Raw genomic sequence first — 115,343 nt, 5'->3', positions numbered from 1 at the left:
CCACATCGGCAGCGGCGGCAGCTCGTCCTGGAAGCTTCCGCCGAGCGTTCGGCCCAGATCCTGCGGGAATCTTCGCTCGAATTCGCCATGGACCTGCTGCATTAACGCGGCAGTTGCCTGAGGATCGAGCCAGTTAAAGCCGTATCGCACAGTGTAATAGCGATAGCCGTCTGCTTCCAGAAGCGGAGTCGCCCCGTCGGGCAATGGCTCCGACAGTTCGAGCCGACGCAGGCCGTAGGCCGCATATGCTGAATTCTCGGTCACCATTCTTGCCGGAATGTTCATGCCCGAGAAGCCGATTTGATCATAAAAATAAAGACGCATGCCGAGACGCTCCGCCTCGCGCAAAGCGACCTCGAACATCGCCCACCAGCGCTCCGAGAAATGAACGGGATTGTCGCTGACGCTCCCGTATTGCGGGCCGGTAGGCGCGATGTTGATGATGCCGATATTCCGAAGACCCCCGTCGCGGAATTTCTGCAGCTGCCAGCGGATGCGCTCGGCGGTAATCTCCTCCGCGCTCCACCACCAGAACGGCAGCGGCCCGAAGTCCGGATCGGCCTCGCTAAAGCGCTTTCTTAGTTCCGTTATCGTCTTCATAAAGTTCCCCCCCATTCTTCGTAATCAGTATAGTTCGTACGCTTGCGCGAACATAGCGATCATTTTTAATAAAAAGACTTCAATATGGGGAATCCGAAGCCCGACGGCAACATGCTAAGCTTATGCTGAGCAGGCGTATGCTAACGAAGCCTATTTAATAAAGGATGTGGAACTCATGCATGTTTCCAGATTATATGTGAATGCCCTGCGGCATCCGTTGGGCCTGGATCATCCTAAGCCCTCTCTGGGCTGGAGTCTTGCCGGATCGAATGAACGCGCGCAGTCGCAAAGCGCTTATCGCATCATCGTAACGTTAAGCCCGGATTCCGTCGGACAGGAGACTTCGGTCGTATGGGACAGCGGAATCGTGAGCAGCCGCCGCCAATTCGGCATCGTCTACGCCGGAGTGCCTTTGCGCTCCCGCCAGCGCTATCAGTGGAAGGTTCAGGTCTGGGACAACCAGGGCCGCATGACGGAAAGCGAGCCGGATTGGTGGGAGATGGGGCTGCTCCAGCCCGAAGATTGGTCGGCGAAGTGGATTGAAAGCGCTGCCGGGGAGACTGAGGATAATCGATTGGCTATGCCGATGATTCGCCATGAATTCGCAACGTCCCCTAACGTCACTAGAGCCCGGGCGTATATTAGCGGATTAGGCCAGTACGAGCTTCGGCTTAACGGGAGCAAGGTCGGAGACGATGTGCTGGAGCCGGGATGGACCCACTACGATCGGACCTGTCTCTACAAGGTCTACGATATTACCGCGCTGCTCTCGGAGAAGCGCCAAGCCATCGGCGTACTGCTCGGCAACGGCTTCTATCATGTCGAGAGCGGCGGACGCTACGCGAAGTATGAACGGTCGTTCGGTCGTCCGAAGTGCATCGTGCAGGTGGAGATCGATTACGCCGACGGCTCGCGGGATATCATCGGCAGCGATGCGGGATGGCAGGCCTCTGCGGGGCCAATCACCTTCTCCGCCGTATACGGAGGGGAGGATTACGATGCGCGGCTTGCGCAGACCGGATGGGACGAACCGAAGGACTCGGCTGTGTCGGCCGGTCATTGGACTGGTGCAGTCGAGTCGACTGCGCCCCTCGGCGCGTTAAAATGGGACAACTCCATTCCGCTTAAGGCGATGCGGAAGTATGAGCCAGTCCAGGTAACGCGGCTTGCCCCCGACCGTTACGTGTTCGACTTCGGGGTCAACTTCTCCGGTTGGGTCGGTCTGGCCCTTCGCGGCAAAAGCGGGGCGCGGGTCAAGCTGACACCCGCCGAGCTTCTTAACGAAGACGGAACGGTGAACCAGAAATGGACCGGCACGCCTTGCGAATGGCACTATACGACAAGCGGCGAGGGAACGGAGCAGTGGCAGCCTCGCTTCTCCTACTCCGGGTTTCGTTACGTGCAGGTCGACGGAGCCTATTGGACCGATCAGAGCGATGCGGCGGATGCGGCCATGGATAGCGCGATCCCGGCGCTGCTGAAGCTGGAGGGCTTGATGATCTATCCCGAGATCGAGGCGGCCGGAAGCTTCGAATGCTCCGAGGATTTGCTGAATCGCACTCACCAGATTATTAACCAGGCCATCCTGAGCAATACGAAAAGCGTCTTCACGGACTGTCCGCATCGCGAGAAGTTCGGCTGGCTGGAGCAGGTTCACTTGATGGGGCCTGCACTGGCCTACAATTATTCTCTGGAGCCTCTGCTGTGCAAGGTAATGGACGACATTCGCGACGCTCAGCTAGAGAGCGGCATGGTGCCGACGACAGCGCCCGAATTTGTCGTTTTCCAGCCTCCCTGGGACATGTTCCGTCATTCCGTTCCCTGGGGCGCCGCTTATATTTTGAACGGCTGGCTTCTGTATACCCGATACGGCAACTCTCAAGTTCTCTCGGATCATTACGAGGGGATGAAAAAATACGTCGAATATCTGGTCGGGCATGCGGACGGCTTCATTATCAAAGACGGGCTCGGCGATTGGTACGATGTCGGCGAAGAGGGGCCCGGCTTCTGTCAGAACACACCGATCGCCCTTCCGGAGACGGCCATGTTCTACCATATCGTGGATGTGCTTCGGCAAATTGCCGAGCTGCTCGAACAGCGGGAGGACGCCACCCGCTTGGCTTCGCTCGGATCGCAGATCAAGACCGCTTATCGCGAGGCATTCTATGATCCCGAGACGAAGCGATATACTACGGGAAGCCAAGCAGCGCACGCGATGTCGCTCGCGCTGGGATTGACGGACGACGATGATCGGGACGCCGTGCTTCGGCATTTGGTGGACGATATTGTTGCGCGCGGCTATCATACCAATGCAGGCGATGTCGCTTACCGCTACGTATTGCTGGCGCTCTCCCGCAATGACCGTAACGACCTGATTGCCCGCATGGCGAGTAAGACGGACCACCCAAGCTACGGCTATCAGATCGTGAACGGCGCTACCTCGCTGACGGAAGCCTGGGACGGACCTACCGTCGGCAAATCGCAAAACCATTTTATGCTGGGACACATCGAGGAATGGTTTTACCGGGATCTCGCGGGCATCGACTATGCCTTCGACTCCTCTGCCGAAGCCTTCCACTATGTCGTGAAGCCTTACCTCGGAGAGAGTTACGGTTATGCCAATGCCGCTGTTCGCAAGGACCTCGGCGAGTTGAAGCTGAGCTGGGAACGGGATGCCCGGGGGGAAGTGCGGCTCGATATAACCGTTCCGGTGAACGGCACGGCCACTCTCTGCGTTCCGGCTCCTTCGCCGGAGGCGCTCACCGAGAGCGGACAATCCGTCGCCGCCGCTCAGGGAGTCGCCTTCGAGCGCTATGAGGACGGCTGCGCTGTGCTGGCCCTTGGCTCCGGAACCTATCAATTCGCAATCGGGTTGGCGGATTAGGACATCGGTTGACGAAGCTTGAAACTGAAGAACGCTTGGTAGGCCGATGCCTGACCAAGCGTTCTTTTCGCTAATGAACAATTAGCTTAAAGAATGTTCCAAATATTGAAATGGCGTACTGAATTGATTACCTTGATATGAATTCCCTAATTAATCTTATCCTTTTAATATCTATTCTATCTGATACGGCCTGAAGAACTTCAACGCCTTCCCAGTATTCAAATTGTTTTATCATTTTATAATCGAATATACGTTTCCAGCTTTCTTCCTTAGTAATGCTCAACAAGTCTTTATGGTACTCATTTTCTTCCTCTTCCGTAAGAGCAAGAAAATGATTAGATAAAACGATGTGCCATGCCATAAAATCAGAAATTAATACTTCATAATCATTTAGTTCCACTTCGAGCAGTACCCCTCTTTGACCTTTTTCCAGCTTGCCTGAAGTCCTTAGATCAGGTCTTTTTGTCCATAACCATACGGGAAACTCCCCCGAATAATGGGGGAGTCTCTTCTTCAGATGATTGATCATCCACTGGTAACTACTTAGGAATTCATCCGAAACATAATTTCTATTTCCAACTAAGTAACCTATTGAAAGTGCATGATTCCAGGCACCAATACTCTGAATTGTCCAAAACTTCATAATTCACCTGTTTTACAATAGTATCGTACAACGTTCTTGTATTGACGACGTCAATCTTCCTTTCATTGATATTCTCGACTGCAAATCAAAAACCTTTCGTGATTGGGGTCTTTTCAATACCAAACGGCTACGGCTCTTCAATGAACCGTAGGCGTCTTATATCTAGGCTTATCTATGCGAGGCTGCATACATTAGTCCGGCTCCTTCGTCGCTTAACGGTTTTTGGTCAGGACATCTGCCAAAATATCGACTTGTTTCATCGCGAAGATCGGGTCGTTAAACAGAAATTGATCGAAATCAATCCGATATACATGGTTGTTTTTGACGGCATCGAGATTTTTCCATAGTCCGCTGGACATAAGCTTCTCGACAGCTTCTTCCGCAATGGAATCGGCGGCCAGAATGAGGTGATCTCCGACATATTCCGGAATAGCCTCTTCTGAGATATCCAGATAGGAGGATTCGTCGTCAATGCCATTAATGACATCATCAAGAACCTTCTCTTGCGGCTTTAATCCCCAATACGTGTACAAAACATTGCCTCCCATATTGCGGTCCCGATAAATCATCCGAGCCTTCTCGCTCCGCACGTTCAGAATCGTGAACGTCTCGTCAGGGCCGAACGCTTGCTGTATGCGCTCTTTCGTTTGGGCAATCTTCTCCTCAAATTGAGTAATCCATTGTTCTGCCTCTTCTTTCTTGTTCAGCAAATCTCCAATCAGCCGGATATCTTTTACCGGATCCTGATTGGCCTCAATAACGACGGTCGGCGCGATTTTGTTGAAGCCCTCATAGCCTCCGCTCGGCTCAAGATACGCTTCAATTAATATAATCAAATCCGGGTCCAGACTGGCAATCAACTCGAGATTAAGGGGAGCTCCCAAATCTACGATACCCGTCGTATCCATTGTGTTCTCGGAGTATTGCAGAATGTAAGTCGCAGCTCCAAGCGGACGTTCACCTAGCGCCAGCATATGTCCAAGATGATACGCGGTAACGACGCGTTTCGGCTTCGTTGGAATTTCTGTCTCGCCGAATTTATGCTTGTAGACTCTGGTTTCGGAAGAGGATCCAGCATCGTTACTTGCGGCAGCAGGAGCAGAACTGGCGGCACTGACTGTCGGGGACGCAGGGCTTCCCTTGCTTCCCGAGCCTGTATTATTGTTGCCCGCTTGGCAGGCGCTGACGAGCAATGACAGGCAAAGCATGACCAAGGCGGTCATTGAAGATTTAGAACGGTCATTCGAAATCAATTGTATCTCTCCCTCGTTGTGATAATCATTATCATTTACATTATGATTATAGGAGAGCGGCATAGGCGGAACAATGGAGGATAGTGACGTATTTAATGGATTAAGCTGGAGCGCGTTCTCCTCGGACTCAGCCTTGCGAGCTTGAAGTGGCGACACCCCGAACTGTTTTTTGAACAACCGGCTAAAGTAATACACATCCGAGTAGCCGACGGTTAAGGCGATTTCCCGCAGATTAAGCTGAGTTGTCCTTAAGTATTGTCGTGCCTGCTCCATTCGTATGCCGATAAGGTAATCGTTCGGGCTTTTGCCAATCTCCGCCTTGAACAGTCTGTACATATAGCTGCTGCTGCAGCCGAGCAGGTCGGCCAATTGATCCATCGTTACGGGTTCGGTGTAATGCTCATGGATGTAACGCATGGCATACGCCACAAGATCAGAGGGACTGCCCCTATCCTTGGAATTTTGCATCTGACTGAATAACTCATAAATAAATTCAAACAGCATCGACTTCATTCGAATCTGAGCCAACATGCCGGATTGCTGCCATTCCTCGTGCATTCGGCGAACTTGGCTGTGCACGAGTCCGGGTTCCGGAAGGATAACATGATAGAATTGACCGAATGGCTGTGCGTTCACGATTATTCTATTCGCGACGAAGCTTGTCGTGGAAGCAGGCAGAGCCGCCTTGTAGTAGACCAGGTAAAAAGAAAATTCATGCTTGGCAGGCATGATGTCCACATTCATCCCCTTGCCCGCATGCAGCAGATGGTGCCGCTTGACATAACATTTCCGTTCATCTATTCGCACGTAAGCACTGCCGCTGACCGCAAGCAGGAAGATGTTCGCAGGAAGCTGATAAGAAAGCATGTCTTGCCCCTCCCACAGCACTTTATAACGAATATCTACGATATTGACAGCCGCCTGATTCCACAGCATAATCTGCTCGTCCCAATTCAATGCCTACACCCCACGATTGCCATTTGCAGAATTGGGGATATTGTAATCGATAATCATTCTCACATCAAGGTTCAAAGCTACTTTGTGTCAAACGTCTGAGAAAATGTCACCTTAACTCGTCCAAGAAAATGTCATGTTCAAGTGGTGCCGAAGTGACTCATCAGAGCGCATCGACATAGCGATTATGTTGAGAATACAGAACGCCACGGGAATTGCCCTTGCTTGTGGTATGCTGGATACCTGCTCCATGCTGGCCGTTAGTTCGACTTTGCAGCACTATTCCTCTCCCCACCTGCTCCGTGCTAGCCACTAGTTCGACTTTGCAGCACTATTCCTCTCCCCACCTGCTCCGTGCTAGCCACTAGTTCGACTTTGCAGCACTACTCTTCTCCACACCTGCTCCGTGCTGGCCGTTAGTTCCACTTTGCAGCACTACTCTGCTGCTCACCTGCTCCGTGCTGGCCGTTAGTTCCACTTTGCAGCACTATTCCTCTCCCCACCTGCTCCGTGCAAACTCTGACTCTAAGGAATTAATGTTTTCCCAACACATACTCGCTCGGGCCGAGTGCGGCTGCTCCTTCCGCATGATTTTCTCCACCACAACAACCTTCTTCAATTCCGCTCTGCTCAATGTCACTGTCTCCTGTCCCATAGTGACATGATCACAGCATAACGACAGGTTCAAAGCTACTTCGCTAAATGCTCTATATAGATCATCGTTTCTGCGATACCCTTCATTTGATCGGCCAGTTGCTCATTTAGCTTCTGCAGAGCCACAAGGAAGGAGCGTTCAATAGCTGCTTGATCTTGTGTCTCTAAGGTTCAAGCAGCTCTTTCATGCTTTCAATCGAATAGACGGTTTTCCTCAAGCTGCTGATTAATATGAAGTCTCTTGGCAACTTGCTTCGGCGTATCGTTTTCCATGTAAGAGAACCCTTCCTTAAAGTCCAACCTTAATCAACGGCAACAATATTATAAGAAGCGAGAGGAGTCCGCGCAAGGATTCTTGGCATATAAAACGAAATCTTGCTTGAATGTTGTATGATCGAAAACGACAAGAAAAATAAGGAGGAGAGCTTCATGGATAAGGGAAATCTTGCTTTCATGCCGCATCAGAGCTTAACGCCTGGCGAGGTCGTTACTTTCGGCGCTTACCCCCAGACGGCGGACGGCACAGACAGAACGCCTATCAAGTGGAGGGTGCTGCAAAATTCAGATAGAGGACTATTCATGCTAAGCGAGTATATTTTGGACTGCAAGCGATACCACCGTGATTTTACCGATATTACATGGCATGGCTCTGATTTGCGCGCGTGGCTGAACAACGAGTTTTATCATACGGCGTTCACTGAATCCGAGAAGGTATTCATCAAGACCAACATTTGCACGGATAACGGAGAAAGCAGCCCGGACACGGAGGATAAGGTTTTTTTGCTTAGCGCTTCAGAGGTGAAAGAACTGACCTGTAAGCTTGATGAACCTTCTTTAAGTGTGAAACGCCGGGCAATCGGAACGGAATATGCCAAGATAAAAAAGAGCGGTGGATGTCACTTATACGTATATGATAAAAAGGTCAAAGCTGACTATATCACCGAGAATGGGGAAGAATTGGGCTGCTCCTGGTGGTGGCTGAGATCCCAGCTTCTTGGTCATTCTTCTCGTGCGTTTTTTGTAGGCCCACGCAGCAGCATCCGCAGTTATGCACGTGTCGACCTAGCTCGTGACGGTGTTCGTCCCGCTATACTTGTTCATCCATAATTATGTTTGTGTTCATTATCTTAATAAGAAATACGGGCCGCACTGTTCTTCATGAGTTTGAACATAGGTCCATCTAAAATCCCTATCCACTATGCAAATATCATTTTCTTGTTCAAAATGCTCTGCTTTGATCTTATTTGAGTCTTCAATAAGAAAGGCTTGACTCTGGTTTTGATAAAAAAGATAACAAGATCTCTTTAACAGATCGTTAAAAGCTGTTTTTGCTTCAGAATTCTTCAAGCATTCAACCCTTTTATAACTAAACAGGTGCCAAAGAAATTGATACATATGAATTTTCTTCTTCTCAATGGTGCTGAGATTTTTAGCAAATTGATATTCCCACGTCTCACGCAAATATTGATCCCATTTATGCAATTCTACTATTTCCACTCCAGCATCACTTAATATTGTAGATATTGGGGTAATATTGTTCACTCTTTTCATGAATATTTGTATTTCAAATCTTGGAAACGAACTGAAAATAGAATATCATTATTGTAACTAATTAGAAATCTTGAGGTGTATTGTGAAAAAGTTAGCATTGGCAACTACATACGTTATAATAATCGTTTCTGCTTTCTTCATCGTATATTTATTTCTTAGTAACAATAATAAGCCGAATAATACCCACTCGAATAATTCTGTTGAACCAGCAATTCCAAGTCAATCAAACGACTTCGTATTGAAAGACTTAGCAGAGTCCAACAATGTTACAGTAAATTTTTCTGATAAACCTACTGTGATCCTGTTCTTTACTTCCTGGTGTCCGTACTGTAATGAAGATGCTCCCAAATTAGTTAAGCTAGAAAAACAATATAAGAGTGAAGTCAATGTGTTTGGAATAAACGTTACTTATCGCGATAATATACAAGATGTAAAAGAATATGTGCAACAACATTATATTGAATATCCTACTCTCTTAGATGAATCCGGTGATATTTACAATAAATTCGGAGGTTCTGGTTTCCCCTCGCTTTATTTCTTTAATGCACAAGGAGACATAGTAGATGCAATAATTGGTTCTACTGATATTGAGACTATAGAAAATTCATTTAAGTATCTTTTAGAGAATTTCAATGTTTGAATTGATCTCCCTTTAGCCCGTTGCGTCAATATGGGGTTAGCTATTGAGAGACTCTCCCCTTTGGATGATCGACAAATAGCCCCCACCAAGCAGTGAGGGCGTAATCGTCTAATCTTGCATTTTCTTTTTATTGGATGTATTTAAATATTGCAGCTCTCGTCCGTACAGCTATTATCGCCTGCTGATTGGTCCTTGACTTCCGGCTTCTGGAATTTGCTTTCTTCCTCCCAGATCGAATTCAGGGCACTTAAAAAAACCTCCTCGGGCTGAGCGCCTGAAATCTTATACTTGTTATTAAGCACAAATGTCGGAACACTCGAAATATTTAATTTTCCAGCCTCGGCCATGTCTGCTTTGACGGAATCTTTATAGGCATCGGATTCCAGCATATCGGCCACCTCCCGTTCATCAAGCCCCGCCTCTTTGCCCAAGGTAACAAGTACGTTGTGATCGGCAATATTCAAGGATTGGGAAAGGTAGGCGCGGAAAAGACGTTCCGTTAGCTCTGTTGCTTTTCCCGCTTGAGCCGCAAAATGAACAAGACGATGCGCATCGAACGTATTTGCAATAACAATGGGATCATAATTGGCGATCAGTCCCGTTTCTCTCTTAATCATATCCGCTACTTGCGCTTGCTTGGCTTTCAGCTGCTCGACATTCATTCTCTTTTCAAGGGCGAGCTGTTGGACGCTTATCGTTCTGCTTTCTGCACCGGGATTGAGTTGGAAGCTGCGGTATACAACTTCAACTTTATCCTTCTTTGTAAACCTGCCAAGAGCGTTCTCAAGTTTTCTTTTACCGATCACGCAAAAGGGACATCCAAAGTCCGACCAAACCTCAATTCTCATCGTTCATTCCTCCGCTCTTTCCCGAACTCAGATTTCCCTCGTACATGTGCTGATCCTGCAATCGTATCAGTACTTTGCCAAATCGTCCGCCCTCGTGGATGACTACTTTGCCGGACGGGTAGGCTTGTTCCAAATAGTCGGCAATGATGCTTTGACTCCGCTCATCTACAGGCAGACGGTGACTGCGAAGCCAAGTCATCGCTTCCTGCAACGCTGCTGCCGTGGAGACCTCCGTCGTTTTCATTTCCCGTGAAATCAGCGATTCATAAGCATATCCTTTCAGATATAACAGATGCTGCAAATATCCCCATTCCATATGTTTTGGGTGGAAGGGCTGCCCCGTGATGAGCGGCCAGACTTCATTCACCAGGCTATGTTCCGCAGGACTTGCCGGCATACTGATGTAACAATACCGCCGAGCGGTATGGAGGATCTTTTCCACGCTGTCCCAATTGTGAATGACCGGACACATCGAGACAAAGACAAGATCGAAAGCCCGGCTCCATCCTCTGGCCTGCACGTCAATATCTTCAAACTTCTCGGATACAATCTTCACCCGGTCTTCATCAAATTTAGAGATGTTTTCTTCCAGCAATTCAATAAGCGCAGGAGAGGTCTCTACGGCTGTTACTTGGGCCCCACGTTCCGCAAACGGTACGGAGAACACGCCTGAAGCGGCGCCAATATCCAGAATAGAAGCATCCTCAAAACGAACGCCTTGTCCTTCAAGCCAGTTCATGATTCGTTTGGTTCGCTGCATTCCCTCTTCGCTAAACGACTGTTCGTTAAACTTCTTAGCCTTAGGGTCAAAAGATCGGGAAGGATCTATTCCGGCCGCTCTCATCTTGCTTGCGATCGTATTCGAATCTTCTTTCCATGCTTTCTCCCACAGAGCTGCATTAAAAATATCGTTCATATGCTCCCCTCACTTTTTCTTGTAATTTGTATGATACTCTGGGTCAATGGAGAGTCATGCCGCCTCCTGCTCCTGCTCTGGCGCTTTTCCTTTTCGGAGGAAGAAACCGAGTACAAGGGCAACCACCGCGATGATGACGCCGAACCAGAAAGCGTTGTTGATACCGGCTGCCAGACCTTTGGCGATTTCTATTGGTGACTCTGGATCGCTCACGTTACTCAAATGCTGCTTCTGCCCATTCGACATAATGCTGATGTACAGGGCAATCCCGATTGCGCCGGATACCTGCTGCAGTGTGTTCAGGATCGCCGTTCCGTGAGGGTGCAGATGGCGCGGAAGCTGGTTAAGCCCGGCTGTCTGTACAGGCATCATCACTAACGCGATGCCAACCATCAGCGTGATGTGCGCAGCGATAAGAAATCCGGTAGTTGTCGTTTCGCCGAATCGAGTAAATAGCCACAACGAGGCGACGGCAATGGCCAGTCCGGGAACGACAAGCACGCGGGGCCCGAATTTGTCAAAAAGCTTGCCTGAGATTGGAGCCATAAGCCCGTTCAGAATCCCCCCAGGCAGCAGAACCAGACCCGACTTGAATGCCGTCATTAGCAACACGCCTTGCATAAACATAGGAAGCATGATTGCGGACGAGAAGAACGTCATCAAGAGCACGAACATCAAGACGGCGACAAGCGCGAACACGGGATACCGAAACGCCCGCAAATCCATGACAGGGTTTTTAAGCAGCAATTGCCGCCAAATAAACAGCGCCAGAGAGACGCCCCCTGCGGCGATCATCCAAATGACTAACGGCTCTGACCACCCCTTTTCACCGGCACTGCTGAAACCATAGACGATTCCGCCAAAGCCGATTGTCGACAATAGGATGGACAGAATGTCGACTTTCGGTTTGGTCACTTCCGACACATTCTTCAGGACAGCGGCTCCTACAATAATGGAGAGCAGTGCAAACGGCAGCACAAGATAGAACAACCAGCGCCACGAAAGTCCGTCAACAATTAAACCCGAAAGCGTTGGGCCGATCGCCGGTGCGAACATGACGACCAGGCCTAACATCCCCATTGCACCTCCCCGTTTTTCCGGTGGATAGATAGTCATGATAATGTTCATGATAAGTGGCAGCAGCATACCGGTGCCGATCGCTTGAATAATTCGTCCAGCCAGCAGCACGCTGAATTCCGGCGATACCGCCGAAATAAGCGTACCTGCGAAGAATAGACTCATTGCCGACAGAAACATTTGCCGGGTCGTAAACCATTGCTGCAATACCGCCGTCACCGGAACAAGCACGCCAACGACGAGCAAATAGGCGGTGGTAAGCCACTGAACCGTCGCCGCAGATGCGCCAAACGATTTCATCAATTCGGGGAAGGCATTTCCCATTAGCGTCTCATTCAAAGCGGCGACGAACATTCCGACGATCAGTGCGATCATAATTGGACCGCGTCTCAAGTTAGTTAAATCGATCATTAATTTCTCCTCCAAGCTTCTACATTAAGTTCATTGTTGATCACCGCAGCGGTAAATGCCCCCTTCGAGGCTGCCGCTATGGCCTGATGCATTTGCGATGCTGCATCCCCCGCGCTATAAATGCCTGGAATGCTCGTTTTGCCAAAGTCATCGACAAAGACCGCTCCTGTTTCCGTGATCTGGCATCCAATCCTTTTCGGTAAATCCGATCCCGTAACCAGCTCCGGCTTGAAAAAAATTCCCCTGCATGGAACGGTCGTTCCGTCTTCAAGAACGACTTGCCGCACGATCCCGTCACTAGAGTCAATGTGCCGAATCGGCGAGTCAAACAGCGGCACTTGATTCCGCTTAAGCTCCTCACGCTCGGTAACCGTCAGCTCATCGGGGCCGTTCGTGCAGACGGTAAAACGATTCGTCCAACCGGATATGAGTGGAGCGAAATGCATAAGCTCAGCCCCCCTCGTAATAATGACAAGCGGCTGATCTCTTAACTCCCAGCCATCGCAATACGGACAGACGAAGGCGCTTTTTCCATATACCTCCACCAGCCCCGGTATGCTCGGCGGCCGATCCTTCATGCCGACGGTAAACAATACTTTTTTGCTTGTAAAAGATTGTCCTTGCTCCGTCTCGATTTGAAACCGGCTGTCGGTACCCGCGATCGATACCGCTGTATCCGCTACGAATGATACGGTCGGATAGGCGCTGATCTCTTCCTTCGCAATTCGTCGAAACTCGCTCGGTGTGATCCCGTCGCGGGTAAGAAACCCGTGAATCTCGCGAGTCACAGCGTTGCGGGGACGGCCTTCATCGATTAACGCCACCTTTTTCCGTGCCCTCCCGAGCACCAGTGCGGCGCTCAGCCCCGCCGGTCCGCCGCCAATAATAGCCACATCGAAAAGTTGTTTTTCCATTCTCCAAAACCTCCATAGTCGATCTACAATATCCATAATTAGAGTACAAGAAGTGGTTTACTTCTTGTTTGCCCTATGTTTACAATGCTTGAAAGCTTCATCCAGTACAGACTGAATCGTGTGTTCCCGCAAGTATTGGTGCAGATGCTGTTCCGCGCCGTTCATCACTTTCTCAACCAAGCATTGTTTTTTTTCCGTGCTTCTCTGCTCACGCGGGGCAGTCTCCTGTTCCGCTAATAGTCGATGCTGCTGCGAACTCGAATTCGAGCATTCGAATAGCTGCTGCCTTCCTTCAATCACTTGAACCACATCCAGAAACGTTATCTGTTCGGCTGGTCTGGCCAGCTCGTAACCGCCGTTCACCCCTGGCACTGCACGTACGATTCCATCCTGTCTCAGCTTAGACATGATTTTGGACAAATAACTTTCGGAAACGCCAAGCGTCCCAGATAATTCCTTAATCCCGATATTATTGCAACGCTCCGAGTGTCCCAAATGAATTAAGGCGTGTAGGGCATAATCTGTGCTTTTGGAGAATTGCAAGCTCTCCCCTCCCATCATAATTACATTGTTAATATGGATCTTTGATATCCATAATAAACGATTCATTTTCTTATTGCAATGACTTCCTTGATCCGAACTTCGCTTTCCTGAGGATGCTCCAAACTAATTTGCATTATTCGCTTATCATTTTCATGTGTAACAATGGAAAGGGACGTCCTGAGCCATCCAGATCCGATCGCCCGACTTGCTTAAACCCCAACCGCTTGTAAAAAAGAACCGCCGGTTCATTCTGTTCATTAACATCAACACTAATATCTGGTCCCACTTGACCAATTGCATGCTGTATAAGTTTCTTTCCGATCCCCTGTCCATGAAAGACCGGATCAACAAACAACATCTCGACATGACTATTAGCTAATCCAATAAATCCGACTGCTTGTCCCTCTGCACCAATAGCAATCCAGACGACATTAGCAAGCAAGGCTTCACCGCGGACCACAGTCCGATAGAAGTCAATGTCCTCTTCCGTTAAAAAATGATGAGTCGCGCGAACTGCACGTTCCCAAATGTCGACAAGTTGTCCGTGCAAAGCTGTATCATAAGCCGTCACTCGTATGTTCATAGTCTATCCCTCAAAAAGTAGTATTCAATCTAAAATATCTTGAATTTGCTTAATATGTCGTTGCTCATGCAAGTACAGTGATTTAACCCATTCAATTAAGGACATCTCCCTAAAGACGGGATGTACAAAATGTCTTCTGCTTAGCACCGATGGGTCTTCTACTGTATTTAATAATTCGTGCAGCTTCTGGCGTGCATTGTTTAGTTTGTCCATGATCTCTTGATGCTCCAATGCTTCATCGGATGGCTTAGCGATGTCAGGAGCCTCTAGCTTGTTGCTTCTATCAAGAAGAAATTCTACCGGTTTATTTTCGATCAAAGAATCGTCTTTACTCTTTAATCCTTTCTTAATTGCTACGACATATAATTCTTCCGTCTTATAGAGGTGCTGGCAAACCTGATTAATACTCCAATGGTTAACATCCTTCCGTTTGTTTAATGTTTCTACATCTAATCCACGAAGGATATCCAATAATTCGATTCTGGTTTCATTTAGTTTTTGGGTGATTTCTTGAAGCTCCATAGAAAACTCCCTTTCTTTAACTAAGCTCTGACCGGCCTTCTCTATTCTTTTATTCTCGATTGCACGGGCAAAAACCTCTCGTTTACTAAAAAACAAAAAAAACGCATTCCTCAGCGACGAATGCGTTCCTCGTTCCCTTCCAGCTCGTTCCGCCCTTTATCCATTTTACTGGATGAATTTGTCCCATGAACGAAAATTGGTTATGATACACTAAACCTTATCGGCGCTAATTCGTAAATTTAAGTATTATGACGTTCTGTCGGACACAGCATTTCGTACAATAGTAGTTATACGACATCAGACTGGAGGAAGAGAGAACATGTCAGCAGATCCATTTTTAACAGAAAATAGCCTAGTTTACATTCACGAGGCTCAGGACACGACGGATAACGACAGCCGGATCATTAGCATGTTTCTGTCTTCATGCAACCTATCGGCGAATACCGTTCGCAATTACTTGCGAGCGATTGAACGATTTCGCGCCTTCGTTGCATATAAACCGTTGTCCAGAATAACGTGGAGAGAAATCGAGGCCTTTAAGGCATGCCTGATTGCCGGAGGTTATAGTTATTCGGAATTGCCGCTTGCCCCTGCCAGCGTGGCCGCCTACATCGCTCCGCTGAAATCGCTCTACAAATGGGGAAGCGACGCCAATATCGCTCTGTTTCCGCAGAACCCGACAACCAGTGTCCGACTGCCCGCCATACCTGTGACGAGTAAGCGCAGATATTTAACCAAATCGGAGGTCGGCAAGCTCCTGCATAGTCTCAAAAGCCAGGGAATACGCAACTATTTGATTGGGCTGTCGCTTGTGCTGCTAGGCACCCGGGTCTCGGAATTGGTGGCTATAACCACAGCGGACTTCTACCCGGATCCCGAAGATCGGGGGATATGGCTGTCCATCAAGAAAAGTAAAGGTGGTAAAGATCGTGAAATCAAAGTGCCTTCGCAGCTATGGGAGCTGTTCGAAAGCTATATTAATTGCTTTCCCGAGAAGGCCGGAGCTTCTTTCGAGCACCGATTGTTTCCCTTATCCACCAGACAGGTCGAGCGGATCATCAGCGATGCTGGCGAACTGAGCGAGATTCGCAAAAGGCCGTCTCCGCACTGGCTGAGACACACTAACGCAACCCTTGCTTTGTTGAACGGCGCTTCTTTGCAGCAAGTTCAGGAAACACTGGGCCATTCCCATATCAATACGACCCAGAGATATATGCACACGGTGGAGCAGATCAAAAAGGCAGCTCCCGACTTCGTCCAGGACTGCCTCAACGATTATATATGGAAATAATTACTAAATAGGTCTCGTTCCGTGCGGGAATTAGGGACTTTAGGCCCGAAAAAATCTGATTTCTCCTAAAAAAATGAAGGATTATGATGAAAAATGTCGTATAACTACTATTGTACGATATGTATATCTTGATTATCGAGATCTCCTGAGAGGAGGCCAAAAGAACGAGAAGAAGTTGTTGCGCCCATGGTGCTTAGCCGGGTATTGACGCAGAAGAGGTGTGGCATGAACTACATAAGCGCGGGCCGTTCTTGGCAGATGCGGGACTCAGTCATTCCCGGAATTCCGACCGCCGAATTGATGAAAGACCTACAGTCTAAGAGCCCGGAGACCTACGACCACTGCGTTCGTGTTGCGCTTTTGTCTGAACGGGTGGCGTTACGTTTGAACTTGAATTCCGAGATGAGCATGAAGCTGATGCGCGGATGTTTTCTCCATGATATCGGAAAACTGTTCCTGCCTGTCAGCATGCTGATCCATTCGGGGCCTTTAACTGAATCGAAATGGCGCATCATGAAGTTACATCCCGTTGTAGGGGCCCATATTCTGGAGACGGACAAGGGCATCTGCGAGAACGCGCTGGATATCGTGAGATACCATCACGAGCGTTGGGACGGTCAAGGTTATCCTTACGGTCGCGCGGAAGAAGATATCCCTTTTCTAGCACGAATCTGCTCGATCATTGATGCCTTTGATTGCATGATCGCAGGAAGGCCCTATCAGAGCAGCAAAGGCATTCAGGAAGCCAAAGAGGAGTTGCTTCGACATGCCGGAACCCAATTTGACGGAAACCTGGTGAATGTATTCGTGAACCTGATCGATGACGGGGATCATCTGTTCAGGTAAGGCTACGCTGGGCAAAGAGGCAAAGCGAGGGGGAAGATGAAAGTATGAATGCGGCTTCTACGGAGCAGCACATTGAATTTGGAATCGGCGACGAAAGTTATGCAATCCGGATATCGGACATCCATGAAATTATCAAAATGCAGGAAATCACTGAAATCCCCAATTGTCGAAGCTATGTGCAGGGAGTCATTAATCTGAGAGGCAAGATTATTCCCGTTCTCAGCCTGCGCAATTTATTCGGCATGGACCACGACTCGGTAACCAAATCGACCCGAATTATCGTCGTAACGCATCTGGAGGAGTCGGTAGGCATTATTGTTGACAAAGTGAGCAAAGTCACGACGTTCGCCGACATTCAAGCTCCTCCGGACAGAGTCGGGGGTTTGAACGGAAATTACTTTACGGGAATCGGCCTGACCTCCTCCGGTCTTGTCGGTATCCTGAAGCTGGATGAAGTGCTCCTATACGAGTAAAGGTGATCATACATGTCGGAGTCATTAGAACTCAAAGCCAAAGGACAGAGCGTCAGGGTCGACATAAGCAAGCTGGAACAACTGATGAATATGGTCGGTGAGCTGATGATCGATCAGACCCGTCTCCGACAATTAGAAAAACAAATTCGCCGGGAGGACGAGACGACCCATTCGGCCGAAGAGCTTCGCCATGTCGTCGATCGCTTATCGAATGTGGTTGGCGATCTTCAACAATCTGTAATGAAGATTCGGATGCTTCCGGTGGAACAATTATTTAATCGCATTCCCCGAATGGTTCGCGACTTGTCTCGAAGCATGGGCAAAGAGGTCGAGCTGATTATGGAAGGCAGCGAGACGGAGCTGGATCGCACTCTCATCGAAGGACTCCTGGATCCGCTTGCCCAATTCGTCCGCAATGCTGTCGATCATGGGATTGAGTCTCCAGCAGAAAGGATTGCGGCTGGAAAATCGGCTAAGGGCACACTCCGACTGAGCGCCGGACGCGAGAACAATCAGGCGTTGTTCTTGATCGAAGACGACGGGATCGGCATAGATACGGAAATGCTGAAGCGGCGGATCACGCACGAGGGACAGCTCAGTCCGGAGATGGCCGCAACGCTCAACGATCAGGACGTTACAGAACTGATCTTTCATCCGGTTTTGTCCGCTCCCTTAGCAAACGGACGGCCCCCGAGTAGGACTGGTCTGAGCGTTGTCAAAGCCGACATCGAAAAAATTCGCGGACGCATTCATGTCGAGACGAGAAAAGGGAGCGGTACCCGGATTGAAGTACGCTTGCCGTTGACGCTCGCCATCATCCAAGGCCTTCAGGTAGCGATTGCGGACCGCTCTTACATCGTTCCGATGAACGGGGTTGTCGAGATTGTCCGAACAACTGCCGCTCAGACGCAATATGTGCAGGGCTGTCCGGTCATAATGCTTCGCAACCGTATCCTTCCGATCGTGTGGCTGCGCGATTATTTCCACTTGCCTCGCGACAACAATTACAGAGGTTACTTGTCGCTGCTAGTCGTCGGTCATCATGAGCAACGCGTAGCGATTGCAGTAGACAAGCTGATCGGCATCCAGGATATTGTCGTCAAATCGCTCGGAGCGCTTCTCGGCCATGTCGAAGGCATCTCAGGGGCAACTACGCTAGGCAGCGGAAAAGTGGCGCCTATCCTGGACGTGGAGGCCATATCCGCCAAGCTTCAACTCCAAACTCGGAGAGGTCCGATACAGACAAACTCGGTATCGACATCTCCGGAAACTTGCCAAGAAACCTACAACTACGAGGTGAACGGTCATGAAATGGTTCTATAACCTAAAGACAAGCGTTAAGCTGGTATCCGCATTTCTGGTAATCGCCGTGATTATGGCGTTCGTTGGATTCTTCGGGATGAACAATCTGAGCACGATGAACCGAAATCTGAACGATATGTACAACAATCAACTGCTGGCTGTCAAAAATTTGATGGAAGTGCAAGTCAACTTCAACGAGATGAGAATCAGCTTGCGGAAGCTCTACATGGTAGAGGACAAAAGCACGATCGAAAAGACAAAGGAAGTCGCAAACAAAGCCATCTCTTCTGTCAGTGAAAGCATCGCTGCGTTCCGGCAAACGGAGATGTCCCCCGAATCACAGGAAGCGCTAATGCCGTTCGACGGAGGTTTCGACACCTACCTCAAATTGTTTAATGAAGCGATATCGCTAAGAGAAACAGGTAAACTGTCGGAAATGGAAACCCTTATCGACGGAGATTACCAGACAGAGACCGAAAAACTCAAAGGAATTCTCAATAAGCTGATCGCGATCAATATCGAGGAGGCAAATCAGGCACAGATCGACGGGAAAAATACCTACTCCTCCGCCAGCACCATAACGATCGTCGTCGTTATCGTCGCGATAGTGCTAAGCATTCTGTTTGGTTATTTCATCTCTCAATCGATTGCGAGACCGCTCCGCAAAGTCGTTCAATTGGTGGCGCAGGTAGCAGAAGGCGATCTTCGGCAGACGGTCAACTACAACACCAAGGATGAGATCGGCGTATTGAGCGGGTCGATCGACCATATGGTGTTGAATCTGAGACAGATGGCCTCTTCGATTATCGGCCACTCCCATAATCTGTCCGCAGCCGCAGAGCAGATCTCCTCAAGCACGGAGGAAATTGCCAGCGGCAATACGACGCAGGCCAACGCGGCGCAGACGATCAGCGAGCTGTTCAAGGAGTTGTCCGCAGCGATCCATTCCGTCGCCAGCAATACGGAACAGGCTTCCGCTTTGTCGGAGACCACGATGCAGATTGCCGGAGAAGGCAACGACATCATTCGTTCCTCCATGGAAAGCATGAACGAGGTCAGCGGCAAAATGTCGCGGTTGGAAAACGATTCGCAGCGAATCGGAGAAATCATCGAGGTCATCGAAGACATCGCTGACCAGACGAATCTTCTCGCGCTGAACGCAGCGATCGAGGCGGCCCGCGCCGGAGAGCAAGGCAGAGGCTTCGCGGTCGTTGCCGACGAAGTGCGTAAGCTCGCCGAACGAAGCGGAGAAGCGACGAAGCAGATTACCGGAATCATCCGAGGCATGCAGGATAACACACGGTTAAGCGTCAAGGCAGTAGAAGAAAGCGCCGAATTCTCCAAGAAGACGGGAGAGTCGTTCCGCCAAATCTCAAACATGGTCAACGAAGCCGGTCAGAAGGTATCCGAAATCGCGGCAGCCAGTGAAGAACAGGCCGCGCAGGCTTCTACCGTCCTGGACTCCGTAGAGAATATCTCGGCGGCGACAGAGGAAGCGGCGGCAGCCAGCCAGGAGACGGCGGCAACTGCGCAGTCAATGGCCCACTTGGCTGAGCAATTGCAGGTGTCGGTAGGCATGTTCAAGCTGTAGTCGTGCACGATCGAACGAAATAACGCAGCGGCACCGTCTTATTCGCCCGGGACTGCCAACGTCCCCGCGAATAGGATTGTGCCGCTATTCGTTGTTCATTCGGCGATATTGCTCGTAAGTCCGGCTTAAGTTCTCCGAAGGCGGCAAGCCGAGCTCTTGAAGCAACAATTGCTCATAGCGTTCGTAGGACTTGTGAAGGGATTGCCGATCCCCCATGGTTCCGAGAACCGTCAGCAGCAGAAGATTGGACTCTTCGTCGAATTCATTGCGGGATACGAGCTTTCTCGCGATTTGCGCCGCTTCCGGATAGCGTTTTCGAGCTAGCAGAAGATTGACGAGAGATTTAGCGAAAGCATTGTACACGATCGCTAACCGTTCGCGTTCGGCGGTCGCCCATTCATACGAATTATCCTCGAACAGTTCGCCCCCGAACCGCTTTTCCACCTCTATGGCCGCCTCTTCATTCTCCTCCTTGTTCTCGGACCATTTCTCTATGGCTTGCTCGGATTGGATAAAATCGACGTCCATTTGGTTGAACTCTACGCGGTACTGCTCCTGCGTGGACAAGATCGACTCTTTAAATCCGTGCAGCGACAATGCTTTTCTAAGCTGATAGGCCGCCGTATTGAGATAGATCTCCGCGTTCTTCAGCGGCATGTCCGGGAAAATGTCCGCCAGAATGCGGGTTCGGGCTACGCTTCGGCTGCGGTGGACGAGCAAATAGGCGAATAGCTCCGCGCTTTTCTTGGATATCCATTTCACCGCTCCCGCTTGCTGGCTGAAGACCTCGAACCCGCCCAGCGCGCGAACGGTCAGAAGACGGGGAGCGGAATCGCCGGTTACCTCTGGAGACGCACGGCGTCTGCCAGCCGCCCTGGAGATCGTCTGCTCCAGACGTTTGCCGGAAACCGGCTTAACCATATAATCCAGCGGATACACGTCATAGGCGGGCATCGCGAATTCCGCATGAGACGTCGTAAACACAATATCCGCATCGGCGCATATCGAACGCAAGCTCCGGGCCAGCTCCAATCCGTTGTCCTCGCCGATCATGATGTCCAGAAAAGCAAGATCCACATGATTGTCCCGAACGAATGCAAGAGCTTCCGCCGCATCCCGAAAGCTTCCGGCCAACTCCACGCCTTCCGCCTTCGATAATAGCCGTTTCATGGCAAGTAGCATGGCCGGCTCATCATCGACGACGAGAACTCTCATCCTCCCATCCCCCCTTCATCGTAAAGTAGAATACGCTCCCTTGTCCGAGTTGGCTTTCCGCCCACAGCCTGCCGCCGCTTCGTGCCACGAACTGCCGACTGACGAGCAAGCCAAGCCCTGCCCCTTTTTCTCCTGATGTACCCGTAGTCGAATCCGGCAGCTTGTCCTCGAATAACCGACGGATGCGCTCTTCGTCCATCCCGACGCCGTCATCGCGAACGGAGATCGTCGCCTGATCATCCGTTAACCGGGCATCAATTATAATGGAGCCGCCTAATCCCGTAAACTTAATCGCATTGGATACTAGGTTGCGAACAATCAATCCCAATGCTTCCCGGTCGGCATACACGCGAATGCCGGACAGAATATCGTTCCTCACGTCGATCCGCTTGAGCTCGCTTTGAACCTGCAGCACATCGCAGCACTCCTCCACGACCTCGGACAAATCCAGCCATTGCGGACGCAGCGCCATATCCTCCCGTTGACTGCGAAACCACTCCAGCAGATTATTCGTCATCCCCAGCGTTTGGCGAATCTGATCCCCCAACATACCGACAATCTCCCGATGTTCCTCGTCGAGTCGATCCCTATCCTCTTCCAGCATGGCAATCAGTTGATACTGCGACGCCAGAGGACTGCGAATATCGTGCGATACGATCGTAAACAACTGGTCCTTCATCCGGTTCAAATGCGCGATCTGTTCGAGATGCTGCTCCTTCTCCGTTATATCCACGATCAGAGAAACGCTGCCCTGTTTTCGCAAACGATGCAGGGGATAGACGTTTACGTTGTAAATTTTCCTTTCCCCGCCCGGCATAGCTTCGACCACGATCCGGCCCTCTTGCATGGACTCGCACAAACGATGCCATTCCGGCCAATTCCCCAGCAGCTCCTTCACCTCCCGGCCAAGAACGCTCCTGTGCCCCATCTCCGCGAACCACCTGGAAGCCTGCTTGTTGCTGTCGATGATCTTTCCCGAGGCGTTGGCGATGACGATACTTTCCTGAAGCGTATCGAGAACGACGGTTCTCGCAAAAGGAAGAATCGCGAAAAATTTGATTCTGAGCGTAATGACCAGCATGAGCATACCCGTAAACCCGCAGTAGACCGACAACGGAAGCAGCCAATCCGACCAGTCGGGCTTGATGACCTTGACAATCTCAAGAACTAACGGAAACGTGCTCAGAAACAACACCCACATCCCCGGCTTGCGGAAGTCGTCGCGGATATTCCGTATGTATTGAACCAGAAAATAAAGGCACGCCGCTATGATACTATAGCATGCGAAGCCGAACAAGACGGAATAGACGCTCCTGACCGTGACCAAATGGTCGTTCACGAGCTCGACGGAACGATAAATTATATGAAGCTTGGAATCGAACCAGGACAGCAGGGACCAGAGCGCGAATATCGAGAACAGTAAAATCTTCCATCGGGTCTTGAGCGGCTTCTCTCTACCGACCAAATGATAGACGAATAAGAGAACGAAAGGCACGATGAAGTTCAGCGCCGTACTCTGAAAATGGCGAAAAAACAGCTTATCCGTTAATAAATAGCTGCTTTTCTCCATAATGATGCTGCCGGAGTAGATCATCCGGCAGACGATCACGCCAATGAGATAGCTTACTCCGCGTTCTTTTCTATAGCCGTATATGAAAAATAAAATGACGCCCGACATGGCCAGCGAAGCGATCATAAGGGCAAGCTCTACGATGGCATTCATGATTTCAGTATACCTGACGTTTCGCGCTTCTACCAAATAAAAACAGCTTCATAAAAAAAGACCGGCCCGCCACGTCAATGGAAATGACGCCAGGCCAGTCTGAATCTCATGATCTAAGAAGTCCGTCAATCGAGCAGCTTCCACGGCCGCAGAAGGACAACGGCAGCCTCGGCTCTCGTCGTCAACCCGTCCGGCGCGAACCGATTGCCATCTCGTCCGGTTAGAACTCCGCGCTCGCGGGCGGCATCGACATAATCCTTAGCCCACGCCGGAATGCTTGCCTCATCGGAGAAATGTCGGCCGTCAAGTCGCCGTCTCCCGCATCTATTTCTCCGGACGCCGAACTATATTCTATCGTACCGCGGCTGAAGTGGCCGGCAAGTCCGCCGACTTGGGCATGTATATTCGACGATGAAATGTCCACATCCACCAATCGCACATTTTGAATCGTCGCATTCTTATAGAATGCAACCGCCATCGTCTCTTCAGCTAACTGTCAAGCACTGATTTTTAGATTGAGCTTGATTTCATTCTCGTAATTTACGGGAAGCGTATTCATCTGACCTCAGTGAGGCATACCTGCTCGATCGCATGAACTCGCGATGGGCTTCCTGAATCGCATTCGTGCGCATCAGCAGTTCCTCGGAACCACCATGCTTCAGTTGCCCGGCAATCTGCATCAGCTTGAACGTGTTGTAATAGTTCGCATCCGCTTTGCTGCGGCTATGCTGCAAGGCGTCCATGTACGATTGGCGCTCCATCGAGAGTCTCATTGCTTGATCATGCAGATTGGGATCATGTCGCTGTAAGTAGTCCATTTCGTCGGTGCGCAGCTTCTTGCCCAGCATGAGTACATTTCGAATAGATGCCAACCGCGATTGATCCTTCGTCGCGCCTGCGTCCTTGCATTGCTGCACCGCTTTGAAATAATCACTGAACGGCTGCACGGATTTTACATTCACGCGATTCCCCTCCCTAATTACAATTATCGTCACATGCAACGATGCCTTGTCCAAGTATCCGGCTGCATATACTAATTCCCATGACATTTTCTTCGTCAAAAACTTACAAATATTACTTCTAAAATATATCATGATAGATTAACCCATTAATGAAACCTAAAGAAAACTTTAAGTTCGTGTTTGCAACGCACTTCCGGCAACCAGCATATATCCCGTCCCCCGGATCGTCACGATTCTCTCTGGATGGGCAGGGTCAGCCTCGATTTTTTTGCGCAAATTACTGATGTGTACAGCGACCGTTCTCGTATCCTCAAGACTCTCCGTTCCCCAAATGAGCTGAAACAACGTATCGACACTGACCACACGATTCACGTTTTGCGCCATATAGGACAGCAGACCGAACTCTTTTTTCGATAAAAAGACGGTTTCACTCTCCATGATGACGGACTGTGCGTAGTAATCCAGCGTCAAACCCGGCAACTCCAGCAGTTGTTCCCTTCTGCCCGTCGACACTCTGCGAAGATGCGCCTTGATCTTGGCCATAAGGACTCCCGGACTGAACGGCTTGGTTACATAATCGTCGCCGCCATCGGATAATGCGCTGATTTTCACCTCGTCTTCCTCACGGCTGCTCAGAAACACGATCGGCACATTCGTATATTTGCGTGCGTTCCTGCACCAATCTATTCCGTTTTCATTAGCCAGCAATACATCCAGTACAATCAAATCCGGCTCGAACGACGCGAGCAGCTTCATGGCTTCTGTCCCGCTGTGGCTATACGAGGATATAAAACCCTCACGCTCGCAATACGCCTGCACAATCTCGCATATATGGGGATCATCATCGACGATCATAATTTTGTGCGTTTCCATCACACCGTCGTCTTCCTTCAGTGTCCTTCGCCAGTATCGGTTTTTCTCCTCCTATTTTATCATGGTAGATGAGACCGCTTATGAATTACAAAGAAAACTTTAAGTGCGCGCTCACAACACTCTCAAAGAAAAAGGGGAATTTCTGGAAGACGTTCTGACTGACTCAACATCCAGTGAACCGGAGTGGGTCTCGGAGAGCAGCCAGGCTGCGTAATTCTCCTGCACAGGAACGCTTTGTTTCTGCCGTTCGCCACAGCGTTCTTTCGGCGAGAGTTCCGCAAGCTTGCGCTCGATCTCATACATCAAGTTATAGCCCATGCCGGCCTCACAGCAGAACAGCCTGCTCCGATGGGAGCAGGCTGTTCTGCCAGTCTGATCTGTCAAGGTTGATGTAAATACGGATTATACTTAATCACGGTTCCTTTACCTTCTAAATAGGAGCCGACTTTATAGCTCACATAAAAGCTATCGGTTCTGTCTATGGCGAGGTGTTCCGAACTAACGTCATCAGCCGAGATGCCGGCATACCATGATGTTTCATTTCAAGCTTCTTTTATATACCTTGATGATACATTAAAAGAAGCTGTAGGCTTTGAATCTGATCAGTTAGAGACAGAGGATAGAAATAATCATTATTTCGCTAATCAGATCGAGCAACTGTTGCAAGGCAACTGTCCAATCTAGCGTGCCGATTTCGTCGCACAGCACATAAAACAGACCGCCGAACGTACGCACATCCATGCTTTGCCGATGTTGCCAAGCCAGCAATAGGTAGCGTGAAAATACAATCGTCGTGTGACTGATCAGCAAGTCGTAGGAGCGCCCTTGAAACTCCTTCTGCAAACGAAGCAGCGATTTGGTGCATTTGAAGAAGACCTCGATGTCCCAGCGGATCGCGTAAATTCGGATGTCGTCCTCTACAGCGACAGCCCGATCCGTTGTCAGCACGGCGAGCCATTCGTTCTTCTTCGTGCGGTTGCGAACGAATACGACATGTACAGGAGTGCCGCAAGCCAACTCCGTACGGATCAAACGCAGAATGACACGCTTCTTGCTCACTACAGGAGAGGCGACCGCGTAAAGCTCCTTGAGGGACAGCTTCCGGCCATGAACAAGGAATCGTTTATTGTCGTTCTTGACCATGCCGATCACGTCAAGTCCACGGTCAACAACTTCGCGAATGGGCGGCGCATGTGTAAACCAGCTATCCATCAAGAAGTAAGAGGCGGTTGCTCCGGCCGCCAAGGCGCGGTCCAGCATAGACGCGACCACCTGCGGAGCGGTCTGAAGCGCTTCTTGCCGACGCTTGTAGCCATGCGTCCGTTTATCGACGGACCCGCTCATTCCTGTGATTGCCGACTTGCTCGAGCTAAGCAATGCAAAATCCAATGGCAATGACCATCCGACCAGCCCATCGTCAGCATGCGGAATCCTTTGTAATACGCACCCTTGGCATGATCTTTGAACCTTGCGAGCAACTCAACAGCTTTGCTGCGATTGCGAATGAATAAGAATACAATTTAATCAAGAAATGCATAAATTATTTTCAAGTTGATGGTGGACCCAACCCTACGGATTCAAGAACATGCTCGAAAAAATTTCTGATGATCATGTTGAAAAATATATTCTCACTTGCAGTCAATTTAAGGCTCTGCCTCGTCAACCCAATCAAGATTATTTATTAATGATGGTCTTCGATGAAATCCCTGCCAGTTTTGAATGTGATTTTATTCTTCGCATTTTCAATCTTTGAGAGCATTTGTTTCTGTCTTGAACATCGAACAAATCGTGAGCAGGATAATTAACAACATGAGCAAGTGAGGTTTTCTTGTTCTCCTGTCTCCACACCTGCTCTTGGAAGCATAACTGCATCTTTTTCTGCCAAGACGAAGTCTTGAACAGTTGTCATTTCATGTAGAAATATGAGAGACATATAAGCAGACAGACAGATTCCAACATTTCTATTTTAAGGTAGAATCATTAAGTGCATGATTTCAGATGAGTATAGGCTGGCTAATCGTAGTTACGGTCGAACTCAATTCGTAGGCTCGCCCTGAAAGGAGATGTATTATGCATTTGCGCTGTGTACTTATCATTTTTGTTGCTTTAGTCTATTGCACAGCATGTTCTGCAAAAAACCAAATAACTGTTGATCAACCAAGTTTAATAAGATGGTTCGAAAATGAGAATGAACTAGAAGTATATGCGGTGGTATCGAATTCGACAAATCATGATGTTTCATTTCAAGCTTCTTTTATTTTCCTTGATGATACATTAAAAGAAGCTGTAGGCTTTGAATCTGATCAGTTGGAGACCGATGATAGAAATAATCATTCGCCCTTTAAACTGAGAGCTTTCAATGAAACAGTTTTCATACGTAAATATAAAGCTCATAGTAAATTGACTCACGAAATGTTGTCTGGAGGTGTTGGAGTAAAAGTCACAGCTCAACAAAAGACATACACGATTGCAATTAAGCATGTAGAAAAAATGGCGAAGTGAATTGTTTCCATCCCAACGTCACATTTTAATAGATTAATCTCGCCCGAAAGGTTCATAAGCGCGGATTTTTGGAGTAGAATACAGGTATTCCTTCATGTCATACTCGAAAAGCAGTGATGTCGATTGAATCTGACCAACGGAGCCGTGAGAAGAAAAACAGATTTTCTGCTGAACAAGTATTTCACCGGAAATTCGATGGATTACAAGCAAATCTTTGGGATTACCCTGCCGATCTTCGTGGATACGGCTTTTATTGTTCTGATGAGCATTCTGAATACGGCGATGATCAGTTCCTCGGGCGTTGCCGCGATCAGTGCAGTCAGTACGGTCGATACGCTCAACATTTTTATCGTCAGCGTATTTATCGCCGTTGCCACGGGGGGAACGGTAATCGTCGCGCAATACAAGGGCAGCGGGAACCGCACGATGGTATGCCGCTCAGCCGCGCAGGCGATAACGGCCGTAACGGCCTTCGCCTTGCTGATCAGCGTTGTCGTCATTATTTTTCATGACCAAACGTTAAACCTGTTGTTCGGCAATGTGGAAGAGGACGTGTTCCACAAGGCCACGATATTCCTGATCGGAAGCTGCATTTCGTTTCCCTTTCTGGCCGTGCAGCAAGCCGTCGCCGGCGTGCTCAGAGGCGTGTCCGAGACGAAAGCGAGTCTGATTCTGTCTCTCATCATGAATCTTGCCTATCTCGTGCTGAATTTCGTCTTCATTAAAGGCTTCGACATGGGCATTATCGGGCTGGCAATTTCCTTGATCGTCGCCCGGGCGATCGGTGCAGTCGCTTCGTTCGTCTATCTGCTGAAATATAACCATACGCTGCACTTTACGATGAAGAGGCTGCTGAAGCTGGATATGGGCATTCAGAAGAAGATGATGTTCATCGGTCTCCCGTTTGCCGCGGAGCAGATGTTCTTCAATGGAGGAAAGCTGTTGACGCAAACCTTCATTGTGCAGCTCGGCACGCTGGCCTTGACCGCCAACGCCATCAGTAACTCCATCTCGATGCTTCTCCAGATCGGGGGGAGCACCTTGAGCGTAGCCATCGTGACGGTCGTGGGTCAGTGCATCGGGAGCCGGGATATACCGGATGCAAGGAAGTTTATTCGCTCCTTCCTCGGCCTCTCCGTTATTCTGTTTCTGGTGCTGACCGGAATCATTCTGCCCTTGTTTCCGCTGCTGATGGACCTGTACGCTACGCCGGATGAGATCGTGCCGACGATCCTCTGGCTCGTGCTGATCATCTCGATCGCGCAGCCGATTCTGTGGGCGTTGAGCTTCATCCTGCCTTCGGCCTTGCGCGCGGCGGGCGATTCGAAATTTACGTCAATTGCGTCGTTGCTCTCCATGTGGCTGTTCCGGATCGTGCTCGGGTATATTCTGGGCATTACCTTCGGTATGGGGATCATCGGCATATGGGTCGCTATGGTCGCCGAATGGGGCGTGCGGGCATTCGTCTTCGGATGGCGCTTCAGAGGCGACAAATGGTACAAGCACAAGCTGATTTGATCTGTTCACGGCAGCGCAGGGCGGACTCTTCCCATTCTGGCAATCGGAAGAATCAGCCCTGTAATGTCGGTATAGTATCAGCCCAACATTGAAAGCGTTTACTAATTCTTGCAAAATAGAATCGGAGGAAATCATCCATGCATGACTATCATAAACAGGCTTTAACCAATCTTGTCGAAGAGCTGTCTCCTGATCCTACTTTTCTTGCCATTATTACGGGCGGCTCGGTCGCTCAAGGCATCGCGAAGGAAACCTCCGACGTGGACGTCTATCTGGTCGTCACCGATGAAGCCTACGAGGAGAGAAAAAAGGATAATCGCTTGTCCTACTACAATAACCAGATCTGCGATTATCCCGGCGGCTACATAGACGGAAAAATCATTAATCTCCGCTTTCTGGAGCTGGCAGCCGAACGCGGCAGTGAGCCGACGCGCTACTCGTTTACCGGATCGACCGCCTTCTTCTCGCGCATTCCCGATCTGGACCGGCTGCTGTCGCGAATCCCGGTCTACCCGGAAAGCAATAGAGACAAAAATTTGACCGATTTCTTCGCTCAGCTCTATCTATACGCCTACTATTTCGCTGGCGAAGCCGAGAAGAAAAACAACCCTTACCTGCTCTCCCACTCCGCCAGCAATGTCGTCTTATTTGCAAGTCGGATTATTCTGGCGCACAACCGGATTCTGTTTCCATGTCACAAAACCCTGATGACCGCCGTAGCCAGCGCTCCAGAGAAACCGGATCAATATGTGGAACGCGTAAACGAGCTGCTGGCTCATCCGACTCACGCCAAATGCGTGGATCTGGCGAAAATGATTCTTGCCTTCAGGGATTCCGGCATTTCCTTCGACCAAGCTGTCAGCCTCTTCGTCGAAAACAACGAGTGGAATTGGCTGGAGCATCCTGCTCCTCTGCAGGATCGGTAGCTATAGGCGCATTTTACCAATGGGGGACCGCAATGAAAACAATTACCGAGCAGTTAGATGAATTGCATTCCGAGTGGAAGAACAGACTTATGGGTCAAAACTATATTGAGGATGGAATTATTAACGAACAAGCTTGGCGTGCACCCGGGCTTAAAATAATGGTGCTCCTGAAAGAGCCAAATTCAACTGACTGGGGTTGGGAATATCAGGACTTCCTTCTTAGGCGGGGCTACTTGGAAGAAAAGAGCTCAACCTGGCCTAACTTGCTTCGATGGACGTATGGCATTCTTCATGGCTTCCCGTCCTATAAAGAAGTAGAGGAACAATTCCATTGCATAAAACAAAACTCGCTTGATTTTTTTGGTTCCGTCTGTTTTGCCAACCTCAAAAAGATCGCTGGGACTTCTTCTGCCAACGACCATGAGCTGATTCAGTTTTCCGATATTAGCCATCCGCTGATATTAAAACAAATAAGCATTCTTGAACCCAATATTGTTCTTTGCTGCGGCAGCATTGTGTTCGATCTTGTCAAGAAATCGCTGGAAAAGGAACAGATTCAATTCGAAAGAAAACATACAAGCGGTGGTCTGGAAAGACTTTGGTGGAATCATAAAAGAATAAATATTGTTCGTTATTTTCATCCATTGGCCTATATTCCAAAAGAGATATCCTACACCTATTTGATAAATGAAATTAAAGAAATCGTTTAGCTAGCTTCAAGGGTCGCCGCAGGCAGAACGGTCCATGGAATTTCGGGTTTAACGAACGCTCAATCGTCCGTCCTTCTCAGACAGCCCGATAAAAACAGGCCGCTCTTCCGGCGTGCGGTTCGGAGTGTGGAGGGCCAGCAGAAGCTCATCCTCGAACGTGCTGAAGATCATGCCGTGACCGCCGTCATTCTCGAAGATCGGCTCAGGCTCCTGAACCCAGGGACCGAGAATGCCGCCTGACGCGGAGCGAGCAATCCCTTGCGCATATCGGCCTTGCCTGAAGCTGGACCACAGGAGAAGCAATTGCCCGTCGCGGCAGCGATGGGCGTAAGGGCCGTCCGTGACGTATCCCGCTCCATTCTTAACCGGATCGACCCACGGCGCATCTTGCGCGGAGAATAATAGAATCGGCTCTCCAACGGGGCGATCCAGCTCCGGCGACAGCTGCAACGCGCAGACGGTGCCGTTTGTCACCTGTACCCATTCATGGCAGAAGACCATCCAAGGCGTTCCATCCTCTTCCACCCACAGAGTGCCGTCCAGGCACTCCCAATCCTTAGGCGTTGCCGGGCCGTCGCTGTGAGGCCGGAAAGGCCCTAGCGGGCTGTCGGCAACCAGAATTTGCGTGCCTCTACATACGCCTTCCGCCTTAAACGTGGCAAACATATAAAATCTCCCCCGGTAGGCATGAACCTCCGGAGCCCAATAATTCGTATCGGACCAGAAACCGGGATCGGGGCGAAAAGCAGGGAACGGCCCCTCCCAATGAATCAAATCAGCGCTACGATAGACGTCGAAGCCAATGCCCTTGCCCTTCCAGATGTCGGGATCGGTAGAGCCGTACAGATAGTAACAGCTCTCGTTCGCTTGCTTTAACACGAATGGATCGCGCATCTGAATTTGTTCTAATGTTCGCATGAAGGTTCGCCCCCGTCTCTAGACTTAACCGTGCGTCGGATAGATCACCCCGGGAGCAGCCTGCGCAACGAAGCTCCCGCGATTGAATTGCAATATCTCGTTGCCCGCAACGCGAAACGGAAGCTCTTGGCCCCGATAACGTAGCTTCCCTTCCACCGGCCTGACGGTCATGCCTGCAAGCCCCAGCAGAGCCCCAGTTCGATCGGTCATCACCCGAACGCCGGCGGGAAAAGTGCACAGCAAGCGGCGGTCTTGATAGATCGCGCATTCCTCCCGCGTATTGTAAAGCTCATATTCCACGCCGTCTACTCGGCGGCTGTATGCCGTGTCGTCCGCCAGCTTCATGCCGTGGTCCATCGTTTGCGGCAGCAAGCCGGTAAACCATAGTTCTCCATCCGATGCCGGGAGGATGCCGCATAATCTCTCGATATAATCCAGTACGCATAGGATCGCCGGCGAATAGGTATCCGTATAGCCTTCCTCTCCCGTCCACGGGCTCAGGCATTGGCCGAATCGGCTCATGCGGGACATCGCCGACAGAATGGGCTGCATGACCCAGGTCAGCTCCACATGGCGGCCATGCCGCTCGAAGGCGTGCGGAGCCCGGATCAGGCTTAAGAAATTAACCGCGCCGCCCCAAGTATTGTAGCTTGAGAACGGATCAAAGCGCGGGTCATCCATGGCGATGGACGTGAACGGATACTTGGCGAAAAATTTGCGCGTATTGAGCAGATACCTCTCAAGCGACGAAGCGAAAAACTCATCATCCCCCACCTCGCAGGCCAGCACGCGCAACAAGACGTCGGACTGGATGCGAACGAACCTTCCGCTGTTGTCCACGTCGTAGAAGAAGCCGTCCCGCTCGTCCAGGCAATGCGCGACTAGACTTTGTCGCGTCTCCTCCGCCTTGGCGCTCCACAATCGGGCCGCGTCCTCCTGTCCGAGCTCTGCGGTTATCCGGGACAAATAGCTGCGACTGCAATAGACGCTGGCCGTCAGATCCGGAGCCAGCAACGGCAATAACGGCGAGTGAGGATCGTAACGCGTCGGATCGTCCCGCTCGGGCGTATCGGGAATATGCCAGAAGCGCGGCGACAGATCGTGTCCCGTATCGAACGTGCAGAACGCTTCGACGCAGCCTGTTCCTCGGGTATTGCGGTACTGGGCCAGCCAATCGTCGTAACGCGCAAGCGCGGCATACATTTTCACCAGAAACGGGCGGCTTCGGCCGTTCAGCAGATAGTGACGCCATACGCTTCTGGCCGGAGGAGTCACCAGTTGAATTTGTTTGAAGACAGGCCCGTCGCCCGTCACCTTATAAGGAAGCAAGCCGTCCGCCCTTTGCAGCTCGGCAAATTGCTCGAACGTCGTCTGGGCGATCTCCGGGCAGAAGCGCGCCAGAATCTCCGCATTGATCGTGCCCGTGCTTTCCAGCCAGCAGCCGTGATAGACGCCTCCCTCCTGCAGCACAGCTCTGCCTTGGGCATCCGGCTTCACGCACTCGGCCAGCTTGTCCGCCGCCCGGTCGTACACGTCCTCCAATGCCGGCGGCCATGCCGCGAACCTGACTCCGGAGCCGACAAGCTCCGCATGCAGAGCCTGACCGGCTTCCGTCGTTCCCGAACCGCCGAGGGCGCCCTTGGCCCGTAACCTTTCCAATGCCGTGCTCATGTCGCGCACTCCTTTGTCCGATCATAGCCGATTGTACTCGGACGGGCTGTACCCGGTAATCGACTTGAACACCTGGCTGAAATAAGTCGAGTTCTGGAAGCCCACCCTCTCGCTGATTTCATACACCATGTATTTGCCCGTTCCGATCAATTCAATCGCCTTGCGAATTCGATAGTTGTTCAGATAGTTCACGAAAGGCTCCCCGGTCACTCGCTTGAACAACTGGCTCAAATAGTTTCTGTTCACATGAAGGTTGGCCGCGATGCGTTCCAGCGACAGCTCCTCGTGGTAGCAGCGCTCGATATAGTCCTGAATGACGCTATTCACCAGGGCATTGCTTCGCTTTCCCGTCTGCTGTTCCCGGTGCCTGGCGACCAGACGGGCGACCGTCTCCTCCATCCAGTCGATCATTTGCCTGGCGGAGCCGGATCGGTTCAACCGCAGCAGCAGCTCTTCGAGCCCTTGTCCCGCTGCGTCCTCCCCGATATCCGAGGCTTGCGCCGCTGTCCACAGGGCGCTTGCGATCCCGGAGCATACTCCCTTGCATACCGGAAGAGATACGCCGCCGCCCGCCAGCTCCGCGCCAAGCTTGCTCCATAGCTCGTAAGCAAGCTGCCATTGCTTTTGGAAGATGGCATCGTGAAGATGACGAACCGCATCCACGGAGACATTCTTGCTTGCCTCCGATTCATGCGGCTCCTGCTCCGAATAAGCGTAGACGCGGTTCCATTCGTTCATCTCCGCGATCTCTACCGCGCTTCGGCTTTCCAGGTAGGAGCCCATCAGCTGATGGTAGCCTCGCCTCAGGGTCCCCAGTCCGGCCAGCACGGACAGCTTCATATATTGAAGAATGTTTTTCAGCATGGCATCCGAAATCTGCAGGATGAACTGCAGCCTATCCGCTTCCGGCGCTCCGTCGCTCAGAAAAATAACGACAAACTCCTGATCCGAATATTCCAGCACTTCGGCAGTCAGAAGCGGATGGCCGCTTAGGCCGGCATTCAGCATTTCGCGGATGATGTTTCCCGTTCCGAACCGCAGCAGCTGCCATTCGCGCTCTTCCCTTCGCGCCGATGCGTCCGATCGAACCAGACTGAGCGTCAACGCCTGCACAGCCGTCGATTCCGGAAGACCCATAAAGGCGATCCGCTTGCCGGGCAGCTCGTCCGCCTCGTAACGCGTGGACAGCAAATCCCGGAAGAACGCGTCCTTCATCGACCGCCGCACCATCTCCTGCTGCTGCAGGTAGCTGGTCAGCAGCTCGTCGCGCTCTTGCGATTCGTTCAATTGCTGCAGCACTTCGCGCACGACGAATTCGATCTCCGACAGGCTGGGCGGCTTGAGCAGAAAGTGGTGAATGCCTGTAGACACCGCCTTCCTCGCATTCGCAAGGTCGTCATATCCGCTTAGAATAACGACCGGAACATGGGGATCTATGGCATGAATGGCTTCGGTCAGCTGGAACCCGTCCATTGTGGGCATATAGATGTCCGTGATGACGAAATCCGGCCGGAGCTCGCGGAACTTGCTCAAGCCCTCCGCGCCGTCTGCAGCGGTTCCGACAATGCGTACGCCCATGTCCTCCCATGGAATATGCTTCAGCAGGCCGTCCGTTACATATCGATCGTCATCCACCAAGAGAATCGTATTCATGGGTAAGACTCCTTCTCAGTTGCTCCATATCCTCCTCGCGGCCGATCAGCGGCAGATTCATCACCACCTGGGCGCCTCCCTGCTCTCCCGGCGCAACCCGTACGCCGTACTTGGGGCCGCAATACAGATGAATCCTGTCCATGACGTTGCGAATTCCGATGCCTCCGGTTGTCTGAAGGTCGAACCCTTCAGGCAAGCCGCAGCCGTTATCGGTAATGGTAATGAGGAGCTGCGGACTTCCCGCTTCCTCCCGCTGCTCGATGCTCACCTGAATAACGGCCTTATCGATGCCCCGATGCTGAAATCCGTGGATGACCGCATTTTCCAGAAAGGGCTGCAGAAGGATTTTCGGGATGCTGACATCCAGCAGATCGCTCTTGACGTTCTCGGTATACTCGATGCTGAAGTTCTGCCGATACTCCTGAATCGCCATGTAGCAGCGGGCATGGGCCAGCTCGTCTCTTACGGGTACGTACCATTTGTCATTGCTCAGCCCGATGCGGAACAGCTTGGACAATTGCTGGACCATCTGGCTGATCTCGTGCGCATTGTAATCCAGCGCCCTCCAGTGGATCAGATCCAGCGTGTTGTACAGGAAATGCGGCTTGATCTGCGCATGAAGCAGCTGGATTTCCGCTTCCCGGCGGTCTCGATGCTCCCGATTGAGCTGTTCGATCAACGCCTTGAGCCGATGAACCATGCGATTGAAGTGGGTGGTCAAATAGAGATACTCCTGGATGCTCGATGCGTTCAACCTAACGTTGAAGTCGCCCTTCTCCACCGTTCGCATGCCCTCGACGATTCCGTAGATGGGAGAAGTCAATTTTCTCGACACCCAGAGGGCAAGCGGAATGGACAGAATGATCAGCCCGCACAGCAAGCCGATAATCAGCGTCCGAATTTCTTTGCCGCTCTGCTTAAGCACGTCTTTGGAGATTAGCTGCATCAGCATCCAGTATTGCGTGTTCGCATCCGACTGAATGATGCTGTACTTCGTATCCGCGACCGCGTGCGCCAGCTCGTCCACGCCCCCGAGCAAGGAGATGCCCGGCGGCAATACCGAAGCGATGTAGTTCCCTCCCGAATCCAGCACGACGTAATAGTTGTCGCCGGTCCCCGCCGTATCCCGCTTGCTCAGAATATCGAACAGCTTCTTGTCGGGAATATTGATCTTGACGATGCCCAGAATCTCTCCCCGGTTGCCGATGATCCGATGAACATAACTGACCATCCGGGCCGCGCTGCCTGGCGCCGGATAGTCGTGTGAAGCGATCCAGAATCCGTCCGCGCTGTCCATGCGCCCCAGCCAGCCTTGCGTCTGGGCGTCGGCCATGGGATGCATGAATTGATCCTGGAAGGAAGGGTAGCCCTTAAGCCAGTCGGTATACAGCTCGATCGAATGCAAGCCTTCTTTGACCGTCGCCAGCTTCTGGAACTCTTCATACAGCTGTCGACTCTTCGCCACGAAGTCGTACTTGCTCTCCGGAGGCTCCGACAGATGCTGCTGCACCATCGTGTTCGTCACCAGAAACCGAGCCGTGTCCTGAATGCCCGCCACGTAATTCGAGAGCTTCTGGGACGTCTCGTCGAGCAGCTCCCTTTTCGTTTCCCGAATCTCGCGATAGGCGATCTTGGAGTAGGTCTCGTAATAGACGATTCCCGAGACGAGCAGCAGCAGACTGCTGAACGCTATAAAACAAAGCACCATCAGCGTAAAAAGCTTCGTCGGGTATTTCACCAGTTGTCGCATCGGTACAGCCCTCTTCATGAAAGTCGTTTTAGCTCATTTTAACCTTTCAATCCGGTTGTCGCGATGCCTTGGGTAAAGTATTTCTGTCCCAGGAAGAAAATGATCAGGCTCGGGCCGATGGAAAGCACCGACATGGCGAACACGGCTCCCCAGTTCGAGCTTCCGCTGGAATCCAGGAACAGACGCAGGCCGAGCGGAACCGTAAACTTCTTGATGTCGCTCAAATAGATCAGCTGACCGAAGAAATCGTCCCATGTGCCCATGAAGGTAAAGATTGCGGCTGTAATCAGCGCAGGCAAGCTAAGCGGCATAATGATGCGGTAATACAGAGTGAACCAGCCGCAGCCGTCGATCTTCGCGCTCTCATCCAATTCCTTCGGAATTCCCCGGATGAATTGGACGATCAGAAAGACGAAGAAGGCGTCTCCGACGAACTTCGGCGTCAGCAGCGGAAGGAAAGTATCGACCCATCCGATCTTATGGAACATGATATATTGGGGAATCAGCGTAACATGTCCGGGAAGCATGATCGTCCCCAGCATGAGCGCGAAAAACAGGCCTTTCAACGGAAATTGGATGCGCGCGAACGAAAAGGCAGCCATGGAGGAGCTGAGCACCGTACCGATGACGGCCACCACGCATAGCAGGATCGAATTGACGAAGAACCGTCCGAACTGAATATTCCGCAGGCCGAACCAGCCTTCCGAATAATGCTCCAGCGTGAAGGACGAGGACCATAGCCCCTTGGACGTGAAGATTTCCGTGGTCGGCTTCAGGGAGCTGCTGATCAGCCAGAACACCGGGTACAGCATCAGGAGCCCGCAGCCCAGCACCACCGCGTGAAACAAGACCGATTTAACATTGCGATGAATGACCATCGTTCAATCCCTCCCATCCGAATAGTACACCCAGTAACGGGAAGTCAGGAACAGCAGGCCCGTGAATGCGGCAATGATGACGAGCAGCAGCCAGGCCATTGCGGAGGCGTAGCCCATATCCAGGAAGGTGAACCCTTTAATATACAAATAGAGAGAATAGAGCAACGTCGAATTGATCGGACCGCCGGAACCGCTGCTAATAATGAACGCTTTGGTGAACGTCTGGAACGATTGAATCAACGTAATCGTCAGATTAAAGAAGATGACGGGAGTCAGCAGCGGCATCGTAATGCGCGAAAACTTTCGCAGAACGCCCGCCCCATCTACGGTCGCAGCCTCATACAGTTCCTGTGGAATCTGCTTGAGCCCGGCCAGGAAAATGATCATGACGGCGCCGAATTGCCATACCGACAAGCCGATCAGCGAATAGATCGCGTAATTCGGATCGGCGATCCAATTGGGCCCCTCTATTCCGATGTAAGCCAGCGCCTGATTGAAAATCCCTTCTTTATCGAACACTTGCTTCCACAGAACGGATATTGCGACGCTTCCCCCGAGCAAGGAGGGAATATAATAGATCGTGCGGTAGAGCCCCAGAAACTTCATTCCCTGATTAAGCAGGATAGCCAATCCGAGCGCGAACGCCAGCCGGAACGGAACCGATAGCAGAACGTATTGGAAGGTGACCTTGATCGAGTCGCCCAGACGGTAGTCGTCCGTGAACATCGTCTTAAAGTTGTCGAAGCCGATCCATTTCGGTGCCGTGAGCAGGTCATACTTCGTAAAGGACAAATACAAAGATGCAATGATCGGACTTAGATAAAGCAGGATAAATCCGATCAACCATGGCAACAGAAACAAATACCCGGCCGCATAGGTTTTATATTTCTGCATGTGTTAGCTCTCCTATCTTTAGGAAAAGGGAGCCGTAGGGCTCCCCGATATCCCGCGTTCTCATGATGGCGCATTTATATGCGTTATTGCGTTTTCGCTTTGGCAAGCAATTTGTCCATTTCCGACATGAACTCGTCGACCGAGGTATCGATCGGCTTGGCGCCGAACGCAATCTTCTCGCTTGTCAGCTGCAGCAGCTTCGTGAACTCGTTGTCCAACGGGAATTGCTGATACTCGATCTCAGGCGCGGTGTCGCTGACCAGAGAGATGTAATCGTAGAGAACCTTGTCGACCGGCGTAGACTGCGCGGCCAGCAAATCGCGGATTTTGCCTGCTGGCGGGACGCCTCTGGTGCTGCCGAGAATAACGCCCGCATCGGGATCGTTCACCATGAAATCCATGAATTTTGCAACTTCCTCAGGATGCTTAGTGCCTTCGTACGAGGTCAGGAACTGGCCGGAGATCGGCGGAATCATTCCGCTGCCCGCCGGGCCGTTCGGGAATACGCTCAAGCCCAGCTTGTCCTGCGTCAGCTCCTGGAAGCCGAAAATCTGGGAGGCCGATGCGCTCTGAATGGCGACCTGACCTTTTACGATAAGGGATTTGTCTACGGCAGTCGGAGGACTGGCGACTTGTACGTCGGGAGGAACGATGGCTCCGGCTTTGCGCAATTCATCCCACATCGTGAACCAGTCGATCATATCCTGTCTGTCGAAATGACGTTCCCCGTCGCGATACAGCTCCTTGCCGTTGCTGCCAAGATAGGATGCCAATGCGGCGGCATCGCTCGACAGATCGTACGAGCCGTAGTGGCCTTTCCCCAGCTTCTCGGCGATCTGGATAGTCGAGGACTTGAACTCCTCATACGTCCATTGGTCAGTCGGCAGCGGAACGCCCGCTTTCTCGAACATGCTTGCGTTGTACATCAGCGAGGAAGAGCTTACGCCTAGCGTCACGCCGTACAGCTTGTCGTCGAAGGTGGCCGCCTTGACCAGCCCTCCGTTGAAGTCGTCCAGGCGCAGAACGCTGCCGACATAAGGCTTGAGATCGAGCAACGCCTTCTTGTCTACATATTCCTTGATGTTGCCGCCCATCTGGATCAAATCCGGGGCGTTGCCCGCGGCGATCTGTGTGTTCAGCTTATCCATATAGCCGTCGAAGCCGGAGTATTCGCCGGTAATTTTGACGCCGGGATTTTTCTGCTCGAACAGCTCGATGACCTTCTGCGTTTTTTCGTGTCTCTCATCCGAGCCCCACCAGGACATGCGAAGCTCGATCTTCTTGTCTCCGTTCGCGGGTGTCGATGCCGACGGCTGCGAGGCCGAGCTCTCTTTGTCCGGCTCGTTAGCGCCTTTGGAGCAAGCCGCCAGCAGCATCGTCAGGGCAAGCAGGACCACCGTGATCGCTTTTTTGTTAGGCATAAAGCTAACCCTCCTCAATGTTTGAATGCCTTTTCATTGTAGAACAGCGGAGGGAGCAAGGACATAAACAAAAGTAAGGGAATCGTTAAGAAAACTCAGCTAGGCTTTATTTTAATAAAAAGTAAAAAAATAAGAGAAACACCTCTTTTGTAAAAAATCAAGGCCATTCTCGGCAATGTTTCGCAAGTCAAAGCAAGGCTACAATGCCTTGTTTACGTAGTTAAAAAAACGTTTCTTTCGACAAAAAAACAAATTTTCGGACAAATATTTTTGAGAATCATATGTTTGATCGCGTCTTTTCACTCCAAAGACCTATATAAATATCTCAATATTTAGCTTAATGTAGTTACAATAAATTAAATTTTGGTAATTTTGTATATCTTATGGAAGGTTGTTTCGGAGGTGAATTCACTTCTGTTAACAATATTCAGATTTCTTCTAGTCAACGAGAATTAAGAAAAATCTAGTCAGAAAGGAGCAGAGTATTAAAAAAATATATATAAAAGGAGAGTAAAATGAATAAAGTATTAAAAAGTATTACTGTATCCTCACTGGTTGCTTCATTATTTTTTTCTTTAAATACATTAGCGTACGCATCAGATGGTAAGCAGGAAGAAAAGAGTCTATATGCAAGATCAGCTGATGAAAGACGTGCACTTCCTCATAACGAAAAAGTTAAAGAACTAATAGCACTAGGCAATACTCAAGAAGAAGCTGAATATTATGCCACATTGGATGACAATATTCACAATGCTGAAAAGAATAACGTAGTACTTGAATTAGACAATGTCTCTGAGATTACTAATAGAGAAATCTTTGCAAACCCTAGAGCCTTTAAAAATAAAGTACTTAATCTAGATCCTGCAGCCTTAAAAGCTACATTAAAGACACCGGTCTTTAAGCAGGGAATGGATGACATCGTAAAGCTAATGGACAAATATCCTCGGCAATCAGAGTACGTTGTACAATATGAAGATGGTAGTTCAGTGACTGCTAGAACATATCCAGGTGATTTTACCCCGGAGAATAATATTGAAGAACAAACTGTTAAGCCTCAAGGTTATGCTGAACATGATTTTTATTTCGGAGCTAAATGTAATGGTAACGGTCCAGGAACGTGTTCAAATGTCACAGCAGAATGGACATTTACATCTGCAGCCGGCTATTCTAGAGCTGCAATATTAGGACTGACTTATAGCACTACAAGGACAGTACTATCACCATATGTAGACAAATGGGTTTCGACTGTTGGCAGTTATACACCTGGTGCAACCTCCTATGGAATTGTAACTGTCTCTGCCCCAAGTCCAAATACTAAAACAACTGGTGTGTGGCTCACAACAGATGATGATTTTTATGGTGAACATTATTCACAAGCTCAAGGTATTTATACTGCTAGTGTAACGGGGTCAATTAGTGCTTCCTATACTTTTGGTTTCTTCTCACTTGGTTTAAGTATTAACGGGGGGGCTTCATGGTCCCAGTATATTATGGTTAGAGTTTATGCATACCAAGACATGAAAGCTATTGCCGCGTACTATCGCTAACAGAACTTGCTTGGCCAAATGAATGATTTTATTCATTTGGTCAAGCAATGAAGGGGGAATTAACATGAATAAAAAAAACAATCTAAATGCTCTTTTGATACTACTTTTGATTACTTTAACTCTTGGTTGTTCAAACAATGATGTCAAGGAAACTGGCTCAATAAACAATGAAATAGATTATAAAATGGTCTATACAGAAAGTATTGAAAACAAAAACAAGATAAAAGTAGATCAATTAGATATAAGTTATTCAAAAGAAGTTGGAAATGGTCTGATTGCACACATTCTGTTCTCATCAAATTCTATAAATTATGAAGCAATTGCCCTTTCTCAATTAAATGACTCTGGAACACCTCAAATTGTAGATTTAAATATTACAAAAACAGACACAACAGTTCCATTTACTCATATGGAGATGACTGGAGAAATGGATGATGTTGTCTATCATATATATTCTGGTATTATCAACAATGAAGACATTACCAATATTGAGCTCACTTTATTTAATGATACTGTAATTAGTTTGAATAAGTCCGAACTAAACACTTATTCTTATGTTAGATTAAATGACTCAGATGGAAGATTGCGTTCACTTGAAGGCTTTGATGTACAGGGGAAATTAATATATAAATACTAAATTACATATAAGGAAGGTTTTATGCTTCTTAGCTCTCGATCACGACTTCTCTTAAGTATTTTCATAGTAGGCTTGAGTTTGAGTGCAATAATATGCACTAGTAGACAATTTAATTCCCCCGAAGAACACACCACAAAACTTGAACAGAATGGGATTTATGGTTGGCCCGCAATATCAATAAACGCTAAAGATTTATTACCTTATCACAGTCCAGATATCCCTCTGATAGCTGTAATTGATAGCGGGATTGATGTAACTAATAAGTATATTAATGAATCACAAGTACAAACCCATATCTTAGATGAACAATCAAAAAAATCAAGAAAGATACATGGTACCCAAGTAATCGGTTTATTAATAGCTAATGGAGATGGCTATAATACACCCGGAGGAATGTTATCAGATGTGAAAATCTTATCTATTCAAGCTGGAACGGATGAAGGCATGACTGTTCAACAACTATCCACCGCTGTTGATACAGCTGTAGCAGCTGGTGCAAAAGTTATAAATATAAGCTATGGAATGAAAGAACCGAATAAAGTGTTAGAAGATTCTATTAAACGTGCATTAGAGAAAAATACAATTATTATTGCATCATCTGGTAACTCCGGAGAAAATACAAATTTTTACCCAGCTGCATATACAGACGTTATTGCAGTTTCCAGTTTGAAACAACATAATATTCCAGACACAAGAAGCAATCTAAGTACTAGTAATCTATATGCTCCAGGTGAGTATTTATTAACCACTTCGGCACAATCAAATAGTTCTATATCGTGGTTTAGTGGATCCTCAGCATCAACAGCCATAGTTACAGCAGTGTGTGCAATCATTAGCTCGAAAGAACCAACTTGGGGAGGAGAAAGAATGAAAAAATGGCTACTTAATTCTTCTAAAATTATTGAATACAATAATTCAATTTATCATGTAGTGAATCTCAAGCAAGCAATGATAGGAACGATGTTTGGCTAATTGATAAAATTAATGTTCATCTTTAGCATATACATGTCAATAACATAGAACCCGCAAGATATTGAAGAAGGAATACCTGATTTATTTAGGAGTTTCTGAATCTTCACGCCAATGCTCTAAACAGGAAAGTTGACCTACTGATATTCCCGGCATGCTAATTTCAGCATATATCCTGAGTCTGTAAAATCAATTGTGTAAACTCCCCAACCAACAAAGAACAAGCTGTACGGAATGGAAGCTACGCTCCCGTTCCCGTACAGCTTGTCGTCATTCGTCGCGATTCATCGTGCCGCTTAGAAATTCTTCTGATATTCCTTGTACTGGGCGGTAGCCCATTCTTCCAGCTTGCCCAGACCCATGTTCTCCATTTTCGCGATCAAGGCGTCGTATTCCTTGCTCGCCTCTTCGGAGGATTTCGCCATGTAGATTTTCAGCTCTTCCGTAGCGACCATGTTCTTGATCTGCGTCTCGATGACCTGCTCGTCCGTATCCGGATTCGTGACCACAAGGCCCAGTGCAGGGTTAAACTTCAGCGTATCCCGCAGAGCCAGGCTCCAAGGGGTCATCAACGCTTTCTCGTCGTAGCGCTGAAGCGCTTCCGTAACGCCGCTGCTTCCCAGCAGTCCCCAATACACGTAGCCGAATTGCTTTTGCACCTCTGCGTTGTTCATGTCGTACTTCATCTCCGGGTATTGACCCGCTTCGTTCCACACCCAGTCCTCGTTCTCGATTCCCCAGATGCCCAGACGCTGTCCTTCCTCGCTCATCATGAACTGCATGAACTTGATGGATGCTTCCACGTTCTTATTGTTTTTGGTAATATACATGCCCGACCAGCCGGAGCCGCCCATCGGCGTGCCTGCCTTGTCGCTCAGTACTTTTGGCACGGTCATGAAGGTGAAGTCTTTATTTAACGTTTTTAGCTGAGCGTTAAGCGTATCCGCTATCGATCCGCCATGCGCGAACGCTTGGCCGTTAAGCGAATATTGATCGTCCTGCTGCGCATCCTTGAACGTAAAGTTCTCGGCGATCATCAGCTTCTCGCGGTACAATTCGTTCATGAACAGGTAGTAATCGCGATAGTTCGGATCTTTCAAATAGTGGACAGCGCTTCCATTTTGATCAATAAATCCAGTGTTGCGTTTCAAACCGAAGTTAATGCGGAAAAATTGGCCGATCTGATCCTTGTCGAATACGAGCGGAATCATGTCCGGGTACTTGGCTTTGACATCCTTCAAGATTTGAAGCATATCTTCCAGCGTGTCCAGCTTCGGATTGCCCAGCTCATCCAGAATGTCTTGTCTTAACGACATCGAGGAGCCGCCCGGCAACGCCTTCGGATTGTCCTTCCACTCTTGCTCCGTGGAATAGCCGTTCTTGATCGTATAGAATTTGCCGTCCGGCATCGTATTGACCCCAATGCGGCTTTGCTCGATCTTGAAGTCGGGAGCGTACTGCTCGATCAGGTCGTTCCAAGCGTAGGAAACGTCGGGATTCGCCAAACGCGTCAAGTCCGAAGCGGTATAGACGAGATCCGGCAGCTCGCCGGAAGCGATAAGCAATGGAAGCTGCTTGTCGTCTACGGCAACTTGAATGTTCAGCTTGACGCCCGTTCTCTTGGTAATTTCCTCGGGAATTTTGCCTTTCCATTCCTTGAACGGCCACCATGGGTGGTTAACCAACAGCGTAAGCTCAACGACATCCTTGGGAGCCTCGCTCGGCGCTCCGCTAGCTGCGCTTGAAGCGCTTGCACTCGGGCTGGCCGAAGGTGAACTCGTGTTGTTTTTGCCTCCGTTGCCGCAAGCCGTCACGACCATAATCAGCGCGAGAGCCAGCATGAACATCATTTTTTTCTTTGTACCTACCGATGAACCCACCATCTTATTGCCTCCTCTTTCTTGATGCAGTTTATATGAGAAACCGGTTTGAGTCCGGGGGGCCAGATCTGTCTGGTCCCCGGCCGGTCAAACATCGAAAGCAGCTTAGCCCTTCACGGAGCCGAGCATGATGCCCTTCACGAAATACTTCTGGAGAAACGGATAGACGCACAGAATCGGAAGCACTGCGATAACCATGGCGGTGATTTGCATCGAGAAGGTCGTAACTCCCGTGACCGCTGCGGCGCGCTCCGCGCTTTCGGCATCCAGAGGCGACATCCCCTGATTGATAATTTCCATCATCCGGTATGTTAATGTCCGCAGGCTGTTGTCGTTGACGAAGTATGCGGAATCCAGCCAGGAGTTCCATTGCCCGACCCCGACGAACAATCCCATTGCGGCAAGCAACGGCTTGGACACCGGCAGAATCAGCTTGTAGTAGATTTTCAGATCGGATGCCCCGTCCATTCTCGCGGACTCCTCCATCTCCGAAGGAATTTCCTTGAAGAAGGACACCGCGACGATCAGGAAGAAGATATTGATCGCGCCGGGCACGACATACACCCAGAAAGTATTCAGCAAGCTCAGACCGCGCAGGATGACGTAATACGGAATAAGTCCTCCTGCCGTGTACATCCCGATAATGAAGAAGCTGTAATAAAACTTGCGGAATTTGAGGTCCTTGTAGGCCAGACCGTAAGCCGCCAGGCACGTGAACCAGATCGTTATGGCCGCGCCCACCAACGTCCTCGCGATGGAGACGCCGAACGACTGCATCCACTTCGGATCGCTCATAAACTCGGAGAAATTGTTCAAGGTAAAGTCTCTGGGCCAGAAGTAGATTCCGCCCAATGTAGAATCCAAACCATTGTTGAGAGAAATTATAACCATATAGTAGAAGGGATAAGCGGTCAAGAGCGAAATTAAGCTCAGTACCACAATGTTAAAGGAATCGAATATCCGGTCTTCCCATGTTCTCCGATGCATGCTCCACACCTCGCCGTCTTTCTAGAATAAGCCGCTCTTGGTTGTTTTCTTCGATATATAATTGCTTCCGAATACAAGAATAATCGCGATGATCGATTGCAGCAGATCGATAGCCGTTGCGTAAGCGTAACGTCCCTGAGCCAATCCCATCTTAAACGCGTACGTCTGCAGGATTTCCGACTTCTCGTTGTTCATGACGTTGCCCAGCAAGTACGATTGCTCGAAGTTCGAGCCGACCAGCCCGCCGCCCAGCAAGCTGCCTACGGCGAGAATCAATACGACAACGATCGTTCCCCGGATGCCCGGAAGCGTAATGTTCCATATTCTGCGAAGCCTTCCGGCTCCGTCGATCTCGGCGGACTCGTACAGCGACGGGTCCAGACCGCTGATCGCCGCCAGGAAGATGATGGCCCACCAGCCGGCTTCCTTCCACATCGCGCTGCCTACGGCCAAGCCCCAGAAGTAATCCGGGTCGGTCAAGAGCGGAATCGGCTCTTTGATGATGCCGAGCGAGAGAAGCGCATCGTTGACGATACCGGAGTTCGTCGAGAAGAAAATGACGAGCAGGCCGGAAACGACGATCCAGGAAATAAAGTGCGGGAAGTAGCTGACGGTTTGTACGAATCTCTTGAAAAACTTGCCCCGGAGCTCGTTCAGCATGATCGCCAGAAGGATCGGGACCGGGAAGGTGAACACCAGCTTCAGCAAGCTGATGCCCAGCGTATTTTTGATCATCTGATCGAAGTTGTAATAGTTGAAAAATTCCTTGAAATACTTTAAGCCTACCCAGTCGCTCGTAAAAATGCCTTTAATGCCGGAGGTGATGGTGTAGTTCTTGAAGGCCATCAAAATGCCGAACATCGGCATGTACTGGAAAACGAAGACGATCAGCATTCCAATCAGTACGAAGAAATGAGCGTGCTTCTGTCTCTTTAAGGTGCTCCACATGACTGTTCCACTCCTTGTCCCTTGCCAATTGCAACCGTTTACATCTGCTTTGAAAATCGATTCGGCCCCGTCGCGCTTTCCTTACTTTTATTCTAAAAGCTCTCCCGGGCGCTGACTATGGATGAAAACTTAGAAACGCATTGCTCATTTCTAAGAAAACGCTCTCAGGAATTACGCGCGGGCCCAATTCGGCGGCTGAGCCAAGAACGGCGCTCCGCCGCTGAATTGGGCTTTGGAGGGCTAGCCCCCGTTCTTCGCCCGCTGAAAGAAATCGCGTTCTCCGACCTGTCCGCCCTTCAGAATCAATTCAAGCCCGTCAAGCTGCGGGCTCGCGGACGAAGCCCGGCAGAGCGGCGCTCCCGGCGCCAGGACGCTGACGCACTCCAGCGCGAATATGCCAAGCTCGCGCGTCACATAGCCGGACGTGTCTCCTCCCGCCACGACCAGTCTCTTCAGCCCGGAATGCTCGATGACCGTGCGGACCAATTCTCCCAGCAAGCCGCCGAGAAGCTTGCTGCTGTCCTCCGCGCGGAAGCCTTGCGCAAGCAGAGCTCGCCGGAATTCGGCAATGCCGGGATCGTCGGGACCGGACGCGGAGTAGAGAATGACGCTTTCTCCCCGCTCCAGCCTCTCCGTCGCCTCCGCAAGCAGTCGGTTTCTGGCTTGCTTCGCGCGTTCGGGATCGATTAATTCGTCAACCGGCACGCGAATCCCCGTAAAGCCAAGCTTCATCGCTTCCCCGATCTGCTCCTCCGTGACGGGAGAGCAGCTTCCCGATACGACCAGCAAGCGGTCGACCGGATATGCGCGGGCGACCGCCGCCCGATCAGGCTGCAGCTCGGGCAGCCGCAAGGCCTGCCAAGCCGCGCCCAGCGCATATTCGATTCCCGACGAGCCGATAACGAACATGCCCTCGCGGCTTTGGGCTTCCTGCCAGAGCAGCTGCCCGACCCTTTCCAATCGCTGCTCGTCCAACACATCGAACAGGAGCAGGTCAGGCCTTTCCTCCGCCACGCGCCGCTTCAGGCGTTCGCGAACGACCGGGAGCTCCGCGTCCTGCTCCGTCAGGTCCAGCAAGGAAATCCGATCGTCGCATTGCTCGGAGAGATGAACGCGCAGATCCGATTCCTTCATCGGCGTAATCGGATGTCTGGACATCGTCGGATGACGGTCCAGCCTATGTACGGCTTCGCCCGCCCGGGCGAAATGATGGCCGAACACCGTATATCTGCCCAAATAAGGAACCCCGACAACCAGCGGAATGTAGCCTTCGCCGAACGTCTCGCGTCCGATCGCCGCCGCGGTTCCGATGTTGCCGATGCCGGGCGACGAATCGAACGTGGAGCAGATCTTGTAATGCACGATAGCCGCTCCGCTGCTCTTCAAGGTCGCGAAGATCGGTCGAAGCGTACGCTCCGCTTCCTCCGGCGTCAGCGAACGGCCGACCCCGGCAACGCCGAAGGCGTCCATGGCCGCGAAGCGCTCCTGGCCCAGCATCGACGCGTCCGGCGGCTCCAGGAACAGGACGGTGCGAAGCCCCGTGCGGAACAGAGCTTCCAGCACGTCCGTCGAGCCGGTAAAATCGTCGCCGTAATAGCACAGCGGCTTGCGCGCTGCCCGGGCTGCCGGAAGCGCGCCGGTTGCTTGCTCCCCCTTCGCGGCGGGATTCGTGTGCGCCATGCCCGTCTACCCCTTTCCGTACTTGGCTATCGCCCGCTGCAGCTCGGGATGGGACTTCGCGTATTCGGCCATCGGGATGCCCTTGACCGCCGCCTCCCAGCCTTGCTTCATGCTTTCGAAGCCCGCTGCCGCCCCGTCCGGATGGGCCAGAATGCCGCCGCCCGCCAGATGCATCACGTCGACCGTCCGCGTAGCCGCATAGGTCGCTTCGGCGGTGCCTGCCCACTGCGCGGACGAGACGACCGGCATCGCGGCGTATCCACCATGCATCGGGGAAGCGCAAGCCTCTATAGAGCGAACGACGGATTCGTTGCTCTCGTAGAACTTGCTGTTCAATCCGTTCACATGCAGATGATCGGCTCCCGCCAATCGGCACAGCTTCTGATACGCCGAGAATTCGAAGCCGAGAAGCGGACAACGCGTCATCATGCCCCACTGGTTGCGATGACCGTGAATCGGCACCTCGCTGTACGAGTTCAGATGAGCCAGTCCCGCCAATCCGACGCTCATGATGCTGACCATCACGCAATTGCCTCCCGCCCGGACGACCAGATCGTGGTTGCGCTTCATCTCCTCGATGTCTCCCGTAATATTGAAGGCATACATGATCTTCTTGCCCGATGCGTCCGCCGCCCGTTCGACGGCTTCCATGACCGCCTTTACCTTAACCTCCAGAGGCGCGTAAGGCGGGTTGGCGTTAAGCTCGTCATCCTTGATAAAATCAAGTCCGGCCTCCGACACGTCGGCAATCATTCGCTGCAGCTCCTGCGGCGTGAGCCCGATGCTGGGCTTCACGATCGTGCCCAGAATGGGCCGGTCGTACACGTGCGTCAGCTTGCGCGTTCCGGCGATGCCGAATTTCGGCCCGGGATAACGGGCCGCGAACGCTTCGGGCAGTTCCAGATCGACTAGCCGCAAGCCGGACAGCTGCTGCAGCTCGTACAGATTGCCCGCAACGGCGGACATCAGGTTCGGGATCGAAGGCCCGAAATTGTGCAGCGGGAAGGACACCGTCACCCGTCCCCGGCGATACAGCCCGTCATGGCCGGACGGCGTCTTGGAGCCCGGCAGCGTAGGCTGCCGAACGGGCTCCAGCTCCTCGATCCTCTCGATCCTCGCGCCGAATCGCTCCTTCAGGGCATCCGTTTCGCCCGGCACCGCCGTGAAGGTGCCGGTGGATTGCTCCCCGGCAATCACCTCTGCCGCATGTGCCAGCGAATCGGGCGTCTCGACCAGATAGGTCGCGTACACTCGCTCTTGATTCAATGAAGCCGTCTCCCCTCTAGCTGTCTGTATTCCGCGCTTCGCGATCCAGCCGTTCCAGCGTTGCCTTCACCTGTTCGACGCCAAGCCTCGGGCTGGACAGCACCGGCTTGCCGGTGGCTTCCCCAAGCGCCTTCTCCATGCGGGCCATGGAGCCCTGCGCCAGCACGAGCACATCCGCTTCCGCGCACACTCGCCGCGCCGTCTCCAGCAGCAGCCGATCATGCTCCTCAGGCTTGCCTCCGACAAGTGCGTCGAAGGCTCCCTCCGCAAGCCCTTGAACCAGCGTGATTTCCTTGCCGAGCCGGCTGGCTTCCTTCGCAATCAACCGCATCGTCGGCTCCAGCGTGGAGGGCAGCGTCGCCAGCACGCCGATTCGCGCATGCTCCGAGGCTGCCTTCACCGCCATCGCTTGATCGATCTTCACGATAGGCACGCCGATCAGACCGGTCGCGCCGTCCGCAACCTCGCCGACCGAGGAGCACGTATTCAGAATGACGTCCGCGCCCAGCTCTTCGCCGTTATGGTAATACTGCAGCAGCCTCCTTGCGACCCCCGGCTCAATGCGTCCGGCGCTTACGACATCGCCGATCAGGCTGTCGTCGATAATGTTAACCAGCCTCACGTCCGGCAGCAATTCCTTAAATACAGCCTTAAGCGGATCGGCCAAGCCTTGTCCCGTATACACCGCTACAACCGTTCTCATCTTCCGTTTGCCTCCCTTGTCCGTGTCACTTGCTCGCTTCTTGTCTGTCTTACCAGACGAATTCCTTCTCCACTCTCCGGAAGCCGCCTTCGCGCATCGGCGCCTGGTCGTATACGCGCCGTCCGGTGTAGAACGGATGCTTCGTTCCCGCCGGAGAAATGCCTACCACATCGTCCCCCCGCCAGGTTGTCTCGAACTCCTGTCCGATCGCCGTCTCGGTCGTTGTCCGATGCGACAGAGGAAATTCGATCGTAATTGTTTCTCCGGCGCTGGCGCTTCCGAGCAGCAGAAAATGCTCGTTCACCCACGTGCTCGGCTCGTTGCCTTTGCCAGTACTCGTCTTCCCATTCAGCTTGCGAGTGAAGCGTACTTTGGCGAAGCCCGCCCATTCGGGAATACGAACCTGCAGCCTCGGAAGATCGCGATGAATATGCAGCACGATCTTGCCTTCATGAGGCAAGTAGCTGTCCACATCCAGCCATACGGAGCCCCGGTTAAGCAGGAAATTCACGCTGATCGCGCCGTTCTTCTCCGTAATCGTCTCGCTCCAGCCCATGAACAGACCCCGCGTGCCCGAGCCCAGACAGCAGATTTGCAGATCGTTCGTATGCCCCCGGCCATGATTGACATCGCAGCAGAAATCGTTCGGCGCGGAATATCCCGCGAAGGCGCCGCGCGTCCGTTGCCCGATATTCTCGTAGGTAATCCGTCCGGTTATTTCCTTGGAGCGGTCGTCGGTCTCCTTCACCCAATCCATCTCCAGCAATTGCGATTCGGCCAGATGGTTGCGAATGTAGCGCTCCACCGTTCCCCAATATTTCGTATAGCCGCTCTTGGCCAGCGTAATCCCGGTCGCGATCAGATCGACAAGCGAGCAAGTCTCATGCTCATAGGCCTGCTCTTTCATGTCGCCCGGCGTCCAGCCGAAAGCCGTGCACTGCGTGACGGCCCACGCGTAGCTCTTCTCCACGTAGCTGATAAGAGCCGCGTCTCCGGTAAATGCCCCGAAGCGAGCCAGCGCATCCAGCGTGCCGAGACGAGTGTGGAAGTGACCGCTGCGATAGGCGAGCGAATCGTTAAAGCTGCCGTCCGCATTGAACACGCCGCTGCGCTGTACGATCAGCTGCGAGAAAAATTGGCACAGCTCGAATGCATCTGCATTGCCCGTCAGCTCGTGATATTTGAGCAGCGGCATGATCAAACGCCCGCAGAAGGCCGCCGGATCGGGCGCAAGCCGCAGCAGTATGGCATTGGAGGAGGGCCAGCCGCCCTCCTTGTATTCCGAGGCCGGATAGTACCAAACCTCCCGCTCCTTGATCGCGACTCTCTTCAATGCCGCCACGTGCTTATCCGCAGCCTCTTTGACTTTAGGATCGCCCGTTGACATAAACCAGGAAGTGAGCGACAGAATCACCGCCCGCTGGTCGATGAAGTTCGCGTTCGGCTCCCAATTGTAGTTGGGGTTTTTCTGCCGATAGCTCAGGCCGTCTTCCTTGAAGAAGGAGAGCAGATTGGAACGATACTTCTCCTCGATCTCCTCCCCAAGCGTAGAGCCCGACATGTGACGGGCCAGTACGAGCGCATCGACCATTCTTCCATGCGAAGAGCCGTAATCCCAGTCCCCATGCGTCAGGTTGGCCGGATCGCTCATCAGGTTGGCCGCGAAAAAAGGAATGTGGTTGTAGTTCTCATCTGCCATGCCGATTATCGCGTTCATTGCGATCTCCGCTCTTTGCTCCAGGGTAAGCGTATCGGGAACTTGTCTTTTTTCCATTCGTTCTCTCTCCTTTTTCTTGCGCTTCATTTCGCTGCGGGCAGCGATAGCTCCAATTTGTATGCGGCTTCAACAACGGCGACTCGCCTTCGAATCCATGCGCTCACAGTAACAAACAAATCGCCGGGCTCACAAGCGAAGGTTTCTCAGGTCTTAAGATTCCCACCGTAAGGTAAAATCTGGAACGCCAATTGTCGATAGTAAAGATATCGCATCAGAGATATGGAAAGTGAGGAAATCTGTGGATGAAAGTATGGGACATCCTTGGCATTCGCCCGACGACGGATACGAACGTCATCAAGCGCGCCTACGCCGCGAAATTGAAAGCCTTCTCCTTCGATGAAAATCTGCAGGAGCTGGAGCAGCTTCGCGAGGCTTACGAGCTGGCGCTGAAGAACGCAAAGCTCATCACAGAGACGCTTCAGTCGAAATTCATTACACCGTCTGCGGACAATCTCTCCGGCTCTTCTGAGAAATCGACCCATCTGCGTATGGTGTCTCCCCTGCCCTATGGGAGTTCGGGCGAGGACCCTTCCGTGACGGCCAAAGCCGATGCCTTCATGGAACGCGTTGCGGCTTTATACGGGACGATCTCCTTGAGGAGAGACCCGCTTCAATGGGACGCGCTGCTCGCGCAGGAGCCGAGCTGGCCGCCAAGCCTTAAGGGCGCGATTAATATGCAATTGCTCGAATTCCTGGAAGAGAATCCTTATTTGCCGGTCGCGATATGGAAGCTCTTGGACGAGCGCTTCTACTGGACGGAGCAGGAAGACGAATTGCGCGATACGTTCTCCGACGAATTTGTTGACTTTCTTTTTCAGGAGCTGCACAGGGAATGGGAGCTTAGCTACGCCTTCATCCCGGACGACCGCGATGCCGACGAATTTCTGGCCTGCCGGGACAACCTCATCGAGAAGCTGATGAAGAACGAGCTGGACCAGGCGAGCTATTATCTCGGCGCTTTCGAAGAAGCTGACTTCAACGATCCCGATCTGCTTAGACTGGTCGGGGAGTACAATTGCCGCATTCAGGATTGGGAGTATGCTTGGCAAGCTTATCATCGCTTAATCGAGCTGGAACCGGATAATCTCGACGGTTATTATCGCCATGCTTATGTTGCCTTGAAGAAAGGTCTGACCGGACGCGCCTTCGCCGACTATCGCCACATCCTGTCCATACAGCCCGAAGACCCGCAAGCCCTTAGCGGACTGGCGCAGTGCTTCGCGCTGTATGGCAAGATCAACGAAGCCAAATCCCTGCTGGAGCTTGTCGTCGAACAGCATCCCTTCGATCTAGACTCCAGCATCCGCTTGCTGGAGATTAATCGGCAGCTCTTGGCGCACTATGAAGCCGAAGCGCAGCAGGAACCGAAGCAGAAGGACGCGGCGCTGGCCATCGCTCAGCTCTATTACGACGTCAACCTGCCGGATCGATGCTGCAAGACGCTGGATCGATATCGCTCCGCCATCGGTCGCAGCTCGGAGGATGAGCTACTGCGGGCAAAGGCGCTGCTGGATTTGGAAAGACATGATGAAGCGCTTGAGATGCTGGACAGAGCATGGAACTCCGCCCGGGCCGAGGGCAGCAACGGATATGACATCCTGGTGCGCAGAGGCATTATCAATCTGGAGCGGAGCAACCGGAATGCGGGAGTGCGCGATCTGAAAGCGGCCCTCAAGCTCAATCCTTACGATCCCGTCGTTCTGTTCGAGCTGGCCAACAACGCCTATCTCGAAGACCGTCTCGATGAGGGAATCGAGCTGGCGACCCGATCCATCGCGATGGACCCGCGCCCGTGGGGAGCTTATGCGGTCAGATGCGGCTGTCTGTTCGAAATGGGGAAATACGCGGAGGCGCTGCCCGACTACCGGAAGAAGCTGGAGCATGAATACGACGACGGCCAAGCCTGGTTCAGGAAAGGCATCTGCCACATGCACGCGCTGCAATATTCCGACGCCGTCGACTGCTTTCGGGCAGCCGTGGAATGGGGCTATGAGGATGAAGACGCCTCCTTCTTGATCGCCGCCTGCTTCTACAACGGAGATTACGAGCAGGCGCTCGACTCCTTAAGCGAGCTGCAAGAAGAGGACCCCGATAATTCGGATCTCTGCGTGATGGAGGGCGATATTTATCGGGCAATGGGCGATAAGGATAAAGCGCTGGCCGTATACAGTGAAGCAGCGGAACGCTTCCCGGACGATTATTATCCGTCCCAGCGTGTCCTCTACATGCTGCTGAAAGCTTTCAATCGGAACGATACGAAGAAAATGGACTCGCACATCGGCCGCTTGCTGCGACTGGAGCCGGACGACGAGTGGGTGCTTGCGGAGAGCATCAAGCTGCTCATGAATCTGAAAATCTGGAAGCAGGTTCCCCTCATGACCAAGCGCTATTTTGCGGAGCTGGACATCGACGGAGAATACGCTTCCGAGGTTCTGTTCTATTGCGGTGTCGCCCTGTATCACGAAGGAATGTATCGGGAGAGTCTCGCGCATCTCCAGCGGGCCTATGAGCTGGGCTTACGCAACGAGACGAGCATCTATCGGAGCGCGGCTTACTATAAGAGCAGCCAGCTCGAGAACGCGATTGTTCACGCCCGTCTCGCTTGTCAGGAGCTGCCCGACCGCCCGGAGTACGCGCAGTATCTTACACAGCTTGAGCAGGAGGCGGCAGGTACGGGAAGGCTTCGCCGGGGACTGGCCGGACTGTTCGGAGGCGGCAAGCCGGAGCTGCCCGACAGCTTAAAGCTGCCGCATCAGGAGGTAGCGGAGATCGAGAAGCTTCGCTTCGATCTGACCGAGGATGAGGAGGAGGACGAAGACGATGACGAGTAAGCTGGTCCTATTGTCGGCAGATCCGGCAGAACGCTGGTGCTTCGCGCTTGGAGCCGTGCTGCTGGAGATGAACGGAATCGATTTTGAAGAAAACTACGCCTGGAGCGATACGGACGCCGACAAAGCCATGTTCTGCAGCGGCTTGAAGCGGGATTGGGGCATTGAAAATAAAGCAGGCTTGCTTGAAGCGTTGAAAGGCTTGGAGAACGACGGGTATCAAGACAGCTTTGCCAGAGACCGGGCTTTTCTATCCACTCTGACCGCAGCGGATCAAAACCGCGTCATCCAATCCTACGCCAATGCACCTGCCGAGCAGCGACATAAAGAGCTTCAGATCGTGCAGCACTACATGAATCGGCTGCCCGCCGCCGGGATTGCCGCCTGGGATTGGGGCAGATATTCGTACCTTTGCATGCAAGGCATTTACCTCGGTTATGTGACCAAGGAAGAAGCGCTTGAACTGCTGCGTCCGATTGCCCTCAGAACGCAGCAAGCCTATTCGGGCTGGCGGGAATTCGCCACTGCTTATCTCGTCGGCAGGCAATTCTGGTGGAAGCAGCTCACAGAAGAGAGCGCCAAGGAAATGATGGGCTACGTGCAGCGGCTATTGGTTCTGCCGACCAGCCCCTGGAATACGTTGGACTGGCGTCTGCCGCTGAATGCCTAGCCTGAAACATCCTGCATCCGCCCGCGCGACTAACAAAGCCGACTCGTAATCACGGGTCGGCGATCTTGTCGGCGATCATCTCGTTCCGCTTCCCCTTCTCCCCCCCTTATCGCTACCTGCATTCGCTTAAGCTGCATCGATCGTTCCGCCGAATTCGCATAGGTGACGTTATGCTATAATTGATCCAACGATAATTATTCTCAATTCCGAAGGTGCAATCATGGATCATTCGAATAGCGCTCCTCCCCAGCAAGCTCAACATGCGGGTTCAACGACAAAAGCAATGGACAAAATCAGGAACGCTCAAGCCTATATGGCTTCCCATATGGAGAAAACCATTACCAGAGAGCAGCTCGCCCAGGTCGCGCAGCTGCACCCCGAGCATTTTTCGAGAATGTTCCGCAAGCTGGCAGGAATGAGCCCGAGCGACTATCTGACCCGAATCCGGATGGAAAAGGCCAAATCGCTGCTTCAGCAATCCGGGCAACCCGTTCTCAACGTTGCTCGCAAAGTAGGCTACAGCGATCCCTATCATTTCAGCCGTCGGTTCAAGAAATATACCGGAATGGCCCCTTCCCTATACGCGAATCGCAGGAATCCGCGCATTGTGGCGCTGGATGGCTTCGGCCATTGCCGGGCGCTCGGGCTGGAGCCTATCGCCGCCGATTCGAGCAGACCGGGATCGCACCCCGAAAGCTGGCCGGAAGGACTCGTCGACCTTCGCGACGCGACCGAGCCTTCCCCCGCCGCGGAAATTCTCCGAGAGCTCGCTCCCGACTTGATTATTACGATGAGATCGGAATGGCGCGAGCCGCTTTCCGCCATCGCTCCCGTGCTGGCAGTGCAGGTGCTGGACGATCCCATCTACGAGCAATTTCCCGACATCGCCCGCGCTCTTGGCAAAGAGCAGGAAGCGCAGCAATGGACAAGCCGGTATGAAGCTCAATGCGAGAGCTTGCGCAAGCAGGTACACAGCTGCATCGGACTTGCCAGAGTCGCTATTCTGAGAGTAAGGAACGGTCTGCTGCAGATGTACGGCACGCTGAATATGGGCTATCCGTTGTATCGTTCGCTCCGATTGACGCCGCCCGAGCGAATCTGGATGCAATGCGCATGTAATGTCCATTTCCACTCCAGCGTCATTACGATTGAAGAGTTGCCCTTCTACGAAGCGGAGCATCTGTTCGTCGTCCTGCAGCCCGACTCCGGGGCGGAGCATATGTGGGCGGAGATTCGCGCCTCGCAGGCCTGGCTTTCTTACCCGGCCGTGCGCGCGGGCAACGTCTATTGTGTGGACGTGCAGGATTGGCTTGCCTACGACCCGGTCTCTATCGCCAACCAAATGACCGAAGCCGCTCGGTTGATTACTCGAACCGAATAACGTCACAATTATCCATCCCCGACGCAATCCTAATCCATGGCGCGCTTCCCCTTGTACAAGTTAAACTACTAGTGATATTAATTATCATTATCACCATGGGAGGAAATTATGTTATCGTCTAGAAGATCGAGCAGGCCGCTGCTGCTCTCCGTAATCGCCGTACTTATGTTAACCCTGCTGCTCTCCGCCTGCAATTCGAAGTCGGACTCCCCGGGCTCCAGCCAGCCTTCTTCCGCCGCGGCGGAGCAGTCACCGAGTCCAACGGCTTCGCCTGTAAGCGAACAGCCTAAGACAAGAACCGTCAAGGACGATCTGGATAGAGAAGTTACGGTCCCCGTCTCGCCTGAACGCATCATTGCCGGGGAGTTTGCCGCGGAGCTCCTGGCCCTGGGAATCAAGCCCGTAGGCTCGGGCGACAACGGCTTTAAGGTTGCCTATACCCAAAGCGAGATGGAGGGGGTTCAGAGGATCGGAGATCCGCCGAATCCAGAGACCATCATGAACCTTGAACCGGATCTGGTCATTGCGCCTACGGTGTTTTTGGAAATCTATGCGGAACAGATGGAGCAGATTTCGAAGCTCGCTCCAATCTACTATATCTCTTTCGATCAAGATCCGATCTATGATATACTCACGAAAATCGCGGATTTGGTCGGCAAAACCGATGAAGCGAAAGCCTGGATTGCGGAATACGAGCAAGAAGCCGCAACGGCGCGGGGCAAGCTGGAGAAGTCCATCGGAGACGAGACGGTATCGATTTTCCGGGTGGAGAAGGGCCGCCTTCGCATCTACTTGAACCGCAACTTCGCAGGCTACATGCTGCGGAGCGCGCTGCAGGCCAAGGCGCCTGAGGCTGTAGCGGCCGAGATCGAAAAAAACAAAAACGGCTCCGCAGTGGAAATTTCGTTGGAGAAGCTTCCTGAGTATGCCGGCAATCATCTGCTTCTGATTGTACGTTCCGAGGGCGAGGACAAAGAAGCCTTCAAGGAGATCGAGAAATCCGGCTTGTGGAAAAACCTTGATGCTGTCAAGAACGGCAACGTTCATTTCCTAGAAACAGAGAAGTATTACGGCTCCGATGTCGTCACCATTCGGGAAACGATGAAGGAAGCCGCGAAGATGCTGGCAGGCGAATAACGCAGCCTCCTCTTCCATTACGCCGCGCTTGCGACAGCTCCTCCTCAGGAGGCAGCTGTCGCAGGCGCGGCATTCATTTTATTCCGCAGCCCGGATGCTTGCCGTCTCAAGCTTCACACGAATGCGAGGCATCCAGTCCTTCGTACAGAAAATGGCGAAAGAACGCCCCTCCCCTGCTCGCCCGTCCGTTGCCAGTGGCGTAAAGTCCGACGCACGCTCCCGTGAATCCGCCGGTTCGCTGTCCGCCGTACTGCAAAAATCGTCATTGTCCCCTTATCTGCACATTCCTACTACCAAACCTGTAGCGGACGCTTCACCGCCAAGTTATCGCCCATGCCGGGCGCACACGCCAAAGCTCCCTCCCAGCCGCCGAAATCGACGGATGGAGAGAGAGCTTCGATCTAACGATTACGAGGGATAACCGGAAGCACAAGGTGTGTCGGATGCTCGGCATCATGATAAATCTTTTGCGTAGCCGCCTTCACGTCCGTATAGTCGCCCTCCCGATCTGTCCGGAAGCTGTTCAGGCTTCTTTCGTACAACGGAAAATTACTGCTTGATATTTCAATGCGAATGCGATGGTTCTTCTTAAAAACCTGGCTTGTCGAACCCACATGAAATTCGTATTTGTATATTCTGCCGGGTTCAATCGGAGAGGGCTGCTCATTCGAGTCTCTGTAGCTTGCCCGCTGAATGCCCTGCACAATATTGATCGCCTTGCCGCCCGGATGCACATCCACCAGCTTCACTGTAAAATCCGTATCGTCCGCCGAGCTGGACGCATAGAGAACTGCGCGAATCGGGCCTGTCACTTCTACATCCTCCGTCAGTTCCTGCGAGGTGTATACCAATACGTCATTGCGGATTTCGACGGGACGCTGGTCCCGCGCGCCCATCGGAGCGATGGAAGGCACACAGCAGCTGTTCCCTCCGAGGCTTGGAACAGGGTCTAGAGGGTTGTACGCATAGATGTCGCACGATTCGCTATCCGGCGCATTCGTATCGAGCGTTCCCGAGCCGCTTAACGAATTGGCGTTGCCCTCGCTGTGCAAGTAAAACTTGGTATATTGCGTACGCGCCAGCGGCCACTCCCGTTCTTGCCGCCAAGCATTGTCCCCCATGACGAATATATGGACAGAGGGCTCGTCCATGATGCCGTTGTCCCTGCCTTTGAGCCAATAATCGAACCAGCGCACCTGCAGATGATCGACAACGTTTCGCGCATCCTCCCCATAATCGGCATCCCTTGACAAGGCCGTCCAAGGATAATGCACCCACGGGCCGATAACAAGCTTCTGATTGGGGTGACGCGAGGACATGCCCCTATAGTTGCGAATCGTCCCTTCGATGAAGATATCGTACCAGCCCCCGATGTGCATAGCGGGAAGCTTTATGTTGTCATACTCTATCCGCAAATCCCACTGCTTCCAGTAATCGTCGAAGGTCGGATGCTCCAGCCACTCATAATAGAAGGGTGAGAATGGCTTGCTGATGCCCGGGTGCGCATGAAGCGGCAAATGGTCGTATCGTTCCCCGATTCGGTTCATCTTCCGCAACAGGTCTCCTGCTGCTTCCGCATCACCCTGACGTATCGCAATATCCGGCGCAAGCGAGGTTGCCCAGGACTGAACGAAAGCCAGATGCAGCGCTCCGTTCCTGTATGTCCAATCCTCGTAATAACCATCATTCGTAAATGCGGGCGCTATCGCGGTCAGCTCCTCCGAGCAATCAGCCGCAGGGTGAAGCTGAGTCGCCCCGACATAGGAGAAGCCATACATGCCGACTTTGCCGCTCGATTGAGGCAGCCGTTTGGCCCAGCGGATCGAATCGACGCCGTCCTGCCGTTCATTGAAGAACGGCCTGAATTCGCCATCCGAAGCGTATCTCCCTCTTACATCCTGCGTCACTACGATATAGCCTTGTCTCGCATACCATTCCGGATGCATGTACCCGATCGCTTCAGATACCGATTTGTCATAGGGCAGCCGCATCAGCAGAACAGGAAACTTCCTTTCACTGATCGGGCTGTATACATCCGCCCGCAGGCAAATCCCGTCCCGGAGTCTGATTTCAACATTGCGTTCGACGTTAACCTCGTACATCCTCTGACTGTTCATACGTGGACACCTTCCTCTGGGCGATCTCCGCTAGTTTATCGTCAATGCCCGACAAGGGGACAGAAACAACGGCGCGTAATAAGCGGGAGTCGTCGAAAGCGGCAGCATGTCATCCGCGATCTTCAGACCGATTTGCTCGCGCATGAACTGCTGCCGGGCGCGGATGCGAGCCCACGCTTGAGGATATTTGTCCCGCAATTCATTCCGCAAGTTCTCGTCCGCGAAAACAACGGAATCCTCACAATTCAGAACGATACCCTCCGGCATCGCGTCCGGGATGATATCGCATTGTATCGCCATTCCTGAAGCAATCTTCGTTTGGTTGTCCGGCGTAAAGAAGGAATGCACCCATTCATCCGCACCGATTAAATGGCCGGGATTCAGCGCAGGCTTCATACCCCCGGGGCGCAGCTCATCGCATACTCGGTCGTAAACCTCGCCGCCCGTTGCGCCGATTGCCGCCGTTTGATACCAGCCGGCGATTCCCCGATAGTAAGGCATAGCCCATTTCGAGACAAACGATTCGTTATCGGCGTCGGCAAGTCCTCCACGCGCGCTGAGTCCTCCCCAATAGCCTACCGCAGAGAATACGCCGTCGCCCTGCTCGACCTTGCGAGCTGTCGGGCTGCGCAAGCCCACAATTTGGTCCTTGCCGCTCGCATACATAATGTGCGCCGACAGCGGTTCGCCGGCATATTGCATGCGAGACACCGCTTCTAGCTCGCTAAGGCCAGTACGGGTGCCTTGCACAATGCGCAAAAGAGCTGCTGAGGCGCGCGCCGCCGCCCATTCATTCACGACGATTTGCTCCGCTTCGTTGTACACTCGGAGTCCCTTCTCCGGATGCATGAAAACCCAGGTCGCGTCCGTGATTCCGGCTGCGTCTCCAATCACTTTCTCTACGTAATGGACCAGCGTAGCCGGCACGTGCAAGCCTTCATACCCCATCGTTTCGTCCGAGTCCAAGTACTTCCAACCACAAACGGCTACCCGTTGTCCCGGGGCCATACCGACTTCTCGCATAATTTCATCCGGCCTCGGAGACCGCGTCCGATCCTGCCCCATAAGACTGAAGGACTGGCAAAGAACGGTCTCAAGCTTGATCTTGGCCAGACTCGTATAATCGATCCCTTCATTTCCTACCAGCAAATACTTCCGGTCTCCTGGACCAATGAGCAACAGAGCCTCCTCAAATCTGGGATCGAAAGCGGTCAGATAGTTCAAATTCGCAAAGTGCTCCCGATCGCCATAGACGATGAGCCAGTCGCAGTTAGCCGCTGCATAGGCTTTACGGCATCTTTCTTCATAGATTTCAGAAGGAATGTCCGGCCTTTCTTCAGGTACGCCAAAATCCGGCAGCTTAATCTCTCTCCATGTCAGCTTCATCTCTTGTCCCTCTCCCTGCTCCCATTATGCCTTAATAGCTATTTTCTTTTGCGTACAGAGACGTCAAACCAGACTGCGGCCAGCAGAATGAGCCCTTTAACGACCATCTGTAGAAATGAAGAAACGTTCATGAGACTCATGCAGTTGTCAATTGCCGATAACAGCAGAGCGCCGATCAACGCGCCTGGAATAATGCCCACACCGCCGGAAAGACTCGTGCCCCCTATTACGGCTGCGGCAATCGCATCCAGCTCCAATAAGTTTCCTGCAGTTGGAGCCGAGCTGCCCAACCTTGCCGTAATCAGCACGCCGGCAATTCCGTAAACCGCGCCCATCAGAACAAACGACTGGAATAAATGCTTCGTCGTCTTGATCCCGGCCAATCTTGCCGCATCCGGGTTTCCGCCAATGACATACAAATTGCGGCCAAACTTGGTGCGTGACATGACGAAATAAAGAACCGTGACGGTGGCTGCCATAATCAATACGGCCATAGGAATGCCGCGATAGCCAAGGAAAATCCAGCCTACCAGTATGGCAACAACTGCTATGATCGCAGCCTTGTACCACATTTTCGCGCCTGACTTCACCCATTTCTTCAACCGAGCCGCATCCCTCATGACCAGACCGATTGCAAGTGCGGCCCCGGCAATAATAAGGATGGCTGACCCTGCAGTCGAGACGTAGCCCTCGCTCAGGAACACCAGATCGGAGGATACAGGACCAAGCGTTGCTGCGTTGGTCCAGACATAACCGACCCCTTTGAAAATGAGCATGCCCGCCAGGGTAACAATGAAAGCGGGAATATTAAATTTGGCAACAAGCAGCCCTTGCCAGGCTCCCATCAGTAAACCCGCCAGCAGTGCGCACAAAATCGAAGGCACTAGCCCCCACTGATAGGTAACTGACAATTGCGCCATGACCGCACTGACCAAGTACACCGCCGAGCCCGCGCTCAAGTCGATTTGCCGGGCCACGATCAGCAGCACCATTCCGGCGGAAACAACGCCCAAAATGGCCGACTGCTTCAGCAGCAGAGATATATTTCGCTGCGATAAAAATACGCCATTGGTCAAATCGTTGAAAATGATCATTAAAATTAAAATACCGGCAAAAATAAGCAGACTCTTCCAGCTGATTTTTCCAAACCAGTTGATTTTGCCGGATTCCTCGCCTTTTTTGTCAAGCAGCGGGTTAGACATTTTTCTTTTCCCCTTCCACTGTGCTGTACCCTAAAGTGGCATACTCCAGCACTTGATGACGGTTCGTTTCCTTGGGCAACAAGGAAGCAACGATTCTCCCCTGCCGCATGACCAGCACACGGTCCGAAACCCCCAGCACCTCGGGCAGATCGGACGAGATGAGCAGAATCGCTTTTCCGGCCTTCGCCAACTGGTCCAGCAAAGCATAGACCTCCGTCTTCGCCCCAATGTCGACGCCTTGGGTCGGCTCGTCCAGCAGCATAACCTTTGTATCCGCGGCAATCAGACGGGCAAGCACGCATTTTTGCTGATTTCCGCCGCTCAAGGATTTGATCGCCGTCTCCAGACTTGCCGTCCGAATGGAAAGGTCGGCGACAAATTGCGTGTTCTTTTCCAGCTCCGCGCTCTGATCGATCACGCCCATACGGCAAAGTCGATCAATACTGGATACGGAGATGTTCGAGCTCACGGACATGAGCTCGATAATCCCCTGCCGCTTCCGGTCCTCGGGCAAATAGCCGAGCCCAGCTTCGATCGCCTCTGAAGGGTTAGCAATCCGCACCGCCTTCCCGTCGATTTTAACCTCGCCTTCCGTTTGTGCGGGCCATCCTCCGAGAAGACCCAGGGCCAATTCCGTGCGGCCGGCTCCAACCAGCCCATATACCCCGAGTATTTCTCCGGCGCGGAGCTCTAGCGATGCTCCGTCCACCAGCTTGCGGTCTGACAGCTTCGTATCGTATACGCTATAGTTATTTACCGTGAGTACGACATCGCCCGGGCGTCGCGTCGTCTCCGGAAAGAAGTTTTCCAGGTCCCGTCCGATCATGTAAGAAACAATTTTCTGCTCGTCCATTTCCTCTACGGGCTTTGTCGTAATGATCTTGCCGTCTCGCATTACCGTTATCGAGTCTGACAAATCGAGCACTTCTTCAAGACGATGAGAAATATAGAGACACGTAATTCCGTTCTTCTTCAGTTGCCTGATCTTCTCGAACAAAATCTCGCTTTCCATATCGGACAAAGTAGAGGTCGGCTCGTCAAGGATCAACACTTTAACCTGATTGCCCAACGCTTTCCCGATGACGACCATCTGCTTCTGAGCAACGCCCAGTTCCTTGACTTTGACGGTCGGGGACACCTCAAGCCCGATATCGTCCAGCATAGCTTGAGCCTCTTGATACAATTGCTGAAAATTGACGATGCCCGCCTTGCCGGGCATCTGGTTCAGCAGCAGGTTCTCCGCAACCGTCATCTCGTCGATCAAATTAAGCTCCTGTGGCACCATCGTAATCCCGCTCTTCTCCGCATCCGCTACGCCAGTCAGCTTTACGGTCTGACCGTTCAACCTGATTTCTCCGCTATAGCTCCCTGCTCTGTGAACGCCGGACAATATTTTCATCAGCGTCGATTTTCCGGCGCCGTTCTCGCCGACAATCGCCCTGACTTCTCCCTTCTTGATGCGAAGGCTGGCACTGTCAACAGCCAAAACACCGGGAAATTGTATGCTGATATTGTCCATCTCCAAGGCTGTCGCATCCAATTGTTCCCTCTCCCTTCGTTGGAAGGAGTACGCCGTCGACGAAACGGCGTACTGTCTTCACGGTTTATTTGCATGCATTAGGAACGTTGACGAATACCTCCTCTTCGGTCATCCATCCGGTCGGAGCCATCTCGTTGATAAACGTGCACAGGTTGTCCTTGTTGACTTCCACCACGTCGACGGCCAATGTCGGTACGTCTTTCTTCCCGTTGTTCGTAACCTCATCGGCTTGCGGCGCTTCTCCCTTGGCGAGCGCCACAGCCGCCTCAATCGTCCGCTTGGCGCCCTCATCCAGCTTGGTCCAGACCGACATCGTCTGAATGCCCTCCGCGATCAGCCGTGCGCTGCCGACTTCTACGTCCAGGCCGGAGATGAACACTTTACCGTCAAGATCGCGGCCTTTTACCGCCTGAGTGATTCCCATAGCCATGCCATCATTGGAGCTGACGAACGCCTGAATATTGTCATTTTGCGCGGAAAGGGCGTCCTCGGCTGTTTTCAGAGCTTTTTCCGTCGACCAGTTTTGATGCCATTGCTCCGCAACGATGTGGATATCGGCGTTGGTTTTCAGAATTTTTTCATAGGCTTGGGCAATGCCCTGCGCGACCGTCGTAGCCGGATCGCCCTTGAGCAGAACGAAGTTTCCCTTGCCTCCGGTGTACTTCAAGGCGGCTTGAGCCTGCAATTCGCCGACCTTGTAGTTGTTCCGCGTCACATAAAGATCGATATCCGAATTCTGAATCATTGCGTCGTAAGCGATTACAGGAACGCCCGCGCTTTTCGCCTTGTCTACAACCGGACCGGTCTTGTCGCTGACCGGCACAATGACGAGCGCATCAATGCCCTGAGAAAGCAAATTTTCAACCTGATTCGCTTGCTTGGACACGTCGTCGTTCGCCCATTGCACAATCAGTTCCGCGCCCAATTCCTGTGCCTTCTCCTGCATATACTGCAAGTCAAACTTCCATCTTGGCTGAACCTCCGTCTTCATTGCGATGCCGATTCGGATTTTTTTGTTTGTCTCTTTCTCCGGATCAGCTCCTCCAGTCTCGCCCGGCTTTCCTTTATTCTCTCCGCAGGCAGCGACCAATACTGCCATAATCAACATTAGAACGACGAATACTCCCTTTTTTGTTTGTGCCATCTGTTTGTGAACCTCCTAGTGTCGAATTGAACACGCTTTCAAGATCGGAAATGCAATACTGCTATTTTTTCCAATCACCCCCCTACATTAGTCAACTTTACACGCTGTCCAGATTGGCTATCATTTTATTAATTACTCTACTGGATTTATTAATTAGACAAAAAGGAATCACTTGCTGATCGGTGATTCCAGAAACTCCCTCAAAACCAGACAGCTTGCCCCCACAATACCGGCATGGGACCCGATCTGCGGATAGCGAATTTCAAGCATCCTGTCAAAATTATTCCATAAGTACCGTTTGCATTTTTGCTCCACCTTTTTGGCCCACTGAGGATGCTGATCGATCATCGTCCCCACCAGAACGACGGCTTCCGGGTTGTAAGTGCAGACGACGTTCGAGATCGTCATGGACAAATATTCGGCGGCTCTGTCGAGCAGATTAACCGCCCACGTCTCCTGGCGCTGATCCGCAGCGAATATTTCCTGAATGGGCTTTCCGCTTTCCTTTTCCAGAGCTGAAGCGCATATAAACGTCTGCAAACAGCCGAATCTGCCGCAATCGCACAAGGAGCCGCCGGGATCGATCGTCGTATGGCCAATCTCTCCCGCAATGTTCTTGCTCCCCCGAATCACTTCACCCTTGTCCATAAACGCTCCGCCCACACCGCTACCGACAAAAATGCATGCCGCGTTGTTCACTCCAACGACGCTGCCATATAGACTTTCGCCCAGCAGAATTGCTTTTACCTGATTGTCGACGAGTATCGTCATCCCGATTTTCTCTTCAAGATATTTCCTGATCTCGACATTGGCCCAGTGAAACTGCGGAATCATGACCACTCTGCCCTGCGGCCATTCCACAATACCGGGAATGCTGACGCCGCCGCCGATAATCCGATTCGCCAAATCCCCGATCTGCTGCTTGATCGTATTAACCAGCTCCACAACTTGGCTCAAAACTTCCATGGGAGGAAGCGACAAATCGATCTCTCTGTCTCGCTTCATGATTATTTTTCCATTAAGATCAACAATTCCCACTTCAATAGATTCCAAATCGATGTTAATTCCAATCATGAGCGCTCCGCTTGGATTCACCTTCAGCAGGGTTGCTCTGCGTCCGACGCTTCCTTCGGTTTGCCCGATTTCCTCCACGAAGTTCTGATCGATCAGTTCCTTGACGATCCTGCTTGCGCTTGTCGCGCTCATTTGTGTCTTTTTAGCTAGTTCGGCCCGGGATATCGGACCGTTTCTTTTGATTATCTTAAACAGCAGCAGCAAATGATGCTCTCTGATCATGCGTTGATCGTGTTTAATTTCTTTCACAGTAGGACAGGCTCCCTTTATCCAACAACCGGATATTTATCTTAGTCATCGCTTAATGATTCACCGTAAATGAATCATTAATTAATTCAGTGGGTTTATTAATTGACCTAAATATAGCGCGTGTTCCTCTGCTTGTCAATACAAGAATGTACGCCGGCTTTGGCCATCCTTAACCGACGTACATTCTTTCTCTTAGTGCACAGACCTTAATCTTTTGGCCGTGTCAACAACCGTGTGCCTTCAGCCTCCAGCTTCTGTAAGGCTTGATCAAGCGAAGCTTGTCCTTCGAATACACGGGCTAATTCGTCTTCCCCCGCCCTGTAAAAAGCTGAATGGAAGGCACGCGGCAGCTTCTCAATCCGGCTCACGTCGTTCTGCGAAAGGGTTAGGTTATAAAAAGTTCCAAAATTATGACCCTCTGCATCCTTTAGATAGGCTTTACGTGAAGTTAGTGGGACTTGAGGAATCAGCCATCATTAACCCCTATGATCCGGATTGTGCCTGATTAAACCGCTGGGCGAGTTGGAGAACCTCCTCCCAGTTCATCCCGTCCCGAGGATAGGCCACGCCTGCACGATCAAACAGGTCTTTATTATAATACAAAGCCTGACTATTATAAGCGTTGGATAGGCCGTACAATCTTCCGGAGCCGATGGAGCGAATATATTCGCTTACCGTGGGAGCCATCATCAGCGGAGATCGAAAGCGAATCCTTGGACCTTATACATCCCGCAAGCATAAGGAAGATCAACCCCAGAACGATGAAATGAATTAACAATTTAGTTCTATGGTTATTATGGTGCAAGTCAAATCAAATCCCCTTTCGGTAAGTTGCAGGCACAATTTATTAGTGAAGCAGCTTCTCCGCCTCAAGCTTCCATTAGCATAAAGCTTGAAGCCAATTGGAACACCTCCATCCGTCTGAACCACTTACAATATCTAAAACTAACGGGACACCTTATTTTGTGACTGCTGTTTTCATAAGCTCGTTAAATTTTCAGATAAAGATCATATGCGAAATAGATCTAGGCTCATCTGGGTGAAATGCCAAAGACTGTGATCTCGGATTCGGGGTACGGTGAATTATCATAGTGAGGATTGTTCCGGTTGTACGCCGAAATCGGCGTACAACCGCGCCAAGGGTAGTTGAGAAATTCGAGTGAGCGTGACGTATCTGTGGCAGAAGCAGCAAGCGCGAGCTCTCCTGCAAAGCAAGAAGGCTGCCAGCTCTCTGTATGTCGAAGGATTGAAGCGGAGAGTGCGTTTGGTAGATAAAGAAGAATCGAGGATTTCGACATTTCCTGCTTCTTACCCACAGTAAGCCTGGAGGTCGGGCGGCTTTCGCTTCCCACAATTTCCTCAAGTGGGCATCGATGAAGCAAAAAGCGCAAGTTCCGGGCGAGAATCTCCCCTCATGCTTGCGCTTTTTTCATAAATACAGTCATGGTCACGGCCTTCCGCTGTAACGGTCCGCCCGGCAAATCGGCGGCTGTACGCGCGAGACTCTATATGCGATGGATATCTTCAAAGTAAAAGGCGTATTCCCCAAGCTCGTCTCTGGAAATCGTGCGGTTCGTCTTGTCCAGCTCATACTGGTAAGCCTTTAGAATATGCTTCATGCCGACGGCCTCCGAGCCGCCGCTTGCCAGAAAGGCGGAGGTTAGCGCAATATTTTTGATGCTGCCACCTGCCATCGGAAGCTTGCGGGCGAGAAAGTCGTAGTCAAGCTCCGGCTCAAGCGGGGTCTGCTTCGGGAATATCCCTTGCCAAATCTCTTTGCGCTGCTCCTCGTCCGGGAATGAGAAGCGAATAACATAATTGATTCTGCGCAAGAAAGCCTCGTCTATATTTTGCAAGTAGTTGGTCGCCAAGATCGAAATCCCGCGGTACTCCTCCATTTTTTGCAGCAAATAGGCAACCTCGGTATTGGCGTTCTTGTCGTGCGAGTCTTTGACCTCCGAGCGCTTGCCGAACAAGGCGTCGGCCTCGTCGAAGAAGAGGATGGCGTAGCTGGATTCCGCCTCGTCGAAAATCTCGCGCAGGTTTTTCTCCGTTTCTCCGATATACTTGCTGATAATCTGCGACAGATCGATCTTGTAGATTTCCATATCCAGCTCGTTGGCCGCGATCTCGGCAGCCATGGTTTTGCCGGTGCCCGGCGGGCCGGCAAACAGCAGGCTGACGCCGGTGCCGTAAGAAAGCTTGCGCTCGAATCCCCATGACCCGTATACGGTATGCTTGTATTGAATATGGTTGCAGGCGTGCCGAAGCTTCTGGATTTGCGCGCCGGGCAGCACGAGATCCTCCCAGCTGTTTTTCGGCGATAGCCGCTTGGACTTCGTCCCCAGCCGATGGTTCAACTGCTTGTAGCAAGCCTCGATCATTTCGCTCCAACGAATCGGTCCCGGCTGCTCGTCCGACCGATGCCACTCGGACAAATTGCGCGCCGTTCTCAACGCATTGACGATCTGGCCCGGATTGAAGCGGAACCGGGAGGCCAGAATGGACCAGTCCAGCGAAGCGTCCACCTCATAGGCCGCAGCCAGCGTCTGCCAGGCCTCCATTCGCTGCTCGTCCTTCAGCGCTGCAATCTCCAGCTCCAGATCGATTCGTCCGCGAGGATCAAGCTGGCGGCAGGACTCCTCGGAGAGCAGGAACACAAGCCCTGACATTCCGCTGATCCGCTCCAGCAAATCCCGCTTTCGTCTTCGATCCGCATCCGTGTCGTCATGGACGAGAAATCCGCACAGCACGGGCAGCGCTTGCTGGATGACCGCCTCGCGGATGACGGCGTTCAATGCGTCCGGCCCCTCGATCTCCTCCTGCGGAAGCTTCGACATTTCAACCATTAACAAGGGTTCGTCGAAGTACCTGCCGAGATGGGCCAATTGCGTTCTCTTGCCTGCTCCCTCGCTGCCCCACAGGGAAACGACCAACGCGGACTTCAAGCCCTCATCAGCGGCGGCGCGGCGGGCGATCCAGCTGCGAAGCTTCTGCTGAATATCGTCATTGCCGAGAAGCGGGGGCGGCTCCGCGGAAGGGAGCAGAAGGCTCGCATATCGCTCCATCGACGCGGGCAGGGCAGCGGAATCCAGAATAAAACGGACGATTCTCTCGTCCAATCGACAGTACCGATTGATCGTCGTCTCGTGTTTGCGAGCGCTTGTCGGCTCCTTGAGGAAAAAACGGCGAAGGGCTCCGTCCTCTCTCAGTACCCGCACCGCCTGGAAGCGTTCGTCTTCATCTCTGCCCAGCAGAGAGGCGATCAAATCCCTTCTGGGATAGACCGCCCCTTGCTCCTCTTGCAGCAGCTCGAAAGCCGCCTCGTACTTCCGGTCGATCTCGATGGCGAGGCAGAGGAAAACAATCTTCTCTTCCAGCTCCGTCAATCCGAATTGACGCGTTAAATAGGGGAGCGGCAGGAACACTCCGGCCTGTTCGCTTAACCGTGTCCGCCGTTCCTCCCTCTGACGGACGTATTCCCAACGCTCCGACAGGGCTGGCCGGGACTCCTCCTCCGCGCATAAACGCAGCTCAATGCCCGCATCCAGCCAACGAAGCCATCCGCTCACGTATTCAATCCCGTCGGCATAAGGACCGTCCGCAGCATGCGCCGCAGAGATTTCCCTGGAAATGAATAGCTCCATCTTTTCCTCTCCCCTATCCGCTCATGACAAAGCAGACGCATTTAAGACGATCGGCCGAAAAATCTTTTTACTCTCGAGAGCAAGCCTGCCCCTTCCTCTCGGGGGTTAGCGGCAGCGGCTCTCTCTTTCTCCACTTCTTTCGCACGTTGTTTATAGTATTTATGATGCTCCGTCTCGCCCCGCGCATGAGCCGTCAGTCGTTTGACCTGGTCCTCGCTGTCCACCGTCGGCGCTCCTGCGCCTCCTTGTCCTTTGCCTGCGGCGACCAGCGCATGTCTCTGTCTCTCCATTCCGATAAACTCGTCAATGTTCTCATAACCCGCAAATTCCTTCTTGCCCATTGCTTTGCGGGCTTCCTCCCGAGCACGGGCCTTCTTGATCTGCGTTTGTTGGCCGGACGTGGCCAAATCTCCGATCATCCCGGCTGCGCCGCCAACCGCGCTTGCGACCTGCCCCGCGCCAGGTACAATGTTGCCCGCAATCCCGGTAACGGTACCGATCCCCGCCTTAATCCGATCGGCGGTAATCTTCGTGGCCAGCGCGCCGGCTTGAGAAGCGGAGCTTGCTTTTATCGCTTCATTCGTTGTGGTAGCCGAAATCCCCTTAAGGAGATCGCGTTCCTTCACGTCGAACTTCTCCGCCATCTTCTGCTGAATGCCTTTGCCGACGATCGGGATCATGCCTACTGCCGTACGGCCCGGATTCTGCACCATGTCATTCACGGCGTTCTTCGCTTTCTGGGTCACATCGAACTTTCCGGGCAGCATCCGTTTTTCGATCTGGTTGGTCCTTACGTCCTCTTCCAGATTTTCATCCTGCCGCCGGTTTCCGCTTCGTTCGCGGCTTTGGGACAAGTCCCACTTGCCGTAACGCTCATTTCGGATATGTTGAGGGAGATTGTACCAGCTGGGGTTGTTGACCGCATCCGTCTCCCGTTGCACACGTTCGTGAAATTCCTGACTAATGCCAACAGGTTCCTCCGTCTCGCCTGGAACCGATTCTACGGCTGTCGGCGATGCCGGCGCCTCAAATGCGATCTCCGGCTCCCTAGGGGCTGCAACGGGGGCCTCTGGACTGGCGGCTGCTGCATCCACGCCCGGAAACACTCGAACGGCTCCTTGCGCCTTCAGCCTCTCTATAATCGCCGCTTTATCCGGCTTCTGAACGGCCTCTTCCGATTGCTCCTCCTGCTCGAAGCCCGATCGTGCAAATGACCTGCTGCGTCCCGAGGCTTCCTCCTCCTTGTGAATGTGCACAGAACCCGGCACGACATTCATCCCCCTCTGCTGACGTGGCTATCAGGTCTATTTTATACCTCATCGATAAAAGAATAATGAAAGATTCCTGGCCGCTTCGGGTTGAAACCATTCCGTATCAAGCGTTTGGCAGCTTGGGGGAGATGTCGAATTTATTTCTATTTTGTCGAATTTTCTGCTAAACGCAAACAAACCGAGAGTCGCGGCTCCCGGTTTTTGTAAAACGACTAATTCTCAAAGCCTCAATTCCCGCAATTGCTCTCTCCATCGATCAGATTCAGATCGTCCGTCAGAACCTTTTTTCTGTAACAGACCACGCCGTCCTTGTCCGCGAATACTATCGTTTTCAGATCCCCTTGACTTGGATCGCGCCCTTGAATGCCCATCCAGGTATTAATCGGGAAAATAAACGATCGGCTCTCCCCTGCATAGGTCTGGATGACTTTCACGTATTCGACCTTCCAGGCCGAAGCATGAACGACTTGATTGCCATTGGGCACGATCTCCAGACGGATTCTGTCGATCTCGCCTATATAATCTCCCTCGGCATAAAACTTGTTCAACGCGCCCGTCTCGAAATCATCGTGATCGGTATCCAAATTCCAGTCGGCCAGTCGAATTTCGTCTTTCCACTCCTCTTTTCCATTATTCACGACCTTTACCCTCTTAATGAGCGAGAGGTGCACATCATCATCCGTCCCCGCCCCGCCTACATTCGCGGTTTTAACCTCCGCGATGAACTTGCATTCTCCCATACAAAGCCCTCCTGCTCATTTTTTAGGTAAGATGTCCGAAGCTTTGGAGTTTATTCACTCGGCGGCTCCGCCACACCGTTTTAGTTTCGCATAGTTGAACTATTCACTTCGCCGAAGCTCCGCCACATCGCTTTAGTTTCGCGGAGTCGAACTATTCGCCTCGCGGTAGCTCCGCCACATCGCTTTAGTTTCGCATAGTCGAACTATTCACTTCGCCGAAGCTCCGCCACATCGCTTTAGTTTCGCATAGTCGAACTATTCACATCACAGAAGCTCCGCCACATCGCTTTAGTTTCGCATAGTCGAACTATTCCTCTCGCGGAAGCTCCGCCTCATCGCTTTAGTTTCGCGTAGTCGAACTATTCACATCGCCGAAGCTCCGCCTCATCGCTTTAGTTTCGCGTAGTCGAACTATTCACATCGCGAAAGCTCCGCCACACCACTTTAGTTTCGCATAGGCGAACTATTCGCTTCGCGGTAGCTCCGCCACATCGCTTTAGTTTCGCGTAGTTGAACTATTCCCCTCGCGGAGCCACAGTCCCAGTCCCGCCGTAGTTTCGCAGAACGCAAAAAAACGCAGAGAGAAAAATCCTCCCTGCGCGTTTGTTTCACGGAATTAGACGAACGCTACCGATTCCAGGCTTCTCCGGCGAATTATTGAAGCCCGGTAAGCCAATCCGCCAGCTCTTCTGTCTGGGACAGCACGGCAATCGGGTCATAATACCAAGAGCGCTCTTCCTTCCAGACGTAGACGCGGTCGTTCTTGACAGCCTCCAGCGTAGACCAGATCGGATCGGCTTTGATCTCTTCCAATGTGATCCTGTTCGAAGTCAGCACGAGGTAATCGCCCGCATACTTAGGAAGCGCCTCAAGCGAAACCTCCGCCCACTGCTTCTCCATAATTTCATCGGCAACGCCCTCCGGCGGCCGAAAGCCGAGAGCCTGATAGATGGGCTGACCGCCGCGCCCGAAGTTATCCCCATACGTCCAGACGACCTTGTCCCCAAGCTCGAATATCGAGAAGGTCGCATCGGCTGGAATAACCTTTAACACCCGCGCCTTGGCTTCGGCAATTCTTCGATCATACTCGTTCAGCCAGGCCTCCGCTTCCTTTTCCTTCCCTAGAAGCTTTCCGAAAAACGTCAGCTCCTCATGCGCATTTTTCAGTTGTCCGTACGGCACAGTTACCGTTGGGGCGATTTTGCTGAACTCGTCGTATCGGCCTTGTTCGCCGTTTCCCGTTATAATTAGATCGGGCTCCAGGTCGATGAGCTTCTCCAACGAACCGTTGATTTCTCCCGAATCCTCTACATTTCTCAACGCTTCCGTGAAATAAGGGTTTTTCTTGTGCAGGCCCGGCGTGCCGACCGGAGTTACGCCAAGCGCAATTAAGCTGCCCAAATATTGATCCGCTACGATACGTTGGGGATCAGCCGGAATCTGGATCTCCCCGTCTACCGTCGTGATCGTTCTCATCGCCTTCGAAGCCTCGCTTGGCGAAGAGCTCGCTTCTACAGTCGCGCTGGACTGCTGCGATGGCGCCGAGCTTGGGGCATTCGTAGATGTACCGGTAGAGCAAGCGCTCAGCAGCAATGAAAAGCAGAGCACCACAGCGGCCGTCATAGACATTCTGGAACCTGAACTCATTCTTAGATCCTCTTTTCGTCTGTATTGATAACGATTATCGATATCAATATAAGACGAGAAGCTCTTGAATCCAATGGACAAAATCTTATCCGCTAATGGATTATATTTTCGCTGCGGAGAGCCCCGCGCACCGGCTCTGAATTGCAACGGGGAACATCCGGTATGCTTTTTGAACAAGCGACTGAAATAATAAGAGTCGGGATACCCGACGCCTTCGGATATTTCCTGCAGCGTGGCTGGCGTGTCCAGCAGCAATTCCTTGGCCCGCTCTATACGCGTCTGAATGAGATAACGAATCGGGGTGTTGCCCTGACGGCTCTTGAACACCCGCAGCAATTGCTGCGGACCGCACGCCAGCAGCTCTGCCAACGATTCCAGTGTAATCGGCTGCTCATAGTGGTTCTCGATGTATCTTATCGCTTGCGCAAGCAGATCCGGCTGAACCATCTCCACGCTCTGCGTCTGCATCTGCCGCAGCATCTCGTGAACGAATCGGAAGAACAACGACTTCGTCTCAAGCTTCTCCAATCGTCCCGATTGCTGCCAACGGCTATGCATGAGGCGAACGATCACGTACAAAGCGACGGGCTCTGACGGCTGAAATCCATATCTCATCTGAAAAGGATTCCCCTCCGTCGTTTTCCTAGCCCCTTGGAAGGTGCTTGGGAGAGGAATCTCGGCTTTATAATAGATTAGATAGTAGGAAAATTTGTCCTCCTCGGGCTGAATATCGATGACCGAGCCTTTGCCTGCATGAAGAACGTGCAAACGCTGGGCCTCATATGAGGTTCCGTCCAATCTGATGCGAGCCTTCCCCCCGGACGTGACGAAAAATCCGCTCGCAGGCAACCTATGGTCCAGCAGCTGCTCTCTATGACATAGAACACAATGACGAACATCCATAATTCGAATAGATGCTTTGTCCCAAAACTGAATATGCTCGTCCAGCTTCATCTTGCTGTTTCAACTCCCTGACACCCGTTAACGCTCGTTTTTCCCATTATAACTGATAACGATTCTCAACGAAAGACAGATTGTAACTCGCTTCGACGAGCATGACGACACATCATTCATTACATACGATTCAGTAATTCGACAATCGTTTCTTTCGAATACAAGGTTTGCATCCGGGCCATTTCAATGGTTCGATAAATATGCGAGGCAATCTCCTCGATTTTGTCCTTATCGATATGAACCTGCTCCAGTTTGACCGGAGCGCCGATGCTCACAAACCAATTCGTTAACGCCTCAATGCCTGCTTCCGCTGTTTGCAGACCGAATACATTTCGTGCAAATCGTTCATATCTTGTCGGGTTCATAGGAAGATGCCAATTCATCCATGCCGGGTACACGACTGCGAGACCCGCGCCATGAGGCACATCGTACAAAGCCGAAAGAGAATGCTCAATTAAATGGGTATCATAGCGATTCCCCTCCACTCCGGCAAACGTGGTGCGATTCAGGGCTTGCGCAGCCGCCCAAGCAAATTCGCTTCTCGCTTCATAGTCGCCGGGATTCTTCAGCAAGGCGTCCGTGGTGCGAATGACAGTTCTGATGATGTTCTCGATATGGTTTGCTGTAATGTCTGGGATGTAGGCGGCGGTAAAATACAAATCCATGCAGTGGGACAAAATATCAACTGCAGAGTATGCCAAATATTCGTTGGTTACCGTTTCCTGAAGCTCCGGATTAATGACCGATACCGTTGGGAAAACAGCCGGGCTTGAAAAACCGAATTTTTCCGTCGTTTCCTCGTTGGTTATGACCGCCGAAGCGTTCATTTCGCTGCCGGTCGCTGACAAAGTGAGAATATCGAATACTTTCAGCGCAGCATCCGGATATTTCTTATAGCTGCACAAGTCCCATACATCCCCATCATAAACGGCTCCGGCCGCGATCACCTTTGCCGTATCAAGCACAGAGCCCCCGCCTACCGCCAATACGGCGTCAATGCCGTTCTCCTTGGCGATGCGAACGCCTTCCCTGGCTTTGCTGATAACCGGATTGCTTTTAATCCCGCCCAGAGGGATAAAGTCGATTCCGTTATCGGTGAGCGATTGCGCGACTCTGTCGAACAGGCCGGAGGCTTTAATTCGCTCTGAGCCGTAAACAAGCAGCGTATTTTTCACGCCGTAAGGCGCCATATAACTACCGATTAAGCTTTCTTTATCTTTTCCGAATTCCACTCTCGTCGGGTTGTAGAATGTAAAATCCTTCATCGCTTGCATTCTCCTTTTCCTGACCTAAGACGGTCTGATTTTTTGTGTTTCTATCCTGTACTGTAAACGAATATCCTATGTCGCTACATATCCGGATTACCGAACATATTGTCTGAATTACTGATCGAAGCCTATCCGTAATTGGCATAAGATCATCGTGGATTTGACTATGTATGAGGCGTAGGTTCGGGTGTATAATTACATTTATTTTTGGATGAATAATCGGCAAAGCTTACTCTCAATCTTGCTTAAAGGGAGTTTTTCACACATGGTAAATATCGAATCAATCTCTGAACTACACGACATTCTGGGCTGCACTAAACCTAAACATCCATTAATCACGCTGATTGATTACAATACGGTAAATCCTCGCGATTCTTATTACAACGTTCCGTTCAAGCTGAACTTCTACATGATTTCCTTGAAAAACAATGCCGAGTGCGAGCTGATCTATGGGCGAAAATATTACGACTTTCATGAGGGCAGCCTTATGTTCACGGCACCGGGACAAATACTAGCCAAGGGAAGCCGCAGCGGTAATGAGAAAAGAGACGGCTGGATGCTGGTCTTCCATCCCGATTTGATAAGAGGCAGCGCATTGTGGCACAAACTGCCGGAGTACAGTTTTTTTGAATACGAGGCCAATGAAGCCTTGCATCTCTCGGATCAGGAAAAAGAAATTGTGGATCGCATCGTGAGCCATATTCAGGTTGAATATAGCGGAAACCTGGACACCTACAGCAACGACCTGCTCCTATCGAATCTGGAAGTGCTCCTGAACTATGCGAAGCGTTTTTATGGGAGACAATTTATTACAAGAACGGCTGCCGTCAAAGACTCCGTTGTCAAATTCGAGCGGCTTCTGCAGGAGCATTGCACGACAGAGGCGATAGAAAAAGCAGGGATGCCCAGCGTAAAAAGGCTTGCGCAAGAGATGGGATATTCCCCGAACTATCTTTCGGATATGCTGAAAAAAGAAACGGGGAAAACGGCGCAGGAATTTATTAAGTTGCACATGCTGGAGATCGCAAAACGGCTGCTCCTGACGACCAAAGACCCCATTTATCTGATTGCGGAGAGGCTTGGATTTGAACAACCGTCGAGTTTTACCAAGTTTATAAAAATGCAGTTAGGCGTAAGCCCGGCTGAATATAGAAGGCTCAAGGCTGAATGATATCGGTCTTGCAAATCCTGATTATACAAAAAAGCTCCTGAACCGTCGCAAGGACAATCCAAGAGCTTGTTAATTGTTAGGATGGTGCGATCGAGAGGACTCGAACGGTGCACTTCAGTTAAACTCCGGTACGACTATTTTTGTTACTGGATCTTAATGAGATTACTTCAGACTCCAGTACTTCAACCGTTGGCCCTGATTCACGCGCCATCATGACCATTACTTGAGCCACATCCTCGCACTGAATTGCTTTCATTCTGGCTAACGGCCCGATCAATAATGGATCAAGCAAGCGAAAGACTAATGCTGTTGCCCGATCCCCAAAACTCTCTTTCTCACGATCCCCTAACAAGAGAGAGGGACGCAGGATAATAAGACGCGGTAACCCTAGAGACAATAAATCCCGTTCCAATTGCCCTTTAACTCGTGTATAGAACATCCTAGACTGTTCGGACGCCCACATTGCGCTAACAATGACGTAGCTGGCGGCACCGTGCTGAAGAGCAGCTTTAGCCAGAGCTAATGGGTACTGATGATCAACTTTACGAAAGGCTTCTTTAGAGCCGGCTTGTTTCATTGTAGTGCCTAACGTGCAGAAGACATCTGCGTCTTTCAGCAAAGAAGCATCCAATTCGCTTTCCAGTCGGTCAAAAGATACTTGCTTCTCCACCAGTTTCGGGTGGGTTATGTCTATACCCCGACGTACTAGTACGACGATCCGTTGATATGTTGGGTCCTCAAGCAAGAGCCGTACAAGCTGTCTACCCATCATTCCTGTAGCGCCAGCTACAACAGCCGTGTCGGTCTGTGTTCTTGTTGTCATCCTGACCCTCCGTTTTCCCTTTCAGGGTTCCGTTTGTACGAGAGGCCGATTGTTGTCGAAAGTGACAGGAGGAAATCCCTAAATAAATTTCTGGTATCGGCCTCTTTTGTACATCCGCATCCCCATCACCTATCACCGATTGTACGAATGAATACATAATTCTTATAGTATCCATCCAGATAACAAATCATCGCTTTCAAAACATCGTCCTTAAAATCACGTTGGAATCCATCCAGACCGTTCTTCTCGATGATATCCACAACCTCTGCGGGCAAGGTAGCTGATAATTTGCAGCCTGTGATAATCGAAGCCTCTGCCTGGAGGATCTCCGTCACATCTTTGGGAGTTATGGCGTCCGAAGCGCAAATAATGGCTACTAGCTCTAGCATTAATTTGTACAGATTGATTTTCTGATTCAGCATGGTTTCAGGGTCCACATTCTTCTCGAAAACCGCTGTTCGCATAGATTCCAGCCTGATGTAAAGGGGATTATGGTCCACCAATTCCATCAGCTCATTGATGACGAGATTTTTGAAGTCATCGAAACTCCGGATAGGCATTTCCTCTGCAATCTCTGTCAGACGAGCGAGTCGCTTCTCATACTCCCGGCACAGCAGACTGAAAAACAATGCTTCTTTTGTTTTAAAGTACACAAACAGAATCCCGTTTGACATGCCCATCTGTTTAGCTATATCGGACATCTTTATTTTTTCGTACTCCGATGAAAGAAACATTTCAGCCGCTTTATCCATAATAGCCTTTGCTTTTAAGGCCTTTGCCTCGGGAGTCATTGCACGTTTTGCCATAATGTTCATCACTCCATTCGATTTATTTTAAAGGCTCATCGATCTGGAGTCAAAATTACATCCGCTTCCTCTTTTTATCCCCTCAAGAAGGCCCTAACCGATTCATCGAAATCGCTGCAAAACGCTTTGGACATTTTTTCAGCTCCGTTGTTCCGGGTAAGCCGGTTAATTTGCATGGTAGCGATCACATCGCTTGTTAATGTAGCGACTTTCTTGGGAATTCTATGATTGAATTCCATTGATACCTCTATCCAGACTTTGTTAACCTCCTGAGTCCAAGCTCCTTTTGCCTCACGATTGTCAATGACGATGGCGCTCGTTTCTTTGTCACGATGAGCTTCTTTAAGCAATTCCCCTATGGCATAGGCTTCCTCCATGGTTATAAAGAAATTCGTATGCTTGATAAAGAAAATTTCATCTGTTTTCCAGTAAGTGGTCGTTTTCGGCAGAAGAGAAGCAAAGTTAGCCATATGATCACCCTTTTCGTAATGATTGTATTGTATCTTAGCCGAATCTTTTGATAATTCTGTCGTAGGTACGATCGCCAAAGACCGTTTTCATAAAAACCATCGGTTTCGCCATAAAACCGACCAGGTAGCGCGTTTTCGGTCTTTTTACAGACACAGCTTTGCCGATGGTGCGTGCAATCAACTCCGGTTTCGACAATTGATTGCCCGAATAATTTTTAATCATTCCATCGGCCGCTTTGTTGGCAGCCTGAGCATACGCTCCTTTTGCAGAAACCTTTTTCAGATTTTCGGCGGCAATGATTCCCCAATCCGTTTTAATTCCGCCTGGCTCCACAACAATGACATCAATGCCAAACGGTTCCAATTCCAGTCGAAGGCAATCCGAAAGACCTTCGACTGCGAATTTCGTTGCATGATACCATCCGCCAAAATTGGTCCAAATCTTGCCGCCCATTGAAGAGACATTAACAATTTTGCCGAATTTGTTTTTTCGCATGCTCGGCACCACAAGTTGTATCATTCTAGCCAGCCCGAAAACATTCACTTCCATCTGGCGCCGGGCCTCTTCCATCGGAATATCCTCGACCGCTCCGTAAGAACCATATCCGGCGTTGTTAACAAGGATGTCAATTCTGCCTTCCTTATTAAGAATCTCATTGACAGCCTGAATCATGGATTCATCATTAGTAACATCCAAAGAAATGGGCCGGATACCTTTTGTCGCAAGATCCTGCATTTTGTCGATGCGCCGCGCTGCAGCATACACCGTAAAACCTTTGTTTTTCAGTTCTATGGCTGCCTCCTTACCAATTCCTGAAGATGCCCCTGTAATTAATGCGACTTTTTGACTCATGAATAAAACCTCCAAATTTTAATTGATTTTGAGTCAATTATAAGTGACTCTGAATCAATTGTCAATACCACGCGCGGTCGTCGGTCAGTTCCCCCAGTTTGAGTGTCGGATGTGTCAGGTGATCGCAGCGGTTGTTAACCGTTCGCGTGTTGCTAATGACGTTGGCATATGAATCGCTCCTCGCAACATTGGTGCAAAAAAGCCGCCATTGTTACGGCGGCAGTCATAGGTATGTTTGTGATGATTATAAAATCGAGTAATCCAACGGACAATGAATAGTAGATACTCGCGACAAAATAGATACATTCTGTAACGATTCAGAAGAGGAGCATTAAAGATCATATCGCGGGAGATGTTTCATTGTCGGAATATGTGAGACGGAGACGGCTTCAGAGTATGATGTAACACCCGACAAAAAGAAAAGAAGCCTTATCACAATAGGCTTCTCGGATTTGTAAGTATGGTGCGGTCGAGAGGACTCGAACCTCCACGGCTGTTACACCACTAGAACCTGAATCTAGCGCGTCTGCCAATTCCGCCACGACCGCATGTAGGATGTGAGCTTCTTGTACGGGTTCACCGGATTGGCATTTCAGTGAGCGTAGCTGTATCGAAATCACGTATATTAAAGTATCATACGGGCGAAGGGTACGTCAAGCGTTCTCGTTGAAGTTCTAATTTTCAGACAATAACGCCACAGATTGCTCCCTCAAAATGAGGGCGGAACCTTGTCCGCAGTCGCCTGCGACAATGCCAAGGGCTCCTCTTCCTCTGCGAATTCGGCATCTCGGAGAGCGTCGCGCCGCATAGGGTCGACAGGGCTGCCGCCATCTTCTTCAGAGCGACCTGAAAGAGCTACACCGCTGACCGCGCCTCGCAGCGCCTCTTGAACCCTCATGGCGCCCTGGGACAGCACATGCCCGCTGGCGGCGGCCGAAGTTGCGGCGACGGCCTCCATCATCTGCGTATCGCTGGCGCCTAACGCTCTGGCCTCCTGCACGTGGTAATAGGTGCACGCCTCGTTGTTCGCGAAGAGCGCCACGCCGAGTCCGATCAACTGCTTCGTCTTCGCATCCAACTCGCCCGCCGCAAAGCACTCCTCGGTATAGCCATTATAGGCGGCCGCGACCCCGGGAACGCGATCCGCCATCGTAGCGGCATCGTTCTTGTATTGCTTGACCTTCTGCTCCATCAACGTCATGTCAACGCCTCCGTCCTCTCGAAGAATGCCAGTTTCAACCGCTGAGCTCATAAGGCGCTCCAATTGTCACGCCCTCTTGCTCTCTTCAGCATTCCAAGAGAACGGATGATTCATTCAAGCGACCATTGCCGTTCCTCGCCGGCCGGTTGAATCGCATACTGTCTCTTCACCTTGATGACTCGCCGGTTGGGGCGTCGGATCAGCACATACTCCTCGTCCCAGGCGACAACGATCCCTACCACATCATTTTGCACCAATGCATCGCGCACGATTCGAATCTTGGTTCCATCCACGCGCAGCTTGTCCAATTGCTCATCGTTAAGCATAATTTCCACCTTTCCGCCTCATCGGGAAAAACCCGCAAGACATCGCGGTCTCGCGGGTTCGCCCTGTTCCGGCCAACGCACCTGATTTATTTATTATCCGACATGCTCTTTCGAATCATTCGTTTCGTACCAATAGTCAAGCACCGTGCTGGACATCACTCTGCTCTGCACGTACTCGGCTTGATGAGTCGCAAACTTGTCTTTCCATTCCATCTGCAGCTCATCGCACAGCTTGACGATCGTCAGCAGCTCCGACCACGCGACATAACGCTTATACCAGAAAAATTGAGGATGTTCGATCATGTATGGATACAGGTCGTCGAACTCCGTGTGTTTGCAATCCAGCGCGCGCTCGAAATGAATCTTAGCCTCTTCCAGCTTGGTCAGGAAGAAGTCGACCGGCAAATTGACTTGATTCGCATTTTCCATTGCTGTTCGCCTCCCCATATGCAAGATAATTCTATTATACGATAATGCCTTCCGGTTCGGAAGGACGTTCAGTGCCCGAATTATTGTTAATCCTCGAAGGTAATGGTATTGTCCTCTAGGGATTGAATCTTAACAAGCGTCTCCACGCGGTAGCCCAAATCTCGGAGCGTGCGTCCACCCGCCTGGAATGACTTCTCCAGTACGATGCCGATCCCCTTCAAGGCCGCCCCGGATTGCTCTATAATCTTGATGAGTCCTCGCGCAGCATCGCCGTTCGCGATAATGTCGTCGATGAACAGCACGGAATCCTCTTGGCTCAGCAGATGGCGAGACACGATCAGATCGGTCACGATGCCTTTCGTAAAAGAAGGAACTCTTTCGCAATAAGCGTCAGGCTCTCCCAGCAAGGTTTTCTTTCTCCGGGCGAACACAAGCGGCACTCCGAATTGAAGAGCTGTAGCGAAGGCCACGGGAATCCCGGAAGATTCGACCGTAATGACCTTGGTAATCTTCTCGCCGGCGAATCTCGAAGCGAACTCCTTGCCCATCTCCATCGTCAACTGCGGATCGACGCTATGGTTGAGCAGAGAATCCAATTTCAACACCCCGGAGTTTATGACGCTCGCTTCTTTCAGTATTCTCTCTTTAAGAATATCCATCGTCTTCCCCACCACCCGTTGTCTTTTCCGTTTAACGTACCATATCCTTAACCCCTGCGCAACAGCGGATTTACGATTCAAGCGGCCACGCTGCGCACCGCAGAAGGTAAGAAAATCATGCTACTAAAGTCCCGGAAATGTCCGCCCTGATGCGACAATAGCCTGATTTTCAAAAAAAATCGAAATGCCTCGAAACTTTTCCAGGTATTGACTTGTCTCATATAGTAGTAGAAATAAATTGGAGGAGGGATCAAGATGCCCTACAGTCTATCCGTACAACTTAGAACATGGAGCGCCCTGCTGCTGACCGTAAGCCTAGTGGCTTGCAGCTCGACCACGAGCGAGCCTCAGGCTTCGCAGACGTCCGTTCCCTCGACCCTCCCTGCTGCTCCATCGGCTTCGCACCCGCTTCCGTCCGCCGACCGCGATCCTCTTGTGAACGTTCACGAGAACCCGCCTGCGACAGTGAAAGAGTCTGCGCCTCCCGCCTCCGCGTCCGAGCAACCGCCGGTCAGCTCTTCGCCTAGCGTAGAGGCGGCAACGATGCAACCGGAGGAAACTCCCGACGATGCCGCGCCGCCTGCTGCGAGCTTCCAGAAGAAGTCGCCTTCGTTGGCGCACCTCATGCTGGGACAATCCGACAAGGAGGTTGTCAGGCGTTACGGTCCTCCCGTCGAGGCTTACCCGTTGCCCGGCGACGATCAGGCTGTAGAAATCTGGGAGTACGACGGCTTCTCCGTCGGGATGAACGACAAGGATAGCATCGTCTATGTCGAGATCAGCGCGGAAGGCATCGATACAGGCATTCGTGGACTGTCTTACGGCATGCAAGGCTCTCAAGCGGCAGAGCTGCTCGGCCTTTCGCCGGATGAGCTTACGAACGCTCTGTCTGTTGAAGTCGCCGGCGGATGGCTGAAAATCGATCTCGACCCCGATAACCAAAAAGTGCTTTCGTTTAAGCTCCTTAAGGGTGATCTTTAGAACGCCTTCCTTCGCTCGGCACGCGTCCGAATGAAAGAAGGCGTTTTGCTTTGCCTATCATCCCTCTCCCTCTTCCCCTCCGAATGCCTCTTTCCTGACTCTTCACTGCCCGTCAAAAGCTCAGCTAAGGCTCCCGAAGTCATGCCCGTCCACTTATTGTCATACAGTAAACAAGGACGGACGAGTCGTGATGGGGGGAGGTTTTGCGGAAATGAAGCACTGGGCCAAAAGCATCCAGGTCGCGCTTGTCTTTATCGGAACCGTCGTTGGGGCGGGGTTTGCCTCGGGCAAAGAAGTGCTGCAGTTTTTTACCCGCTTCGGGCATTGGGGAGCTTATCTGATCATCATATCCACCCTGTTCTTCGTCTGGATCGGAGCCAAAGTCATGCTCTTGGCAGCAGAGCTGAAGGCTAGATCCTATGAGGACCTTAACAAGCACTTGTTCGGAGAAAATACGGGGCGCTGGGTCAGTCATCTGATGCTGATCGTCCTGCTCGGCGTGAATGCGGTTATGCTTGCAGGCGCGGGTTCGGTCTTCTCCGAGCATCTTAATCTCAGCTACCAGACAGGCCTGCTCGTGACGATGTTCGCCTGTTTCCTGCTGCTGCGCAAAGGGATGAGCGCGATTCTGACGATCAACACGGTTGTCGTCCCCTTAATGATCGGATTCTCGGCCTTTCTTGTCATCGAGACCTTGCGCAATCCGCTGTCCGATCAATGGCTGCGCGCGCCTAACGCGGTCTCGCCATGGGCGGCCGGACTGTCTCCGTTTCTGTACGCCGCATTCAACCTCTCGATGTCTCAAGCCGTCCTCGTTCCTCTCGGAGCGGCCATCGGAGACGCCCGAATCCTGCGCAAGGGAGCGTGGATCGGAGGCATCGGCATCGGAGCTTTGCTGCTTGCCGGTCATTTCGCCTTATCCTCGCGTATGCCCGGCATTGCCCAATTCGATATTCCGATGGGGGGAATCGCTAGGGAATTGGGCGCCTGGCTCCACTGGGTGTATGTCTTCCTGATCTTCATGGAAATCTTCACGACGCTTGTCGCCGACATCTACGGGTTGACGCTGCAGCTGCATGAGCGTACGAAAGCCTCGCCCTGGATGCTGACGGCCGCTCTGCTGCTGCTCTGCTTCCTCGCCGGACAGTTCGGCTTCGGCACCTTGCTCTCCACCTTGTATCCGATGTTCGGCTTGCTCAGCCTCGGCTGGCTGTTCCTGATGAGCCGGGACAAGGCGCTTCCGCCGAGCTCCGAAGCTAAACCGCCGCCTCGTCTTTCAGCCTGACGAGGCGAGCGCCGGGAATGCCCGACAGGACGGCATCGGCCACATGGCGATGACAGGTGAACAGCACCACTTGCCGTACCTTCCCCATCTCCTCCAGCACCGGCAGCGACTGCACCAGTCTTTTCTCGTCGAAGTGGACGAACAGATCGTCCAGCAGAAAGGGAAGCGGCTGATCGGGAGAAGCAGCTCCACCCAGAGCAAAACGCATAGACAAATACAGCTGCTCTTGGGTGCCCCTGCTGAGATAGAGGCTGTCCAGCCATACCCGATCCTTCGTCTCCGCCAGCAGCGCCTTGGAATCCCCGGGCGCAGCGACGCGCAGATACTCGCCTCCGGTCATCTGACGAAAGTAGCCCGAAGCGCGCAGAAGCACCTCCGGCTGCTTCTCCTCCTCATACACGGCTTTCGTCTTGACGACCAGCCGATCCGCGATCGCCAGCAGCGCATAGCGCTCCGCCAAGCCTTCCAGCTGGCCCCTGAGCTCGCTAAGCTGCTGATTGTGATCCTTGAGCTCGGCTTCCCTGCCCAGACGCTCCAGCTCCTGAGCGAGCCGTCCGCGACGATCCAGCAGCTCTGACTTCGTCTCCTCCGCAGTCGCCAGCTCTTCCCTGCGCTCGGCCGCAAGGGCCGTGAGGAAGGCTTCGTCCCGGCCAGCAAGCAGCCCGTACAAAGCCTCCTGCTCCTGCATGTCCCTTCCCGACTCCAGTCGAAGCTGAATCTCGCGAGCCTCTTTGCGCAGCGCTCGGCAGCGTTCATCGACGAGAAGGCGCGCGTCCATCTCCGATTCTTCGCCGACTCCCGCTTCCTTGAGCATGCCGGCGATTCGCTTCAGAAGCTTGTCGACTTCCTCGGCCGCTATCTCAACGGCAGAGCTTTCAACCCGGATCGTCTGATCGAGTCCCTCGGCTTCTTCCCGAGCCGACCATTGATTCGCCGCTTCCCGATACAGCCATTGGACAGCCAAGGATGCATCTCCTTGCAGACTCGCCGGGAGCGGGAATGCCTCAGCCAGACGAGCCGCTGCCTGATCGAAAGCCAAGATCGCGCTATCGAGCGCATTCCATCGCTCCGCAATTCGTTGACGCTGGCGAAGCGCAGCCTGACCCCGCTCGGCCGTCACGAACAGCTCGGGCGCGGCTTGCGGCGTAAGCCGGGAGGGCAGCTTGCGCTCACGCAGCCATTGGGACCATTCCTCCCGCAGTTGCGCGAGATGATCGGCCAGCCCGTCGGCGTCTCGGCGAATCAGTTCCCGCTCCTTGCGCAGCTCCTGCATCCTGCCGAGCATCTCCTGTCTTCTGGCCGCACCGCGTTCCGCCTCCTCCCAGCATGCGATCTGGTCGTGAACCGCTTCGCGAAGCTGCCGCCACCACGCATCCGTATCCGGCTCGACCTCCCGAGCCGAAGCATATGCAGGCTTGCCGGGCTCCCCGCCGGACCTCTCCGGTCCTTGCGCAAATACGGCGGCGGCCGCAGCAGCCTCCGAATCGGCGATCAGCTCCTGCAGCCGCTCGTTTACCCGCGTGCGAGCAGCTTGCCAATCGGTCCGCTGTTCCGCGGAAACGGGCTCTGCGGATGATGCGGTCAGCGTCAGCCTTCCCCGCTTCTGCCAGCCATAGGCAGCCAAGCAGGCCGACAAGAGCAGCAGCGCCGCCGATAGGAGGAACGCGGAGACGGATACGCCATCCTCTCCGCGGAACAGCAATGGCCACGCAAGCGCCGCAAGCGCGACAATTCCAGCCAGCGCCAACTGACCCCAGAAGGCTCCGCGCGGCTGCTTCCTTGAGCTTGCGCGGGACGCGGCAGGCCGAGCGGCTCCCAAGACGCCTCCGCCGGACCGCTCATACTCTCTGCGAGCGTCCTCCGCCGCGTGCCAGGCTTGCAGCAAGTCCGTCTTCGTCCGCGGGACAAAGCCACTCGCCCGGGCCGCCGTCCGCCGGGGGGCGGACTCAAGCTCGGCCGCCAGAGCCTGCTCCTCCGCTTGCAGCACCTCCATCTGCCGATCCAGCCTGCGCTGCTCGACTTGCAGCGCCGCCGCTGCCCGCTCCGTCTCGTCGAGCTTATGGCGCAGCTCGCGAATGTGCTCCCTGTCTGCCGCCATGCCGCCCAGCGCCGACAGCTCCGCTTCTCCCCATTCGGCGGAGATGCTGGACAACGCGCCGTGCACCGCTTCGTCCAGCATTCTTCGCTCCGCCTCCAGCTCGGCCCGCTCCTCCCGCTTTGCGGCGATTCCTTCGCGCTGCGCCTCCAGGCGCTCCAGCTCCGGCATGGATGCCAGCCAGCGCTCCTCCCAGACGAGCTTGTCCCGCCGCTGCTGAAGCGCTTCGAGCGACGCTCGTCCGGATGCCAGCCTCGCCGCGCTTTCGTCCCGGGCAGTCCGCAGGTCCGTCCATAGCCGCGCAGCGGTTTCCGGCAGCAACGGCGCAGACGGATCAGCCAAGCCTTCGCGCAGGTCTGCGGCCTCTGCCAGCAGCGCTTCCCGCTTCAACCACCATCCCCGCAGCTCAAGCGCTCCTTGAAGCCGGATCGTCTCGGAGCGAAGCCCCGGCAATCGCTCTTCCGTCCGGGCCAACTCCGCTTCGGTGCGCGCCAGCACCTCCGTCGCCTCTTGATAGGCCTGAATCCCGTCGGGGCTTTGACGAATCGCGGTTTCGTGCTCCTTGATGCGGTTCAGCAGCCGATTGATTTCCTGGGTCGAGCCGCGCGGACGATACAGCCGGTCAAGCTCCGACCCGATGCGACGGCGCGCAGCCGCAATTGACGGCCCGCCCGCCATTCCGGCATGGTACAAGAAATTGCCGAGCTCCTCGCCCTGCAAGGTTCGCAGCTCGTGCAGCTCGTTAAGCGAGACCGCGAACAATTGCCGGAACATTTTCTCCGACAGTCCGCCAAGCATCAGCTTCTCCCATTCGGCTTGCACGACCGTTCGCTCCATCCCGCTCTCGTCTCTCAGCCTCAGCTCCCCGCCGCGCTCGGCATGACGCTCGATTCTCCACTCCCGGCCCGACTTGTCTCCGAGCACGAGACGCCCGCCATGGCGCCCTCCGAATACCGGCTCTCCGCGCTCCACAGGCTCCTTGCGGGAAGGAAAACCGTACAGCATGCTGCGAACAAACCGAAGAAGCGTGCTCTTGCCCGCCTCGTTCGGCCCGTATACAACGACGATACGCGAACCTTCCTCTCCGCGTACGCCAAAATCCAGCCTCGCATCGTGAAGCGCCCCGTATCCGTCCACCTGGAGCTCCCTGATATCCATCTGCGTTTTCCTCCACTCGATACTGCGCCGTTAATCGGCCTCCTCCTCGCGCAGAAGCGAGACAGCGAGCTCCAGCGCCTGCCGAATCCACTGCTCCCGCTCCTCATCCGTCCTGCCATCCAGCCATTCGCGGATTTTCGGCTGCCTGCGCAGCTCCTCGGTCGCTTCCTCCAGCAGCGCCTTCGCCGTATCGGGGCAATTCGCCGCTTCGCTTCCCCTTCTCGCCAGATCGCCAAGAAAGCCCTCTTCCTCGAACGCTTGCATCCGGCTGCCTGTTCTAACCGACAGCGATTCAGGCCAGATCCAATCCTCCGTTTCCTCCGGGGAATGAACGCTCTCTCTCAAGCCTTCCAGCCACTCGTCCGCTCTGCCGTTCTGCAGCAAGCTTGCATGGAGCGGTCCTTGTCCGACCAGGCGGATTCTGGCTAACGTCGCCCTTCCGCCTGAAGCGCTCCGCGCTTCCTCCAGCACGGCCAGCATTCGGTCCTGAAGCTCCTGCTCCCGGCGCATGCCTTCAATCGATACCGGAAGCTCCTGCCAGAGGACATCGGCAATGTCCTGAAAGCGCAGCTGCACGACGCCGGTCCCGCTCACCTCGACGACATACGCTCCCTTGCTTCCCGTCTCCCGGACGCTCCGGCCTTGCAGATTGCCCGGGTAGACGACATGGGGGTATTCGCGCAGAACCCGGCGATCGTGGACATGACCTAACGCCCAGTAATCAAACCCCGAAGAAGCCAGCTCGTCCAGCCTGCAGGGAGCATAGTTGTCGTGGGCGGGGTTGCTGTCCACATTCGCATGCAGCACCGCAATGTGAAAAGGCGCCCCCTCCCGTTTCTTGAAGCGGAGCGCCAGATTATCCGAGACAACGCGCGTCGGATAGGAAATTCCGTATACGTTGGCGATAATCTCGCCGCCGTCCCGGCTTAGGGCGGCATAGCAATCCACCTGCGACGAGCCGAAGACAAATACGCCCGGCGGCCAATCCAGCTTGGCCTGACGGCCGCTCTCGGGATCATGGTTCCCATGCGTAATGAACACCTGAGTCCCGCGCTTCGTCATCTCGCCAAGCGCTCGCTGCAATCTCAGCTGGGCGCGCAGCGACCGATCCGCCGCATCGAACAAATCGCCGGACAGCACGACAAAATCGGCCTTCTCCCGCTCCGCAAGGCTGCACAAGCCGTCCAAGGCGGCGAACGTCGACTCCCGAAGCCGGTCGCGCACGGCGGCGGGCGCTTTGGCCAGCCCCTTGAACGGACTGTCCAGATGCAAATCCGCCGCATGGATAAAGGTAAAAGGAACGCCCACTTCGCTCACGTCTCCCGCTGTTCGGTTTCGTCCCCGCCCTGCGGGCCATACGAAGAATAAATCCGTTTCAGCTCGCTGATGACCCGATTGAGCGAATACGTCTTCTTCGCCTTGTTCCATCCCGCTCTCGCCATCTCGTAACGGAAATGCGGGTCGTTGATGACCGTCTCCAGCGCGTTCGCCAGCGCGACCGGATTCTCGGAGGGCACAAGCAGCCCGTTCATGCCGTCCTCGATCTGCTCCGCGATGCCGCCGACGTCGGTTCCGACAAGGGCCAGCAGACAAAGCGCCGCTTCCGCGAATACAGATCCGAACGCCTCCGCCCGCGACGGAAGCACGAAAATATCGAAAAACGGCATCAGCTCCTCCGGGTGAAGCATATAGCCGTAGAAAATCGTATCGTCGTAGATGCCGAGACGCTGCGAAAGCTCCTCCAGCTCCTTGCGGATCGGACCGTCTCCGATAATATGCAGAACGAATTTGCTGTCCCTCTTCCGCAATTCGGCGCAGGCCTGCAGCAAAATATCGAGCCCTTTAGCGGGAACGAGCCGGCATACCGTGACAAGCTGCGCGACCTCGTTCTCATGCGGCACCGGCTTGAATCTTTTTTCGTCGTAGCCGTTCGGAATTACGATTGTGCTGTTAGGTTCTTTCAGGTATGTGCCGATATAATGAGCAAAAGAGTTAGATACAGTCATCAACTGACTGGTCTGGTGCTCCAGCTCGCCGTAGATCGCGGTTAGAAACCGATGCTCGGGGCCTCCCTCGGCGATCTTGCCGTTGAGAATCAGCTCTCGCTCATAGCTGGAGTGAACCGTCATCAGCACGGGAGTATTCGGGTACACCTGCTTCATTGCCAATGCCGCGATCGGATGATGCGCGTGGATCAGATCGTATTGCTGTCCGGTAAGGCGAAGCTTCACCCACCATACGTAATCCTTGTAGGTTTGCAAATACTTGTCTATGATCGCGTGGCCAGCATAAGGCCGCCAGTCAAACGTCGCGAACTCGATCTCGTCGTGTCCTTTGTTGCGGATGCGCTTCGGCAGCGAAAACAGCTCCATCTCCCAGCCGATTTTGCGGAACCTCTCCCCGATGTAGGGAACCATGGACGAGACGCCTCCCGGCTGCTCCGGGGGGAAAAACAGCGCCTGCAAAATGTTCAAGGGCGATTCCTCCTCACTTCCGACAATCTTGAAGATAGTCTCTCAAAAATATGATATATTAGAAAACATATGTTCTGCAAGCTGACATGCTTGCCTAAAAGGAGTCGGACATGTTCCTGGTTACGCTTACCCCGGATAATTTGGGTCTGTTATTTTCTTCGGCGATGGCCGTCGTCATCGTCTCGTTAATGCTGTTCATGTCTTATCGACTCTACAGCAGCAATCGCAGGCATGCCTATCGGTCGCTGCTGACCTCTTTGACGTTTATTCTGGTTCAGCACCTGCTGCAGCTGGCCATCTCGCTGGAGCTTACGCCGTCCGAGCCCTATCTGATCTTCATCGGGAAGCTCCTTCAGGTCTATGCGTTTATCGTCATACATTTTGCCATATTCGAGCTTTACCATCGCCGCCGTCCGCGCACGCGGCTGTGGTTTTTCGGATTGATGGCCAGCGGTTTGCTCATTGCCGTCGGAGACCTTCTGCCCGGCATCTCGGCTTCGGAAAGCTCGTGGATGAGCGGCATTCGGTCCACTCCGGCGCTGGATGGCTATCTGCTGCTGCTCGGTCCTTTGTTCGTGCTGATGTTCGCGCCGCATATCGGCCAGCCGAGAAAATACATGACCAGCCTGTGGATCGCCTTCACGATGCAGTTGTCTGTTATCTCCGCCACCTACTGGGCGCCTGAGGTTTCGATTTTCAAGACCATCGCGGGATTGCTCCCCGTCTTCTACTATATCCTTCTGTTCGCCATCTTGTTCGAACGGGTCGTCGAAATTATGCAATCCGTGTATCGCTCCTCCATTACGGACGGCTTGACGAATCTGTACAACCGCAGGTACTTTATGAGCAGGCTTGATCAGATTCTGAAAACGGGACGGCCCGTAGGCGCTATTTTCTGCGATATCGACAACTTCAAGAAGCTCAACGATACGCATGGCCATCACAAGGCAGACGGCGTGCTGAAGCAGGTTTCCGCCATGCTGATGGAGGAAACGGACAACAACGGACTCGCCGGAAGATACGGCGGGGAGGAGCTCGTGGCCTTTGTCGCCGGCTCCTCCTCGGTCGTCGCGCAAGCGGCCGAGAGCATTCGCTCCCGGACCGAGAAGGAATCGATTGTCACCATCAGCGTCGGCTACAGCATGATGTCCCCCGGCATCACCGCGGAGCACCTGATGAAGGAAGCGGACCAGGCGATGTACTACAGCAAGACCAATGGCAAAAACCGGGTAACCGATTATGCGTATCTGAAAAAAGGGAGCTCAGGCTCCTCAAGACAACGACGCGGAGGCTGATTCCGCCAAGGAGTGTGCGATATGAATACCTTATTGCTGCTATGCAAGCTTAATGCCGATACGATGGAGCGGATGAGAAAGCTTCTTCCCGATTGGACGATTGTGTCCGAGAGCGAGACCCCGATCGCCGAGGAGCATTATCGCAACGCTCGGATCGTCGTCGGCTGGAACTCCGCCATGGAAGGGGCGCTCGATTCCGCCGTTCAATTGCGCTGGGTGCAGAACAATTCCGCCGGCGTGGATCATATGCCGCTCGGAAAGCTTAAGGATCGCGGAGTGCTGCTGACCAGCGCGGGCGGAATTCACCCGACGCCGATGGCGGAAACCTTCTTCGCCATGCTGCTCGCCTTCTCCCGCAACCTTCATCTGGCTATCCGCCGGCAAACCCGACGGGAATGGAAGCTCACCAAGCCGGATGTCCGGCTTGTCGGCAGCACGATCGGCATTATCGGCGCCGGCACGATCGGCACGGAGATCGCCCGTCTCTCGCGGGCGTTCGGCATGTCTGCGCTGGGCGTTCGCCGCAGCGCGCGGGCGAATGAAGAGTTCGACGAGATGCATGGCATCGAACAGTTGGATAACGTCTTGTCGCGCTGCGACTTCGTCGTCAACGTGCTGCCCTATACGGACGAAACCCATCATCTCTTTAACGCGGCGCGCTTCGCAAGCATGAAGCCGGGAGCTTTGTTCTTCAACTTCGGCAGAGGGGCTTCCGTCGACACGCCGGCCCTTGTCGCCGCGCTTACAGAAGGGACGATTGCCGGGGCGGGGCTTGACGTATACGAGACGGAGCCGCTGCCTTCCGACCATCCGCTGTGGGGATTGGACAATGTCATTATGACGCCCCACATGGGCGGCTGGACAAGCCGCTTCAAGGAGCAATTTTCCGAGCTGTTTATCGCTAATCTGGAGCACTATCTGGCGTACGGACGTCCCGCCCGCAACTTGATCGATTACGATCGAAGCTACTGAGGCGTACCTCCGCTCTCCTGCTGCAAGGCCAGACCTCTCGCGGGGTCTGGCCTTTGTTCTCTCTCCGGTAACTGTCCTTCCCTGGCTATTCCCCGCTTCCGCAGCTACCCAAATCATCGCCGCTGCTGGTTAAGCGTCCAATCCGCCGCCCTGCGCCTTCATACAATAGATATAGACCGAAGTGAGGAATAGCGCCTGAATCGCAGTCCGCTTCGGCATCCCCCAATCTTATTGTCCATGAAGGAGGAATTTGCATGTCTGGTGCAGTCGGAGGACACTTTGCATCGGCAGCCTTCGTGCTGGTCTTGTTTATTCTGCTGGTCATCGTTTTGACTGCGGGATACTGAGTCTGGCAAGATGAGCCAGCCAAGTCTATCCTGTCGGTAATTCCAAGCTTGGAGCAAGCCGAATGCGGCTTGCTCTGTTTTCGCGCTTCGGCCGTCCCAATCGGGCTTTCCGCGCAGCACGAACAGGAGCGATCCGCATCTATCGCCGAATCGCCCCTGCTTTACTCTCATTGCCTAATTACGCCAAGACAAGCCTCTCCAGCACAACCGCTACGCCATCCTCGTTGTTGGACACGGTGACCTCGTCGGCGGCCGCCTTCACCTCTTCCGGCGAATTGGCCATCGCCACTCCCCGTCCCGCATAGATCAGCATTTCCATATCGTTGTAATAATTGCCCATGGCCAGAATCCGTTCCCTGGGAATTCCCCTGAGCGCCGCAAGCCTTTCCAGCGCATGGCCTTTGCTCGCCTGCAGATGCTGCACGTCAATGAAATTATCCCCGCTGCGAATCGCCTGAAGCTGAGGTCCCCAGCTTTGCCAATCCGCTTCGACTTGATCCAGAACGGTCTTAGGGGCGAAAACGGACAATTTCACCAGCCTCTCCGGCATTCCTTCCTCCAAAGTCCGAAGAATCGGCTTCGCCTGCAGATGATTGTACATCGTGGCCGCCTCTTCCCGGATATGATTCACGAACAGGTCGAAGGCCGTATTCATATCAAAGTGGATGCTCTGTTCTCTCAAATATTGAATGTAACGAAGAGCCAGCTCATGAGAGATGACCGTGTCGTGCAAGATTTCCCGTGTCTCGCTGTCGACGACGGACGCCCCGTTATGAGTGATCATCGTGCCCTTCAGCCCAAGCTCCTTGAGCACCGGCAGCGCGCTCGTCGTGCCCCGTCCCGTGCAGATGACGATCTCGATGCCCTTATTCGCTGCCGACAGCACCGCTTCCCGCACTCTCGGAGTGATCTTATGACGATCGTCCAGCAGCGTTCCGTCTACATCCAAAGCGATCATGCTGTAGTTCATGGTTGACCATCCTTCCGATAGTTGCGCAGGCTATCCACTTCATCCTCCGTCAGCTCCCGCCATTCCCCAGGCGCCAGAGCCGGGTCGAGCAGCAGTGGCCCCATCGAGACTCTGCGAAGATACAGTACCTTCTTGCCGACCGCCTCGAACATTCGCTTCACCTGATGAAACTTCCCCTCGTGAATCGTCAGCTCGATCCAACAGAGCGTGTCCTGCTCGTTCGCCTTCCCGGCTTGAGCAGCGGAATTCATCGCCGCCAGCAGCTCCGCGGCAGCTTCAGGCTTCTCCGCTTGCGGCTGTCCGTCTGCCGGGGCGGAAGCGAGAACGTGCAATTGGGCCGGCATCGTCACGTATCCATCATCCAGCTCAACGCCCCGGCCGAAGGCTTCCACGTCCTCTACGCCCACTGCTCCGGCCACAAGCGCCCGATACGTCTTCGGCACATGCTTGCGAGGAGACAGCAGCTCATGCGACAGCTTGCCGTCGTTCGTTAGGAGAAGCAGCCCTTCCGTGTCCTTATCGAGACGGCCGACAGGGAAAGGCGACAGCACCTTGACGTCCTCGCCAAGCAGGTCGATCACCGTGCGATCCCGAAAATCCTCCGTCGCGGAGACGACGCCTGCAGGCTTGTGAAGAAGCACATAGACGGTATCGCGGTAGCGAATGATTTCTCCGTTTAATGCAACCTCGTCCTCCAGGGGACGGATCTGCAGCCCGTGATCCTTGACCGTTCGGCCGTTGACGGCCACTGCGCCCTGTTTGATCCACTGCTTGATGACACTGCGCGTTCCGTAACCGAGGTTTCCGAGCATTTTGTCGAGCCTGATCGTTTGTTTCATGCGATAACCTGCTTTCTTTCTATTGCGACAGTTTCATGTCAATGCGTTCTGACCATTGTTGCTCTACAAACTTATTAGGTATAATGTAAGAGAGTTCGGGGTAATTGTCTATGTTTTCTGAGCATAAACCTATTTAAACTGGGGGATTTACTAATGACTGCCAAAAAGCTATCGATTTTTTTCGGTATTCTCGCCGTATTGATCGTCGGACTCGTTGTGCTCAAGAACATGCAGCCCGACACCGTATACGGCAAGCCTGCGGACAAGCTGTACCCGGCCACCCGCGCTCTGCTGGACGATCCTAACTACAACAACATCCTGCTCCCGGACGTGCTGAACAAGAAGATCGCCGACAAGGAAAGCTTCTTCGTCTATTACTTCGCTTCCGATTGCCCGCACTGCAAGAAGACGACGCCTCAGCTTAAGCCGCTCGCGGACGAGCTTGGCATTAACCTGCATCAATTCAATCTGCGGGAATTCGAGGACTATTTCGGTAAAATGAATATCGACGCTACGCCAACGCTTGTCTATTACAAGGACGGAGTAGAAAGCGACAGAATGCAAGGCGGGCTTAAGGAGTCCGAGTCGACGGAAGGATATGCGCTGGACGACTTCAAGCAATTTTTCGACAAGCACAAGCCCGAGGGGAACGACTGATGAACGGCAAGTGGCTGCTGGCGCTGCCTTCCGCGCTTCTGGCCGGCGGCATCTTACTGGTCGCATGCGGGGGCGGCGCCTCGAACAGCGAGCCGCATCGCCATGGCAATGAGAACTGGGAGAAGGAAGCCTCCTACTCGGACATGCCCTCCTTCCTCTCCAACTACTCGGGCCGTACCAAGCACCTCTACTCCATCGTAGGCAAATACGAGGATATTCTAAAAACCGTGAAGTGCTACTGCGGCTGCATGGAGTATGAGGACGACCCGCACGCTTCCCTGCTGCGCTGCTACGTCGCCGACCAAGACGAAACGGGCGTCACCTGGACCGATCACAGCGGCCAATGCGGCATCTGCACGGAGGAGCTGGTCAAGATCGAGGAATGGAGCAAGCAAGGCAAAACGCCCGAACAGATCAATCAGCTCATCGAAGACAATTTCAATCCGAACGCTTGAACCGGAAAGCCTCTTGCCGCTTACGCGCAAGAGGCTTCCTTTTGCTATTGGACGGCGCTAATCGCCGCTTTCGACAATCTCAGTCCGCGCTGGCACGTATTTGCTTCCTCCGAGCTAATCGGGAGATTCCATCTCGTCTCTCTCCGGACTATCCGTTCCCGCCTTTGCCAGCTCGGGCGAGCGCCGCTTGAACCTCCAGCGACAGCTCCTTCAGTCCCCAGATGTCGTCTTGCTCCCATAGCTCGTTGAATCTGCGCTGGAATTGCGCCGCCTCTCTGACTCTGCGGAAATAATAAAGCTCCTGGATTTGATTCAGCACACGGCGGACGATGATCGAGCTCTCCTCAAAATCCTGCTGGGCGTCTACGATCTCCTGACGAATGCTCGACATTTCGTTATCGAGGGAAAACGCCGCCTCGGCCGCGCTGCGCAGCCGTTCCTTCACGTGAGCCGGCAGCTGGTCCCGGTATTTGTAGTTCAGCGAATGCTCGATCGTAGCCCAGAAATTCATCGCCAGCGTGCGAATCTGAATTTCCGCCAGCACGGGCTTGGAGCCGAGCGAGGTCTGAACAGGGTATTCCACGATCAGGTGATAGCTCCGATAGCCGCTTTCCTTGTAGTTCGTAATATAGTCCTTCTCGTAGACCAGCGTCAGATCCTTGCGCTTGCGAATCATCTCCGCTACGCGATAGATATCGTCCACGAACTGACACATGATTCGGATGCCCGCGATGTCTTCGATTCCCGTCTCAAGGCGATCCATCGGAACCGACAGCATCCGCGACTTCTCCAGAATGCTGGATACCCGTTTGACCCGGCCGGTGACAAATTCGATCGGGGCATATTCGTCCCTGGCCTTCAATTCGGAACGAAGCGACTTAAATTTGACTTTCAGTTCCTCTACGGCTTGCTTGTAGGGAAGCAGGAACTTCCCCCAATCCATTCCGTCCATCGACATTCCTCCTAACGAACGCCCGCTCCTACCGCTTGCGTTATCCGGGTGAAGCCATCCTGCTTAAGCCGTGCAAGCAAGCCCTTGTGAATTTGCTTGACGACGACCGGCCCCTTGTAGATCAATGATGTATACACCTCGACAAGACTGGCGCCGGCCAGAATCTTCTCGTAGGCGTCATCCGCCGTGAAGATTCCTCCCGAGCCGATGATCGGCAGCTTGCCCTGCGTCAGCTTATACAGCTCGCGAATCACTTCCGTTGACCGATGAGTCAGCGGACGGCCGCTCAGCCCTCCGGTCTCTCCCGCGTTGCGGTGCGTCAAGCCGTCGCGGCCGATCGTCGTATTGGTCGCGATGATTCCCGACATGCCGCTTAGTTGAATGGCTTCTGCCATATAGCCCAATTGCTCCTGCGTATTATCGGGCGCGATCTTGACGAGAATCGGTTTCGGCAATTCCCCATGACGCTCCGCCTGCTTGCCCATCTCGTCCTTAACCGCGTCCAGAAGGTGTCTTAGCTCGTCGCCGTGCTGCAGCGCGCGCAGGTCCGGCGTATTCGGGGAGCTGATATTGACTACGAAGAAATCCCCGTAAGGAAACAGCGTCCGAATGCAAGCCCGATAGTCGTCGGCCGCCTTCTCGTTCGGTGTGACCTTATTTTTGCCGATATTCACAGCCAGCGGCACGATACGCCGGGACAGCTTGGCAAGCCTCTCCGCCATTGCGTCCGCTCCTTCATTGTTAAAGCCCATCCGGTTGATCAGCGCTTCGTCCGGCGGAAGCCGGAACAGACGAGGCTGATCATTGCCCGCTTGCCCCTTCGGCGTTACCGTTCCGACCTCGATGAAGGACAAGCCGATTCTGGAGAAGCCCGACACCGCTCTCGCATTCTTGTCCAGGCCGGCCGCCAGGCCGACGGGATGCCGAAAGTGCAATCCGAACAAGTCCACGGCAAGCTCCGGGGAAGCCTTCGTGCCCCATACAGCGGACAGCAGCGAAGGAATTCCGGGAACCTTCGTCGCCGTGCCCAAGCCGTGAATGGTCAAGTGATGCGCGGCTTCCGGGTCCATTTTGAAGAGCAGAGGTTTGATTAATTTGTACATGAATGAATTCGACACCCTTTCGCGAAATCCGTGCAAGTCAATAAATCCCTATTAGTATCAAGTGTAGCCTTTTCAAGGGCAAAAGAAAAGCGCAACCTGCCTACCTTGGCGCCTCCCCGAGCAGGAAACGAAGCAAAGCGGCGGCCTACGCCCGAGCAGGCTTGTCTGGCAATTTATCAGGAAAACGATTACAATAGAGGGAGTTTCCGAATTATAGGATAGAAAGGTTGATATTCATGAGCACAGCCAAAAAGAAACCACCCATCACCTCACGCCCGAAAGAAAAGGAACAAGTAAACAAGAAGGCGATTATTTGGATAGGGGTGGCTCTTGGCCTGATTATCGTGGTCATGGCGGTGCTTCTGTCGCTGGACATCTAGCATCGGGCAGCGTTAGCCTAACCAATCATACACTTTGCGGGGGTTTGTCTCGTTCTGCGTGCTCGGCAGCTTGAATCGCTGCTGCGGTGCGCGCAGTTCCGAAGGCAAGCCTCCTTTTGCTATGGTGACTGGCGTTCCCATCGGCACAAGATCGTACAGCTCCTCGATGTCTTCCTTTTTCATTCGAACGCAGCCCAGAGATTCGTCCTTCCCTATGCTATTCGGCTCGTCCGTTCCATGAATGCCGTAACGGCCGTCCGACAGCGTCATCCCTCTGCTTCCGTACGCGCCTTTGCCGCCGTTCGGATCCTTCACCTTCTCCGTAATGACGAACTCGCCCTCCGGCGTCTTGCTTCCGCCCAAGCCGACCGCGTAATTGCGCAAGATCACGTCGCCGCTAACGATCGCCAGACGATGGTTGCTCTTGTCGACGATGATCTCCAGCGGCTGATTCGCGAGCGGGGACAACGTGCCGGAAGGCGTCCCGTGTCCTGTATCGGGCCCGTTGCGTTCCGGCCATCCGACCGTCCGCGGTATTTTGCCGTCCGTCTTGTCCTCCAGCGCCGCCTTCAGCTCATCGAACCATGGCGTCATGTTTTCCGACCAGCCGGACATCACGTTCGACGGATAATCGGCGGCCATCGCCCCCGGACTAGACGGCCAGCTGCCCGTCATCTCCTTATAGCGAACCATCGCCGAGCGAAGCGCAAGCTTCTCCTCCTGCATCGGCTTCCAGCTCTCCACCAGTCTGGCCGCCAGCTTGACTTCGTTGGAGTTCGCATCGGCGGGCTTGCAATCGCACCATTTCGGATCGAACCACTGCACGCCAGCGGTTCCGGTCTCACGGTCGGAAGCTACGGTCGCTACGGGCTTGCCGCTCTTCACCCAATCGTTCCATTTGCCGAGCTGCGGCGCAGCGATCAGCAGACGCGGCTGCCGGGACGGCTTCTGCGTAAGCAGCCCCCCCAGCACGCCCTCTCCCGGGCCGTTCGGCCCTGGAGCCCCGGCAATCTGATCCGGAGGAATGACGTTCGAAGGCAATGGGGCAGGCTTGCTGCTCGGAGTCGGCTTCGGGGAAGCGCTTGCGCTCGCAGACGGAGTAGCTGACGCCGAGCCCTCAGGCGGGACTTCCGCAGCAGGGTCTTCGCGATCCGGCATCAGCTCGTTCACGGCTATCGCCGCTCCGCCGATCAGTAGCAGCGGCAGCAGCAGCGCCAGCGTCCATTTCTTCCATCCGCTCTTCTTCTTCGGCTTTGCTTCGGGAAGCTGAGGCGCGGGCTTCGATTCGAACGCCTCGTAGATTTCTCCCGCTTGGGCGAAGCAATACGTCGCTTTCGCCGTGTCTCCCTTGCCTTCGTATTCCTTGCCTAGCAAATACCAAGCCATACGGCTGTCCTCATGCTTAAGAAGGTACTCCTTGAGCGGTAAGGCGTCTCCGACATTGGGAACGTTGTCGTAGAAGTGCTGGATCTGTTCGTCAATGCGAGATTCTTTGCTCAAGCCGTTCACCTCCGTCTATGCTCGCTTATCTTACTTATTATCGGAATCTGCCTTTGCTTTCTATAGGGACAAAAGAAAAGAAGCGCACGAAAATTCGCGCGCTCCCGATCTATCTTCTAGGAATGAAAATCCTGACCGGACAATACTTCCTTCACGTGCCCGGCCCGAATAACGAAATCTCCAAAATGCTCGCCTTCGTGGCGGTCTTTCGCATATTGCGAAATTATGGGCGACAACGAATCGAGAATTTCTTTCTCGCCGATATTCTCCTTGTACAGCTTGTTCAGACGCTGGCCGGCGAAGCCGCCGCCCAGATACATGTTGTATTTGCCCGGAGCCTTGCCGATAAAGGCGATTTCCGCCAGCGCAGGACGTGCGCAGCCGTTCGGGCATCCGGTCATGCGGATAACAATGTCGTCGTCGCGCAGGCCTGCATTTTCCAGCATTGGCTCGATCTTCTCCAGCAAGCTAGGCAAATACCTCTCCGATTCGGCCATCGCCAGACCGCATGTAGGCAGCGCAACGCATGCCATCGAATTTCTCCGTAATGCGGAATAGTGAATTCCGTCGGTCAGTCCGTATTGGGAGATCAGCTGCTCGATTTTCTTCTTCTTCTGCGTGCTGACGTTACCGATAATCAGACTCTGATTCGGCGTCAACCGGAAATCCCCGGTATGCACTTTGGCAATCTCTCTCAGGCCGGTCATGAGCGGATAACCGTCTTCGTCCTTGATTCTGCCGTTCTGAATGAACAGCGTAAAGTGCCACTTGCCGTTAATCCCTTTCACCCAGCCGTTGCGATCGCCGTTGTGATCGAAGGAGAACGGACGTGCCTCCTCCAGCTTCCAGCCCATTCTGGCGCTCAGCTCCTGAACAAACCAGTCAAGTCCCCGATCGTCGATCGTGTACTTGAATCTTGCATGCTTGCGGACTGCACGGTCGCCGTAATCACGCTGAATGGTAACCGTCTTCTCGGCGACGTCGACCACCTGCTCCGGCTTGCAGAAGCCGATGACCCGAGCCACTTGAGGATACGTCTTCGTATCCCCGTGCGTCATGCCCATGCCGCCGCCGACGGTGACGTTAAAGCCTTCCAACTTGCCGTCCTTCAGAATGGCGATGTACCCCAAGTCCTGGGAAAACACATCTACATCGTTCGTAGGCGGCACAGCCAGACCAATCTTGAACTTGCGCGGCAGATACACAGGACCGTAGATCGGCTCCTGCTCGCCGTCTCCGTCTTTGCTGTCCAGCACTTTCTCGCCGTCGAGCCAGATTTCGTGATAGGCGTTCGTCTGCGGCTCCAGATGCTTGCTAAGCTTGGCAGCCCATTCGAATACTTCGGCATGCACTTCCGATTGATACGGGTTCGGGCTGGCCATGACATTCCGGTTCACGTCGCCGCAAGCCGCCAATGTGGTCAACAGCGAATCGTTGATCTCCTGGATCGTGCTCTTCATGTTCCATTTGATAATCCCATGAAGCTGTATGGACTGGCGGGTCGTAAGCCGAATCGAACCGTTGGCGTACTGATGGGCGATTCGATCCATCATCAGCCATTGGTCCGGCGTGACGACGCCTCCGGGAGCGCGAATGCGCAGCATGAATTGATACGCAGGCTCCAGCTTCTGCTTCTGCCGTTCGTTGCGCAGGTCGCGGTCGTCCTGCATGTAGCTGCCGTGGAATTTCATCAAGCGGTTCTCGTCTTCCGTGATCGACCCGGTAACCCGATCAAGCAGCGTCTCCGCCAGCTTTCCGCGCAAATAGTTACTTCTGATCTTTATATCCTCAACGTCGCTGTGAGGCGCGCTGTTCGGAGATAGTAGGTTGTTTTCGGACATCGGTTTGTCTCCTCTCGCGATCTGCGGGACCGCTTCTAGTACACGTCTCTTTGATAACGCTTCTGCTGTTGCATTCCCGCCACATAGTCGGCCGCCGCTTCAGGCGACATGCCGCCTTCCTGAGCAATAATGTCCAGCAGCGTCGTATGAACGTCGTGCGCCATTTTCTTCTCGTCGCCGCATACGTAGACATAGGCGCCTTCCTGCAGCCAACGATAGAGCTCCTGCCGGTTTTCCTGCATGCGATGCTGCACATACACCTTCTGATCCGTGTCGCGGGAGAAGGCGACATCCAGACGCGACAATACGCCGTCCTTCAGCCAACGCTGCCATTCGATCTGGTAGAGGAAGTCCGTGGAGAAATGCTGGTCACCGTAGAAGAGCCAGGATTTCCCCGCCGCCCCCGTCTCTTCGCGCTCGCCGAGGAAGGCCCGAAAAGGAGCGACGCCCGTGCCTGGCCCGATCATGATAATCGGCGCCTCCGGGTTGTCGGGAAGCTTAAAGTTGTCGTTGCGCTGAATGAACACCGGCAGCTTGTCGCCGATCTCCGTGCGCTCGGAGAGATGAACGGAGCATACTCCATTCCTCGCGCGACCTCGCGCCTCGTAGCGTACCGCGCGCACCGTAAGATGCACTTCGTCCGGGAACGCCTTCGGACTGCTGGAGATGGAATACAAGCGCGGCGGCAGCTTGCGCAGAATCGCCGTGAAGTTGCCCGCCGGAACGCCCTTGAAGCCGTAGTCGCTCACGAGATCGAGCAGGTCTCGATCCGACAGGTAAGCTCTAAGCTCTTGTTCGCGTCCCGCCTGAAGCAATTCTCCAAGTCCGTTATCCGAGGAGAGCTTTGCCGCTTGCTCCAGCAGCGGCTTCGTCAGAACCGTAATCTCGAAGTGGCGCAGCAGCGCTTCGCCAAGCGGACGCTTGTCCCCGTTTTTGTTCACGGTGACCGGCTCGTCGGGCGACCAGCCCATCGCTTCGATCAAGGCTGCGATGAGGCTCGGATCGTTCTCCGGGTAAACCCCAAGACTATCGCCGGGCTCATATTGCAGATTGGAGCCCTCCAGGGAAATCTCCACATGCCGTGTCTCCCTATCGGAGCCTCGGCCGTTCAGGTTCAAGTTCTCCAGCACCTCGGCCGCGAACGGATTGGATCGGGAAAACTCAGATTCGATGTCTTCTCCGGCAGAGACGGCAGGCGATCCCGCCGCCGCAGAGCCTGCCGCAGGAGCGCTCAGCGCAGCCAGCACCTGATTCATCCACTCTTCAGCGGACTCCTCGAAGTCGACGTCGCAATCGACGCGCGGGGCGAGGCGTTGGCCGCCCAGCTCCTCCAGACGCAGATCGAAATCCTTGCCCGTCTGGCAGAAAAACTCGTAAGAGGTATCTCCGAGCGCAAGAACGGAATAACGAAGCGTCTCCAGACGAGGCGCTCTCTTGCCGCGAACAAATTCATGGAAAGCGATCGCGCTGTCAGGCGGTTCTCCTTCGCCATGCGTACTGACCACGATCAGCAAATTTTGAACGTTCTTGAGCGTATTCGCCTTGAAATCGTTCATCGAAGCCAGCGTGACCTGCACGCCCTGATCTTCCAGCCTCTTGGACAGCTTCTTCGCCAGCTTGCTGCTGTTGCCGGTCTGCGATCCGAACAGTACGGTCGCTTCTCTTGGCGCCGCGGGCGCTGCGGCCGCCTGCGGGACGGAGCCCGCTGCTGCGGGAACGACCGTACCTGCACCTGCACCCGCTCCGGGGTAAGCCGTTAAATAACCACATAACCAAGACCGCTGCGATTCCGTTAAGCGGGGCAACAATCGATTCAGCAGCTCAACCTGCTCTTGATCGAAAGGACTACTCGTAACTTGAAGGACCAACGATATCCACCTCTCGCGCTTCTGCTTGTTGTTCAATTCCTAGTATTCACGGTTCATTAATCATTTTACCTCTATAGAACCTAACATAGCGGGCCAATATGGTCAATTAGAATCATCTTATAGGTTTAATCAGTTCAACTAATAGAGGCATCTTTCCATTCGTTCCGCCCCTTGGAAAGCGATCTCAACGGGACAGCGTTCAAGCAAACAGGTCGGGCTCAGGAGAATAGCTTCTCTCCGATCCGACCTGCCCGACGCCATCTTCGCTTCGCGTTGATGCAGATTTCTTAGAATGTCTTGCTCCGGATCACTACGGCTCTGGCTGTGGAATCCCACTGAATATCCAGGCCGCTTTCATCGGCGAAAAATCTTACGGGAATGAACAAACGGCCATCGATTACGGTTGTCATGGCGTTAAGCTCAAGCCGCGTGCTCTTCCCTGCGACGGTTTTCGTGACGCTTCGGTCATCGGCAGAGATGGCATAGACCGTGTCTCCACGGGTCAGCAAGGCTTTTCCCGTCGTCTTGTCGTAGCCGACCTTGAAGCCCAGAGCCTGGCCGACCGCACGCAGCGGAAGGAGAACGGCGTTCCCTTTCAACTGCGCAGGAACGTCCGAAGGAACAAGGGAACCGTTATACAGCACCGAAGCACCTTGCTGCGACGGCAAGGAAGCCGGCTTCGCATAAGGCTGCAGAACGCGAAGCTTGTTCCCGTATTCGTCTGCGATGACGAGACGGCCGTCCTTAAGCACCGTAACGTCCGTCGGATGATTAAACTGGGCAGCCGACGGGACTCCGCCGCTCTGGCCGGGCTCACCTGGCACCCCCGCCAGCGTAGACACCTTGCCGTTCTTTAATAGGCGAATGGCATGATTTAAGCTGTCGGCAATGACCAGAGCCCCATCGTCAGTGAGTGATAATCCCTCCGGTGCGTTAAACCGGGCTTGCGTCGCTGGGCCGTCTACGTAGCCTCCTGACACGAAATACGCATTGGAGTCGGCATAGCCGCCTCCGCCCGCAACGGTAGAGACTTGACCTGAAGTAAAATTAATATAGCGAATTCTCTGATTGCCACGGTCGCTGACGTACAAGTTATCTTGCGCGTCGATGACCAAGCCGCTCGGTTCGTTGAACTTCGCGGAAGCGAGCGGACCGTCTTGATAATCTCCTGCTTCTTCGACCGCTCCCGCCACATATTCAATGATCCGGGTCGACGGCGCGGTAACGGTCGTAACCTTCCCGTCCGTTGCAATCTTGCGGATCGTATGATTCAGCGTATCGGCCACATACACATTGCCTTGACTGTCCACGGCTACGTCGGATGGATTGTAGAAGGCGGCTTGGCCGCCTGTGCCGTCGCTGGAGCCAAGCAGTCCATTCCCGGCTAATGTGGACACCTTGCCGTCTGGACTGATTTTGCGAATGGCATGATTGGCGGAATCGGCTACATACACGTTGCCTTGGGGATCGACGGACAAACCAGAAGGCCTATCGAAAGCGGCTTTGGCCAACACATCGTCGCGATAAGCGCCAAGCGGCTGGCTGGACTCGTTCTCTCCCAAATATAATCCCGAATAAGTGGTTACCTTATCCGCCGTCACGACTCTTAGAAGATGATTGGCGGAGTCCGCCACAAGCAATTTGCCATCCGGCAAGGCAACCGTCGAATACGGGTGATAGAAGGTCGCAGTCTTGAGAGAACCGTCAGCGTTTCCTTGCTCGGGCTGCCCCGCCAACGTGCGAACCTCGAATAGCCTCGGAGAAGAAGTCCATTCCCCGCTCGCCGCCGAAGCGAGAGAGGGAGCAGCGAACAGCAAGGAGAATGCGGCTGATGCCGCGCCAATACGTCGGGAAAGTCTAATCATCCTGTTTGTAGCTCCTTCTATAATCTTGAATTATGCCGGTCCGTAAAATTTGACAATCGTGAGCTGAATGACTTCCTCTTCCTTCGTGATTGGATGCGTAATCGTCACGACGTAAGCGTTAGCGCCCTCTTGAAGCTCCAAAGGAAAGCGGTCTCCTTCAGCCGCAATCAAGACGCCGTTCTGCTCCAGCTTGACGAATCGAGGGTCCGTACCGACAGTAAGATAAGCCTGCGACAGGATCGTCGTGATCGTCACGTTCTGCGCGTCATTGTTAGGGTCGTTTTCCGCATAGCCGTTGTCAATGCGCAGCAGGCTAGCCTGGGAATCGCCGTACTTCTCCACGATCAGCTCGTAATTCGTAGTGGCGTTGCCGGACGTAATGCTGAACTCGTACAGATTTATCCCGGCGAGAAGATTGTCGAGCATGTAATCCCCATTGCTATCCGGAGTGACGGGCTGACCGTTCCTGGTCAACTGAAACAGATTGCCGGCAGTCTGTTCAACCTCCAGCCGAACGGAATTCGTCCCGCTGTAAACATCGAAATAATACCTGCGTGGCGTCGAAGCTCGTTGAGGAGCTTGCTCCCAATCCTCTTCAGTAACCTTCCAGCTGTTGATCCCGGTCGGAACGCGAACGATTAGCAAGCTGTAGTCATATTCTTCGCCCAATCCGGCGACGTTTTTGGCAGTCACGTTCAAGACAGTATTTTCGGCGCCCAGATCGATGTCGAATTTCCCATTGCTGCCGGAGTACGATTGCCTATCCTCCCTGACCGTCTGGATGCGAAGCATCGAACTCGGCTTGGCTTCGATAGAAATACGGGAGACTTCCTCGCCGACGTAGGCGATCAATTCGGCATAATTGTCTTCATAACGATTCTGATACGCCACCGCAATGCCCTGACCCGTCTTGATATCGAACGGATTATACTCGTCCACTTCGCTGAATCCGTTGGCGATCCAGAGCTCTTTCGTAGATTTCAGATTAGAGCCCGAGTACAGCTTCAAGGTGAGCTTGTTGAAGCCTTCTTGAAGCTCCGTGATCGTCTGCGAGCCGCTGGCCGTCCAAGTCACTGTGCGTAGCGTCTGAGCATTCGCAGGCGTATAAGACAGCTCTGCCTTCGTAATGTTCGCGGCGAATTCCAAACTCAGATCCAACGCGGCAACGGCGACATCCGGGTACCATTCGTTAAGATCCATCGCATATTTGTCCGTACCGGTAATTTCCCAGAACATTTCGGTCTCGTCCTGAGGCACCCATACGCTCCAGGCGGTTAATCCCTCTGGGCTTGCCGATTTGTCAATCGTAAGCTCGTAGGTATACGATCCCTGCCCCGAGCCTTCGCCGGATCCGATGGATTGCGTACCCGGTTGGAGGCTTACGGCTTGAATCGCGATATGCGTCCTCCCGGCTGTCAATGGGACTAAGTAGCCGCCATACCCCTCGTGAAAATAGACGTTATCATATTCCGACATCTCATCTTCGCCGTTTTCGGAGATCGACTTGTATTTGACGGAAACGACTTCCTTACCCGAGACCTCATTCCGCTTGATCAGCGAGAAATCAACATCGTCCTTCACCGAGAAAGCGTAATTCGATTGCGTCGAGGTGTAGGTGAAAGTCTTCTGGACGGGGGAATTCGAGCCTACGCTATTGAAATACAAACCGAACGGAGCGATTTCTCCGGTGGGAGGCGTATTCGGTCCGGAATTGCTTCCTCCTCCGCCCCCGCCTGTAGTCGGGCTTGGAGAAGGCGACTGGTTCTTCAGTTCTTCAGCCCGCTTCTTGCTGTCCTCTTCGAATCTTTTCTTCTCCGATTCCGAAAGCTTGCTCTCATATGCTTCCTTGGCTTTTTTCTTAGCCTCTTCGAGCGCCTTATTGTTGGCTTCCGCCTGCTTCTTGCGGGTTTCCTCCAGCTGCTTGAGCAACTCCGCCTGCTGCCTCTGCAGCGCCTCCTGTTTCTCCTTGAGAGCCTGAGCGGATTTCTCCTGCTGAAGCTTCTTCATTTGCTCTTGCTTTTGCTTCTCCGCGTCCGTTAACTGCTGCTGAGCGTTCTTATCCAGATCGATCTTCTTCGTTAGCTCGCGGTTGGCTTCTTCCACTTTCTTCTCGATCTCGCTCTTGTTCACAACGCCCTTCTGAATGGCCGCTTTAACGATGCCCGCAATGACGAAGTCCAGATTGTTCATCAAGCGGTCGAGGTCCTTCTCATTCTGAACGCCCAGAGATGGAATCCCCTCCCCCGCTGTCAGCTGTTGTTTGATTTTATTCAATAGCTCCTGGTTTTCCCCGTCAATCCGTTCTTTGGACTCGATCATCGCTTCAATGACTCTTGGCGACAGGCCCGAAATCAAGTCCTCGATATCCAATACAATGACTTCATCGGGAAACTCGTCCGTCCGATCCCGGTCGTCGATCGTAACCTGTTGGTTCGGATACAAAAAGACGTCAACAGGAGGTTGAGCGTCGTTCTTCGGCATAATCTGGCCGACGCCCGAGGCAATCATGAATTTGGCGTTCCCGGTGGCAGGATCCACGGATACGTACAGATTCGTGCCCCGCACGCCCATGATCGCCGTCGGCGTGTCGAGCGTGAATTGGTCCTCCTTGTTCTTGATCGACTTGACCGTCGACCATACGGACCCGCTCAGCATGCTGACTTTGGTCGTCGTCCCTTTGGAATCGCTCAGCTTGGAGAAGGTCAGCGTCGTATTCGCGCCCGCCGTCATCTGGTCGTCCTCCGAAGCTCCATTGGCGAATTGCAGAACGGCGGAGCTGTCCGCTCCGACGGCCAGCACATCTCCTTCGTTCAGGCTCATTTTGGCGAATGCCGTGAATTCCTTGGCTCCACCGGATTTCTTGACCTTCACCGTGCCTTTGAGCTCCTTGATCACGGCAACCCGGGATGAAGCTGCGGATGCCTCCTGCGCCAGACTGCCCAGCAGCGGGATAGCGATTAACAAGACTCCTAGCACGTAAGCGACCAGCTTTCTCATTGCGGATGTTCCCCTCTCGTATTGTTCAGAAATTGTATAGCAGCTAAGGCTAGAATAATAGAGAATTTGCGTGCGATGACCGCGTTATTCGATCATGCCAAGCACCTCATACACCCGGATCGGAAGCGACTTTCCTTTGAACATGCGCTCTTCTCCTTCGTCATACAAGAAGAAGGCTTTCGTTGCGTCGTAAACCTCCTGCGAGACATGGACCTGGCCCTTCAAGGTCTGCGACTCGATCCTTGCGGCAATATTGACGTTATCCCCGATTGCCGTATAATCGACCCTCAGGTAGGAGCCGATATTGCCGACGACGACGTTCCCGGTATGAATGCCTATGCCGACATTAACCTCGCACTGATACTTGTCCATAATTTCATCGCGAATTTTCTTCATCCCTTGCTGAATCTCGAAGGCGGTCTTGACCGCCATTCTTTCATGCTCTTCCACATCCAGCGGCGCATTAAAGAGAATCATAGCCGCATCCCCGATAAACTTGTCTATCGTCCCGGAATTCCGCAGCGTCGTCTCGGTTATCATGTTAAACATCGTGTTCAGCGTATCGACGAGCTCCGAAGGCGCCAGCTTCTCGGACAACGGCGTAAAGCCGCGAATGTCGAGGAACAAGATCGTAATTCGCTTGAGATCGCCTCCCAGCTTAATCTCGATATGCTGAGCCACGATTTGCTTAACGAGATCCGGCGAGATGTAACGTCCGAATTGGCGGGTGACGAAGCTCTTCTGAACGCTGTCCATATACGACTTGAGCGAGACGTTCGCCAAGTACGCCAGAATGATGGCCAACATGGCATAGACGACATTGGAATGAAGAGCGTTGGTCTGATACAAAGCGTACTGTCCATATAACAAGCCCGCTAATACCGCGAGGAAAACCAGAATGGAGTAGACGTTCTTCAGTCTCCACGGCAGCAGGACGAATAGCATAAATAGAAGGAACGTCATCGCCAGTTCCGCTCCGTTCGGCAGGAAAGACACCTTCGTGCCCTCCAGGAGCTGGTTCACGATATTCGCATGAGCGTACATCAGCTTGAAGTTCTTCTCGATTGGAGAAGCGCCGGTATCCTGTCCGCCGTCGCTGGCCAGCCCGACCGCCGTAAACCCGACGAATACGATGGCATCCTTGAACAAATCCGGCGGTAGCGCCCCGTTCAATACATCCACGAACGAGACAGTCAAGAAATCGTCCGTCGTGAGCTGGTAGTCGATGGTGATTGTATTCTTGGCCACCGGCTCGCCGGTTTTGGCCGGATCGGTGAGATCCGCGTATGCGCTCAGATCGGCCCCGGCCATCTCGGCCGCTTTCCATGCCAAGGAAGGAATGATCTCGCCTTGCGGGCCCTGAATGTTCAGCCAGGTTTGGCGAATGAGGCTATCCTTGCTCACTACCCGGTTAATATGAGCTTGCTGCGTCAGCTCCGCGAACAACTCATAAGGCTTGGCTACGGCTTGCGCTTGAATGTATTCGTCCTTCTTCGCGACGGAGGTGCTGAAGAGGTCTCCCATAATGCCTGTTACAGGCAAAATCACGTTGGGATAGCTTGCTAGAGCCTCCGCGAAGGCCATATCGCTATCGGGATTGTCGCTAGCTTCGCTGAAAATAATATCGAACGCGATGGCTTTGGGCAGATTGCCTTCAGTGTTGAGGTTAGCTAGAAATGGCGCATAGACCGCACGGTCCCACGGGAACCTGCCCAGCTCCGCAAGGGAGGTATCGTCGATCGCGACCATGACGATTCTTGAATCGGGAGTATGATCCGCCGCTTGCTTCATATTGTAATCGAGAAGCAGGTGGTTGATCGGCTGCAAGGAACCGGAATGATAGATAAAGTAAATTACGATAAGCAACAGCGCATTGAGCACGAATGCGATTTTTTTAATCCGATCCTTCAACGCTAATCCCGCCACCCTATGTAAATGATTCCATTTCGGTATCTATTATAGCGCAGGCCATCGGTTTTTTGTTGGATTTTGTCTAAAATATGGTTTAATCTTCGCAGCACAGGCTTGAAACGCAAAAAAGCCCTTCCCCTAGGCGCATTGGCCAGGGAAGAGCTCTTAATTCTCACGTAAAATTACATATTAAACGGAGAATCGGCGATTTTGATCGAATCGGTTGGACAGCCGTCGCAAGCGTCCTGCAGATCGTCGTACAAATCATCCGGAATTTCCGCGTTGCCGTGATTGCCATCGTTGGCGTAGATGACTTCCGCAAGCCCTTCGTCATCGTAATCATAAATGTCGGGTGCAGTCGCGCCGCAAGCGCCACAAGCGATACATGTGTCTTTGTCTACGTAAGTAAACTTAGCCATGTGATAACCTCCTATTTTCAATCCGGATCAATTGGTAAAAGTAGTCCACTACTGTTCAATATAATACAAAACGTTGTTAAGATCAAACGAAAATGCAGATCAAGCCTTAACGATTATGTCACTATGACGTTTAGTCTTAAGGTTCTTCATTTTCCCGCAAAAAGTCTTTCTCCAGCGACGTTCCGCGAAGCTTCTTGTTGCGAATGAGCGTCGAGGGATCGTCCCCGAGCATGCCCGCCGTCAAGACGGCTCCTTCTCCAAACTTATCCCTTAACGCGTCCATTGCGGTCATCAGTCGTTCTTTCTTCGGTTCGGCCTCGAAGGTGAACAAGTCAAGCTGCATCGGGGTTTCCTTTTTGGGCGACAGCCCTTGAAGCGTAATGCCGAGCAGTCTTACCGGCTTGCCTTCCTTCCAGTGCGCATCCATCAGCTTACAGGCCAACTCGTAAACCTCGTCCGCAGCTTCCGTAGGCACCTCTATCGTCATCGATCTCGTAATCGTGCGCATGTCCGGATCCCGAATCGTAAGCTGTACGGTTGAGCTGACCATCTGTCGACGTCTGAGCCTCCGGGTCGTCTGATCGGCCAGGTTAAGCAGCACTCTCCGATATTGATCCCGTTCGGTCAAATCGGCCGGAAGGGTGGTCGTATGTCCTATGGACTTGGGAGCTTCGCTCAGCGGCTCGACCGGAGAGTCATCGTAGCTGTTGGCGGCTTGCTTCATCCAAGCGCCATAGACGCCGAACCGCTCCGCCAGCATCCTCTCATCGGCGAAAGCCAGCTCTCCGATCGTTCGAATGTTCAGCTTGAGCAGCTTATCCGCTGTCCTCGCCCCGATCCCATGCAGCGTCTGACACGGCTTGCTCCATAGCAGATCCGGCATATCTCTTCTTCGCAGAATCGTAATGGCGTCCGGCTTGCGCATATCCGAGGCCATCTTCGCCAGCAGCTTATTGGGAGCGATGCCGATTGAGCAGGGCAGCATCAGCTCCTCCTTGACCCTGCGCGCGATGGTCTCCGCTATCTCGACGGCCGTGCCGAATTGAGAGCTGCCGGTAACGTCCAGATAACACTCGTCGATGGATACGGCCTCCACCAATGGCGTGTAATTGCCCGCAATCCGCATGAAGCCGCGGCTGTATCGGCGATAAAGATCAAAATCCGGAGAAATCAACTGCAACACGGGACATACGTTCATCGCCTGCCGCACCGTCATTCCAGTTCGGACGCCGCGAGCCCTCGCTTCATAGGAGCTCGTAACCACAATCCCTTTGCGCAGCTCCACGCTTCCGGCCACGGCCGTCGGCTTTCCTTGATATTTGTCCGGCTCTTCGGCGGCATGAACGGAGCAATAGAACGCGTTCATGTCGATGTGCAGAATGACCCGCCCTTTTCCCGCGCTCGCGCTCACGTAACTTCCCCCCCAGTCGTTTCTTTAATTATACAGAGGTTCGAAGCGCTCAGGCAACGCGTACGGCGGCTCTCTACATTTAATGCAGGCCATGCTATAATAGTTTCACCTGTTTTATTTTTAAGGAGGCTTTCCGGTACCGCATGTCAACTCCAATTTGTATTTTCGATACCACTTTGCGCGACGGCACGCAGGGCGAGGGCATAAGCCTGACCGCCGAGGATAAGGTCAAAATCGCCTTGAAGCTCGATGCTCTTGGCGTCCATTATATCGAAGGCGGCAATCCCGGCAGCAACAGCAAGGATATCGAGTTTTTTCGCCGCGTCCGGGAGCTCAAGCTGCAAGCCAAGCTAACGGCGTTCGGCAGCACTCGCAGGAAGAACAGCTCTTGCGAGCAAGACATTAATCTCAAGCACCTTACGGAGTCGGGCGCCCGCGCGGCGACACTCGTCGGAAAAACCTGGGATTTTCACGTGCATACGGCACTGCAAACTACCCTGGAAGAAAATTTGGCCATGATTCACGAATCCCTGGCTTTCGTGAAGAACAGCGGAATGGAAGCTCTCTTCGACGCCGAGCACTTCTTCGACGGCTATAAGGCCAATCCCGAGTACGCTTTGGCGGCGCTCTCGAAAGCCAAGGAAGCAGGAGCGGCCTGGATCGTGCTTTGCGATACGAATGGCGGAACGCTTCCCGGAGAGATCAATGAGATCGTTTCCCGCGTCGTGAAGGAGATCGATGCGCCGATCGGCATTCATACGCACAACGATTGCGAGCTTGCCGTAGCCAATACGCTGGCGGCGATTACAGCCGGCGCCCGTCACATTCAAGGTACGATTAACGGCTACGGGGAACGATGCGGCAATGCGAATCTGTGTTCGATCATCCCGACACTCCAATTGAAGATGGGCTACTCCTGCGTAACCGGCGAGCAGCTAGGCACCTTAACCGGAGTCGCACGCTATATCAGCGAGATCGCCAACGTAAATATGCCCGTTAACCAGCCTTACGTAGGCAATGCCGCATTCGCGCACAAAGGCGGCATTCACGTCTCGGCCATTATGAAGGATTCCAAAACATACGAGCACATCGAGCCTTCTCTCGTCGGCAACAAGCAGCGTGTTCTCGTATCCGAGCTGGCCGGTCAGAGCAACATCTTGTCCAAAGCACAGGAAATGGGGCTGGAGGTCAACGCGGAAGGCATGAAATCGCGCGAGGTCATCGATCGCATCAAAGACCTTGAGCATCAGGGATATCAATTCGAAGGGGCGGACGCTTCTCTCGAATTGCTTCTAAGAGACGCTTATGGCGGCTCTGAACAGGTATTCACGATTAACTCCTTCAAAATCACGGTCGAAAATAACGAGGGCCGCGTGAGCAGCGAAGCCATCGTTAAGGTGACAGTCGCTGGGGAACAAGTCTATACGGTAGCCAACGGAAACGGACCGGTGAACGCGCTGGACAATGCGCTTCGCAAGGCTTTGGTTCAGTTTTTCCCGGGTATCCGCGACATTCACCTGACGGACTACAAGGTTCGCGTATTGGATGAGAAGGATGCAACCGCAGCCAAGGTACGCGTCTTGATCGAATCCACCAACTTCAAAGATACCTGGAGTACCGTCGGAGTTTCCTCTAACGTTATCGAGGCCAGCTGGGAAGCGCTAGTAGACAGCATTCGCTATGCCTTGATCGGGATGGACAAAGATGAGGACATCTCTCCCGAGCTCCTTCAGACCAATGGTCTAGTCAACCATTAAATGACGTTCCAAGCAGACAACGTCTCAGTTGACCGCAATACTCGCTTATAGGTTCATTTAACCGGGAGAGGCCGTCTGCCTCTCCTTTTGTATGGTCCATTCCGCGCGTATGCAACGAAAGGGGTTTCCGCGAATCGATCGGCTTGTTCGATCTTCGCGGAAACCCCTTTTCGTTGCTGTTCAATCTGAAATTTTCGCAAGAGCTCTTTATAGAAGCGTCATTGTCATTGTCGTCCTGACAGGGCCTTACGATTCAAGCACATCCTGAAGTAATATTTCCCACTGCTCGCGCTCGATGACTCCCTCAATCCGAT

Annotated in this window: 94 protein-coding genes, 1 tRNA gene and 2 pseudogenes (2 of these 97 only partly in view); 28 read left to right on the top strand and 69 right to left on the bottom strand. The window is 52.9% G+C overall.

What is annotated here, in order from left to right; translation table 11 throughout:
• Positions 1–600 carry the start of a glycosyl hydrolase family 2 protein gene (locus ACFO1S_RS23215; RefSeq protein ID WP_378127658.1) on the bottom strand. It extends 3,258 nt beyond the left edge of the window, so only the first 600 of its 3,858 coding nucleotides appear in the window; its start codon is at positions 598–600; its stop codon lies beyond the left edge, outside the window.
• 175 nt (positions 601–775) lie between these two features.
• Here ACFO1S_RS23215 and ACFO1S_RS23210 point away from each other — a divergent pair, with 175 nt between their 5' ends.
• Entirely contained in the window at positions 776–3,484 is a 2,709-nt protein-coding gene (locus ACFO1S_RS23210; RefSeq protein WP_204601577.1) for a family 78 glycoside hydrolase catalytic domain, read from the top strand.
• A 127-nt stretch (positions 3,485–3,611) separates the two neighbouring features.
• Here the strand turns inward: ACFO1S_RS23210 and ACFO1S_RS23205 are convergent, their stop codons facing one another.
• Together ACFO1S_RS23205 and ACFO1S_RS23200 are read right to left on the bottom strand one after the other, a co-directional pair.
• Positions 3,612–4,127: a DUF3841 domain-containing protein gene (locus tag ACFO1S_RS23205; protein WP_204601578.1), complete on the bottom strand. Its 516-nt coding sequence runs from the start codon at positions 4,125–4,127 to the stop codon at positions 3,612–3,614.
• Between the two features lie 212 nt (positions 4,128–4,339).
• Positions 4,340–6,337: an AraC family transcriptional regulator gene (locus ACFO1S_RS23200; RefSeq protein WP_204601579.1), complete on the bottom strand. Its 1,998-nt coding sequence runs from the start codon at positions 6,335–6,337 to the stop codon at positions 4,340–4,342.
• Positions 6,338–7,417: 1,080 nt separating this feature from the next.
• Between ACFO1S_RS23200 and ACFO1S_RS23195 the strand changes: the two genes are divergently transcribed.
• On the top strand, positions 7,418–8,095 hold the full coding sequence (locus tag ACFO1S_RS23195) for a DUF6273 domain-containing protein (protein ID WP_204601580.1): 678 nt from the start codon (positions 7,418–7,420) through the stop codon (positions 8,093–8,095).
• Between the two features lie 15 nt (positions 8,096–8,110).
• Here ACFO1S_RS23195 and ACFO1S_RS23190 read toward each other — a convergent pair whose 3' ends face one another.
• Positions 8,111–8,539, bottom strand: coding sequence for a DUF4275 family protein (locus tag ACFO1S_RS23190; protein WP_204601581.1), 429 nt, complete (start codon positions 8,537–8,539; stop codon positions 8,111–8,113).
• Between the two features lie 82 nt (positions 8,540–8,621).
• On the opposite strand from ACFO1S_RS23190, the gene ACFO1S_RS23185 reads away from it, so the two are divergent.
• A complete protein-coding gene (locus ACFO1S_RS23185; protein WP_204601582.1) occupies positions 8,622–9,179 on the top strand; it encodes a TlpA family protein disulfide reductase in 558 nt (185 codons plus the stop codon).
• 140 nt (positions 9,180–9,319) lie between these two features.
• Here the strand turns inward: ACFO1S_RS23185 and ACFO1S_RS23180 are convergent, their stop codons facing one another.
• The 7 genes from ACFO1S_RS23180 to ACFO1S_RS23150 form a co-directional block, all read right to left on the bottom strand.
• On the bottom strand, positions 9,320–10,027 hold the full coding sequence (locus tag ACFO1S_RS23180) for a DsbA family oxidoreductase (protein ID WP_204601583.1): 708 nt from the start codon (positions 10,025–10,027) through the stop codon (positions 9,320–9,322).
• Complete coding sequence (locus ACFO1S_RS23175; RefSeq protein ID WP_204601584.1) at positions 10,017–10,943, bottom strand: class I SAM-dependent methyltransferase; 927 nt, start codon at positions 10,941–10,943, stop codon at positions 10,017–10,019. The genes ACFO1S_RS23180 and ACFO1S_RS23175 overlap by 11 nt, the downstream gene beginning before the upstream one ends.
• Before the next feature lie 54 nt (positions 10,944–10,997).
• On the bottom strand, positions 10,998–12,431 hold the full coding sequence (locus tag ACFO1S_RS23170) for an MDR family MFS transporter (protein ID WP_204601585.1): 1,434 nt from the start codon (positions 12,429–12,431) through the stop codon (positions 10,998–11,000).
• Positions 12,431–13,345, bottom strand: coding sequence for an NAD(P)/FAD-dependent oxidoreductase (locus tag ACFO1S_RS23165; RefSeq protein WP_204601586.1), 915 nt, complete (start codon positions 13,343–13,345; stop codon positions 12,431–12,433). The genes ACFO1S_RS23170 and ACFO1S_RS23165 overlap by 1 nt, the downstream gene beginning before the upstream one ends.
• A gap of 57 nt (positions 13,346–13,402) precedes the next feature.
• Positions 13,403–13,888: an RrF2 family transcriptional regulator gene (locus ACFO1S_RS23160; RefSeq protein ID WP_204601918.1), complete on the bottom strand. Its 486-nt coding sequence runs from the start codon at positions 13,886–13,888 to the stop codon at positions 13,403–13,405.
• Positions 13,889–14,021: 133 nt separating this feature from the next.
• Positions 14,022–14,471 carry an acetyltransferase gene (locus ACFO1S_RS23155; protein ID WP_204601587.1) on the bottom strand — a complete coding sequence of 150 codons (450 nt, stop codon included), beginning with the start codon at positions 14,469–14,471 and terminating at the stop codon, positions 14,022–14,024.
• A gap of 24 nt (positions 14,472–14,495) precedes the next feature.
• Positions 14,496–14,993 (bottom strand): DinB family protein, encoded by a 498-nt coding sequence (locus ACFO1S_RS23150; RefSeq protein WP_204601919.1) that lies wholly within the window; start codon positions 14,991–14,993, stop codon positions 14,496–14,498.
• Between the two features lie 319 nt (positions 14,994–15,312).
• On the opposite strand from ACFO1S_RS23150, the gene ACFO1S_RS23145 reads away from it, so the two are divergent.
• The 5 genes from ACFO1S_RS23145 (at position 15,313) to ACFO1S_RS23125 (ending at position 20,496) form a co-directional block, all read left to right on the top strand.
• Positions 15,313–16,284: a tyrosine-type recombinase/integrase gene (locus ACFO1S_RS23145; RefSeq protein WP_204601588.1), complete on the top strand. Its 972-nt coding sequence runs from the start codon at positions 15,313–15,315 to the stop codon at positions 16,282–16,284.
• A 225-nt stretch (positions 16,285–16,509) separates the two neighbouring features.
• Complete coding sequence (locus tag ACFO1S_RS23140; protein ID WP_204601589.1) at positions 16,510–17,130, top strand: HD-GYP domain-containing protein; 621 nt, start codon at positions 16,510–16,512, stop codon at positions 17,128–17,130.
• A 44-nt stretch (positions 17,131–17,174) separates the two neighbouring features.
• On the top strand, positions 17,175–17,603 hold the full coding sequence (locus ACFO1S_RS23135; RefSeq protein ID WP_204601590.1) for a chemotaxis protein CheW: 429 nt from the start codon (positions 17,175–17,177) through the stop codon (positions 17,601–17,603).
• Positions 17,604–17,615: 12 nt separating this feature from the next.
• Positions 17,616–18,926, top strand: a complete 1,311-nt coding sequence (locus ACFO1S_RS23130) for a chemotaxis protein CheA (protein WP_204601591.1) — start codon at positions 17,616–17,618, stop codon at positions 18,924–18,926.
• Positions 18,910–20,496, top strand: a complete 1,587-nt coding sequence (locus ACFO1S_RS23125; RefSeq protein WP_204601592.1) for a methyl-accepting chemotaxis protein — start codon at positions 18,910–18,912, stop codon at positions 20,494–20,496. The genes ACFO1S_RS23130 and ACFO1S_RS23125 overlap by 17 nt, the downstream gene beginning before the upstream one ends.
• Before the next feature lie 84 nt (positions 20,497–20,580).
• Here ACFO1S_RS23125 and ACFO1S_RS23120 read toward each other — a convergent pair whose 3' ends face one another.
• From ACFO1S_RS23120 to ACFO1S_RS23090, 7 genes and pseudogenes are all read right to left on the bottom strand, one after another.
• Positions 20,581–21,711, bottom strand: a complete 1,131-nt coding sequence (locus tag ACFO1S_RS23120; protein WP_204601593.1) for a response regulator — start codon at positions 21,709–21,711, stop codon at positions 20,581–20,583.
• Entirely contained in the window at positions 21,689–23,434 is a 1,746-nt protein-coding gene (locus ACFO1S_RS23115; RefSeq protein ID WP_204601594.1) for a sensor histidine kinase, read from the bottom strand. The genes ACFO1S_RS23120 and ACFO1S_RS23115 overlap by 23 nt, the downstream gene beginning before the upstream one ends.
• Before the next feature lie 125 nt (positions 23,435–23,559).
• Positions 23,560–23,709, bottom strand: a complete 150-nt coding sequence (locus ACFO1S_RS23110; protein WP_204601920.1) for an S-layer homology domain-containing protein — start codon at positions 23,707–23,709, stop codon at positions 23,560–23,562.
• On the bottom strand, positions 23,655–23,912 hold the full coding sequence (locus ACFO1S_RS23105; RefSeq protein WP_204601595.1) for a GLUG motif-containing protein: 258 nt from the start codon (positions 23,910–23,912) through the stop codon (positions 23,655–23,657). The genes ACFO1S_RS23110 and ACFO1S_RS23105 overlap by 55 nt, the downstream gene beginning before the upstream one ends.
• A 49-nt stretch (positions 23,913–23,961) precedes the next feature.
• A complete protein-coding gene (locus tag ACFO1S_RS23100) occupies positions 23,962–24,396 on the bottom strand; it encodes a hypothetical protein (RefSeq protein WP_204601596.1) in 435 nt (144 codons plus the stop codon).
• Between the two features lie 168 nt (positions 24,397–24,564).
• Positions 24,565–25,269 carry a response regulator transcription factor gene (locus ACFO1S_RS23095; RefSeq protein ID WP_204601597.1) on the bottom strand — a complete coding sequence of 235 codons (705 nt, stop codon included), beginning with the start codon at positions 25,267–25,269 and terminating at the stop codon, positions 24,565–24,567.
• A gap of 633 nt (positions 25,270–25,902) precedes the next feature.
• Positions 25,903–26,780, bottom strand: a pseudogene (locus ACFO1S_RS23090) (IS4 family transposase); the annotation flags it as partial.
• 559 nt (positions 26,781–27,339) lie between these two features.
• Between ACFO1S_RS23090 and ACFO1S_RS23085 the strand changes: the two are divergent.
• The 4 genes from ACFO1S_RS23085 to ACFO1S_RS23070 all read left to right on the top strand — a co-directional run bounded on the left by ACFO1S_RS23085 (position 27,340) and on the right by ACFO1S_RS23070 (position 30,925).
• Positions 27,340–27,771 carry a putative periplasmic lipoprotein gene (locus ACFO1S_RS23085; protein WP_204601598.1) on the top strand — a complete coding sequence of 144 codons (432 nt, stop codon included), beginning with the start codon at positions 27,340–27,342 and terminating at the stop codon, positions 27,769–27,771.
• Between the two features lie 123 nt (positions 27,772–27,894).
• The gene (locus ACFO1S_RS23080) at positions 27,895–29,289 is read left to right on the top strand and encodes an MATE family efflux transporter (RefSeq protein WP_378127652.1); all 1,395 of its coding nucleotides are present in this window, start codon (positions 27,895–27,897) and stop codon (positions 29,287–29,289) included.
• A 137-nt stretch (positions 29,290–29,426) separates the two neighbouring features.
• Complete coding sequence (locus ACFO1S_RS23075; protein WP_204601599.1) at positions 29,427–30,215, top strand: nucleotidyltransferase domain-containing protein; 789 nt, start codon at positions 29,427–29,429, stop codon at positions 30,213–30,215.
• A 32-nt stretch (positions 30,216–30,247) separates the two neighbouring features.
• On the top strand, positions 30,248–30,925 hold the full coding sequence (locus ACFO1S_RS23070) for a hypothetical protein (RefSeq protein WP_204601600.1): 678 nt from the start codon (positions 30,248–30,250) through the stop codon (positions 30,923–30,925).
• Positions 30,926–30,973: 48 nt separating this feature from the next.
• Here ACFO1S_RS23070 and ACFO1S_RS23065 read toward each other — a convergent pair whose 3' ends face one another.
• From ACFO1S_RS23065 to ACFO1S_RS23035, 7 genes are all read right to left on the bottom strand, one after another.
• Positions 30,974–31,843, bottom strand: a complete 870-nt coding sequence (locus ACFO1S_RS23065) for a glycoside hydrolase family 43 protein (protein WP_204601601.1) — start codon at positions 31,841–31,843, stop codon at positions 30,974–30,976.
• Between the two features lie 24 nt (positions 31,844–31,867).
• The gene (locus ACFO1S_RS23060) at positions 31,868–33,514 is read right to left on the bottom strand and encodes an MGH1-like glycoside hydrolase domain-containing protein (protein ID WP_204601602.1); all 1,647 of its coding nucleotides are present in this window, start codon (positions 33,512–33,514) and stop codon (positions 31,868–31,870) included.
• A 21-nt stretch (positions 33,515–33,535) separates the two neighbouring features.
• Positions 33,536–35,167 carry a response regulator transcription factor gene (locus ACFO1S_RS23055; RefSeq protein WP_204601603.1) on the bottom strand — a complete coding sequence of 544 codons (1,632 nt, stop codon included), beginning with the start codon at positions 35,165–35,167 and terminating at the stop codon, positions 33,536–33,538.
• Complete coding sequence (locus ACFO1S_RS23050) at positions 35,142–36,917, bottom strand: cache domain-containing sensor histidine kinase (protein ID WP_204601604.1); 1,776 nt, start codon at positions 36,915–36,917, stop codon at positions 35,142–35,144. The genes ACFO1S_RS23055 and ACFO1S_RS23050 overlap by 26 nt, the downstream gene beginning before the upstream one ends.
• A 38-nt stretch (positions 36,918–36,955) precedes the next feature.
• Positions 36,956–37,795 carry a carbohydrate ABC transporter permease gene (locus tag ACFO1S_RS23045; RefSeq protein WP_204601605.1) on the bottom strand — a complete coding sequence of 280 codons (840 nt, stop codon included), beginning with the start codon at positions 37,793–37,795 and terminating at the stop codon, positions 36,956–36,958.
• A 3-nt stretch (positions 37,796–37,798) separates the two neighbouring features.
• Positions 37,799–38,689, bottom strand: a complete 891-nt coding sequence (locus tag ACFO1S_RS23040; protein ID WP_204601606.1) for a carbohydrate ABC transporter permease — start codon at positions 38,687–38,689, stop codon at positions 37,799–37,801.
• Positions 38,690–38,772: 83 nt separating this feature from the next.
• A complete protein-coding gene (locus ACFO1S_RS23035) occupies positions 38,773–40,110 on the bottom strand; it encodes an ABC transporter substrate-binding protein (RefSeq protein ID WP_204601607.1) in 1,338 nt (445 codons plus the stop codon).
• Between the two features lie 515 nt (positions 40,111–40,625).
• On the opposite strand from ACFO1S_RS23035, the gene ACFO1S_RS23030 reads away from it, so the two are divergent.
• The 3 genes from ACFO1S_RS23030 to ACFO1S_RS23020 all read left to right on the top strand — a co-directional run bounded on the left by ACFO1S_RS23030 (position 40,626) and on the right by ACFO1S_RS23020 (position 43,266).
• Positions 40,626–41,657 carry a hypothetical protein gene (locus ACFO1S_RS23030; protein ID WP_204601608.1) on the top strand — a complete coding sequence of 344 codons (1,032 nt, stop codon included), beginning with the start codon at positions 40,626–40,628 and terminating at the stop codon, positions 41,655–41,657.
• 64 nt (positions 41,658–41,721) lie between these two features.
• Positions 41,722–42,294, top strand: a complete 573-nt coding sequence (locus ACFO1S_RS23025) for a hypothetical protein (RefSeq protein WP_204601609.1) — start codon at positions 41,722–41,724, stop codon at positions 42,292–42,294.
• Positions 42,295–42,372: 78 nt separating this feature from the next.
• Complete coding sequence (locus tag ACFO1S_RS23020) at positions 42,373–43,266, top strand: S8 family peptidase (protein WP_204601610.1); 894 nt, start codon at positions 42,373–42,375, stop codon at positions 43,264–43,266.
• Positions 43,267–43,559: 293 nt separating this feature from the next.
• On the opposite strand, the gene ACFO1S_RS23015 is transcribed toward ACFO1S_RS23020, so the two are convergent.
• The 7 genes from ACFO1S_RS23015 to ACFO1S_RS22985 form a co-directional block, all read right to left on the bottom strand.
• Positions 43,560–45,146 (bottom strand): extracellular solute-binding protein, encoded by a 1,587-nt coding sequence (locus ACFO1S_RS23015; protein WP_204601611.1) that lies wholly within the window; start codon positions 45,144–45,146, stop codon positions 43,560–43,562.
• A gap of 102 nt (positions 45,147–45,248) precedes the next feature.
• Positions 45,249–46,130 carry a carbohydrate ABC transporter permease gene (locus tag ACFO1S_RS23010; protein WP_204601612.1) on the bottom strand — a complete coding sequence of 294 codons (882 nt, stop codon included), beginning with the start codon at positions 46,128–46,130 and terminating at the stop codon, positions 45,249–45,251.
• 21 nt (positions 46,131–46,151) lie between these two features.
• Complete coding sequence (locus ACFO1S_RS23005; RefSeq protein ID WP_204601613.1) at positions 46,152–47,078, bottom strand: ABC transporter permease; 927 nt, start codon at positions 47,076–47,078, stop codon at positions 46,152–46,154.
• A 240-nt stretch (positions 47,079–47,318) separates the two neighbouring features.
• A complete protein-coding gene (locus ACFO1S_RS23000; protein WP_204601614.1) occupies positions 47,319–48,758 on the bottom strand; it encodes a four-carbon acid sugar kinase family protein in 1,440 nt (479 codons plus the stop codon).
• 6 nt (positions 48,759–48,764) lie between these two features.
• Complete coding sequence (locus ACFO1S_RS22995) at positions 48,765–50,024, bottom strand: ribulose-bisphosphate carboxylase large subunit family protein (RefSeq protein WP_204601615.1); 1,260 nt, start codon at positions 50,022–50,024, stop codon at positions 48,765–48,767.
• 16 nt (positions 50,025–50,040) lie between these two features.
• On the bottom strand, positions 50,041–50,727 hold the full coding sequence (locus ACFO1S_RS22990; protein ID WP_204601616.1) for an aspartate/glutamate racemase family protein: 687 nt from the start codon (positions 50,725–50,727) through the stop codon (positions 50,041–50,043).
• Between the two features lie 49 nt (positions 50,728–50,776).
• Complete coding sequence (locus ACFO1S_RS22985) at positions 50,777–52,501, bottom strand: hypothetical protein (protein WP_204601617.1); 1,725 nt, start codon at positions 52,499–52,501, stop codon at positions 50,777–50,779.
• Positions 52,502–52,746: 245 nt separating this feature from the next.
• Between ACFO1S_RS22985 and ACFO1S_RS22980 the strand changes: the two genes are divergently transcribed.
• The 4 genes from ACFO1S_RS22980 to ACFO1S_RS22965 all read left to right on the top strand — a co-directional run bounded on the left by ACFO1S_RS22980 (position 52,747) and on the right by ACFO1S_RS22965 (position 58,520).
• Positions 52,747–55,335: a tetratricopeptide repeat protein gene (locus ACFO1S_RS22980; RefSeq protein ID WP_204601618.1), complete on the top strand. Its 2,589-nt coding sequence runs from the start codon at positions 52,747–52,749 to the stop codon at positions 55,333–55,335.
• Positions 55,325–56,002 carry a DUF1266 domain-containing protein gene (locus ACFO1S_RS22975; RefSeq protein WP_204601619.1) on the top strand — a complete coding sequence of 226 codons (678 nt, stop codon included), beginning with the start codon at positions 55,325–55,327 and terminating at the stop codon, positions 56,000–56,002. Before ACFO1S_RS22980 ends, ACFO1S_RS22975 begins: the two co-directional genes overlap by 11 nt.
• Before the next feature lie 220 nt (positions 56,003–56,222).
• On the top strand, positions 56,223–57,383 hold the full coding sequence (locus ACFO1S_RS22970; protein WP_378127648.1) for a helix-turn-helix domain-containing protein: 1,161 nt from the start codon (positions 56,223–56,225) through the stop codon (positions 57,381–57,383).
• 108 nt (positions 57,384–57,491) lie between these two features.
• On the top strand, positions 57,492–58,520 hold the full coding sequence (locus ACFO1S_RS22965; RefSeq protein ID WP_204601621.1) for an ABC transporter substrate-binding protein: 1,029 nt from the start codon (positions 57,492–57,494) through the stop codon (positions 58,518–58,520).
• A 106-nt stretch (positions 58,521–58,626) separates the two neighbouring features.
• Here ACFO1S_RS22965 and ACFO1S_RS22960 read toward each other — a convergent pair whose 3' ends face one another.
• The 12 genes from ACFO1S_RS22960 to ACFO1S_RS22905 all read right to left on the bottom strand — a co-directional run bounded on the left by ACFO1S_RS22960 (position 58,627) and on the right by ACFO1S_RS22905 (position 76,756).
• Positions 58,627–58,776 (bottom strand): beta-xylosidase family glycoside hydrolase, encoded by a 150-nt coding sequence (locus ACFO1S_RS22960; RefSeq protein WP_204601622.1) that lies wholly within the window; start codon positions 58,774–58,776, stop codon positions 58,627–58,629.
• 145 nt (positions 58,777–58,921) lie between these two features.
• Positions 58,922–60,637 (bottom strand): CocE/NonD family hydrolase, encoded by a 1,716-nt coding sequence (locus tag ACFO1S_RS22955; RefSeq protein WP_204601623.1) that lies wholly within the window; start codon positions 60,635–60,637, stop codon positions 58,922–58,924.
• Positions 60,638–60,667: 30 nt separating this feature from the next.
• Positions 60,668–62,023 (bottom strand): hypothetical protein, encoded by a 1,356-nt coding sequence (locus ACFO1S_RS22950; protein ID WP_204601624.1) that lies wholly within the window; start codon positions 62,021–62,023, stop codon positions 60,668–60,670.
• 38 nt (positions 62,024–62,061) lie between these two features.
• Positions 62,062–63,225, bottom strand: a complete 1,164-nt coding sequence (locus tag ACFO1S_RS22945) for a sugar ABC transporter permease (protein ID WP_204601625.1) — start codon at positions 63,223–63,225, stop codon at positions 62,062–62,064.
• Positions 63,218–64,765 (bottom strand): sugar ABC transporter ATP-binding protein, encoded by a 1,548-nt coding sequence (locus ACFO1S_RS22940; RefSeq protein WP_204601626.1) that lies wholly within the window; start codon positions 64,763–64,765, stop codon positions 63,218–63,220. Before ACFO1S_RS22940 ends, ACFO1S_RS22945 begins: the two co-directional genes overlap by 8 nt.
• Positions 64,766–64,829: 64 nt before the next feature.
• Positions 64,830–65,909 carry a sugar ABC transporter substrate-binding protein gene (locus ACFO1S_RS22935; protein WP_204601627.1) on the bottom strand — a complete coding sequence of 360 codons (1,080 nt, stop codon included), beginning with the start codon at positions 65,907–65,909 and terminating at the stop codon, positions 64,830–64,832.
• Positions 65,910–66,077: 168 nt separating this feature from the next.
• Positions 66,078–67,232, bottom strand: a complete 1,155-nt coding sequence (locus ACFO1S_RS22930; protein ID WP_204601628.1) for an ROK family transcriptional regulator — start codon at positions 67,230–67,232, stop codon at positions 66,078–66,080.
• 1,505 nt (positions 67,233–68,737) lie between these two features.
• Positions 68,738–70,879 carry an ATP-binding protein gene (locus tag ACFO1S_RS22925; RefSeq protein WP_204601630.1) on the bottom strand — a complete coding sequence of 714 codons (2,142 nt, stop codon included), beginning with the start codon at positions 70,877–70,879 and terminating at the stop codon, positions 68,738–68,740.
• Positions 70,880–70,920: 41 nt separating this feature from the next.
• Positions 70,921–72,147 (bottom strand): hypothetical protein, encoded by a 1,227-nt coding sequence (locus ACFO1S_RS22920; RefSeq protein ID WP_204601631.1) that lies wholly within the window; start codon positions 72,145–72,147, stop codon positions 70,921–70,923.
• Between the two features lie 230 nt (positions 72,148–72,377).
• Positions 72,378–72,890 (bottom strand): PLAT/LH2 domain-containing protein, encoded by a 513-nt coding sequence (locus ACFO1S_RS22915; protein WP_204601632.1) that lies wholly within the window; start codon positions 72,888–72,890, stop codon positions 72,378–72,380.
• A 654-nt stretch (positions 72,891–73,544) separates the two neighbouring features.
• Entirely contained in the window at positions 73,545–75,491 is a 1,947-nt protein-coding gene (locus tag ACFO1S_RS22910; RefSeq protein WP_204601633.1) for an AraC family transcriptional regulator, read from the bottom strand.
• 119 nt (positions 75,492–75,610) lie between these two features.
• Positions 75,611–76,756 (bottom strand): iron-containing alcohol dehydrogenase, encoded by a 1,146-nt coding sequence (locus ACFO1S_RS22905; protein ID WP_204601634.1) that lies wholly within the window; start codon positions 76,754–76,756, stop codon positions 75,611–75,613.
• A gap of 268 nt (positions 76,757–77,024) precedes the next feature.
• Between ACFO1S_RS22905 and ACFO1S_RS22900 the strand changes: the two genes are divergently transcribed.
• The gene (locus ACFO1S_RS22900) at positions 77,025–77,930 is read left to right on the top strand and encodes an AraC family transcriptional regulator (RefSeq protein WP_204601635.1); all 906 of its coding nucleotides are present in this window, start codon (positions 77,025–77,027) and stop codon (positions 77,928–77,930) included.
• Positions 77,931–78,048: 118 nt separating this feature from the next.
• Here ACFO1S_RS22900 and ACFO1S_RS22895 read toward each other — a convergent pair whose 3' ends face one another.
• From ACFO1S_RS22895 to ACFO1S_RS22855, 9 genes and pseudogenes are all read right to left on the bottom strand, one after another.
• Positions 78,049–78,753 carry an NAD-dependent epimerase/dehydratase family protein gene (locus tag ACFO1S_RS22895; protein ID WP_204601636.1) on the bottom strand — a complete coding sequence of 235 codons (705 nt, stop codon included), beginning with the start codon at positions 78,751–78,753 and terminating at the stop codon, positions 78,049–78,051.
• A 125-nt stretch (positions 78,754–78,878) separates the two neighbouring features.
• The gene (locus tag ACFO1S_RS22890; protein WP_204601637.1) at positions 78,879–79,559 is read right to left on the bottom strand and encodes a TetR/AcrR family transcriptional regulator; all 681 of its coding nucleotides are present in this window, start codon (positions 79,557–79,559) and stop codon (positions 78,879–78,881) included.
• A gap of 74 nt (positions 79,560–79,633) precedes the next feature.
• The gene (locus ACFO1S_RS22885) at positions 79,634–80,029 is read right to left on the bottom strand and encodes a hypothetical protein (RefSeq protein WP_378127642.1); all 396 of its coding nucleotides are present in this window, start codon (positions 80,027–80,029) and stop codon (positions 79,634–79,636) included.
• Between the two features lie 34 nt (positions 80,030–80,063).
• Complete coding sequence (locus ACFO1S_RS22880; protein WP_204601639.1) at positions 80,064–80,882, bottom strand: oxidoreductase; 819 nt, start codon at positions 80,880–80,882, stop codon at positions 80,064–80,066.
• Positions 80,883–81,343: 461 nt separating this feature from the next.
• Positions 81,344–81,430: transfer RNA gene (locus ACFO1S_RS22875), tRNA-Leu, on the bottom strand.
• Positions 81,431–81,759: 329 nt separating this feature from the next.
• Positions 81,760–82,083 (bottom strand): annotated as a pseudogene (locus ACFO1S_RS22870) (carboxymuconolactone decarboxylase family protein); the annotation flags it as partial.
• A 110-nt stretch (positions 82,084–82,193) separates the two neighbouring features.
• Complete coding sequence (locus ACFO1S_RS22865; protein ID WP_204601922.1) at positions 82,194–82,409, bottom strand: hypothetical protein; 216 nt, start codon at positions 82,407–82,409, stop codon at positions 82,194–82,196.
• Between the two features lie 93 nt (positions 82,410–82,502).
• A complete protein-coding gene (locus ACFO1S_RS22860; protein ID WP_204601641.1) occupies positions 82,503–82,838 on the bottom strand; it encodes a hypothetical protein in 336 nt (111 codons plus the stop codon).
• Positions 82,839–82,924: 86 nt separating this feature from the next.
• Entirely contained in the window at positions 82,925–83,497 is a 573-nt protein-coding gene (locus tag ACFO1S_RS22855; protein ID WP_204601642.1) for a xanthine phosphoribosyltransferase, read from the bottom strand.
• A 255-nt stretch (positions 83,498–83,752) separates the two neighbouring features.
• On the opposite strand from ACFO1S_RS22855, the gene ACFO1S_RS22850 reads away from it, so the two are divergent.
• Positions 83,753–84,478, top strand: a complete 726-nt coding sequence (locus ACFO1S_RS22850) for a hypothetical protein (RefSeq protein ID WP_204601643.1) — start codon at positions 83,753–83,755, stop codon at positions 84,476–84,478.
• A gap of 211 nt (positions 84,479–84,689) precedes the next feature.
• Positions 84,690–85,763: a YkvI family membrane protein gene (locus ACFO1S_RS22845; RefSeq protein WP_204601644.1), complete on the top strand. Its 1,074-nt coding sequence runs from the start codon at positions 84,690–84,692 to the stop codon at positions 85,761–85,763.
• On the opposite strand, the gene ACFO1S_RS22840 is transcribed toward ACFO1S_RS22845, so the two are convergent.
• From ACFO1S_RS22840 to ACFO1S_RS22830, 3 genes are read right to left on the bottom strand one after another with little or no spacing between them, the layout of a single operon-like run.
• Positions 85,735–89,016: an AAA family ATPase gene (locus ACFO1S_RS22840; protein WP_204601645.1), complete on the bottom strand. Its 3,282-nt coding sequence runs from the start codon at positions 89,014–89,016 to the stop codon at positions 85,735–85,737. The genes ACFO1S_RS22845 and ACFO1S_RS22840 overlap by 29 nt on opposite strands.
• 30 nt (positions 89,017–89,046) lie before the next feature.
• Positions 89,047–90,324 carry a metallophosphoesterase family protein gene (locus ACFO1S_RS22835; RefSeq protein WP_378127639.1) on the bottom strand — a complete coding sequence of 426 codons (1,278 nt, stop codon included), beginning with the start codon at positions 90,322–90,324 and terminating at the stop codon, positions 89,047–89,049.
• 5 nt (positions 90,325–90,329) lie between these two features.
• Entirely contained in the window at positions 90,330–91,490 is a 1,161-nt protein-coding gene (locus tag ACFO1S_RS22830; protein WP_204601647.1) for a glycosyltransferase family 4 protein, read from the bottom strand.
• 110 nt (positions 91,491–91,600) lie between these two features.
• Here ACFO1S_RS22830 and ACFO1S_RS22825 point away from each other — a divergent pair, with 110 nt between their 5' ends.
• Together ACFO1S_RS22825 and ACFO1S_RS22820 are read left to right on the top strand one after the other, a co-directional pair.
• Positions 91,601–92,785, top strand: coding sequence for a GGDEF domain-containing protein (locus tag ACFO1S_RS22825; protein ID WP_204601648.1), 1,185 nt, complete (start codon positions 91,601–91,603; stop codon positions 92,783–92,785).
• A 21-nt stretch (positions 92,786–92,806) separates the two neighbouring features.
• Positions 92,807–93,757, top strand: coding sequence for a D-2-hydroxyacid dehydrogenase (locus ACFO1S_RS22820; RefSeq protein WP_204601649.1), 951 nt, complete (start codon positions 92,807–92,809; stop codon positions 93,755–93,757).
• A gap of 525 nt (positions 93,758–94,282) precedes the next feature.
• Here ACFO1S_RS22820 and ACFO1S_RS22810 read toward each other — a convergent pair.
• Together ACFO1S_RS22810 and ACFO1S_RS22805 are read right to left on the bottom strand one after the other, a co-directional pair.
• Positions 94,283–95,074 carry a Cof-type HAD-IIB family hydrolase gene (locus ACFO1S_RS22810; protein ID WP_204601651.1) on the bottom strand — a complete coding sequence of 264 codons (792 nt, stop codon included), beginning with the start codon at positions 95,072–95,074 and terminating at the stop codon, positions 94,283–94,285.
• Entirely contained in the window at positions 95,071–95,913 is an 843-nt protein-coding gene (locus ACFO1S_RS22805) for a pseudouridine synthase (RefSeq protein WP_204601652.1), read from the bottom strand. The genes ACFO1S_RS22810 and ACFO1S_RS22805 overlap by 4 nt, the downstream gene beginning before the upstream one ends.
• A 153-nt stretch (positions 95,914–96,066) precedes the next feature.
• On the opposite strand from ACFO1S_RS22805, the gene ACFO1S_RS22800 reads away from it, so the two are divergent.
• Together ACFO1S_RS22800 and ACFO1S_RS22795 are read left to right on the top strand one after the other, a co-directional pair.
• A complete protein-coding gene (locus ACFO1S_RS22800) occupies positions 96,067–96,570 on the top strand; it encodes a thioredoxin family protein (protein ID WP_204601653.1) in 504 nt (167 codons plus the stop codon).
• Complete coding sequence (locus ACFO1S_RS22795; protein ID WP_204601654.1) at positions 96,570–97,025, top strand: PCYCGC motif-containing (lipo)protein; 456 nt, start codon at positions 96,570–96,572, stop codon at positions 97,023–97,025. Before ACFO1S_RS22800 ends, ACFO1S_RS22795 begins: the two co-directional genes overlap by 1 nt.
• A 148-nt stretch (positions 97,026–97,173) precedes the next feature.
• On the opposite strand, the gene yjbM is transcribed toward ACFO1S_RS22795, so the two are convergent.
• A complete protein-coding gene (gene yjbM / locus ACFO1S_RS22790; protein WP_204601655.1) occupies positions 97,174–97,977 on the bottom strand; it encodes a GTP diphosphokinase in 804 nt (267 codons plus the stop codon).
• An 11-nt stretch (positions 97,978–97,988) separates the two neighbouring features.
• Positions 97,989–99,080, bottom strand: a complete 1,092-nt coding sequence (locus ACFO1S_RS22785) for a quinone-dependent dihydroorotate dehydrogenase (RefSeq protein ID WP_204601656.1) — start codon at positions 99,078–99,080, stop codon at positions 97,989–97,991.
• A 236-nt stretch (positions 99,081–99,316) separates the two neighbouring features.
• On the opposite strand from ACFO1S_RS22785, the gene ACFO1S_RS22780 reads away from it, so the two are divergent.
• Positions 99,317–99,460 (top strand): hypothetical protein, encoded by a 144-nt coding sequence (locus ACFO1S_RS22780; RefSeq protein WP_204601657.1) that lies wholly within the window; start codon positions 99,317–99,319, stop codon positions 99,458–99,460.
• Between the two features lie 12 nt (positions 99,461–99,472).
• Here ACFO1S_RS22780 and ACFO1S_RS22775 read toward each other — a convergent pair whose 3' ends face one another.
• From ACFO1S_RS22775 to ACFO1S_RS22740, 8 genes are all read right to left on the bottom strand, one after another.
• Positions 99,473–100,960, bottom strand: coding sequence for a L,D-transpeptidase (locus ACFO1S_RS22775; protein WP_204601658.1), 1,488 nt, complete (start codon positions 100,958–100,960; stop codon positions 99,473–99,475).
• 116 nt (positions 100,961–101,076) lie between these two features.
• The gene (gene cysI / locus ACFO1S_RS22770; RefSeq protein WP_204601659.1) at positions 101,077–102,801 is read right to left on the bottom strand and encodes an assimilatory sulfite reductase (NADPH) hemoprotein subunit; all 1,725 of its coding nucleotides are present in this window, start codon (positions 102,799–102,801) and stop codon (positions 101,077–101,079) included.
• Between the two features lie 35 nt (positions 102,802–102,836).
• Complete coding sequence (locus tag ACFO1S_RS22765) at positions 102,837–104,669, bottom strand: assimilatory sulfite reductase (NADPH) flavoprotein subunit (protein WP_204601923.1); 1,833 nt, start codon at positions 104,667–104,669, stop codon at positions 102,837–102,839.
• A 287-nt stretch (positions 104,670–104,956) separates the two neighbouring features.
• On the bottom strand, positions 104,957–106,534 hold the full coding sequence (locus tag ACFO1S_RS22760) for a stalk domain-containing protein (RefSeq protein WP_204601660.1): 1,578 nt from the start codon (positions 106,532–106,534) through the stop codon (positions 104,957–104,959).
• A gap of 30 nt (positions 106,535–106,564) precedes the next feature.
• The gene (locus tag ACFO1S_RS22755; RefSeq protein ID WP_204601661.1) at positions 106,565–109,531 is read right to left on the bottom strand and encodes a FecR domain-containing protein; all 2,967 of its coding nucleotides are present in this window, start codon (positions 109,529–109,531) and stop codon (positions 106,565–106,567) included.
• 84 nt (positions 109,532–109,615) lie between these two features.
• Positions 109,616–111,442, bottom strand: a complete 1,827-nt coding sequence (locus ACFO1S_RS22750; protein ID WP_204601662.1) for a CHASE2 domain-containing protein — start codon at positions 111,440–111,442, stop codon at positions 109,616–109,618.
• A gap of 182 nt (positions 111,443–111,624) precedes the next feature.
• Positions 111,625–111,861, bottom strand: coding sequence for a ferredoxin (locus ACFO1S_RS22745; RefSeq protein ID WP_204601663.1), 237 nt, complete (start codon positions 111,859–111,861; stop codon positions 111,625–111,627).
• A 136-nt stretch (positions 111,862–111,997) separates the two neighbouring features.
• Entirely contained in the window at positions 111,998–113,272 is a 1,275-nt protein-coding gene (locus ACFO1S_RS22740) for a DNA polymerase IV (RefSeq protein ID WP_378127634.1), read from the bottom strand.
• 143 nt (positions 113,273–113,415) lie between these two features.
• On the opposite strand from ACFO1S_RS22740, the gene cimA reads away from it, so the two are divergent.
• Positions 113,416–115,029, top strand: a complete 1,614-nt coding sequence (gene cimA / locus ACFO1S_RS22735) for a citramalate synthase (protein ID WP_204601664.1) — start codon at positions 113,416–113,418, stop codon at positions 115,027–115,029.
• A 246-nt stretch (positions 115,030–115,275) separates the two neighbouring features.
• Here the strand turns inward: cimA and ACFO1S_RS22730 are convergent, their stop codons facing one another.
• Positions 115,276–115,343, bottom strand: the 3' portion of a protein-coding gene (locus ACFO1S_RS22730; RefSeq protein ID WP_204601665.1) for a TlpA family protein disulfide reductase. 511 nt of this gene lie beyond the right edge of the window; only the last 68 of its 579 coding nucleotides appear in the window; its start codon lies off the right edge, out of view; it ends in the stop codon at positions 115,276–115,278.

Origin of the sequence: Cohnella boryungensis (genome assembly GCF_042651945.1) — a bacterium.
In the GTDB taxonomy this organism is placed as follows: Bacteria; Bacillota; Bacilli; order Paenibacillales; family Paenibacillaceae; genus Cohnella; species Cohnella boryungensis.
Note: the sequence above shows the minus strand (reverse complement) of the source record. Positions and strands in the feature narration are given on the sequence as shown.

Coding starts and splice junctions, on each gene's coding strand:
- ACFO1S_RS23105 (WP_204601595.1), bottom strand. CDS start 23,912: ATGGCGGTTGCATTCTATAAGAATGCGACGATTCAAAATGTGCGATTG.
- ACFO1S_RS23135 (WP_204601590.1), top strand. CDS start 17,175: ATGAATGCGGCTTCTACGGAGCAGCACATTGAATTTGGAATCGGCGAC.
- ACFO1S_RS22880 (WP_204601639.1), bottom strand. CDS start 80,882: ATGAGTCAAAAAGTCGCATTAATTACAGGGGCATCTTCAGGAATTGGT.
- ACFO1S_RS23145 (WP_204601588.1), top strand. CDS start 15,313: ATGTCAGCAGATCCATTTTTAACAGAAAATAGCCTAGTTTACATTCAC.
- ACFO1S_RS22825 (WP_204601648.1), top strand. CDS start 91,601: ATGTTCCTGGTTACGCTTACCCCGGATAATTTGGGTCTGTTATTTTCT.
- cysI (WP_204601659.1), bottom strand. CDS start 102,801: ATGTCCGAAAACAACCTACTATCTCCGAACAGCGCGCCTCACAGCGAC.
- ACFO1S_RS22810 (WP_204601651.1), bottom strand. CDS start 95,074: ATGAACTACAGCATGATCGCTTTGGATGTAGACGGAACGCTGCTGGAC.
- ACFO1S_RS23125 (WP_204601592.1), top strand. CDS start 18,910: ATGAAATGGTTCTATAACCTAAAGACAAGCGTTAAGCTGGTATCCGCA.
- ACFO1S_RS23205 (WP_204601578.1), bottom strand. CDS start 4,127: ATGAAGTTTTGGACAATTCAGAGTATTGGTGCCTGGAATCATGCACTT.
- ACFO1S_RS23175 (WP_204601584.1), bottom strand. CDS start 10,943: ATGAACGATATTTTTAATGCAGCTCTGTGGGAGAAAGCATGGAAAGAA.
- ACFO1S_RS23195 (WP_204601580.1), top strand. CDS start 7,418: ATGGATAAGGGAAATCTTGCTTTCATGCCGCATCAGAGCTTAACGCCT.
- ACFO1S_RS22925 (WP_204601630.1), bottom strand. CDS start 70,879: ATGGAGCTATTCATTTCCAGGGAAATCTCTGCGGCGCATGCTGCGGAC.
- ACFO1S_RS23150 (WP_204601919.1), bottom strand. CDS start 14,993: ATGGAGCTTCAAGAAATCACCCAAAAACTAAATGAAACCAGAATCGAA.
- yjbM (WP_204601655.1), bottom strand. CDS start 97,977: ATGGACGGAATGGATTGGGGGAAGTTCCTGCTTCCCTACAAGCAAGCC.
- ACFO1S_RS22865 (WP_204601922.1), bottom strand. CDS start 82,409: ATGCTTAACGATGAGCAATTGGACAAGCTGCGCGTGGATGGAACCAAG.
- ACFO1S_RS22780 (WP_204601657.1), top strand. CDS start 99,317: ATGAGCACAGCCAAAAAGAAACCACCCATCACCTCACGCCCGAAAGAA.
- ACFO1S_RS22755 (WP_204601661.1), bottom strand. CDS start 109,531: ATGAGAAAGCTGGTCGCTTACGTGCTAGGAGTCTTGTTAATCGCTATC.
- ACFO1S_RS22860 (WP_204601641.1), bottom strand. CDS start 82,838: ATGGAAAATGCGAATCAAGTCAATTTGCCGGTCGACTTCTTCCTGACC.
- ACFO1S_RS23035 (WP_204601607.1), bottom strand. CDS start 40,110: ATGCCTAACAAAAAAGCGATCACGGTGGTCCTGCTTGCCCTGACGATG.
- ACFO1S_RS23005 (WP_204601613.1), bottom strand. CDS start 47,078: ATGTGGAGCACCTTAAAGAGACAGAAGCACGCTCATTTCTTCGTACTG.
- ACFO1S_RS22890 (WP_204601637.1), bottom strand. CDS start 79,559: ATGGCAAAACGTGCAATGACTCCCGAGGCAAAGGCCTTAAAAGCAAAG.
- ACFO1S_RS22950 (WP_204601624.1), bottom strand. CDS start 62,023: ATGAAGCTGACATGGAGAGAGATTAAGCTGCCGGATTTTGGCGTACCT.
- ACFO1S_RS23015 (WP_204601611.1), bottom strand. CDS start 45,146: ATGGTGGGTTCATCGGTAGGTACAAAGAAAAAAATGATGTTCATGCTG.
- ACFO1S_RS22845 (WP_204601644.1), top strand. CDS start 84,690: ATGAAGCACTGGGCCAAAAGCATCCAGGTCGCGCTTGTCTTTATCGGA.
- ACFO1S_RS23170 (WP_204601585.1), bottom strand. CDS start 12,431: ATGATCGATTTAACTAACTTGAGACGCGGTCCAATTATGATCGCACTG.
- ACFO1S_RS23075 (WP_204601599.1), top strand. CDS start 29,427: ATGCATGACTATCATAAACAGGCTTTAACCAATCTTGTCGAAGAGCTG.
- ACFO1S_RS22985 (WP_204601617.1), bottom strand. CDS start 52,501: ATGGAAAAAAGACAAGTTCCCGATACGCTTACCCTGGAGCAAAGAGCG.
- ACFO1S_RS23050 (WP_204601604.1), bottom strand. CDS start 36,917: ATGCGACAACTGGTGAAATACCCGACGAAGCTTTTTACGCTGATGGTG.
- ACFO1S_RS22760 (WP_204601660.1), bottom strand. CDS start 106,534: ATGATTAGACTTTCCCGACGTATTGGCGCGGCATCAGCCGCATTCTCC.
- ACFO1S_RS22855 (WP_204601642.1), bottom strand. CDS start 83,497: ATGGATATTCTTAAAGAGAGAATACTGAAAGAAGCGAGCGTCATAAAC.
- ACFO1S_RS23180 (WP_204601583.1), bottom strand. CDS start 10,027: ATGAGAATTGAGGTTTGGTCGGACTTTGGATGTCCCTTTTGCGTGATC.
- ACFO1S_RS22805 (WP_204601652.1), bottom strand. CDS start 95,913: ATGAAACAAACGATCAGGCTCGACAAAATGCTCGGAAACCTCGGTTAC.
- ACFO1S_RS23140 (WP_204601589.1), top strand. CDS start 16,510: ATGAACTACATAAGCGCGGGCCGTTCTTGGCAGATGCGGGACTCAGTC.
- ACFO1S_RS23210 (WP_204601577.1), top strand. CDS start 776: ATGCATGTTTCCAGATTATATGTGAATGCCCTGCGGCATCCGTTGGGC.
- ACFO1S_RS22840 (WP_204601645.1), bottom strand. CDS start 89,016: ATGGATATCAGGGAGCTCCAGGTGGACGGATACGGGGCGCTTCACGAT.
- ACFO1S_RS23085 (WP_204601598.1), top strand. CDS start 27,340: ATGCATTTGCGCTGTGTACTTATCATTTTTGTTGCTTTAGTCTATTGC.
- ACFO1S_RS22820 (WP_204601649.1), top strand. CDS start 92,807: ATGAATACCTTATTGCTGCTATGCAAGCTTAATGCCGATACGATGGAG.
- cimA (WP_204601664.1), top strand. CDS start 113,416: ATGTCAACTCCAATTTGTATTTTCGATACCACTTTGCGCGACGGCACG.
- ACFO1S_RS22895 (WP_204601636.1), bottom strand. CDS start 78,753: ATGACAACAAGAACACAGACCGACACGGCTGTTGTAGCTGGCGCTACA.
- ACFO1S_RS23155 (WP_204601587.1), bottom strand. CDS start 14,471: ATGAACATACGAGTGACGGCTTATGATACAGCTTTGCACGGACAACTT.
- ACFO1S_RS23030 (WP_204601608.1), top strand. CDS start 40,626: ATGAATAAAGTATTAAAAAGTATTACTGTATCCTCACTGGTTGCTTCA.
- ACFO1S_RS22955 (WP_204601623.1), bottom strand. CDS start 60,637: ATGAACAGTCAGAGGATGTACGAGGTTAACGTCGAACGCAATGTTGAA.
- ACFO1S_RS23055 (WP_204601603.1), bottom strand. CDS start 35,167: ATGAATACGATTCTCTTGGTGGATGACGATCGATATGTAACGGACGGC.
- ACFO1S_RS23190 (WP_204601581.1), bottom strand. CDS start 8,539: ATGAAAAGAGTGAACAATATTACCCCAATATCTACAATATTAAGTGAT.
- ACFO1S_RS23025 (WP_204601609.1), top strand. CDS start 41,722: ATGAATAAAAAAAACAATCTAAATGCTCTTTTGATACTACTTTTGATT.
- ACFO1S_RS23120 (WP_204601593.1), bottom strand. CDS start 21,711: ATGAGAGTTCTCGTCGTCGATGATGAGCCGGCCATGCTACTTGCCATG.
- ACFO1S_RS23045 (WP_204601605.1), bottom strand. CDS start 37,795: ATGGTCATTCATCGCAATGTTAAATCGGTCTTGTTTCACGCGGTGGTG.
- ACFO1S_RS22945 (WP_204601625.1), bottom strand. CDS start 63,225: ATGTCTAACCCGCTGCTTGACAAAAAAGGCGAGGAATCCGGCAAAATC.
- ACFO1S_RS23040 (WP_204601606.1), bottom strand. CDS start 38,689: ATGCAGAAATATAAAACCTATGCGGCCGGGTATTTGTTTCTGTTGCCA.
- ACFO1S_RS22990 (WP_204601616.1), bottom strand. CDS start 50,727: ATGAGAACGGTTGTAGCGGTGTATACGGGACAAGGCTTGGCCGATCCG.
- ACFO1S_RS22935 (WP_204601627.1), bottom strand. CDS start 65,909: ATGGCACAAACAAAAAAGGGAGTATTCGTCGTTCTAATGTTGATTATG.
- ACFO1S_RS22910 (WP_204601633.1), bottom strand. CDS start 75,491: ATGAAGCTGGACGAGCATATTCAGTTTTGGGACAAAGCATCTATTCGA.
- ACFO1S_RS22915 (WP_204601632.1), bottom strand. CDS start 72,890: ATGGGAGAATGCAAGTTCATCGCGGAGGTTAAAACCGCGAATGTAGGC.
- ACFO1S_RS22850 (WP_204601643.1), top strand. CDS start 83,753: ATGCCCTACAGTCTATCCGTACAACTTAGAACATGGAGCGCCCTGCTG.
- ACFO1S_RS22885 (WP_378127642.1), bottom strand. CDS start 80,029: ATGGCTAACTTTGCTTCTCTTCTGCCGAAAACGACCACTTACTGGAAA.
- ACFO1S_RS23115 (WP_204601594.1), bottom strand. CDS start 23,434: ATGAATGCCATCGTAGAGCTTGCCCTTATGATCGCTTCGCTGGCCATG.
- ACFO1S_RS23000 (WP_204601614.1), bottom strand. CDS start 48,758: ATGGCGCACACGAATCCCGCCGCGAAGGGGGAGCAAGCAACCGGCGCG.
- ACFO1S_RS22785 (WP_204601656.1), bottom strand. CDS start 99,080: ATGTACAAATTAATCAAACCTCTGCTCTTCAAAATGGACCCGGAAGCC.
- ACFO1S_RS23095 (WP_204601597.1), bottom strand. CDS start 25,269: ATGGAAACGCACAAAATTATGATCGTCGATGATGATCCCCATATATGC.
- ACFO1S_RS23130 (WP_204601591.1), top strand. CDS start 17,616: ATGTCGGAGTCATTAGAACTCAAAGCCAAAGGACAGAGCGTCAGGGTC.
- ACFO1S_RS23010 (WP_204601612.1), bottom strand. CDS start 46,130: ATGCATCGGAGAACATGGGAAGACCGGATATTCGATTCCTTTAACATT.
- ACFO1S_RS22980 (WP_204601618.1), top strand. CDS start 52,747: ATGAAAGTATGGGACATCCTTGGCATTCGCCCGACGACGGATACGAAC.
- ACFO1S_RS22795 (WP_204601654.1), top strand. CDS start 96,570: ATGAACGGCAAGTGGCTGCTGGCGCTGCCTTCCGCGCTTCTGGCCGGC.
- ACFO1S_RS22745 (WP_204601663.1), bottom strand. CDS start 111,861: ATGGCTAAGTTTACTTACGTAGACAAAGACACATGTATCGCTTGTGGC.
- ACFO1S_RS22965 (WP_204601621.1), top strand. CDS start 57,492: ATGTTATCGTCTAGAAGATCGAGCAGGCCGCTGCTGCTCTCCGTAATC.
- ACFO1S_RS22975 (WP_204601619.1), top strand. CDS start 55,325: ATGACGAGTAAGCTGGTCCTATTGTCGGCAGATCCGGCAGAACGCTGG.
- ACFO1S_RS23065 (WP_204601601.1), bottom strand. CDS start 31,843: ATGCGAACATTAGAACAAATTCAGATGCGCGATCCATTCGTGTTAAAG.
- ACFO1S_RS23165 (WP_204601586.1), bottom strand. CDS start 13,345: ATGGAAAAACAACTTTTCGATGTGGCTATTATTGGCGGCGGACCGGCG.
- ACFO1S_RS23060 (WP_204601602.1), bottom strand. CDS start 33,514: ATGAGCACGGCATTGGAAAGGTTACGGGCCAAGGGCGCCCTCGGCGGT.
- ACFO1S_RS22970 (WP_378127648.1), top strand. CDS start 56,223: ATGGATCATTCGAATAGCGCTCCTCCCCAGCAAGCTCAACATGCGGGT.
- ACFO1S_RS22905 (WP_204601634.1), bottom strand. CDS start 76,756: ATGAAGGATTTTACATTCTACAACCCGACGAGAGTGGAATTCGGAAAA.
- ACFO1S_RS22900 (WP_204601635.1), top strand. CDS start 77,025: ATGGTAAATATCGAATCAATCTCTGAACTACACGACATTCTGGGCTGC.
- ACFO1S_RS22800 (WP_204601653.1), top strand. CDS start 96,067: ATGACTGCCAAAAAGCTATCGATTTTTTTCGGTATTCTCGCCGTATTG.
- ACFO1S_RS23070 (WP_204601600.1), top strand. CDS start 30,248: ATGAAAACAATTACCGAGCAGTTAGATGAATTGCATTCCGAGTGGAAG.